This window comes from Sphingomonas sp. SP5 (assembly GCF_058313455.1).
Window position 1 is genome coordinate 1 of the sequence record NZ_JBZFLF010000009.1, and the last position, 87,909, is coordinate 87,909.

64 protein-coding genes, 1 tRNA gene and 4 pseudogenes are annotated in these 87,909 nt (G+C 65.3%); 41 read left to right on the plus strand and 28 right to left on the minus strand.

What is annotated here, in order from left to right:
* Nucleotides 1–949 (minus strand): hypothetical protein (locus AC4GY7_RS16820; RefSeq protein ID WP_491116193.1); only part of this gene is annotated, 949 nt, incomplete at its 3' end.
* A 270-nt stretch (nucleotides 950–1,219) separates the two neighbouring features.
* On the opposite strand from AC4GY7_RS16820, the pseudogene AC4GY7_RS16825 reads away from it, so the two are divergent.
* Nucleotides 1,220–1,348 (plus strand): annotated as a pseudogene (locus AC4GY7_RS16825) (type II toxin-antitoxin system VapC family toxin); the annotation flags it as partial.
* A 90-nt stretch (nucleotides 1,349–1,438) separates the two neighbouring features.
* The gene (gene typA / locus AC4GY7_RS16830; protein ID WP_491116195.1) at nucleotides 1,439–3,280 is read left to right on the plus strand and encodes a translational GTPase TypA; all 1,842 of its coding nucleotides are present in this window, start codon (nucleotides 1,439–1,441) and stop codon (nucleotides 3,278–3,280) included.
* A 298-nt stretch (nucleotides 3,281–3,578) separates the two neighbouring features.
* On the opposite strand, the gene AC4GY7_RS16835 is transcribed toward typA, so the two are convergent.
* The gene (locus AC4GY7_RS16835; RefSeq protein WP_491116321.1) at nucleotides 3,579–5,870 is read right to left on the minus strand and encodes a TonB-dependent receptor; all 2,292 of its coding nucleotides are present in this window, start codon (nucleotides 5,868–5,870) and stop codon (nucleotides 3,579–3,581) included.
* Nucleotides 5,871–6,209: 339 nt separating this feature from the next.
* Here AC4GY7_RS16835 and AC4GY7_RS16840 point away from each other — a divergent pair, with 339 nt between their 5' ends.
* Nucleotides 6,210–6,560, plus strand: a complete 351-nt coding sequence (locus tag AC4GY7_RS16840; protein ID WP_491116197.1) for a hypothetical protein — start codon at nucleotides 6,210–6,212, stop codon at nucleotides 6,558–6,560.
* Nucleotides 6,561–6,653: 93 nt separating this feature from the next.
* Nucleotides 6,654–6,926, plus strand: a complete 273-nt coding sequence (locus AC4GY7_RS16845; protein WP_491116199.1) for a DUF3297 family protein — start codon at nucleotides 6,654–6,656, stop codon at nucleotides 6,924–6,926.
* A gap of 865 nt (nucleotides 6,927–7,791) precedes the next feature.
* On the opposite strand, the gene AC4GY7_RS16850 is transcribed toward AC4GY7_RS16845, so the two are convergent.
* The 4 genes from AC4GY7_RS16850 to AC4GY7_RS16865 all read right to left on the minus strand — a co-directional run bounded on the left by AC4GY7_RS16850 (nucleotide 7,792) and on the right by AC4GY7_RS16865 (nucleotide 13,489).
* On the minus strand, nucleotides 7,792–9,879 hold the full coding sequence (locus tag AC4GY7_RS16850) for a catalase (protein WP_491116200.1): 2,088 nt from the start codon (nucleotides 9,877–9,879) through the stop codon (nucleotides 7,792–7,794).
* A 167-nt stretch (nucleotides 9,880–10,046) separates the two neighbouring features.
* Nucleotides 10,047–10,364 carry an ArsR/SmtB family transcription factor gene (locus AC4GY7_RS16855; protein WP_491116202.1) on the minus strand — a complete coding sequence of 106 codons (318 nt, stop codon included), beginning with the start codon at nucleotides 10,362–10,364 and terminating at the stop codon, nucleotides 10,047–10,049.
* A gap of 291 nt (nucleotides 10,365–10,655) precedes the next feature.
* A complete protein-coding gene (locus AC4GY7_RS16860) occupies nucleotides 10,656–12,521 on the minus strand; it encodes an ABC-F family ATP-binding cassette domain-containing protein (RefSeq protein ID WP_491116204.1) in 1,866 nt (621 codons plus the stop codon).
* 410 nt (nucleotides 12,522–12,931) lie between these two features.
* Nucleotides 12,932–13,489, minus strand: a complete 558-nt coding sequence (locus tag AC4GY7_RS16865; protein ID WP_443585606.1) for a helix-turn-helix domain-containing protein — start codon at nucleotides 13,487–13,489, stop codon at nucleotides 12,932–12,934.
* 88 nt (nucleotides 13,490–13,577) lie between these two features.
* On the opposite strand from AC4GY7_RS16865, the gene AC4GY7_RS16870 reads away from it, so the two are divergent.
* From AC4GY7_RS16870 to AC4GY7_RS16885, 4 genes are all read left to right on the plus strand, one after another.
* The gene (locus AC4GY7_RS16870; RefSeq protein ID WP_491116207.1) at nucleotides 13,578–14,009 is read left to right on the plus strand and encodes a DUF6456 domain-containing protein; all 432 of its coding nucleotides are present in this window, start codon (nucleotides 13,578–13,580) and stop codon (nucleotides 14,007–14,009) included.
* A 76-nt stretch (nucleotides 14,010–14,085) separates the two neighbouring features.
* Nucleotides 14,086–15,033, plus strand: a complete 948-nt coding sequence (dapF, locus tag AC4GY7_RS16875) for a diaminopimelate epimerase (protein WP_491116209.1) — start codon at nucleotides 14,086–14,088, stop codon at nucleotides 15,031–15,033.
* A gap of 101 nt (nucleotides 15,034–15,134) precedes the next feature.
* A complete protein-coding gene (locus tag AC4GY7_RS16880) occupies nucleotides 15,135–15,338 on the plus strand; it encodes a hypothetical protein (RefSeq protein ID WP_491116211.1) in 204 nt (67 codons plus the stop codon).
* 85 nt (nucleotides 15,339–15,423) lie between these two features.
* Nucleotides 15,424–15,717, plus strand: coding sequence for a hypothetical protein (locus tag AC4GY7_RS16885; protein ID WP_443585602.1), 294 nt, complete (start codon nucleotides 15,424–15,426; stop codon nucleotides 15,715–15,717).
* Between the two features lie 251 nt (nucleotides 15,718–15,968).
* Here AC4GY7_RS16885 and AC4GY7_RS16890 read toward each other — a convergent pair whose 3' ends face one another.
* Nucleotides 15,969–16,673 carry a PAS domain-containing protein gene (locus tag AC4GY7_RS16890; protein WP_491116223.1) on the minus strand — a complete coding sequence of 235 codons (705 nt, stop codon included), beginning with the start codon at nucleotides 16,671–16,673 and terminating at the stop codon, nucleotides 15,969–15,971.
* A 383-nt stretch (nucleotides 16,674–17,056) separates the two neighbouring features.
* Here AC4GY7_RS16890 and AC4GY7_RS16895 point away from each other — a divergent pair, with 383 nt between their 5' ends.
* The 4 genes from AC4GY7_RS16895 to AC4GY7_RS16910 all read left to right on the plus strand — a co-directional run bounded on the left by AC4GY7_RS16895 (nucleotide 17,057) and on the right by AC4GY7_RS16910 (nucleotide 22,357).
* Nucleotides 17,057–19,012: a GTA baseplate fiber-binding domain-containing protein gene (locus AC4GY7_RS16895; RefSeq protein ID WP_491116225.1), complete on the plus strand. Its 1,956-nt coding sequence runs from the start codon at nucleotides 17,057–17,059 to the stop codon at nucleotides 19,010–19,012.
* 2 nt (nucleotides 19,013–19,014) lie between these two features.
* Nucleotides 19,015–19,518: a DUF2793 domain-containing protein gene (locus AC4GY7_RS16900; RefSeq protein WP_491116227.1), complete on the plus strand. Its 504-nt coding sequence runs from the start codon at nucleotides 19,015–19,017 to the stop codon at nucleotides 19,516–19,518.
* Between the two features lie 114 nt (nucleotides 19,519–19,632).
* Complete coding sequence (locus tag AC4GY7_RS16905; protein ID WP_491116229.1) at nucleotides 19,633–20,757, plus strand: OmpA family protein; 1,125 nt, start codon at nucleotides 19,633–19,635, stop codon at nucleotides 20,755–20,757.
* Between the two features lie 298 nt (nucleotides 20,758–21,055).
* Nucleotides 21,056–22,357: a UDP-glucose dehydrogenase family protein gene (locus tag AC4GY7_RS16910; protein ID WP_491116231.1), complete on the plus strand. Its 1,302-nt coding sequence runs from the start codon at nucleotides 21,056–21,058 to the stop codon at nucleotides 22,355–22,357.
* Here the strand turns inward: AC4GY7_RS16910 and ygfZ are convergent.
* Nucleotides 22,336–23,064, minus strand: a complete 729-nt coding sequence (gene ygfZ / locus AC4GY7_RS16915) for a CAF17-like 4Fe-4S cluster assembly/insertion protein YgfZ (RefSeq protein ID WP_491116233.1) — start codon at nucleotides 23,062–23,064, stop codon at nucleotides 22,336–22,338. The genes AC4GY7_RS16910 and ygfZ overlap by 22 nt on opposite strands.
* Nucleotides 23,065–23,144: 80 nt before the next feature.
* Here ygfZ and pyrC point away from each other — a divergent pair, with 80 nt between their 5' ends.
* Entirely contained in the window at nucleotides 23,145–24,182 is a 1,038-nt protein-coding gene (gene pyrC, locus AC4GY7_RS16920) for a dihydroorotase (protein ID WP_491116235.1), read from the plus strand.
* Nucleotides 24,183–24,213: 31 nt separating this feature from the next.
* Here pyrC and AC4GY7_RS16925 read toward each other — a convergent pair whose 3' ends face one another.
* Complete coding sequence (locus tag AC4GY7_RS16925) at nucleotides 24,214–24,990, minus strand: DUF1134 domain-containing protein (protein ID WP_491116237.1); 777 nt, start codon at nucleotides 24,988–24,990, stop codon at nucleotides 24,214–24,216.
* Nucleotides 24,991–25,168: 178 nt separating this feature from the next.
* Between AC4GY7_RS16925 and AC4GY7_RS16930 the strand changes: the two genes are divergently transcribed.
* A tRNA-Ser gene (locus tag AC4GY7_RS16930) sits at nucleotides 25,169–25,258 on the plus strand.
* A 158-nt stretch (nucleotides 25,259–25,416) separates the two neighbouring features.
* On the opposite strand, the gene AC4GY7_RS16935 is transcribed toward AC4GY7_RS16930, so the two are convergent.
* The 4 genes from AC4GY7_RS16935 to AC4GY7_RS16950 form a co-directional block, all read right to left on the minus strand.
* Nucleotides 25,417–25,791, minus strand: a complete 375-nt coding sequence (locus AC4GY7_RS16935) for a DUF3768 domain-containing protein (RefSeq protein WP_491116239.1) — start codon at nucleotides 25,789–25,791, stop codon at nucleotides 25,417–25,419.
* A gap of 41 nt (nucleotides 25,792–25,832) precedes the next feature.
* Nucleotides 25,833–26,411, minus strand: a complete 579-nt coding sequence (locus AC4GY7_RS16940) for a tyrosine-type recombinase/integrase (protein ID WP_491116241.1) — start codon at nucleotides 26,409–26,411, stop codon at nucleotides 25,833–25,835.
* Nucleotides 26,412–26,551: 140 nt separating this feature from the next.
* The gene (locus tag AC4GY7_RS16945; protein WP_491116243.1) at nucleotides 26,552–27,403 is read right to left on the minus strand and encodes a hypothetical protein; all 852 of its coding nucleotides are present in this window, start codon (nucleotides 27,401–27,403) and stop codon (nucleotides 26,552–26,554) included.
* Between the two features lie 73 nt (nucleotides 27,404–27,476).
* A complete protein-coding gene (locus AC4GY7_RS16950; protein WP_491116245.1) occupies nucleotides 27,477–28,307 on the minus strand; it encodes a hypothetical protein in 831 nt (276 codons plus the stop codon).
* 1,208 nt (nucleotides 28,308–29,515) lie between these two features.
* Between AC4GY7_RS16950 and AC4GY7_RS16955 the strand changes: the two genes are divergently transcribed.
* From AC4GY7_RS16955 to AC4GY7_RS16990, 8 genes are all read left to right on the plus strand, one after another.
* Nucleotides 29,516–29,836, plus strand: coding sequence for a hypothetical protein (locus tag AC4GY7_RS16955; RefSeq protein WP_491116247.1), 321 nt, complete (start codon nucleotides 29,516–29,518; stop codon nucleotides 29,834–29,836).
* A 23-nt stretch (nucleotides 29,837–29,859) separates the two neighbouring features.
* A complete protein-coding gene (locus tag AC4GY7_RS16960; RefSeq protein ID WP_491116249.1) occupies nucleotides 29,860–30,813 on the plus strand; it encodes a hypothetical protein in 954 nt (317 codons plus the stop codon).
* A gap of 20 nt (nucleotides 30,814–30,833) precedes the next feature.
* Complete coding sequence (locus AC4GY7_RS16965; protein WP_491116251.1) at nucleotides 30,834–31,403, plus strand: DUF5675 family protein; 570 nt, start codon at nucleotides 30,834–30,836, stop codon at nucleotides 31,401–31,403.
* A 285-nt stretch (nucleotides 31,404–31,688) separates the two neighbouring features.
* Nucleotides 31,689–32,630 (plus strand): PD-(D/E)XK nuclease domain-containing protein, encoded by a 942-nt coding sequence (locus AC4GY7_RS16970; RefSeq protein WP_491116253.1) that lies wholly within the window; start codon nucleotides 31,689–31,691, stop codon nucleotides 32,628–32,630.
* A gap of 217 nt (nucleotides 32,631–32,847) precedes the next feature.
* Nucleotides 32,848–38,892, plus strand: a complete 6,045-nt coding sequence (locus AC4GY7_RS16975; RefSeq protein ID WP_491116255.1) for an HTH domain-containing protein — start codon at nucleotides 32,848–32,850, stop codon at nucleotides 38,890–38,892.
* Nucleotides 38,893–39,079: 187 nt separating this feature from the next.
* Nucleotides 39,080–39,226, plus strand: coding sequence for a hypothetical protein (locus AC4GY7_RS16980; RefSeq protein WP_491116257.1), 147 nt, complete (start codon nucleotides 39,080–39,082; stop codon nucleotides 39,224–39,226).
* Between the two features lie 324 nt (nucleotides 39,227–39,550).
* Nucleotides 39,551–41,371 carry a DUF262 domain-containing protein gene (locus AC4GY7_RS16985; protein WP_491116259.1) on the plus strand — a complete coding sequence of 607 codons (1,821 nt, stop codon included), beginning with the start codon at nucleotides 39,551–39,553 and terminating at the stop codon, nucleotides 41,369–41,371.
* A 105-nt stretch (nucleotides 41,372–41,476) separates the two neighbouring features.
* Entirely contained in the window at nucleotides 41,477–42,025 is a 549-nt protein-coding gene (locus AC4GY7_RS16990; protein WP_491116261.1) for a GNAT family N-acetyltransferase, read from the plus strand.
* A gap of 267 nt (nucleotides 42,026–42,292) precedes the next feature.
* On the opposite strand, the gene AC4GY7_RS16995 is transcribed toward AC4GY7_RS16990, so the two are convergent.
* Nucleotides 42,293–44,344, minus strand: a complete 2,052-nt coding sequence (locus AC4GY7_RS16995; RefSeq protein WP_491116263.1) for a hypothetical protein — start codon at nucleotides 44,342–44,344, stop codon at nucleotides 42,293–42,295.
* 346 nt (nucleotides 44,345–44,690) lie between these two features.
* Nucleotides 44,691–46,448, minus strand: a complete 1,758-nt coding sequence (locus tag AC4GY7_RS17000) for a hypothetical protein (RefSeq protein ID WP_491116265.1) — start codon at nucleotides 46,446–46,448, stop codon at nucleotides 44,691–44,693.
* 215 nt (nucleotides 46,449–46,663) lie between these two features.
* Between AC4GY7_RS17000 and AC4GY7_RS17005 the strand changes: the two genes are divergently transcribed.
* Nucleotides 46,664–47,725 carry a DNA cytosine methyltransferase gene (locus tag AC4GY7_RS17005; protein ID WP_491116267.1) on the plus strand — a complete coding sequence of 354 codons (1,062 nt, stop codon included), beginning with the start codon at nucleotides 46,664–46,666 and terminating at the stop codon, nucleotides 47,723–47,725.
* 74 nt (nucleotides 47,726–47,799) lie between these two features.
* Nucleotides 47,800–48,012: a hypothetical protein gene (locus AC4GY7_RS17010; RefSeq protein WP_491116268.1), complete on the plus strand. Its 213-nt coding sequence runs from the start codon at nucleotides 47,800–47,802 to the stop codon at nucleotides 48,010–48,012.
* 233 nt (nucleotides 48,013–48,245) lie between these two features.
* Here the strand turns inward: AC4GY7_RS17010 and AC4GY7_RS17015 are convergent, their stop codons facing one another.
* From AC4GY7_RS17015 to AC4GY7_RS17055, 9 genes are all read right to left on the minus strand, one after another.
* Entirely contained in the window at nucleotides 48,246–49,439 is a 1,194-nt protein-coding gene (locus tag AC4GY7_RS17015; protein WP_491116270.1) for a PP_RS20740 family protein, read from the minus strand.
* Complete coding sequence (locus tag AC4GY7_RS17020) at nucleotides 49,439–51,346, minus strand: ATP-binding protein (protein WP_491116272.1); 1,908 nt, start codon at nucleotides 51,344–51,346, stop codon at nucleotides 49,439–49,441. The genes AC4GY7_RS17015 and AC4GY7_RS17020 overlap by 1 nt, the downstream gene beginning before the upstream one ends.
* 74 nt (nucleotides 51,347–51,420) lie before the next feature.
* Nucleotides 51,421–56,943 (minus strand): DEAD/DEAH box helicase, encoded by a 5,523-nt coding sequence (locus tag AC4GY7_RS17025; protein WP_491116274.1) that lies wholly within the window; start codon nucleotides 56,941–56,943, stop codon nucleotides 51,421–51,423.
* The gene (locus AC4GY7_RS17030) at nucleotides 56,940–57,827 is read right to left on the minus strand and encodes a hypothetical protein (protein ID WP_491116276.1); all 888 of its coding nucleotides are present in this window, start codon (nucleotides 57,825–57,827) and stop codon (nucleotides 56,940–56,942) included. Before AC4GY7_RS17030 ends, AC4GY7_RS17025 begins: the two co-directional genes overlap by 4 nt.
* Nucleotides 57,824–60,262 (minus strand): hypothetical protein, encoded by a 2,439-nt coding sequence (locus tag AC4GY7_RS17035; protein WP_491116278.1) that lies wholly within the window; start codon nucleotides 60,260–60,262, stop codon nucleotides 57,824–57,826. The genes AC4GY7_RS17030 and AC4GY7_RS17035 overlap by 4 nt, the downstream gene beginning before the upstream one ends.
* 308 nt (nucleotides 60,263–60,570) lie before the next feature.
* On the minus strand, nucleotides 60,571–61,458 hold the full coding sequence (locus AC4GY7_RS17040; RefSeq protein WP_491116280.1) for an HNH endonuclease: 888 nt from the start codon (nucleotides 61,456–61,458) through the stop codon (nucleotides 60,571–60,573).
* 531 nt (nucleotides 61,459–61,989) lie between these two features.
* Nucleotides 61,990–63,183, minus strand: coding sequence for an IS91 family transposase (locus AC4GY7_RS17045; protein ID WP_491116282.1), 1,194 nt, complete (start codon nucleotides 63,181–63,183; stop codon nucleotides 61,990–61,992).
* Nucleotides 63,184–63,189: 6 nt separating this feature from the next.
* Nucleotides 63,190–64,098 carry a tyrosine-type recombinase/integrase gene (locus AC4GY7_RS17050; protein WP_491116284.1) on the minus strand — a complete coding sequence of 303 codons (909 nt, stop codon included), beginning with the start codon at nucleotides 64,096–64,098 and terminating at the stop codon, nucleotides 63,190–63,192.
* A gap of 149 nt (nucleotides 64,099–64,247) precedes the next feature.
* Nucleotides 64,248–64,610 carry a hypothetical protein gene (locus tag AC4GY7_RS17055; RefSeq protein WP_491116323.1) on the minus strand — a complete coding sequence of 121 codons (363 nt, stop codon included), beginning with the start codon at nucleotides 64,608–64,610 and terminating at the stop codon, nucleotides 64,248–64,250.
* Here AC4GY7_RS17055 and AC4GY7_RS17060 point away from each other — a divergent pair.
* The 11 genes from AC4GY7_RS17060 (at nucleotide 64,558) to AC4GY7_RS17110 (ending at nucleotide 77,810) form a co-directional block, all read left to right on the plus strand.
* Nucleotides 64,558–64,917, plus strand: coding sequence for a TrbC/VirB2 family protein (locus AC4GY7_RS17060; RefSeq protein WP_491116286.1), 360 nt, complete (start codon nucleotides 64,558–64,560; stop codon nucleotides 64,915–64,917). The two genes, AC4GY7_RS17055 and AC4GY7_RS17060, sit on opposite strands and share 53 nt — an antisense overlap.
* A gap of 122 nt (nucleotides 64,918–65,039) precedes the next feature.
* Nucleotides 65,040–65,324 (plus strand): TrbC/VirB2 family type IV secretion system protein, encoded by a 285-nt coding sequence (locus tag AC4GY7_RS17065; RefSeq protein ID WP_491116288.1) that lies wholly within the window; start codon nucleotides 65,040–65,042, stop codon nucleotides 65,322–65,324.
* Between the two features lies 1 nt (nucleotide 65,325).
* Nucleotides 65,326–65,610: a VirB3 family type IV secretion system protein gene (locus tag AC4GY7_RS17070; protein ID WP_491116290.1), complete on the plus strand. Its 285-nt coding sequence runs from the start codon at nucleotides 65,326–65,328 to the stop codon at nucleotides 65,608–65,610.
* A complete protein-coding gene (locus tag AC4GY7_RS17075) occupies nucleotides 65,583–67,979 on the plus strand; it encodes a VirB4 family type IV secretion/conjugal transfer ATPase (RefSeq protein ID WP_491116292.1) in 2,397 nt (798 codons plus the stop codon). Before AC4GY7_RS17070 ends, AC4GY7_RS17075 begins: the two co-directional genes overlap by 28 nt.
* An 11-nt stretch (nucleotides 67,980–67,990) precedes the next feature.
* The gene (locus tag AC4GY7_RS17080) at nucleotides 67,991–69,244 is read left to right on the plus strand and encodes a TrbL/VirB6 family protein (protein WP_491116294.1); all 1,254 of its coding nucleotides are present in this window, start codon (nucleotides 67,991–67,993) and stop codon (nucleotides 69,242–69,244) included.
* Nucleotides 69,241–70,146, plus strand: a complete 906-nt coding sequence (locus tag AC4GY7_RS17085) for a VirB8 family type IV secretion system protein (RefSeq protein ID WP_491116296.1) — start codon at nucleotides 69,241–69,243, stop codon at nucleotides 70,144–70,146. Before AC4GY7_RS17080 ends, AC4GY7_RS17085 begins: the two co-directional genes overlap by 4 nt.
* Complete coding sequence (locus AC4GY7_RS17090; protein WP_491116298.1) at nucleotides 70,143–70,790, plus strand: TrbG/VirB9 family P-type conjugative transfer protein; 648 nt, start codon at nucleotides 70,143–70,145, stop codon at nucleotides 70,788–70,790. The genes AC4GY7_RS17085 and AC4GY7_RS17090 overlap by 4 nt, the downstream gene beginning before the upstream one ends.
* Nucleotides 70,787–71,917 (plus strand): TrbI/VirB10 family protein, encoded by a 1,131-nt coding sequence (locus AC4GY7_RS17095; protein WP_491116300.1) that lies wholly within the window; start codon nucleotides 70,787–70,789, stop codon nucleotides 71,915–71,917. Before AC4GY7_RS17090 ends, AC4GY7_RS17095 begins: the two co-directional genes overlap by 4 nt.
* Nucleotides 71,914–72,903, plus strand: a complete 990-nt coding sequence (virB11, locus tag AC4GY7_RS17100) for a P-type DNA transfer ATPase VirB11 (protein WP_491116302.1) — start codon at nucleotides 71,914–71,916, stop codon at nucleotides 72,901–72,903. The genes AC4GY7_RS17095 and virB11 overlap by 4 nt, the downstream gene beginning before the upstream one ends.
* A gap of 385 nt (nucleotides 72,904–73,288) precedes the next feature.
* Entirely contained in the window at nucleotides 73,289–77,428 is a 4,140-nt protein-coding gene (locus tag AC4GY7_RS17105; protein ID WP_491116304.1) for an RHS repeat domain-containing protein, read from the plus strand.
* 1 nt (nucleotide 77,429) lies between these two features.
* On the plus strand, nucleotides 77,430–77,810 hold the full coding sequence (locus tag AC4GY7_RS17110; RefSeq protein WP_491116305.1) for a hypothetical protein: 381 nt from the start codon (nucleotides 77,430–77,432) through the stop codon (nucleotides 77,808–77,810).
* A gap of 44 nt (nucleotides 77,811–77,854) precedes the next feature.
* Here AC4GY7_RS17110 and AC4GY7_RS17115 read toward each other — a convergent pair.
* Nucleotides 77,855–78,068, minus strand: a pseudogene (locus AC4GY7_RS17115) (IS5 family transposase); the annotation flags it as partial.
* A 341-nt stretch (nucleotides 78,069–78,409) separates the two neighbouring features.
* On the opposite strand from AC4GY7_RS17115, the pseudogene AC4GY7_RS17120 reads away from it, so the two are divergent.
* Both AC4GY7_RS17120 and tnpA read left to right on the plus strand, forming a co-directional pair.
* A pseudogene (locus AC4GY7_RS17120) lies at nucleotides 78,410–79,444 on the plus strand (IS110 family RNA-guided transposase).
* A 655-nt stretch (nucleotides 79,445–80,099) separates the two neighbouring features.
* Nucleotides 80,100–80,441: an IS66-like element accessory protein TnpA gene (tnpA, locus tag AC4GY7_RS17125; protein WP_491116307.1), complete on the plus strand. Its 342-nt coding sequence runs from the start codon at nucleotides 80,100–80,102 to the stop codon at nucleotides 80,439–80,441.
* Between the two features lie 49 nt (nucleotides 80,442–80,490).
* Here the strand turns inward: tnpA and AC4GY7_RS17130 are convergent, their stop codons facing one another.
* Together AC4GY7_RS17130 and AC4GY7_RS17135 are read right to left on the minus strand one after the other, a co-directional pair.
* A complete protein-coding gene (locus AC4GY7_RS17130; protein ID WP_491116309.1) occupies nucleotides 80,491–80,748 on the minus strand; it encodes a hypothetical protein in 258 nt (85 codons plus the stop codon).
* Nucleotides 80,732–81,253 (minus strand): annotated as a pseudogene (locus AC4GY7_RS17135) (IS66 family transposase); the annotation flags it as partial. The pseudogene AC4GY7_RS17135 and the gene AC4GY7_RS17130, both read right to left, overlap by 17 nt.
* Before the next feature lie 161 nt (nucleotides 81,254–81,414).
* On the opposite strand from AC4GY7_RS17135, the gene AC4GY7_RS17140 reads away from it, so the two are divergent.
* The 4 genes from AC4GY7_RS17140 (at nucleotide 81,415) to AC4GY7_RS17155 (ending at nucleotide 86,688) form a co-directional block, all read left to right on the plus strand.
* The gene (locus AC4GY7_RS17140) at nucleotides 81,415–81,627 is read left to right on the plus strand and encodes a hypothetical protein (RefSeq protein WP_491116311.1); all 213 of its coding nucleotides are present in this window, start codon (nucleotides 81,415–81,417) and stop codon (nucleotides 81,625–81,627) included.
* Nucleotides 81,628–81,719: 92 nt separating this feature from the next.
* Nucleotides 81,720–83,705: a hypothetical protein gene (locus tag AC4GY7_RS17145; RefSeq protein ID WP_491116313.1), complete on the plus strand. Its 1,986-nt coding sequence runs from the start codon at nucleotides 81,720–81,722 to the stop codon at nucleotides 83,703–83,705.
* 170 nt (nucleotides 83,706–83,875) lie between these two features.
* Entirely contained in the window at nucleotides 83,876–86,344 is a 2,469-nt protein-coding gene (locus AC4GY7_RS17150) for an RHS repeat-associated core domain-containing protein (RefSeq protein ID WP_491116315.1), read from the plus strand.
* Entirely contained in the window at nucleotides 86,341–86,688 is a 348-nt protein-coding gene (locus tag AC4GY7_RS17155) for a hypothetical protein (RefSeq protein ID WP_491116317.1), read from the plus strand. The genes AC4GY7_RS17150 and AC4GY7_RS17155 overlap by 4 nt, the downstream gene beginning before the upstream one ends.
* Here AC4GY7_RS17155 and AC4GY7_RS17160 read toward each other — a convergent pair.
* Nucleotides 86,685–87,095: a hypothetical protein gene (locus AC4GY7_RS17160; RefSeq protein WP_491116319.1), complete on the minus strand. Its 411-nt coding sequence runs from the start codon at nucleotides 87,093–87,095 to the stop codon at nucleotides 86,685–86,687. The genes AC4GY7_RS17155 and AC4GY7_RS17160 overlap by 4 nt on opposite strands.
* Nucleotides 87,096–87,909: the final 814 nt, after the last annotated feature.

An 87,909-nucleotide genomic window follows, 5' to 3' on the forward strand; every position in this document is an offset into this window, starting at 1 on the left:
TATCGCGTGCCGCTGATTCATTAATAACGTCGGCCCGGCCACTATGCACCAGCCGATTTCGGGTATCAAAAATCTTGTGAACCTTTCCATCGACATCGATGCCGGTCAGCTTTTTCCATCGGCCAATAATAGCCTGCGCGGCGGTACGATCGACCATCTCCGCAGCAGTGGGATGGATCGGCGTTCCGATCAGATGGAAATAGCATGCCCTGGCCAACGTTTCGCAAGCGATTGCACCGGACAATACACATCCTGAGAAATCTCGGTTGTATAAGCGTTGCTCCGCTTCGACCATATAGTCGAACCACACGGGCGGGGTTAATTCACTCTTGAGAACTGACTCGATGTGGCTCCAGCGCTGTTGGTCCACGTTGCATGACCCGCTCAGTCTGATGGTTCTTATGGATCCCCAGATCGAGAAGCCCGTTCCTTTCTCAGCTAGACGCAGCATTTGGAGTTGTCTGCTTCCTTCGGAAGACCAGCTCGGCACGCCAATGAGCGGCTCGTTGATCGCCCAGCGCGCTATCCGCATCCAATAGGCCCATGCTGAGGACGCCATTTCCTCGTACTTGACCGACAATGTCTCGAGATGAGGGTAATTAGCGATCAACTCAGGCGACATTTGAATTGCGTCAACGTCGAGCATTGATGTGTGGATGCGCACGCGCTCCCGCACATCAACTTCGACGTAGATGCGATCGACTTCGTAGAAAGATCGCTCGAAGTTCTGACCGACATACCCGCTGCGGAAATGCACGAACCTGGCGCTTGCGCCGGCCGGATCGTGACCGCCGTCCAAAAACTCGGCCGAAGGCAGGCTGACTCGCGTTTCGTGCCCCGCGTACGTGAAAGAGTGCGTCGCCCCCAAAATAGCGCCCGCGAAGGTCGTGCCGGCGCATGTTCCAAAGCCGCGGACAAACAGCTCGGCAGAAAGATCTTCTTGCTGCATGCGCTATCTCATCACGCTCGATCGCGAAATGCAATCATGGGCATGCAATCGAGGTATGTTTATCGAGCGTCGAACTGGCTTCGAATCCTGGGCTGGTAACTGACTGGCAGCTTTCGGCTACGAAGCAACCATCGACCGGCGTTCGTCCCCTTGCGCTCGCCTCGCAAACGAGCGGCAGCTTACCATGATCGACCGTTCAGAAGCGGACGAGCCGCTTCCCCCCCAAACCACGCCAGCCCTGATCGCGGTTGAGCCGCTACGGCCCGCCTCGAACCGATCGGACCCAACGACCTGCTGATCGCCGCGCACGCCGCCGCGCTCGATGCGACGCTGGTCACGGCCAACATCGCCGAGTTCGCCCGGGTGCGTGATCTGCCGGTCGAGAACTGGCTCGACTGAGGGGTTCCGGCGACTCGCCGCCACCCCCTTCCCGCAGGCCGGCATTTCGGCTATGGGCGCGCGCAATCCATCTTCACATCAGGAATTCCCATGAGCCTCCGCAACGTGGCGATCATCGCGCACGTCGATCACGGCAAGACGACCCTGGTCGACCAGCTGTTCCGCCAGTCGGGCACCTTCCGCGACAACCAGCGCGTCGAAGAGCGCGCGATGGATTCGAACGACCTCGAAAAGGAGCGCGGGATCACCATCCTCGCCAAGCCGACCTCGGTCGACTGGGCGCCCCCGGGCGGCGGCGAGACGGTGCGGATCAACATCGTCGATACGCCGGGCCACGCCGACTTCGGCGGCGAGGTGGAGCGCATCCTGTCGATGGTCGACGGCGTCGTCCTGCTGGTCGATTCGTCGGAAGGCGCGATGCCGCAGACCAAGTTCGTGACCGGCAAGGCGCTGGCGCTGGGCCTGAAGCCGATCGTCGTCGTCAACAAGGTCGATCGCCCCGACGCGCGCATCCAGGAGGTGCTGGACGAGGTGTTCGACCTGTTCGTCAGCCTCGACGCCAATGACGAGCAGCTCGATTTCCCGGTGCTCTACGCCTCGGGCCGCAACGGCTATGCCTCGACCGACATGGACGCGCGCGAAGGCACGCTGATCCCGATGTTCGAGACGATCGTCAGCCACGTGCCGGCGCCGAACCTGGACAAGGACGCAGCCTTCACCTTCCTGGTGACGCTGCTCGACCGTGACAACTTCCTGGGCCGGATCCTGACGGGCCGGGTCAACTCGGGCACGGTGAAGACCAACCAGCCGATCCACGCGCTCGACAATGACGGCAACGTCGTCGAGGTCGGCCGTGCGTCCAAGATCCTGTCGTTCCGCGGCCTCGATCGCGTGCCGGTGGAGGAAGCGAGCGCGGGCGACATCATCAGCCTCGCCGGCCTCACCGTCGCGACGGTCGCCAACACGATCGCCGACACCAGCGTGACCGAGGCGCTGCACGCGCAGCCGATCGACCCGCCGACGCTGTCGATGCGCTTTGCGGTGAACGATTCGCCGATGGCGGGTCGCGAGGGCACCAAGGTGACCAGCCGCATGATCCGCGACCGCCTGTTCCGCGAGGCCGAATCCAACGTCGCCGTGAAGGTGACCGAGGCGGCCGATCGCGACAGCTTCGAGGTGGCGGGGCGCGGCGAGCTTCAGCTGGGCGTGCTGATCGAGACGATGCGGCGCGAGGGCTTCGAACTGGGCATCAGCCGCCCGCGCGTGCTGTTCGGCGAGGACGAGGACGGCAAGAAGACCGAGCCGTACGAAACCGTCATCATCGACGTGGACGAGGAGCATTCGGGCACCGTCGTCGAGAAGATGAACCTGCGTAAGGCGGAGCTGACCGACATGCGCCCGTCGACCGGCGGCAAGACGCGCATCACCTTCTCCGCGCCCTCGCGCGGCATGATCGGCTACCACGGCGAGTTCCTGTCGGACACGCGCGGCACCGGCATCATGAACCGGTTGTTCGAGAAGTACGGCCCGCACAAGGGCAACATCGAGGGCCGCAAGAACGGCGTGCTGATCTCCAACGGTGCGGGTGAGGCGAACAGCTATGCGCTGGGGCCGCTCGAGGATCGCGGCATCCTGTTCGTCGGCCACGGCGAGGCACTGTACGAGGGCATGATCATCGGCGAGAACGCCAAGACGGACGACCTCGAGGTCAATCCGATGAAGGCGAAGCAGCTGACGAACTTCCGCGCCAGCGGCGGCAAGGACGATGCGATCCGCCTGACGCCGCCCAAGAAGATGACGCTGGAACAGGCGATCGCCTATATCGACGACGACGAGATGGTGGAGGTGACGCCCAAGTCGATCCGCCTGCGCAAGCGCCACCTCGATCCGCACGAGCGCAAGAAGGCGTCGCGCGCCAAGATGGCGGCGTAACGCTTTCGATTGGTTCGAAGAGGGGGCGTCCGGGGAACCGGGCGCCCCCTTTTTTTGTGTCCGTTGTTTGGGGCGATCGTCGTCACGCATGCCCCGTCACCCCGGACTTGGTCCGGGGTCCACTCTGCGGCGAGGCGCGGCGCTGGAGCCTCCTGCCGGGCCCTCGCGGCCCGGTGGACCCCGGAACTAGTCCGGGGTGGGGCGGGGGTTCCACCCGAAGCAAGAGCGTGGACGCTGCGGACAAAAGAAAGGGGCGGCGCCTTGCGGTGCCGCCCCCTGCCGTCGGGTACAGGTTCGCTTATTTGAACCGGCCGCTGACCGACAGGCCGATGATGCGGGGTTCGTTGAAGACGGCGGCCATGTAGTTTTCGATCACGCCCTTCAGGTTCTTCTCGTTGGTGATGTTGCGGGCGAAGGCGGCGACTTCGAAGCGGTCGTCGGGCGTGGTGTAGCCGATCTTCAGGCCGCCTTCGAAGTTGCCCGTCGCGTAGAATTCGCGCGTCCTGTAGAGCACGAAGTTGGTGTAGCCCTGAATGTTCCAGTCGGTGGCGGCGAACACGCGGCCGCCGTTGCCGAGCGGCACGTCGTAACGCGCGGTCGCATCGAGGTTCCAGCGCGGGGCGTTGGGCAGCGGATTGCCGTCGATCTGCGCGAAGACGTTGCTGCCGATGCGGATCGTCGGATCGAGCACGGTGCAGACGACGACGCCGTTGAGCCCGCAGACCTGCGCATAGACGCGCTTGTCCCGGATCTTCGACGACAGGGCGCTGGCGCCCAGCGTCAGCGTCAGGTTGGGGATCGGGCGGAATTCGCTGTCGATCTCGATACCGTAGGCGCGTGCCTTGTCGGCGTTGAAGAGGACGCCGTTGCCGAAGCTGTCGTTGCCGTTCAGCTGGATGTCGTCGACCGTGTAGGTGAACAGCGACGTGTTGAAGCGCAGGCGGCCGTCGAGCAGCAGGCTTTTCGAGCCGACTTCGTAGCTGGTGATCGTCTCACTGTTCGCGGTGGTGAAGTCGGCGTTGAACACCGCCGAGCGGCCCTGGATCGTCGGGCCGCGGAAGCCGCGGGCGACGCGGGCATACAGGCTGTTGTCGGGATCGACCTGGTAGAGCGCCGACACGTCCCAGCTCGGAGTCGTGTCCGACAGGCGGACGTAGCGGCGGCCGGTGTAGGTGGAGACGTTGGCGACGGTGTTCGCGGTCTTGAGCAGCGTCGTCTTCTTGGTGTCGTCGGTTTCGCGGAAGCCGCCGGTGATGGTGAAGGCGTCCGTGACCTTGAAGCTCGCTTGGCCGAACAGCGCCCAGCTGGTGTTGACGTTGTGCAGGCGCACCCAGTTGTTGGGATTACGCGCCGCCGTCGTCAGGAAGAAGGCGCGCTGGTAGAAGTCCGTGGTGTCGTTCTGGTTGAAGTAGAACCCGCCGACCTGCCAGGTGAAGCGATCCGCCGAAGGCGAAGCGAGACGGATTTCCTGCGTATACTGGCCGAGCGCGCGGACGTTGCCCTGGCTCTGCCCGAAGCCGTTGGCAACGCCGTTCACCGAATAGTTCGCGGCGGCGCCGCCATCGGTATCGCCGCGGCTGAAGCCCGACGTCGTCTCATAGGCGCTGATCGAGGTCAGCGTGACGGGACCGAAGTCATAGGCGGCGTTCACCGACCAGCCGTAGGTGTCGTAATCCTGCGGATTGTTCTTGCCCTCGTCATAGGCGACCCACCCGCGCGGTTCGGCGGCGACCGAGTTCGAGCCCTTCTTAAGCGCGGCGCGGTGGAACAGCGTCGAGGTGCCGTCGTAATGGCGGGCATGGCCCGACAGGTTGACCGAGAAGGCATCGCTGGGCGTCAGTAGCAGCTGGAGGCGAACGTCGCGCTCGTCGAAGCCGCCCATCGCGTTCTTCTGCGGCGTCGGCGTGCCGTCCGCGCTGACGCCGGCGAAGGTGTTGTCCACCCAGTCGTTGCGATGCTGGATCAGGCCGGACAGGCGGAAGGCGACCTTGTCCGCGATCAGCGGGCCGCCGACGCCGGCATCGAGCGTCGTCGTCGCATAGCTGCCGATCGAGGCGGAGGCGCGGCCCTGCCAGGTCTGGCTCGGGCGGATGGTGTCGAACTTGATGATGCCCGCCGTCGTGTTGCGGCCGAACAGCGAGCCCTGCGGGCCGCGCAGCACCTCGACCTGGTTGACGTCGAACACCGGGTTCGACTTCAACACGACGTGTTCGAGGACGACATCGTCCTGGATGATGGAGACGGGTTGGCTGGCCCCCAAGTAAAAATCCACGTTGCCCAAACCGCGGATATAGAAGCGCGGGAAGATGCGGCCGGTCGTGGTTTCGGCATAGAGGCCGGGGACGCGGCCGGAGAGCGCCAGGATATCCTCGCCGCCCGCCTGAAAGGCGCGCAGGTCGGCGCCGCCGACGACCGCGACCGACAGCGGCACGCGCTGCAGGTTTTCCGAACGGCGTTCGGCGGTGACGACGATATCGCCGAGGTCGCCGGCATCCGCCTGCGCGGCGGCGGCGGGCGTCGCATCGGTGGCGGGCGTGGCGGTTTGGGCGAACGCAGGCGTGACGCCGGCGGCGGCGCCGAGCAGCAGCATGGTCTTGAACAGGCGGGTGGTCACGATAGTCCCCTTTTGGTGTTGGAGGGGAGCCGTCGGCAGGCACCCGCGTGGGCCGTTGCCCTGACGCGGATCCGTGCGCGGATGATGATGACCGCCCCCCGGCGTCGCGCGTGCGATAGGCCCGGATTGTGTCGGATTCGTGAATGGGGATTGCCGGCCGTCGACGCTGTCGGGCGGGGCGGGGTTAAACATTGGATGAACACGACATTCCGGCCCGGTTCAGGGCGAATCACCTAGGAGGCATGCAACACGCTCGCAGTCTCACGCGTTTTGCCCGGGCGTTGTCATGAGGAGTTCGACGTCATGAATGCGTTGATGAAGAAGGCAGGTCTGGGGATCGCGCTCGCTGCCACCGCGCTGACCGCAGCGGCGCCGGCGGATGCGCAGCGCTGGGGCGGCTATCGCCATCGCGGCGGTGGCGATGTCGCCGCGGGTGCGCTGCTCGGCGGGATCGTCGGCCTGGGCATCGGTGCGGCCGTCGCCAGCAGCAATCGCGACCGCTATTACGACCGCGGCTATTATTACGATGCGCCGCCGCCGCCGCCGCGGGTCGTCTATCGCGACCGCTATTATGCGCCGCCGCCGCCGCCCCCGCGGGTCGTCGTGCGCGAGCGTTATTACGATTACGGGCCGCGCTACGGCTATGGATACGGCTACGGCTATTGAGCCGCAGACGGTTTCGTCGGGAAGGCGGCGCGGACTTCGGTTCGCGCCGCTTTTTCGTGGCGGGCGCCGATGGTTGCCGTTAAGCGCGCAGGGATGACCGATACGCCTCCCGATCGCCTGTCGACCGATCCGTCGAGCCCCCATTTCGACCAGGCCGCGCTGGAGCGCGGCATCGGCATCCGCTTCAAGGGCACCGAACGCCGCGACGTCGAGGAATATGACCGGCCGGCCGGCTGGATCCGCGTGGCGCTGGGCAAGAAGGTGGACCGGCACGGTCGCCCGCTGACGATCAAGTTGACCGGTGAGGTCGAGGCGTGGTTCGAACGCCCCGCGGCCGGCGCGGACGAGGACGCGGCCGAGGGCTGAGGGTTTCTGGCGGCCTGCGTCGCGTGTTCGGCGTGTGCGGGGGCCGATCGAGCGATCGATTGCGGTCTTTCACGTCGCGGCGGGTTCGCGTCGGTAGATCCCTTCTGCCATTTCTCATTGCCCAGGTGTAGCGAAGGGCGGGCCCGACCGGTGTGACGCTGGTGGAGAGCGGCCCTTCGACAGGCTCAGGGCGAACGGGGGTGGAGGTGTGCCGTCATGCTCGGAGCGGGCAGTTTGCCCTGCGGCATGGGCCTGTATGCCACGGGCGCTGGTGGTTCGCCGATGTTCCGTTTGCCCTGAGCTTGTCGAAGGGGGGACCTCCACGGGCGTAACGCTGTTGGAGAGCGGCCCTTCGACGGGCTCAGGGCGAACGGGGCTGGGGCCGAGGGTGTGCCGTCATGCTCGGCGCGGGTGGTTTGCCCTGCGGCGTGGGCTTGTGCACCACGAGCGCTGGTGGCGTGCGCCAATATCCCGTTTGCCCTGAGCCTGTCGAAGGGCGGGCTGCCACGGGCGTAACGCTGGTGGAGCGCGGCCCTTCGACGGGCTCAGGGCCAACGGGGGTGGGGTGAGGGTGTGCCGTCATGCTCGAAGCGGGGGGGGGGGGTGCCCTGCGGCGTGGGCTTGTGCACCACGAGCGCTGGTGGCGTGCGCCAATATCCCGTTTGCCCTGAGCCTGTCGAAGGGCGGGCTGCCACGGGCGTAACGCTGGTGGAGAGCGGCCCTTCGACAGGCTCAGGGCCAACGGGGGTGGGGCCGAGGGTGTGCCATCATACTCCGTGCGGGCAGGATTGGCTGTCTGCGCCGTTACGTTCGCAACGCGTGTGGCGGCAGGCCCGGATGGAGGGCCCGGGCCTGCGGCGCTCGGTCAGGCGAGGGTGCGGACTTTGGGTTCGCGGTCCCAGTAGCGTTGCTTGGCCGCCTCGACGAAGGCGGCCAGGTCGGTGACGCCCGCGTCGGGCTCGACACCGGCCTTGTCGAGCAGCGGCTTGGCGGCGGCGTTGTGGCCGATCGCCTTGAGGTGGCCAAAGGCGTCCATCACCCATTGCACCGCGGCGCCTTCCTTCACCAGCTTGGCGGCCGCCTCTTCGGACAGGATCACCGCGCAGGCGTCCACCGTCACCGAAGGCTGGCCGAAGAGCTGCGCGTCGGCGGCGAGCGTCGATCCGTCCGACAGGGGGACCTTGCCGACCTTGGGCGCGATCGTCATCGTGTGGCCGCCGGCGGCCTTGATCGCCTCCTTCAGCGTCTTGAGGTCGCCCGCATCGGTGCCGTCGGCGATGAGGATGCCGACGGTGCGGCCCTCCAGCGTATGGACCTCGCGCGGGCCGCGGATGATACGGAGCGCGGGCGAGGGGTCCATGTCGAGCACCGGCGCCGCGGTCGGCGCGGCGTCGGGCAGGTCCATCGCCAGCCCGTCGGCGACGCGGGCCGCCAGATCCTCGTCGACGTTGCGCAGGTTGGCGAGCATCGCGACGCGGATATGCTCCAGGCTGACCTTCGACAGTTCGAAGACGAAGGCAGACGCGATGTGCGCCTGTTCGGCGGGGTCCATCGAGCGGAAGAACAGCCGCGCCTGGCTGTAATGGTCGGCGAAGCTTTCCGGGCGGATGCGCAGCTTCTGGCCCTGTTCCTCGGACGGGAAGGTCTTGTAGCCCTTGTCCGGATCCTCGCGCGCGCCACCTTCCTCGCCGGCGCGGGCGAGGCTGTTGGGTTCGTAATTGGCGCGGCCCTTGGGCACCGCCATCTGCATGTGGCCGTCGCGCTGCTGGTTCATGAACGGGCAGCCGGCGGCGGCGGCGCGGCCCTTGGCGGCGTTGATCGGCAGCTGGTGGAAATTGACCGAGCCGAGGCGCGAGAGCTGCGTATCGGTGTAGCTGAACAGCCGGCCCTGGAGCAGCGGATCGTTGGAGAAGCCGATGCCGGGCACGACGTGGCTCGGCACGAAGGCGGCCTGTTCGGTTTCCGCGAAGAAATTGTCGGGATAGCGATCGAGCACCATGCGGCCGACGATGCGGACCGGGAGCACCTCTTCGGGGATGATCTTGGTCGCGTCGAGCACGTCATAGGGCTGGCTGTTGGCGAAATCCTCGTCGAACAGCTGCACGCCCAGTTCCCATTCGGGGAAGTCGCCGCGATCGATGCGTTCGAACAGGTCGCGGCGCTGGAAATCGGGATCGGCGCCGGCGATCTTCACCGTCTCGTCCCAGATCGTCGAGGCGAGGCCGGCCTTGGGCTTCCAGTGGAACTTGACGAAGGTGCTCTTGCCCGCCTTGTCGATGAGGCGGAAGGTGTGGACGCCGAAACCCTCCATGTTGGCGAAGGTCCGCGGCAGCGTGCGGTCCGACATCGCCCACAGGATCATGTGGGTGGATTCGGGCATCAGGCTGATGAAATCCCAGAAGGTGTCGTGCGCGGTCGCCGCCTGCGGATAGCCGCGATCCGCCTCCATCTTGGCGGCATGGATCAGGTCGGGGAACTTGATCGCATCCTGGATGAAGAAGACGGGAATGTTGTTGCCGACGAGGTCCCAATTGCCTTCGCGGGTGTAGAATTTGACCGCGAAGCCGCGCACGTCGCGCGGCGTGTCGATCGAGCCGGCGCCGCCGGCGACGGTCGAGAAGCGGACGAACACCTCGGTGCGCTGCCCCTTCTTCTGGAACAGGTCGGCGACGGTGATGGCGGCGAGGCTGTCGGTGCATTCGAAATAGCCGTGCGCGGCCGAGCCGCGGGCGTGGACGATGCGCTCCGGGATACGCTCGTGATCGAAGTGGTTCATCTTCTCGCGGAAGATCTCGTCCTCGATCAGCACCGGGCCGCGCGCGCCCGCCTTCAGCTGGTTCTGGTTGTCGGCGATCGGCGTGCCGTGGTTGGTGGTCAGCACCGGATGATCGGCATCGGCGATCTGGTGCGTTTCGCCGCCGTGTCCGGCGTTGCGGGCGAGCGTATCGGTCATCGGGGAATCCTCGTGGTTCGAGGCGCCAACGGTTCACCGATCGGGCGGTTGCGGGCGTGCGGGATGGTCGACCGTACGCAGGCGGACGTTGACGGCTGTGATCTGGATCATTGTCCTGTGAAAGCAGATGCTTAGGCGGCTGGACGGGCGATGCGGAATTTCTGTCGTCAGTCGGCGTCGGGGATGCGGACGGCGGCCCAGTTGCCGGCGATCGCGTCCAGCGCGGTGCGGGCGGGATCGAGCGCGCCGGGGTGATAGCTGTAATGCGTCTCGCGGCTGGAGCGGGTGGCGCTGACCAGGCCGGCGGTTTCGAGCACGCGCAGGTGCTTGGTGACGGCCTGGCGCGTCATGCCGGCACCGGCGGCGAGGCGGGCGATGGGGCGCGGGGTGCCGCTGCGCAGCGTGACGAGCAGCGCGAGGCGGGTCGGGTCGGCGAGCGCGGCGAAGAGGCGGGCGGCGTGTTCGGGTTTGCGGGTGGACGTCATGCGCAACCTTTTGGTTGCGGTGGTGGCAACCGATCGGTTGCGGTTTAGCGGGGGTGGTGGAGTTGGGCAACCGAAAGGTTGCGGGCGGGTGGGTCGAGTGAAAGTGCGATCGATTCCCCTCCGTCATGCATGCTTGGTCCGGCATCCACCGTGCCGCACCCAATATGCTATGGGTTTTGCGGCACGGTGGACCCCGGAACACGTCCGGGGTGACGGGGAATATCGGCGGCATCTCTGTTTGGCCGAGATCAGCCACGGTCAAAGCCCTGCCGTGGGGAGGCGGCTCGTGACTTACGCCGCTTCCAGTGCCTCGTTCGCTTCCATCCACAGCGCCTCCGCCGTGTCGATCTGGGTTTGGACGTCGGCGCGGCGTTGCAGGAGGTCGCTCATCGCGAGTTTGGCGAAGCGCGGTTCGGCGGACTTGGGGTCGAACATCGCCTGGTCGAGTGCGTTGCGGTCGGCGGTGAGGCGGGCGATCTCCGCCTCCGTCTCGCGGATCGTCTTGCGGCGCGCCTTGTCGGCGTCGCGGTCGATGGGGCGGGCGGTCGGCTTGCCCTTGTCCTTCTTGCCGGCCTTGCCGCGCTCCTCGGGCTGCTTGTCGCCGGCGAGGACGAAGGCGATGTAATCGTCGAGGCTGCCGTCGAACTCCGTGGCGGTGCCGCTGTCGACCAGCACGAGGCGGTCGGCGGTCATCTCCAGCATGTGGCGGTCGTGGCTGACCAGCACGACGGCGCCGGTATAGGCGTTGAGCGCCTGCACCAGCGCCTCGCGCGCGTCGACGTCCAGGTGGTTGGTCGGTTCGTCGAGGATCAGCATGTGCGGCGCGTCGCGGGTGATGAGGGCGAGCGCGAGCCGCGCCTTCTCGCCGCCCGACATGCGGCCGACCTTGTTGGTCGCCTTGTCGCCCGAAAAGCCGAAGCGGCCGAGCTGCGCGCGCACCGCGGCGGGGCTGGCGCCCTTCATGGTGCGGGTCATGTGCTCCAAGGGCGTGTCGTCGGCGTCGAGCTCCTCCACCTGATATTGGGTGAAATAGCCGACCTTCATTTTACCGGATGCGTTCATGTCGCCGTCCATCGGCGCCAGTTGCGCGGCGAGCAGGCGGGCGAGCGTGGTCTTGCCGTTGCCGTTGCGGCCCAGCAGCGCGACGCGATCGTCGGGGTCGAGGCGCAGGTTGAGCCGCTTGAGGATCGGCGTCTCGGCATAGCCGACGCTCGCCATGTCGAGCGTGATGAGCGGGGGCCTGAGTTCGGTGGGATCGGGGAAGTCGAACGACAGCGAGGGATCGTTGGCGAGCTCGGCGATCGGCTGCATCTTGGCGAGCATCTTCTGCCGGCTCTGCGCCTGTTTGGCGGTGGAGGCGCGGGCGGAATTGCGGGCGACGTAATCCTGCAGCTTGGCGCGCTGCGCGTCCTGGTTCGCCTTGGCGGCGGCCAGCTGCGCCATGCGCTCGGCCCGCTGGCGCTCGAAGCTGTCGTAGCCGCCGGCGTAGAGCGTGATCTTGCCGTTCTGGAGGTGGAGGATGTGATCCACGACGTTGTTGAGGAAATCGCGCTCGTGGCTGACGACGACGATGGTCGCCTTGTACGCCTTCAGGAAATCCTCCAGCCACATCACCGCCTCGAGATCGAGGTGGTTGCTGGGTTCGTCGAGCAGGAGCAGGTCGGGCTGCGAGAAGAGCAGGGCGGCGAGCGCGACGCGCATCTTCCAGCCGCCCGAGAAGCTGTCGAGGGGGCGCTGCTGCATGTCCTCGTCGAAGCCGAGGCCGAGCAGGATCTGCGCGGCGCGCATCGGGGCGGTGTAGGCGTCGATCGCGATCAGGCGTTCGTAGACGTCGCCGAGCCGGTCGGGATCCTCGCAGGTTTCGGATTCGATCATCAGCGCGGCGCGTTCGGTGTCCGCGGCGAGCACGGTGTCGAACGGCGTGGCGGTGCCCGAGGGCGCCTCCTGCGCGATATAGCCGAGGCGGGCGCCGCGCGGCATGTCGGCGGAACCGTCGTCGGGTTCGAGCATGCCGGCGATGACGCGGACCAGGGTGGACTTGCCGGCGCCGTTGCGGCCGATCAGCCCGACGCGGCTGCCCGGCGGCAGCGCCGCGGATGCGCCGTCGAGGATCGTGCGGCCGCCGAGGCGCACGGTGATGCCGTTGAGGTTGAGCATGCGCGTAGCCTTAGCAGATGTTGCGGTGCGGCTAAAGTGTGGGTGCGAGGGGGGTGATCGTTCACGCGAAGGCGCGAAGACGCGAAGAGGTTCGGGCCTGGCGCCGCCGTGGTATGCGAAGGTGAGGGCAGGCCGACAGCGCCTCCGGCGCGACATCTTTGCGGCTTCGCGGCTTGTGCGTGAACCATGAATCCTAGCGCTGATTCTTTGATCCTCCGGCATGCCGGACTTGGTCCGGCATCCACCGTGCCGCACACCAACACGCTAATGGGTTTGCGGCACGGTGGACCCCGGAACAAGTCCGGGGTGACGGAGAATATCGGGATGGCATACCCCTTTCCTGAGCCCGGCAGCCGTTTTAGCCATATGCGATAGCTCTCCCTGGCGGGGGGAATGGATGTCGGTTGGTTCTACAGCGATCTCACCAGGCGGGTGGCCTGGGCGAGCCAGGCGGGCGTGGGGATCGACGTGGGGCGGGCGCCGGGGGTGAGGGGGAGGAGGAGCAGGGCGTCGCCGTCGATGCCGAGCAGGCGGGCGAAGAGGAAGCGGCCGGCGGGGAGGGGGACGAGGACGTCCTTGTTGATCGCGCGCGGATCGGGGCCGTGCACCTCGCACCAGATTTCGTCGCCGGCGCGATAATCGCCGATGCTGCCGGTAACGACCAGCGCGACGCCGCCGGCGGCCGGCTGCGGCGCGACGAGGGTAAGCGGCTTGCGGGGGGCATGGGCGCCCTCGGCATCGAGCGTCGCGGCGACGGGCAGGTCGGCGCGATCGGGCAGGGTGACGAGATCGGCTGGCGCGACCTCCAGCGCGGCGGCGATGCGGTTGAGCCAGGCGACGGATACGGTGCGCGTTCCCGTCTCCAGCCGACCGATCGTCTGCGCGGTTGTTGGAGGCGAGCAGCGTTGCGCGACCTCGTCCAGCGTCAAACCCTTGGCCCTACGTACCTCACGAATCGCGGTAATCATCGCCGGTCCTTAACCGTTGCGGTTATTTCCCTGTCCTACATACCCGCCGTTCTGGCAAGCCCCGCGCCGATTCGGAACGGAGGCAGATATGCGCGAACTGGTGGAGCGGCGGACAGGCGCGGGGCGGAGCGTGACGGTGAACGCCGCGGAATCGCCGCTGGCATGGCTGAAGGCGCGCGGGCTGGTCGACGCGCGGCAGTTCGAGGCGGGGGAGCGGCTGCGCGGCGATTACGAGACGGCGGCGCTAGGGCCGCGGGTGACGATGCGCTGGTCGGCGCGGGTGGATGGCGGCGCGGCGGGCGGGCTCGACCCGATGAGCGCGCAGATCGCGGCCAAGCGGCGCTTCGACGACGCCATGGCGGCGGCGGGCGGCGGCCTGGCCGATATCTGCTGGCGCGTGATCTGCGCAGGCGAGGGATTGCCGGCGGCGGAGAAGGGGCTGGGCTGGCCGGCACGGACCGGGCGGCTGGTACTGACGCTGGCGCTGGATCGTTTGGCCGACCATTATCGTTTGCCGTGACCGGGCGTGCGGGTGTATCGGCGCCGCAAGACGAGAACATAAGCGGGCCATCGGTCCCGCATGCAGGATGAGTGACGTGCGCTTCGACTTCGTGAAATGCCATGGTTCGGGCAACGACTTCCCGTTGATCGACGCGCGCGGCATCGCGCTGTCGGACGGGGAGTGGGCGAAGGTGGCGCGGGCGCTGGCCGACCGGCGCGGGCCGGTGGGCGGTGACGGGCTGCTGCTGCTCGGCCCGGGCGCCGGCCATGCGGCCTTTTCGATGCGGATGTTCAACGCGGACGGCAGCGAGGCGGAGACGTGCCTCAACGGGCTGCGCTGCGTGGCGCGCATGGGGTTCGAGGCGCTGGGCATCGACGCCGCCCGCGTGAGCCTCAAGACGTCGGAGGCGGAGGCGGTGCGCGACGCCGATCTGGCGCCGGGCGTCTATACGGTGCGCGAGACGGCGGGGCCGGCGGGCCTGGATGTCGCCGCATGGCCGCTGGAGGCGGGCGCCGAGCGGATCGTCGATGCGCCGGTGCCGCCGCTGGGATCGGACCGGCGCTTCACGGCGGTGGCGATGCCCAACCCGCATCTGGTGGCGTTCGTCGACAGGGTCGACGAGGCGGAGCTGGTGGCGGTGGGCGAGGCATGCGAGGCGGCACCGGCGTGGCTGCCCAACCGCGCCAACGTGTCCTTCGTCGAGGTGCGCGGGGAACAGGCGCTGTTCGTGCGGACCTTCGAACGCGGCGTGGGGCTGACCGACAGTTGCGGCAGCGCGATGGCGGCGTCGAGTTTCGCCGCCTGCCTGACCGGGCGGCTCGGCTATGATGCGCCGATCACCGTGTTCAACGCCGGCGGGCTGGTGCGCGCGACGGTGGGTCGCGATGCCATGGTCAGCCTGTCGGGCAATGCGACCTGGGAATGGTGGGGGTCGATCGAGGTCGACCTGGCGCGGGCGCGGGCGGGCGACCTGACGGTGGCGGCGCATGCCGATGCCGAGATCGCCGCCTGGGCCGCGCTGGCCGATGCGGCCAGCCGGTAGCGGCCACCGCCGGACCACGACCACCCCGTTTCATCCATAATCCAGATGATGGCGACGACCGGCCCGACCGGCCAGTGTCGCCGGATCGATTGCAGAAGCCCATGACGATGCCGGACGACAGCACCTATTTCTACGAGCGCGCGGAAACCGAACTGGAACTGGCGCAGCGCGCCACGCACCCGCTGGCGGTGAGGGCGCATTACATCATCGCCAACCATTATCTCGACCGCTGCTACGGCGGCGATGCGCAGGGTGCCGCGGGGGCGGGACCGGCGCAGGATGGCGAGGATCCCGCGATCGGCTGAGGCCGGGTCGGCCATGCAGTGAACCGCGACGCCGTCCGTTCGTTGAACGGGTGAACGCTTTGGCGTGAGCACGGGAGTCGCGAGCATGGGAATCGCGAACAAGGACGGGATCGGCGCTGGCGCGGGCGCCACGGACGACGACCTGCAATTCCGGCAGGACGGCAAGCTGTACCCGGTCGGCCAGGCGCTGCGCCGGACCTATGATGCCGACAATCATGCGACGTTGAGCCAGGACGTGACCGGGCTGATGCTCGACCTGGCGAGGGTGCCGTTCGAACCGCACGAGTTCGAGCCGCCGTTCGCCCCGCCGCGGCCGATGCCGCGCCCCGGCCTGTTCGCGCGGGTGCGCCGGGCGCTGCATCGCGGGCGTGAGGGGTAGGGCATCGCGTGGGGTTCAGTGTAGCGGTACGCGACGCGCGCTGTTTCCGGGAGCGGTCGCATAGGGGATCATCCAAGGCGGTGTTCCTTTTACCTCCGTCATGTCGGGCTTGGTCCGGCATCCACCGTGCCGCACACCGATAGGCTGTTGATGCGCGGCGCGGTGGACCCCGGACCAAGTCCGGGGTGACGAAGAATAGCGGGAGGGCATTCCCCTTCACGCGAAGCCTGCACCCGCCACGCCGTGCCGGTTCAGGCGGGGACGAGCGAGCCCTGGATCACGGCGACGAGGGCGCCGAAGATCGCCTCGATCATCGCCAGCGCGCGCGGGGTGAGGCGGACGGGGGAGTGCGGCTCGATCGGGCCGGGCAGTTCGCATTCCACGAAGCCCGCATCGTCGAGCGCGATCAGCCAGCGCTGGGCCAGCGGCCAGGAGACGGCGATGCGCGTGGCGAGGTCGCCGGCCCGGACGGTACGCGCCTCCGCCTCGGCGACGTAGGTGAGCAGCAGCAGCTCCGTGGCCGGATTGCCGATCAGCGATTCGCCGAAGGCTCGCTTGCCGCCGTCGATCGCCTGCAGCAGCAGGCGTGCCATCTGCCATTGCGCCTCGACGGTGGATGGCTGGCCGGCGCCGTCCGGCAGCGGGCGGCAGGTGACGGCGAGCTGGCCACCGCCGGCAGGCCCGATCCGCGAGACGTAGACGTTGACCCATACCGGGCCGCGCTGCGGACGCTGGTGGCGCAACGTGGTGGATACCGTCTGTCCTTCGCGCCAGACGCGCTGGAGCAGGGCGGCGCCGGCGCTGCGATCGTCGGGGTGCAGCGTATCGAGCGCGGAGCGGCCGACGAGCGCGACATCGGAAGCGCCGAGCAGCGCCGCATAGCTGTCGTCCAGCGCGAGAATGGCGAGATCGTGCCCGATCAGCGCATGCGAGACCGGTCCTGCTGCGGGGTGCATGATGATGGTCTGCCCTGTTCGGATGCCGCTGGCGCGAACGTGGCAACGTTCACACACAGCGCATCATAGGACAGGGCTTTTCACGTATGGCGACGCGGGCTGTCAAGCACCGCTACGGCGTCGCAATATCGGCTTGATGACCTATAACCAGATAGGTTAATTGTTCTTGACATCGTCACGCTCCTGGGGTACATAACGGGAACGCTGAAGAATTGCGAGTCGGGACGGGGATCGGTGAGGCGCCGGTGTTCGCCGACCGGCACGTCTTTGCAGATCGGGGGGATGATGACCGACGGGGAGAGGATCACCGGGGCGGAGGATGACGCCTGTGCGGATGCGGGGCCGTCGCGGCGGGGGGCACGGGCGCCGGTGAAGTGGGTGCGGTGGAACGCACCGATGCGCGACGCCTTTTTCGCGCACCTCGCGGGCAGCCGGGGACCAACACCTATAGCTACAGCGCGTCGTTCGCGGTGGCGCTGTCGGCGCGGCCGATCCTGGGCGTGCGGCGGATCTGGGCGGAGGGCAAGCTGTTGCGTGGGGCAGGCGGCGACTGGAAGGCGCGCACCGGGTTCCGGCTCCACCAGGGGGGTGAGGACCAGGCGGTGGATCCGCTCATCGCCTCCGCCATGGGGACGGCGCCGGCGTATCGCGGCATCGCCTATGCGGTGTTCGAGGGGCTGGACCTTGCCGACTATGGCAATCGCATTCCGTCGCTGACCTTCGAGGTGCAGGCCGATGCCGGCGCGATGGCGAGCGGTGCGATCGCTGCGGCACTGGCGGACGAGGTGCCGTCCGACGGCATCGCGGCGGGTGGCGCGGGGACGATGATCGAGGGGTTCGCCGCCGCGGGGGCGAGCGTGCGGGGTGTGCTCGATACGCTGACGGCGATCGACGGCGGCTGGTGGCAGGCGGACGGTGCGCGGCTGGTGCGGCGGAGCGACGCCGGGGCGGCGCGGATCGTCGCGGATGCCGGTGTCGGCGCGGGGCGACCCGGCCGACGCGGCGTGCGGGCCATCGCGGCGGCGGCGGGCGTGCCGCGCGAGGTGACGGTGGCGCACCACGACCCGGCGCGGGATTATCAGATCGGCGTGCAGCGCGCGCGCCGGCCGGGCGCGGGCGAGCGGATCGACCGGATGGAACTGCCCGCCGTGCTGGGCGCCGCCGCCGCCAAGGGCGTGGCGGCGGCGCTGCTGGCGCGCGGCGAGGCGGAGCGGACGCACCGCCGCATCACGCTGGGGATCGACGGCCTGGGTATCGCGCCGGGCGAGATCGTCGGCATCGCGGGCGAAGCGGGGCGTTGGCGCGTCGCAGCCGGCAGCGTCGAGGGGATGGTGACGACGCTGGACCTGGTGCCGCTGACGCGCGCGCCATTGCCGGTGCCGGCGAGCAGTGGGCAGGTGATCGCCGCCCCCGATCGCCGGATCGGGCGGACACGGCTGGTCGTCGGTGAATGGCCGGGGCTGGAGGAGGCGGCGCTCGCCGGACCGCGGGTGAGCGTGATTGCCAATGGCGAGGGCGCCGGCTGGCGGCAGGCGGCGCTGCTCTACAGCCTGGACGACGGCGCGAGCTGGACGGCAGCGGGGGCGACCGCCGCCCCTGCCGTGCTGGGGCGGGTGGTGGAGCCGCCCGCGGCCGCGTCGCCGCGACTGGTCGATCGGCGCAGCCGGCTGGTGGTGAAGCTCGACCGGGACGACATGATGCTGGGCGATGCCGATGCGGTGAGCCTGGCGCGCGGAGAGAGTATGGCGCTGGTCGGCGACGAGCTGATCCAGTTCGGGCGGGCCGAGCCTTTAGGCGATGGCCGCTGGGCCGTGTCGGATCTGCGGCGTGGCCTGCGGGGTAGCGAGGCGGCGATCGGCGGGCAGGCGGCCGGCGCGCGTTTCGCGGTGATCGAACGGGGCGCCGTCGCGACGATCGACCTGCCGGCGGCGGCGATCGGGCGGCGTCTGCGCATCCTGGCGAGCGGTATCGGCGATGCGGATGCACCGGCGGAGGCGGCGATGACCGTCACCGGTGCCTCCGTCGCGCCGCCCGCACCGGTCCATGCCGCCGTACGGATCGAGGCGGATGGCGCGCTCGCCGTCAGCTGGACGCGGCGCAGCCGCAGCGGCTGGGCGTGGGTCGACGGAGTGGATGCGCCGCTCGGCGAAGAGGCGGAGGCGTATCGGCTGACGCTGGAAGCCGCCGACGGCACGGTGCGGACGATCGAGACGGTGGTTCCTGCCGCACGCATCCCGGCGGCGGATCGCGGGTCCGGACGCGCGACGATCCGGATCGTGCAGCGCGGCACCCTGACGGTGTCGCCGCCGGCGATCCTCACCCTGGACGATGGAGCATGACGATGACGGACGATACGACGGCGCGATTCGGCTTGCCGCTGCTCGCGGCGGGGCAGGCAGGCAAGGAGCTGACGCACAATGAGGCGCTTGCCCGGTTGGAACTGCTGGTTCAGCCGGCGGTGGTGGCGCTCGGCGTCAACCTGCCGCCCGAGGCGCCGAGGATCGGCGAATGCTGGGTGGTCGGCACCGATCCGGGCGGCGCATGGGCGGGGCATGCAGATGCGCTGGCCGGCTGGACGGCGGGCGGCTGGCGGTTCGCCGCGCCGGTGGAGGGGCTTGGCGGCTGGTGTGTTTCGTCTGCAAAGCCAATAGCTTACCACAATGGTCTGTGGCAGGAAGGTGACGTGTCCTGCGCGCGGCTCGTGATCGGCGGGCAGCCGGTGGTAGGGCCCCGTGCGGCTGCCATCGCCGATCCCGCAGGGGGCGGCGTGGTCGACGATGCGGCGCGCACGACGCTGGCGGCGATCCTCTCTGCCATGCGGCAGCACGGGCTGATCGAGCGCTGAGCCGGGGTGTGGCATCCTTGCCACAGAGGCGATCTTTTGTGCGCTTGCGTGGAAACCATCGCTCGGATAGTGAGTTTGCGCTGTCCGTAGTGACACTCAAGAAAGGGGACTTCTATGCGGAAGCTTGCCGTCGTTCTGGCACTGGCCTCCACCGCACTCGCCACTCCCGCCCTCGCCCGCGACAAGTCGTGGTACGTCGGCATCGAAGGTGGTGCGATGATCGTCGAAGACATCAACTATGACATCGGCACCACGTCGCGCGCCGCCACGGTCGATCACGACTATGGCTATGACGTCGATGGCACGATCGGCTACGATTTCGGCGGTTTCCGCGTCGAAACCGAAGTCGGCTATCGTAGCGCGACCGTCGATGGCTACACCTCGACCGTCACCACCCCCGCCTATGCGCGGACTGGTGCGCTGACCAACGCGGCAGCGGGTAGCTACAACTATGCCGGCGGTCGTACCTCGGCGCTCAGCTTCATGCTGAACGGCCTGCTCGACTTCGGTGAAGACGACGGCATCCAGGGCTTCGTCGGCGGCGGTGTCGGCGTGGCGCGCGTCAAGGCGAACTACCAGCTGAACAGCCGTGGCAACTTCGTCGACGATTCGGACACCGTGTTCGCGTGGCAGGGCCTCGCCGGTATCCGTGCACCGCTGACCGACCACATCGACGCGACGCTGAAGTATCGCTTCTTCAACGCCGACAACGTCAAGCTGGTCGACGTGACGAACCGGACCTTCGACGGCCGCTTCCGCTCGCACAGCATCCTGGGCGGCATCACGTACAACTTCGGTTCGCCGACCCCTCCGCCGCCGCCGCCGGCTCCCCCGCCCCCGCCGCCGCCGCCCCCGCCGCCGGTCGAGCCCGTCGCTCAGCCGCCTGTGTGCTCGCCGGGACCGTTCATCGTGTTCTTCGAGTGGAACAAGTCGGACATCACGCCGGAAGCGGCGTCGATCCTCGACAACGCGGTCAGCCAGTACCAGAGCTGCGGCAATGCGCAGGTCCAGGTCGCCGGCTTCACCGACACCTCGGGTACCGCGAAGTACAACGTCGGCCTGTCGCAGCGCCGTGCGGATGCCGCCAAGGCTTACCTCACGTCGCACTCGATCCCCGAGGGCGTGGTCACGACCGAGGCGTTCGGCGAAACCCGTCTGCGCGTGCAGACTGCCGATGGCGTCCGCGAAGTGCAGAACCGTCGCGTGGAAATCACCTACGGTCAGGGCGCTGGTCAGTAAGACCAGTTTCCTCTTCGGAAACAAGAATTGGGAGGTCGGTGCAAACCGGCCTCCCTTTTTCGTGGGCGGCATGAATGATCGTCGGGCGTGGTGATGGCGGCGTGATCGGGTGTCTCGGCAGCGGCGGCGCACTGGAGTTCGCCGGCGCTGGATCCGTTTCCCTGGCGTGCTCCAATTCGGCACGATCGGCCGACCATCTCGCCGGTACGGCTGATCGTATGGGTGACGGAAAGCTGGCAATCGTCGGCTGTTAGATTAGAGAGCGCTGCTTCGGGCTTTCAATCGCCAAGAGGTATCGATGCGCATCACGATGATCGGTTCGGGTTATGTCGGCCTGGTGTCCGGCGCCTGCTTTGCCGATTTCGGGCATGAGGTGATCTGCGTCGACAAGGACGAGGGCAAGATCGCCGCGCTGAAGGCGGGGCGGATGCCGATCTACGAGCCGGGCCTGGAGGCGCTGGTGGCGACCAATGTCGCGGCGGGGCGGCTGACCTTCACCACCGATCTCGCTGCTTCGGTTGCGGGCGTCGATGCGGTGTTCATCGCGGTCGGCACGCCGTCGCGGCGCGGCGATGGCCATGCCGATCTGTCCTACGTCTTCGGCGCGACCGAAGAGATCGCCGCCGCGGTCACCGGGCCGACCGTCGTGGTGACCAAGTCGACCGTGCCGGTCGGCACCGGCGACAAGGTCGAGGCGATCCTGCGCGAGAAGCGTCCGGACGTGAACGTCCAGGTCGTCTCCAATCCCGAATTCCTGCGCGAAGGCGCCGCGATCGGCGACTTCAAGCGCCCCGACCGCATCGTCATCGGCACCGACGACGAGGAGGCGCGACGGGTGATGCGCGGCGTCTACCGGCCGCTGTATCTGAATGAATCGCCGATCCTGTTCACCGGCCGGCGCACGTCCGAACTCATCAAATATGCCGCCAATGCGTTCCTCGCGACCAAGATCACCTTCATCAACGAGATTGCAGACCTGTGCGAGGCGGTGGGCGCCGACGTGCAGGATGTCAGCCGCGGCATCGGCCTCGACAACCGCATCGGCAAGAAGTTCCTGCACGCCGGGCCGGGCTATGGCGGATCGTGCTTCCCCAAGGATACGCTGGCGCTGCTCAAGACCGCCGAGGATTTCGAAAGCCCGGTGCACATCGTCGAGGCGGTGGTGAAGGTGAACGACAGCCGCAAGCGGGCGATGGGACGCAAGGTGCTGCACGCGCTGGGTGCCGAGCCCAAGGGTAAGACGGTCGCGCTGCTCGGCCTGACCTTCAAGCCCAACACCGACGACATGCGCGATGCGCCGTCGATCGCGATCGCGCAGGCGCTGGCCGATGCCGGCGTGACGGTCCGCGCCCATGATCCCGAGGGGATGGACGCAGCCCGCCGATCGATGCCCGAGCTCGATTATCGCAAGGACGCGTACGACGCGGCCGAGGGTGCGGATGCGGTGGTGATCGTCACCGAATGGGACGCGTACCGCGCGCTCGACCTCGCCAAGCTGAAGGCGGTGATGACGGCGCCCGTGCTGGTCGACCTGCGCAACGTCTATCGTCGCGACGAGGTGGAGGGCGCCGGCTTCGCCTATACCGCGGTCGGCCGCTGATCCTCGGCGAGGGCCGCGGACAACCACGTCGGGCAGAGTGCATCGCCGAGCGCATCGACCCGGCGATGTTCCACCATCACCCCCAATGCGGGGTAGACGGCGCGCGTCCGATCCCCCGCCGGCGCGATCGGCGCGACCACCAGCCGGCGGTTGACCTTGGCGCGGTGATGCATACGGGCGGTGTTCTCCTGCCCGATGTAGCAGCCCTTGGTGAAGCTGACGCCGCCGAGCTCGCGCGCGTTGCAATCCAGCCAGAGCGTCTCGCCATTGCCGAGTTCGCCGATGCCCTCGGTGACGCCGAAGGCCAGGCGATGCGCGAGCCAGCCGGTCGCGGCGTCGGCGGGCGGTGCGATCCAGCGCCGCCCTAAGTCTGTCAGTCGCGGGTCGGCGACGCCCTGCGTGCCCGCAGGTGACCAGTGGACCGCGAGCGTCGGATCGACCCCGATCGTGATCGCGCGCCGCAGCCGGTAGAGGCTGAGCCGGCGGACGAGCGCGTCCGCCTGCGTCGCCTCGCAATCCAGCAGCAGATCGGTGCCGTCCTCCCAGACCAACAGGTCGAACACTGCCTTACCCTGCGGCGTCAGGAGCGCCGCCCATACGGGAAGGGAGCCGCTGACGTCGTTGGTCAATAGGCCCTGGAGGAAGCCGCGGACATCCTCTCCGGACAGGCGGACGATCGCGCGATCGATGAGCGTGGTGGCGGTCATCCGCCCAAACTAGGCCGCCCGGCGCGATTTCCAAGTGCGTCATGCTGGCGGCGCGGCCATGCGGAGGATAGGGAGGGCGCATGACCGAGCGCCTGACCATCCGCCGCCCCGACGACTGGCACGTCCACCTGCGCGACGGCGCCATGCTGCAGGCGGTGGCGAGCTTCACCGCGCGCCAGTTCGCCCGCGCGATCATCATGCCCAACCTGACGCCGCCGGTGACCGATGTCGCCGCAGCGGAGGCGTATCGCGACCGCATCCTCGCGGGCTTGGGCAAGGGGGCGGACTTCACGCCGCTGATGACCTGTTACCTGACCGACGACAGCGATCCCGAGGCCATCGCGGCCGGGCATGCCGCAGGCGTCTTCACCGCCTGCAAGCTCTACCCGGCGCATGCGACCACCAATTCCGCGCATGGCGTGACGGATATCCTGAAGCTGACGCGCGTGCTGGAAACGTTGCAGCGGATCGGCATGCCGCTGCTGATCCATGGCGAGGTGACCGACCGCAGCATCGATATCTTCGATCGCGAGGCGGTGTTCGTCGAGCGGGTGCTGACGCCGCTGACCCGCGACTATCCCGCGCTCAAGATCGTGCTCGAACATATCACCACGGCGGAGGCGGCCGCCTTCGTGATCGAGGCGGCGCATCCGATCGCGGCGACGATCACGCCGCAGCATCTGCTCATCAACCGCAATGCGCTGTTCGACGGCGGCTTGCGTCCGCATGCCTATTGCCTGCCCGTGCTGAAGCGCGAGATGCATCGGCTGGCGGTGCGGCGTGCGGCGGTATCGGGCAGCCCGCGCTTCTTCCTGGGCACGGACAGCGCGCCGCACGTCGTCGGCGCCAAGCAATCGGGCTGCGGCTGTGCCGGCATCTTCAACGCGCCCCATGCGCTGGAGGCGTATCTCAAGGTGTTCGAGGAAGAGGATGCGCTGGACCGGTTCGAAGGCTTCGCCTCCGAACACGGCGCGCGCTTCTACGGCCTGCCGCTCAACGAAGGCACGGTGACGCTGGTGCGCGGCGAGGCCGAGGTGCCGGCGCGGATCGGCGAAGGCGACACCGCGGTGGTGCCGTTCATGGCTGGCGAGACGCTGGCCTGGCGGTTCGAGGGGTGACGCGGGGCGGCCAAACCGGCCGCCCAAGCCCCTAGAAGGGCAGCCACTTCGCCTTGTGCGTGAACTTCATATAGCCCACGTTGACGCCGGCACGGTAGCCGACGCCCAGCCGGATCGGGATCAGCACCACATTGCCGCGCCGCAGATAGGTCGCGGCGAAGCCGCCGACGAGGTATAGCCGTCCTTCGGCCGCCGGGAAGCGATGGAACAGCTCTTCGGTGTCGTAGAGATTGTAGACCAGCACGAACACCTTGTTGGCATCCCCGCCGACATCGAAGCCGATCGACGGGCCCGTCCAATAGACGGGTTGCTGCCCTTCGATCTTATGGCTCATCACCCCCGAACCGTAGCGCAGGCCGACGACGAACGCGCCCGCCGCCTCGCGCCCGGCAATATAGGCATTGGGCTGGCCCTGATCCTTCAGGACCTTTTCGAGGATGCCGGCAAGGCCGGCCGCGCCCTTGCCGAACACGCCTTCGCCGGCGGCGAGCAGATCCTCGCGCTGGTAGGTTTCGGCGGCGCGGCTCGTCGCCTCGGCCCGCGCCTGTTGCTGGGCGGGCGACGCCTGCGCCGGGGCCTGTTCGAAACCCGGAGCCGGGGTGTCGGCGCGATAGGCGGGCGCGGAGGATGCCGGTGCGGTCGATCGCGGCGCCGGGGCGGTCGCTGTGGTGCGCGGCGTCGGCCGGCTCCGCGCAGGCGTGGCGAGGTCGCCGTCAATCGCCTGGTTGGGATCGATCGTCGTCACCTGCGCAGGCGCGCTTCCCGCGAGCAGAGCCGCCAAAGCCATGCCGAAACCCAACACTCGCATGCAATCCCCCTTCGATGCGCCGCCCATGCGGGACCGACGCCGGCGACGAGTTAACCATCGGCGCGCTTGCCGGGCAATGAACGAACGCCGGTGCGCCTCGATTTTACGTCGGGTGACATGCGCAAGGCCGGTTGATCGTCCCGCCGACCCCCGCTATAGCGCCACCTCTGCCGCATCCGGAGACGTGGGTGAGTGGCTGAAACCAACGCTTTGCTAAAGCGTCGTACGGGAAACCGTACCGAGGGTTCGAATCCCTCCGTCTCCGCCAGATCCCCTTGTAATTGCTGCCTTTTTAGCTTTTTGAGCATCTGTTGCCCACTGCGTTGCCCACTTTCGGTATGGCTCTGCGCGGCTGCTCATGGGCACAGGCGGACAGATCGACAGGCGGGTGCTTGCCGAGTGCATCGGTAGATATCGCCTCATGGCTCAGTACTCCGATGCGAGCATGATGGTCAGCACACGGGTGGTCACATCAGGATTGGCGGGATCCGACGAGCCGAAGCGTCGCTCGCGGTCATAATAGTCGATCTTCCAGAACATCCTCTCTCCCGCAGCCTTGAAGGCGCCAAAGTCATGTTCGTCATATGGATCGTTATCAGCGGTGAAGGCGTCAAAGTCGCGGGTCGCGATGAACGCTGCGGCGATGCCTGCTTCGCCTAATGCCTGCACGCCGGCCGTTACGCAGATAATGCCGCAGCGGGCAAAACGACGGAGCCCATCGTTGAGGTCGCGGATGCGTCTGCGACGTTCTTCCGCACCGCATGTAGCGCGGGCGCACGTGTTCCCTTCGCGTGCCGTCATGGTCGCGTCTCCTGTTGCCAATGGTGGAAAGGTTTTGCCTGTTAGATCAGGCGGACGAGCTTACGCTGGGCGTCGCGGTCACCTTGGATGTACCGTTGAGTGGTGCTGAGATCGCGGTGCCCAACAAGTTCCTGGATGTCGCGGAGAGAACCTCCGCTGCGAGCAAGCAGCCGCGCTGATCGAGTGATGAAGGTACGCCGGCCGGAATGGGATGAGCAGCCGGCGAAGCCGAGGTCGGCGTAGGTCGAAGCGAACCAGTTGACGATGCTGCGCGGCGTCATATGTGATCCGCGCTCGGATCGGATCACCGGCCCATCGCGCGGCTTGCCGTGTGCGCTATGAAGCTCCAGGAGCGCGGCACGTAGTGTAGGGTGAAGGGGCACTCGCCGCGACGACCGATTTTTCGCTATGCTACTTGCAACATGAATGTGATCGGCCAGGCGCCCAGTAGCTGATAGCAGCATCGGCCAAGTCAGTCCTGCGATCTCACAGGCGCGTAGGCCAGCTTTGAAGCTAAGCAGGATCATCGTCCGATTGCGACATGGGTGACGGTGACCGGCGACGTGACGCAGCAGCACGCGCACGTCCGCACTTCCCAGCACCTTGGCAGGCTGAGCCATCGTTTATCTCCGGGTGGGGTGAGCAGTCATTGACTGCACCGCCATCATAGCCCGCATGTCCATAAAAGTCAAATATGGACTATATTTGCGGCTTTTAAAAGCTCTGCCGGGTCACGCTGGAGGATGACCCGGCGACAAACCTATTGGGTCACAATAGATGGCAGCTTCTCGTCATTTAGCGCAGGCCCTTCAGGCGAGGACGGTGCTACTTGCGGCGCGGAGTCAACCGGTTGTGGCTCTTCGATCTTGGGAATTTCGGCGGCGCTGCACCGGCGCAACGCTTTCTCCGCAAGGCTGTCGTCCGTGATGGTGAAAGTGTCGGCGTCTGCTGCCGTAATCTCGTAGCTTACCGAGTCCGATGATCCTGTCATGGTGAGAGCCGTACCGCTCAGAGCCCAGCGCGCAGCGGTATTCGGTTCAAGCATCACCGCACCGCCGCGTTGGAAGTCGAAAAAGGGCCCTGTAGCACACCGGTCCGAGCCTGCGCCGCTTGCTACCCAGCGGCCCAGCAGCCAGACTGGCTTCACCAGCGCGGCAAGCGCTTCTTGTTCGTGCTCTTCTCGTGCTTGCTCGCGGCTTCGGGTTACTTGTTCGGCGGCATCATATTCAATCTGCGAGCGCAGTTCATCAACGCTCGCTGCCACCATAAAGGTGTTGGGGTTCTGCGATGAGGGAGAGACGACAAAGTCGATACCCTCTTCCTCGACCACTGGATGGGAGGGGCCAACGATCCTCACTGTGGCGTGGCAGGAGGCCTTGCTGATCGACTTATCGAAGGACTGAAGCGTCGCATTGTCGAAACTCACCGCGTAATCTTTGGCGGAGATGTCGCCAAGGATCAGGTTGCGCAGTGTGGCTTCCACATCGCTGGCCGCGCAGATGCTGGGTGAGCCTGATTTGAGGAGGGTCATGGACGTATTGGAAGGCGATGAGCAGCTGGCCAGGAGAATGGCGGCCACGCTGAAGGACAGGCTGCTGAACGGCAGGGACATGGTGGTGCTCCGAAATGGGAGAGGGTAGTTGGCACCCAGCGCAGCTTTGGCTGGCGCGGAATGCACCGAATTGTCAGCCGCGACCTCGGCACTGGCTGATCGCGCCCATCAGCTCCTCGGTGACGGCTGACACGTCGAATCCTTCTTTCGTGTCATTTTTGAGCGCGACCGGGCGGATGCTGAGATACGTCGCCCTCTTCAGGTAAAAGCGGTCGGCGTCATCCAAGGTGATCTTAAGCCACTCGGTGCCGCCCTCGTAGGACGAGAGGATCGCCTTCTGGGCCCGGTGCAACCCTTCAGGTGTCGCCATGCTGATGATGTATAATGTGCCCTCCGGAGCGTCCTCTCGTCGGTGACGGCGAAGAATGAGGTCGTAGGTGCTGACGTTGTTGATAACGTAAATCTCCACCAGACCCGCCCCGGGCGGTGTGTATGCGGCAACGCAGTTTTTCGACGTTCGCTGGATCTTCCAATTAGCTGGTGCGGGCGGGTCGGGTTCGCGGGGCGGAGGCGGTGGATTTGCCGCTTGCCGCTTACGCTCCTCCCAAATGTCGCGAAGCCCGTTGGCCAGGTACGTGTTCAACAGCCGTACCGACCGGTCCGCTTGGGGCAGGCCGGTTTGCCGGGCGAGCGAAGCCCGTAGCGTGGCAAGATGAGGGTCGCAGTCGAGCCGCGTGAACTTGATGAAAGTTTCGAAGTTCGGCGGTTGCAGATGCAGCACTGCGGGGATCGTCCCGGACAGACACTGCTGCCATGCGCGGTAAAACGTGTAGTGGGGCGCTACGAGCGCGAGGTTCACTGACTTGAAGTCGGCTGCGACGAAGCCTTGTGCTTTAAGCTTGGCTTTGTCCGCCGCACTGATTTGCGCTGCCGCGGGCGCGGCCGACAGCGTAGCGATCAGCATGACCGAAGCGCACGCCAATCCGACACGCCGCAGTCGATGCCTGCCGCGCGGGTAAGATATGGTCATTACGTGTTCCCCTGTTGGGGCAACGTTGCCGGCCTGTGCCTCGCGTCACCCCTATGTCCACTCGGGGCGACGGCCGAAGCCGGATGTTGGAAACCTGACCGTATGAGCAGGCGCATGCGCCTTTACCGGCAAGCCGGCTGGACATGCGCGCATGCCACCCGGCCCCGATAAATCGCGACCGAGTTCATACGGAAGAGGTTTCCACGCCCCACGCTGCGGCTTTCACGCAGCGCGCCTAAAGTGTACGGGCGATGAGGCTGGGGAGCAAGGCTGGCCCCTAATTCGGGCGAAACCGCACTGTTCGCGGTTGTTTCGTTGTCGCATGGCTTCGCAGCAACGACCCACTCCCGGTCATTCAGGGGCGACAATCCGCTTCCCACCTTCAGACGTTCATTCATCGTGGCTCGGCCGCCATCGGATCGGCGACCACGCCGACCGCTCGCTGGGAAAAAGTGGGACTTTGCGGCCGTTCGTAGATTGTCAGGCGATTGACCGCTCATGCGCAGCTTCGGCCATGCCCACGGTCGACGTCCAGAGCACGACCGTGCCCGACGAGCGGCGCCGCGGGAACGGTCTGATGACGTGACCTGGCCGGTACCGACGCGAGAAAGGAGGCCGCGGAGTCCCGCCGAAGATGGGGGCCGGGCTCCAGCCGGCTGCGCCTCCCGGGCTCCCGCCGGGACGGGTCTCCGCCAGGCGCATGGTGAAAAGGGGTCTTCGACGCATTCAGCCGCCGTCAGAGCCAGCGGAGAGGTGTGGGCGGGCATTCCTACCCGTTCCGGCGACGTCAATCCCGCTCGGAGCGTATCGCACCCGACCCTCGGCGAGCCTCCCCGGGCTGTTGGGACGGGGAGCGCGGCCCCGATCGGGTCGCGCCCGACCAGATCGCTCGGTGCCACTCCTGTCGTTCCAAGTAGCCGCAGCGAAAACCCCGGAACGAGACCAGCAGAGTAGCGGTGTAAGTCCAGGCACATATTGGCCGGCACTGGACTGTTCGGCTGCTTGGAGGCAGTATGTGCCGTCCGAGTCGATCGTTCCTCGGGACCTGTCTGCGTAAGTAGTCTTCAAAGCGGGCCCGACGCGTTGACATCCGGCCTTGCTCAGCGCGCGTCTAAAGGCGCGAAACCGAGGGGGTATGCGGCATGACCAGGGGTCTCGTAGTCGGTGGCTTGTGCATCGCGGCGCTCGCGGCGCCCGCGAACGCCGAGATGGTGGAGGTCCGACGAGCCGATCTCGGCAAGCCGGAACAGGCCATCTACGACAGGCTCCAAGCCTTGAGCCGTCAAAGAGCCGAGTTGTCGCGACGCCGCGCGCGGTTCGCCGCCACCGACACGAAGGCCGATGACGCCGCGCTGGCGGTGATCGACGCCAAGCTCCGCGAGGTGCGGCGCGGCCTCGCGGCAACAATCCTCGGAGACGGCTACCAGTCTGGCGCGGAAGCAAAAAGTTCATGCAGTGCGTAAGCTTCAAGCCGAGTGACATCGTCATGCACCCCTACGTCTCGGACTCGGACGCGAACGGGGACAATGTCTACGAAGTAAAGCGCATCAGCAGCCTTTCCGACCATTACTCGAGCCGGAACCAGGGTGGATCGATCACCGCGACCTACAAGGTGTTCTCGATCGGTGTCGGCGCTTCCGAATACTCGGCGGACTCCCATCATAGCGAGAGCCGCTACATCGACGCCTATGTGGTGACGCTCGGCGACCGGTTTACGCTAGACGGTGGCGAGCCGAGCCGTGACGCCCTGCGAAAGCTCGCCAGCCCAGTGAAGGGTGCGTTCGCGACGGCCTGCGGCCAAGCCTTCGTTTCCAAGGTCGGTTTCGGCACCAAGCTCGACGGCGAGGTCGCGTTCGAGATCGAGATCGACGGCGACACGAAGACGAACCAGACGAGCGTGAACGTAGGTATCCAGAAAATCCTGTCGTTCGGCGCCGAGTGGGGCAAGTCGGTCAAGGACCTCACGGAGAAGTCGACCGTCTCGACGCGGATTTGGGGCGGCGGGGGCGAGCGGCCCGACCCGGAGAAATTCCTCGGTGAGGTGCAGAAGTTCGGGAAGACATCGGGCGCCGTCAACTCCGTGGAGCCGGTGCTGATCGACGTCACTCCATATAACCAGCTCTCCTCGTCCAGGTTCGACGCCTTCGCCGATGTGGGTGGCGAGGCCGAGGGGGTGCTGCACACCTTTATCGACAACCGCCTAGCCTCATTGCAGGCCCTGGGCGACCTCCGCCAGGCGCGCCCGAAGATCACCTTCTTCAGCGCCAGCCTGGCCGACGTCGACGCGAGCATCACCGCCCAAACTGCCTACCTTACGACGCTCTCCGACCTCTATTCCGTCTGCTCGCGCGCGCTGACGCCGGCGGAACTGCAAGCCTGCAAGGACAAGGGCGCCGCCGTCGGCACGCCACCATCTCCGCTCAACCTTGGCCTCAAGTGACCAGACGGAGGCTGACGAACATGACCGACAACCTGTCGTTCTCCCGTCGCGCGGTCCTCGGCGGCGCGGGCGCCGCGGTGATCGCGGGCAGCGCCGACGCACAGTCCCCCGTGCTCCCCTTCTACATTACAATTGTGCGCGAACAGACGCTGCCCGACGTCCTGCACCTCGGTCAGTGCATCTACGGTCGGCTGTTCACCGGCCGGAGCTTCTTCGACGCACCGTTCACCGCTCTCCCCGGCCAGGAGTTCTGCGCCACACTGGAACTGCCGTTTCGCGACAATCGGCAAGAGATCAGCGCCTGCCTGCCGGGCATTTATCACGGCACCGTCAGGACGGGTTCCACGAACTCGGGTGCGCGATTGGGCTGGCGCATCAACCTGGACGGCACTCCAGGTCGTCAGGGCGTGCAGATCCATCTCGGCAACAGTCCCCAAAACACCGTAGGCTGCATAATCGTCGGACGGCGCACCCCTCCTCCGCCCATGCAGGCCTGCTGGGTCGGCGGTTCGGCCGCGGTGCGGGACGCCCTGAAGAGCTCCTACGGCGATCCGTCGACCTCGCGAAAGCTCGAGATTCGCGTCGTCTGACCGAACCTCTCTCGGCTCCTGCCCCGAGGAATGGCGCTGCCGAGCCGGTCGGCTTGGAAGCGCGAACGATCGAGGCGCTCCTCGCCGTGCTCGTGGAGGTAGCTAGACCTGAGCCTCCCGGGCCGGCTGCACTCGCCATCGGGCTCCAGGCCCATCTCGCCTATCTTCGCGACCTCTCGCCGGGCGAACGACTCCCGGCCAGCGAGCTGCTGCTCGGATTGCGGGACGATACATCACAGGCCGTGGCGTGAGCGGCCGCGCCTGTCGAGTGACAGGACCGGTCCGATGCTCGCAACACCGCGGCCCACGCTCTATATTCTCGTCCATCGAGCAGGAGGGCGTGCCTTGAGACGAGACGAGAAGAACGCGAAGAATGCTGGGCGGTATTTCGCGACCTTTATTAACGAGCACCAGGAGGACTGGGGCTACCTCATGCGCGACACGCACCCCAACCAGGGCTACGGCAACAGCAAGGCCGCGATCGACGCCAACGACTCCGCACAATGGTTGTACCAGTTCGTCGTGCCGAAGTTCGGCACTTGGTCGATGCCGGGCGTGTTCGCATCGCCAGCCGCCTTCTCGAAGGCGCTGAACGACCTAGAGATTTCTCTCGCTCATCGTCAGGCGCTTCTGACCGGTCACATCGCCGCGTCGCCGGGCATGACGCCGATCACCGTCCGGGACGTCTTGGACGAGATCGACGCGTGCCTCGACGCCGTCGCCCACGCAAAGGACAAGCTCGCGCCACCGGCCGCTGCCCCGGCCGTCACGTCCTTCGACAAGGCGCTGCTGATCGCCACCCGGTTTCCCGCCATCGTCGCCCGTCTCGCTCAGCGTCCTCAAGGGCGCGTTCCGTTGGTGATGGGCGACGAATACGACGTCCAATACCTGTTCGAGGCCGTGCTGGCCCTGCACTTCGATGATGTCCGCACGGAAGAGAGCGCCAGCAGCTTCGCCGGCGGCTCGGTCCGCCTGGACACGCTGCTCGCGGCCGAGGGCGTAGCGGTCGAATACAAGATGACCCGGCCGGGCCTGGGCGCGGTCGCGCTGCGCAAGCAGCTCAACGACGACATCATGGCCCACAAGGAAAATTCTAAGATCAGGCAGCTGCTGCTCTTCGTCTACGATCCCACGAAGCGGATCCGGAACCCGCGCGGTTTCGAGACCGATTTGTCGAAGCCTGTTGAGAGCCTCGGGACGATCAGGACGGTTATCCAGCAAGGGTAAGAACCGCCAACCGCCGTCGGCAAGCCCGCGAGCCGGTGCAAGGTCAGCGGGCGCAGTGGCGATCCGTGACGACCACCATCCGGCGAGCACGCTTTCGGGCATATCGACAATTAGCAACACAGCAGCGGTGCACCCCGCCGCCGCCGACCCTACATGGGTGCGACATGCAGGAGCGCTCGCCATAGACCCCGTCACAGCCCTCGGAGCGGCCGTCAACGTGGCCGATGTCACCAAGCCGTTCTTTGCGAACGCGCGCAACCAGTGGCGTCGGCGCGGTGCCGCCTCCGCGCGGCCGCCTGATCTTGCAACGGTGGACCGAGAGCTCGAAGAGGCGCTCGACGCCGTCGTCGGCGACGCGTCGACGATCCGCGAGACCGTCGCGGCTTTCGCCAAGGCGCGCCTTTCAGGCAGGCCAAGCGAACTGGCGGAGCCCCAGGCGAGAGAGTGGCTGCGGACGCCCACCGCGCGCGACCTGGCAAAGCGTGGGACCATGGCGCTGGTTCTGGACGACGATGTCGAGCCGATCCGGGCCGAAGCATGTGTCTCGTACGCGCAAACGTCCGGCGATGCCGCCTGGTGGGGGGGCATGTTGTTCGACCACGTCGTCGGCTTTCTCGCGCTGACGCTCGACAGCGCCATTTCGGCGGGCGATCGGCTCAACGTCCAAGTGACGAACGTCCGCGCCGATCGGCTCGAGACGCAACTGGCCGATGTGCGGGGCGATCTGGCGAGGCAGCCAGAGCTGCTGCGTGCTGTCGTCGAAGGCGCGGTCGGCGCAGGAGGCGCCGATCTCGCCGCCGAGCTGCTCGGGTCGCTAGTCGAGCGCGAACACCGCCGCCTCGCGATCGATGACCCCGCACGGCTCGATCGCGTGATCGCCGCGGCCACCCGCACCAAAAACGGCGACCTTCGCCGCGCGCCACCGGCCGCCGCCATCGGCATGTTCCGCTTGGCAGCGCGACTGCTCGCCCGAACCGGACGGCTGGACGAGGCGGACGATTGGCTCGCGGCAGCGCGCGCCGCGGGCGCGACCAATCTCGCGACCGACGAGGCACGAGTGGCCATCCAGCGCAAGGACTGGACTACGGCGTTCCGGTTGCTGGGGACCGGGGGCGACCGCGCCGCGAACTCTCTCCTCTTGGAAGCGCTACACGGCCGCGACGGCGCCGAGGCCGCGTTGAAATACCAGGCGGTGCACCTGCCGGCGGATAGTCTCGGCGGCTTCATGCTCCCGGTCGTAGCGTCGTGGCTGCTGGAGGCCGATCGGGGCGCGGAGGCCGAGGCCGTCCTCGTCGCGGCCGACGAGGAGCACCTGCGCGAAAACCCGGTTCTGCCGTTTGCACGAGCTCGCCTCAGACTCGCCCTGATGGCCCATGGCAGCACCAGAGCCGACCTGTTCTCGAACACCGCCGCCTTCCCGCAGCCGGAAACCGTCCACGACGATGCGGAAGGGGTAAGGCTGCGCGCGGCCGCCCTCGACGATCTGCACGAGGCCGGGCTCGCCGCCGCGGCGCTGGGCGACCCCGGCCTGATCGGCGCCGTCGAGGCCAACCGCCTGTTCCTCTCTCTCGGCAGCACCGACCCGACCATCAGCGCCGCCGCGAGGGAACATGCAGCTACGCTCGCCGCCGAGCCCGCCACCGCGCTGGACAAGGCATGGCTGGCGCTCGCCTACGATCTCCCCTTCGACGAGCGCCATCTCAGAGCTGAGCTGGAGCGGGCCTCGCTGCTTGGAGGCCTGGACGGCGGGAGCCTCATGACCGCCATCCAGCTCGCGATGCGGAGCAGCGATCGCAACGACCTCCTGTCCCTTCTCGAAGCGAACCGCGAGCGTCTTGCGGGATCGCTGCCGGTCGAGCTCTCGCACGGGCTCGAGATCGAGGCGCTTGCGCGCACCGGCAGGATTGCGGACGCGCGCCGTCGCCTCGACGCCGCGCGTGGACCGCTCGGTCCCGACCTGGCCGCACGGCTCTCATCCATCATCGACGAGCAGGAGGGAGCAAACCCAGTGGCGGTGCGGCTCGCGGCCTATGAGGCCAGCGCCTCCGATGCCGACCTGACCTTCCTGGTCAAAACGCTGCGGGAGCAGCGTGACCTTCGCACGCCGGATTACGCGACCAAGCTATGGCGAGCCACGCGACGCAGCGACGACGCGCTGCTCGCCCTCGACACGCTGTTCGATCAGGGTCGTGACGAGGAACTCGACGCTTTCCTGAACGAGATCGACGGCGAGGTCCCTGACGGTCCACGCCTGTTCGAGCATCGCGCATGGGCGTTGTACCGGGCCGGGCGGCTGGACGAAGCCCGGCGCGAACTCGATCCCCTGCGGGCCGCCGCCCCCGACCGGGTGAGCCTTCGCCAGCTCGCCATCAATCTCGGCGTCGAGAGCGGCGACATGGCGAGGCTGGCGGCCCTCGCGACCGAGGACTTCGAGCGGCGACACCAGCGCGATGCCGAGCAGCTGTTGCAGGCGGCGGGACTGGCCCATGCCGCCGGCGGCGGTCCGGCAGACGAGCTCGCCCGAGCGGCCGTCGCCTCCGCGCCGGACGACCCCAACGTGCTGCTGGCCGCCTTTACGCTAGCCACGCGGCGAGGCCGCGACTGGGAACCGGAGGCTAGCTGTTGGTTGAGGCGCGCCATGGAGCTCTCGGACGACGCCGGCCCGGTGCAACAGGCCGATCTGAGGGAGGTGATCGCGTCCCAAGAGGAGCGGTCCCGCGGCTTGGCCGACCTGAACCGCATGGTTATGGAGGGACGGGTTCCGCTCAGCATCGCGGTGCGGACGCTGGGAACGTCGCTGAGCGAGCTGATCCTCGGCCGCTTGGCAGCCAACGCCTCGCTGACAGCGCGCGAGCGCCTGTGCCTCCCGCTCGTCGCCGGCGACCGTGAACCGATCAATCTAAGCAGCTGTTCGCGGATCGGCATCGATCCTTCCGCGCTGCTCGCGCTGCAGCTTTGCGGGCTGCTGGACAAGACGCTCGAACGACTCCCTGGCGTCGTCATCCCGGCCGGAACGCTGCCGCTCCTATTGCACGATCTGGAGAGGCTGCATCGCCCGCAGCAGTCGCGGATCGATCAGGCGGTCGCCATCAAGGCGCTGATCGACGACGGGCGTATCGCGCCGTTCGACCCGCTAGTCGACGCCGATCCGATCCAGGCGCTGTACGATCGCGCGGCGGCGATCGGCGGGCGCATGGTCCATGGCTCACCCATTTGGGAGCCCGGGTCGCTTGGTGAGCGGCACCGCGATCCCGCAACCCTGGCGGATCGGCTCGCCAGCCTGCAGTCGCTCGCCGACGCGCTAGTTGCGCGGGGCGAGCTCGACGCCGATGAGGGCGAACGAGCGTGCGAGAAGCTGGTCGGCTACGGCGCGCGCTGGCCGGACGAGCCGGATGTCGACCTGGATGCCCCGTTGGTGGTCGATACGCTCGCCCTTTCTGGGCTCGCCTATGCCGGCCTTCTGGAAAGGCTTGCCCAAGGCGGCACGCGGCTGGAGGCGCCTCGGCATGCGGTCGACCAGATCCGGCGCGAAATCGACGAGTGGTACAGCGCACAGGCAGTCGAGCGGGCAATCGCCGCCGTACGGGGCCACGTCGCGCTCGCGCTTGCGACAGGAAGGGCCCGCATGGGACCGTTCCGCCGCTCCCGCAGCAGCGACGCTTCGGCCGAGGCCGGTCACGGCGTCGAGACGACGCCGCTAGTCTCACTCCTCCGCGATGGCTCCATGATCGACGTGCTCGTCTCGGGCGACCGCGGGGTGAACGGTCACTCGGCGTTCACCGACGCAGCCGGCGTCGCTCGTCCGGTGGCGACGCCCCTCGATGTCATCGACCGGCTCGCAGCCGATGGTGCGATCACGTCGAACCGCCGGGCCGACGCTCGCCGAGCGTTACGAGAGGCCGGGGTCGCCTTCGTCCCGCTCGAGGTCGGCGAGATCGTCGCGGCAGCAAGGGAAGGCAATTGGAGCCGCGGGCCCGGGCGCTCGCTCCGCGCCATCAGAGATGCAATTCACCTGGTGAAGACACGTGGCGCCGCATCCATGCCGATCGATCGGAAATGGCTCGCCGATGCGACCACCGCATTGTCGCTCGCGGTGCGCGGCTGCTGGCGCGAACTCGCGACGCCAGCCCTGGCGGAGGCCGCTGCGAGCTTCCTTGTCGACATCACTCCAGCCGCCTCGGCATGGGTCGCCGACGATCCCTCGCCCGATGCGCAGGAATGGGCAGCCAGCGTCACGCTGGCTGCCCATGCGCTGCTTGCCTTCCCCGCGGATGTCCCGCGGGACAGGCTGGACGAGTATCACGCCTGGTATGATCGCATCGCCACGCTGCGCCTCGACGGACGCGACCGCGCCACCGAGAGGCCGCTGCTCGACCTCGCGCGGACTTATATCCTTTCGCGATCGGACGATCTGGACGTGGCAGGCGTCGTCGTCCCCGCCACGGCGGTCCGGCGCATGGTCGCGGCGTTGGTGCCGGACCGGTTGAGACGGACGCTGCTGAGCGATCCTGACGTGGCGGCGGCCGTCCGCGGCACGGTGTCGACGCTCACGCTCGCCGGCCACGACGTGGAGTTCCAGGAGATGGCGCGCTTCTTCGCCTCGGCTGCGGACGGGCAGCCTGCGGACCTGGTCGACGCCGCCGGGGCAATCGTCGCGTCCGACGCAAAGATCGAGAACTGCATCCTGACCGCGACGGTTGCAGACGGCCGCGGCACCTTCCTTGAGGCTGGCCTCTTCGCGTCCACATCCGCCGCAAGGTTGACGGCGTTCGATCGGCTGCTGGGGCTGCGCACCCTCGCGCCCAGCTTGATCGCGTTCTGGCGCGAGCGTTTCCAGAACGGGCCGCCAGACCCGGCGACTTTGAGTGCGTTCCTCGCTGCGCTGGATGCGACCCCCGAGGCCTATCTGGCGAGGATGCGCGGAATGGCAGAGTTCCGGTGCGAGGATCTCGTGCCGGAGGAAGGGGCGCTGTACCGCAACATGCTCGACCCTGCCGGAGGCGACGGAACACTGCCGGGCATCCTCCGCGCGCTCGCCGCGGGTCATGCCCACCAGCCTTGGACGGCTGCGGCGATCCGCTCGCTCGCGCCGGTCGCCGTATCCCCCGACCTGCCGCTCGCGGCCATGGCGGGGGGCTTGGCGGACGAGGAACTGGCTCAACTCGCGCTGGCTCTGGCCCGCTCGGCCGACCCGTTCAGCAAAGTAGCGGCGTTCGAGCTTGCGTCGGGTCGGAGCGGCTCCGAGGCATGCCGGAACGCGGCCACCCGCACGCTCGAGATGATCCTTGGCGCCGACGCTCCCCTGGCGACCTCGATCGCGCTGTTCTGCGCCACGGGCGTGTTCGCCCTGGCCAAAGCTGACGTGCGCGCGCCGATGGCCGACCTTCCCTTGGCAGTCAGGCGTTGCGCGGCCCTCGCGCATGCGGGCCTGATGTGCCGAGCGATGAAGGACCTGGAGATCGACGCACAAGCCTTGCAAGCGGACGGGCTTTCATGGGCCGGCGCGCGCTGGGGCATCGCCGATCTGCTAGACCGGTTCGAAGCACCTGCCTGGCCCCGACTGTGGCTGCAGCCGGCGGTGCTAGGTCCCTACGCGCTGCGCCGATTGCGTCGCGCGGCGGAGGCCGAACTGGCCAACGCCAGGCCCCCGCAATGGGCTGTGCTGCTCGACGCAGAAGAGGCGCGGCTTGCCGCGGCCGGGCTGGAGGCCGGCCTGACGATGCCGGGACCGCTCGACGAGTTCGGCGACGCCCTCTCAGTGGAGGCGTCCGACGGAACCAGACAGCTGTTGAGCATGATGCTGGTGCCCGCCAAGGAGGCGGAACCGATCCTGTTCCTCTTCATGTGGGCGCACCGCCCGCCGGACGACTCCTCCGACTTCGAGGATTCTGTCGTGGAGCTCTTTCACCGGGCACCCGACGACCAGCGCCGAGCCATCGCCGAACTGGGCCTCGCGGTCGCGGGCCGCTGGCGGTTGTCGGGGCTGGCCGACCGTTTGACGGATCTCGTCCGCGCTGAAGCTAACAGCTGGGGCATGCAGCTCATGCGGCAAGTAGAGCTGTCGTTCGCGACGGCGTCGGCGCGGGCGTCCGGCACCCAGTACGAGGCCCTCGCCGAGCGGTTAGCGCCGCTGGCGTTCAGAACGCTGGATCGAGATCAGGCCCGAGCCTTCGCCGGGCTCCTCGATGTCTTGCAGGACCTTCGACCCGAGCACGCCGACAGCTTCGAACGGCTCCGGTCGGTGTGTCTCCTCGCGAGCTGACGACAGCCGAAGTCGTTCGCGTCCATCCTGCGCAGCCGGTCGAGATCGGCAGGAGGTCGACGATCAGGACTTCGTTGCCGGCGATGTGGGGTTGGAGCGTCCTGAACTGATCGGGTGGATGCCCCCTTCGGGCGGCATCGTATGATGTCGGACCGGCACCGGGAGGTGCCAACCGAAGGAGGAGCAGATGACCGACGTCCACATCCTCGCCATCTATCTGGCGAAGCGCAGCTTCCAGATCTGCGCGACATCCCGGGGCGGGGCGGTTCTATTTAACCGGACCGTGTCACGAGCCAAGCTCGAGACATCGGGACGTTCGCACCATGCTTGGTGAACGGCAATATTTGAATCGGAAGCTGTCGCGACCGTCACGACCTACAATCCGCCGTTCGGCGTCGTCGCGGCAGTTCCCATCTTCAGACGCTCGTTAAGGTGGCCTAATCAGCATCTTTGACTGTCGTACACCACCGCCCACATCGCTCGCGGAGAATTGGCGGTGGTCGCCTAGTCTCAGTTGATGCCGTCTTCATCAGCTCGCCCAGCCATCGATAGTGAAGGAATAGCGGCTGCTAGCCGCTCCGTTCACGTTCGCCGCCGTTTGCGGGGGAGAAGTCCCGTTGATAGACGTTAGAGACAGATTGTCAGGAGAGTGGAACAGGTGACGGGCACACAGGCAATCGAGAGCCAGGACATCACAGTCGGCGGCATTTTTCAGGCCTTCTATGCCGTGCCCGACTACCAGCGCGAGTATGTCTGGAAGACCACTCAAGTCGAGCAGCTGCTCAGCGACATTCTGAGCGAGATGCCGGCCAAGCCGTCGGACGGTCCGCCCGCCGAATACTTCATAGGCAGCATCGTCGTGTGTCCAAACGCCGCCGGCGTCTTGGACCTTATCGACGGCCAGCAGCGCATGACGACCCTGTTCGTGACCTTGTGCGCGATCCGCGACCGGCTTGAGGCGCTTAAGGACACGGTTGAGACGCCCATTAACGGGCAACTCTCATCGCAAAGCATGGACGACTGGGGCAAGTCCCAGCACCGCTATCGGCTTGATCTCCAATACGAAGACGCCCAAGGCGTGCTCGCGAAGCTGGTCGGACGCGAGCAGGCGGGGGTGAAGTTCGGTACCAACTCGGCCGAGAATATCGCCAATGCGTACACCACCGCCGCGCAGTTCCTCACCCGCGAGCTAGGCGATGATCCGGATCGGGTACGCGCCTTCTACGCCTACTTCATCAACCGAGTGAAGCTGATCCGGATTAAGACGGACGGCGTGACAAAAGCGCTCAAGATTTTCGAGACAGTCAACGATCGCGGCCTGAGTCTCGACTCGATGGACCTGCTGAAGAACTTGCTCTTCGTGCGGACGAGACAGGAGGAGTTCAGCCGCCTGAAGCTGGTCTGGGACGAGCTGCAAGCCGAGCTGAGGCGCTCGGGCGAGAAACCGTTGCGATTTCTGCGCTACTTCATCTTCAGCCGGTACGAGGTGGAGCAGCTCCGTGAGGACGGCATCTATGATTGGCTCAAGCGGAACGAGGCGCGAGTTGGTTTCAGCAGCGAGCCGATCGCGTTCGCGCGCGAGCTGGTTGAGGCCGCAAAGGCCTATACTCAGTTCCTCGCGGGAAGTGGCCAGGACGGACAGGCTCGTCCCGCGTTGCAGTCGATGCGGCTCCTCGGCGGGAGCGCGGCCCGGCAGCATCTCATCCTGCTCCTAGCAGCGCGTCACCTTCCCGACGGGCTGTTCGATCGGCTTACGCGAGAGATCGAGAACCTGTTCTTCACCTATGTAGTAACGCGCGAGCCGACCCGAGATTTCGAACGAGATTTCGCACGCTGGGCGCCTGAGGTGAAGGCAGTGTCGTCGGCGGAGGAGCTCGGCGCCGTTATCGACCGCCGTTTCCGACCGGCCAGAGCCGCACTCGCGTCACGCTTCGTCGAAGCGTTTGGCCGCCTGCAAGCCTGGGATCTCCAGGCCTACCGACTGCGCTATGTGCTCGCCAAGTTAACGCAGGCGGTCGAACTCAACGCCTATGGCGAGACCGAGGGCACGCGTTGGCTGAAGCGCTACGCCGAAGGGGCCGCCTACCAGATCGAGCACATTTTCCCTGTGGCTGCGACGCCTGAGTGTGTAGCCGAGTTCGGCGACGCCAGCGGCAGCTGGACGCAACGGCTAGGCAATCTTACGTTGGTTGAGCAAGGCATCAATTCGTCGCTCGGAAACCAGCCGTTCTCGGCGAAGGTGCCGGTCTACGCACAGTCGCAACTCCTCCTTACCCGAGCGATCACGGAGAAGCCGAGGGTCGGGATTAACACCCGCATCAATGCGGCCGTAACCGACCTTGAACCGTTCGATCGATGGACGCCCGTCGAAGTCGATAACCGACAATTGCAACTTGCCAGGCTCGCGGCGGCGGTGTGGGACGTGCCCGTCTCGGCTCCGGCCGCGCCGACGGCGATTAAGGCCGAGGACCTATCATGACGACCAGCGACGTCACTGGTCGGCTTGTATGGGACAATAGCGATTTCTAGGCCTGAACTCGAGCGGGCGATCGCCGAGATTGTGCGCGCATGGGCGGACGAGCACTTGGCCACTGCCCAATCATATAAGGTCAATGCATTCGGACGTGGCGAGATTGAGCTCCGGTCGCAGCAGGCTGAGGCCACGGGCGAGGCTTTGATCTTAATGTTGCAGTTTAGCCATGCGAAGCGCCACGTCTATTTGACCAACATCTTCCTGCCGCAGTCGCTGCGGCGCCGGGGCATTGGCAAGGCGCTCATGGCCGCGATCCGGGCGGCCGCGAACGCGCGCGGCTACCGCCTGTTCGCGACGGACATTGTGACAACCTTCTACGAGCGACTGGTGCGCCGCGGCGCGGCGATAGTCATTGAAGACGACATAGTGATGATTACGCCAGAAACGGACTTGACCCACCATCATGATTGCTTCGGGCTGTTCTCCCGTCCTAGCGACCGCATCGCTTCCAGACAACTTGGCGGTGGCGACCCACAGTCGGACACTCGCGAGCCAATCCGCGGCTCCCGAAAGCAGACATCCGTTCATATTGCGTCACCGGACGCTGCCGCGATACGGATAGCCGGAGCTGAACGGCAAGAAGTGAGGACCTCTTCCTGATCGCCCCTCACAGTAATGTCTGGCTAAATCGACACCGGACGTTTTTCGATGATAAGGCCCGCTCTCCTACGCCAAATCTGTCTTGGTATTCGGAATTACTAGACTTAGTGCGCGCCGCAGCCAAGAACATTCTCGATCAAGCCGGTGGTAATACTGGCGCTGTTAGAGTCGCAACTTCCGATGTTATGCGGAAGATATCTATCTCACGGTCAGTTCGTCGACGCTTGCTCCATTTCGGGGTCATGATCGCTGCGGCTCGATCGATATTTATGAGGCACTTGGAGGATTAGCGGCACCGCTAATAGTCGGTTCGCACCCACCAGTAGTCGTCCTGAAACTGTCCATGTAGCGATCGATGTTCATCGTCGGGTGGGCCATAAGTAGCGCCCGCCCGTCTGCAAGAGGGATCGGCATGGCCGACCAGTCGACCGCCGCGCAAAATTGCCGGAGCCCCGGATGGTCTTTGAAGATGGCTGGCAAGGCCTGTTCGGCCGACGCAACGTCGGTGTAAAGCCGCCCGACCGTGAAGACGGGCAGGGCCGAACCATCGAGCGTAAGCGCTGCGGCACTGTGATATTCGCCGCTCGACAGGAAGAGCTCGAACCAATTCGCATCGGTCACTGTGCAGCCGTCGAAGCTCCAGCTTGCGCCATTGCTCTGGTTCACAATTACGAGCGGAAGAAGGCGGATGTCGGCGAGCGGCGTGTCGGCAACGATGTCGGCGATGGTATCGAGGTTCGCATTCAACCATGCGGCCTTGCGGCGCGCCTGCTCCGCCGCCTCCTCGAGCTTACGCAGATAGTCATAGCGCTCGTTGGGCTCGGTAGGCTTGAGGAAGCATTTTATCTCGCCGACGATGATGGTCGCGCCTACTCGGACGACAAGGTCGATCTCTTCGCGACGCGGCCCTCCGGCGAGGTGTCGCACCACACTTGAGGCGGGCTGCAAGATCGGGTTGCCAGCTATTGCCGTCCCAACCCGGTCGCGCAGTTCGCGTTCATACCGTTCACCATTGCTCGCCTTGGACAGATCGGTGCCCTTGCCTTCCTGGAGCCAGCGTTCCACCGCGCGCAGGATCGCTCCCGAGACCAAAGCGCCCGCGACGATCATAAGGTCGTTGCCGTCCTTCGACGCGATCAAAGGGCGATGCCATAGCCCCGGGTTGAACAATGTCTTGAGCGGTCCGAACGGGTTGGAGGTAAGCGCGCGTATCAATGCGTCGGCGAGCGGTGCGGCGATGCCCAGTGCCTGCTCGAGCGCAGTCACGATGCTTGCGCGCGGTAGGCGGCAGGACATCCGCTCGATCCAAGCCTGGCCGACATGCCCGGGGTCTGGGTCGTCGGGAAGCGTGGCTTCGAGCAGATCTTCGAGCACCAGCGTTGCCAGCGCGAGCAGCCGAGCGGTCACCCCATCTGTGTTCAGCGGCTGGTCGAGGAAAATTGCCACATAGGCGTCATCCAGAATATCGACGGTCGTCCGGTGCCGCATCGCCTGATTGGCGGTGGGAGCTCCAAGCTCGATCGTCGGTGGGTTTCCAACTGTAAAGGATCGAACGGTTGCGGCCAGCGGCGAAGCGATCTCGGCCTCAGGCGCGAACTGTTCAATATGGCGGTTCAGGATGGCTCCCTGGTTTAACAGCGACTGCTCGCGCCAGTCCCAGACCCGCCACAGCGCTTCTTCTTCGGGGCAAAGCGGACTGACAAGGACTTGGCGTTGCCCATTTTCGATTGTCCAAGGCGCCCACAGCACCTGCTGCCAGACCTCGCGAAAGGCGTTGTTTAACGAGAAGAAAATTTCCCCCTTCAAGCCGGCTTCTGAAAAATCTTGGTCCTCGTCGGCTTTTTCCGGAAGGTTCGCGGCCGCAGCAAACCAGTGCGGCAGGCTGTCGATCATCGCCGTGTTGAGAGTGGCTCCCGTCTGCGGCTTAGCACCGACGTGGCTGACGATCTCGAGCTGGCTAATTGCCGAGAAGTGCGCAGCTCTCGCGCTCTTGGCGTGTGCCCTCATCGCCTCGTCCAACTTGCGCCGCATGAGGATGAACGCGCGGTTGGCAATGGCGATACCAAGCATCACCAGTTGGGCCGGAGACATATGGGTGAACGCCTTGGCGATATATTCGTCGCGCAGTTTCCGGACCTGATCGTTCACGACGAGAGCGGTCCTGATTAGCGTCTCATCGCGATCGCTATAGTCCTGCGGCAAGACCTTTATCCACGCGTCGAAATCGAAGAGGTCAGCGGTGGGGTGCGCGATCGAGGGTTGGGCGCAATTGGTGAGATGGCGAAAGAGGGCGGAGTCGACCTTGGCTGTGCTGGGCATAATTGGCTTATATTGCCTTCACTCGGAGGTCGCAGTCATGTGGCGTGCTTGAGTTCGGTGCAGCATACTCTGCCGCGAGCGCGACGCCCCACAAGTCGACGTTCACGGAGGCTTGTGTGCTCCTCAAGACCCGTCGTTCGCTCAGTCTTTTTCTGCGATGCGGCTGGAATTGAGCCGTTGCATGCCAGTCCGGTTGGGGGTGGCAAGAACGAGGGAAGCTGCCGTTCGGTCGTGCAATGTGCCTGTCTACTCGCGCCTGATCTCACATTTTATGGCTTCGCCGAGCGACGCCTGAAAGCGGACAATCAGCTATTTTCTCTAAAAAAGCGATGCAAGTGATCGAGCCTCAGCCTCGGTCTGCCGCCACGACGGCACCGCTGTCCCCCGCCGCCGGCTCAACCGAAAAGCAGAGGCTGCCGACACACCAGACGCTCGGTGGCTCCGCCAGGTGTGTGATCGGCTCGGCACCCGTGAGCCGGTTAAGCCGCGCGATCAGGTCGTCGAGCGATCCGCCGCCTGCCTGCTCCATCTCGAACGCCACCGTCGCAAGTTGGGCCCAGTTGCCGAAGGCGATCTCGGCCTCGCTGGCGAGTGCCCGCAGGGAATGCGCGAAGTGGCGGGTCACCGCCACAAGGCTGACCCGCGACACCTTCTGCCCGCTACGCAGGCGCAACGTGGCGCGCAGCTCGAGCTCGCCAGCCGCCGACAGCCAGCCACGCACCTTCGCAGCCCACTCTCCGACCTGCCTGTCGAGGCGCTCCGTCCGAGTCAGCATCGCTGCTATGTCCTCGCCGTAGTGGTCCTGGTGCTTCAGCTGAAACAGCAGGATGCGACCGGTCGCGGGATCGATGGCGACTAGGTCGATGTCCGTCAGCTCCCTGCCGCGCTGCCGCAGCTTAATGCTGGACCGGAAATCGAGCGAGGGCATCGCCGCCTTCAACATTTTCTCGATTCCGCGCTGCATCACGCCCTCGTGCTCACGCTGGGCTCGGGCGTAGTCCTTCTCGAAGCTGTGCTGCAGCGAGTTGAGCAGGAACTGCATCAGCTCGCGGCCGTTCGCGCCGGACAGCACTTTCACAACATGGCCGGTCGAGCATTGGATCAGTGCCGGTATAGCCGCTCCCGGCCGGTCAAGCAGCTTCCGGTTGCGCCGGCTGACCGACAGCACATCGAAGAGCACGCGGACCCCGTCGTCGTCGACGGGCTCATGTCCGTCGCGGCCCTCTCCCCAGAAGTTGATGAAGTCGCGCATGCTCTCGAGGAACTGCCACGTCTCTCCAGAAACCGTCAGGATGTCCTCAAGCCTCACCCCCGGCGCCTTCTCGAGAAGCGCGAGCGCGAACGCCCTGTGGCGATGAGCGGCCTGGACAATGTATGCGCAGGCTAGCTTGTAGTCCTGGAAGCGCATCCCGCCGAAGCGGGTATTGAAGTGGAAGGTGTCGAAGCCCTTCGCGAGCTCGATCTCGTTCCAGCCGCGGCCGTAGAAATAGACGTCGAGGACGGGGTCGCTCTCGTAGCCGATGCACCACCCGGCGGCCGGATAGACGAGCTCCTTGAGCAGGCTGCGGACGTCGCCGCCGATCTGGTCTTCGACGAACGCCTGCGGCCCGCTCTCGAACTCTTCCCGGCGCCGCTCATAATAGTGGCGGTCGAGGTCGCGCTCGTGGACCTCGCGGTCGATGACGTCCTCCGGCAGTACGATGCGGAACCGGCCCCGCGCCATCTCGACCCGGCCTCCAGCGGCCACGAGGCTCTGGGCGATCCGCCGGCCGTGATCGATCCTTCCGAGATCCAGGATCCGCGACGCGATCGCCGCCGCGGCCTTGCCGTCCCGTTGAAGCGTCCAGGTAGGAGCCGCGAAGCTCGGATGCGCATCAAGCGCCAGCTTGACCAGCCGGTTGACACCGAGCCTCATGAGATAGGCCCGCTCCTCATCGGCCCCGGTCTCCCGCCCGGTTCGAAGTGCCCCCTCAAGCTCGAGATCCAGCTCGTTGATCGCAAGGCGCATCCGGAGGCCGAAAGCGTCTTCGGCGATCCATTCCCTGATGACCGCCTCCTCGCGGTTCAGCGCATCAAAGAACTCCCGCAACGGCTGCTTTTCCAAGCGTTCCCCCACCTATCTAACCAGTCGCTCGCTTGTAGCGCCGCCCCGGTCCTATCCGCCATGGCAAAGCGGCGGCGCGCTTGCGCCTACGGGCCGAACCACCCTCAACTCGAGGAGAGACATCGACGATGAACGAGGTTCCAGAAACGCGCATTGAGCTTGCGCGCGTGATTCCGTGCGTCTACGATTCCGCCTCACTTCCGGGGAGGCGTTGCATGCTACTCAGCCTCTTCTGCGGGGCAGGCGGGCTCGATATCGGGTTCGAAGCCACCAACTACGATGTCGGTCTGGCGTTCGACCTGCGCAAGGACAGCATCGCCTCATACAATCACAACCGCAAGGGGAAGCCGGAGCACGGATACGTCGGCGATGTCTCAAAGCTGACGCTCGCGAAGCTCGACGAGCTCCATGGCGAGGAGTTCGCGCCGGAGGGCGTGATCGGCGGCCCACCCTGCCAGAGCTTCAGCCGCGCGAACACGGTCTACCTCGACGCCGACCCCCGGCACTCGCTGCCTCTTGCCTACGCTGAATTGCTTCGGCAGCTGAACGAACGCAATCCGGTGAAGTTCTTTGTAATGGAGAACGTCACCGGCCTGCTCAGCGAGCGCCACGCGCATCGGCTCCGACGATATGAGAAGGCCTTCGAGGAAGCTGGCTTCTCGCTGAGCCGCGCGGTGCTGCTCGCCACCGACTACTCGACCCCCCAGATCCGCGAACGCCTGTTCGTCATCGGCTTCAACCGCGATCTCTACGGCGGCGCGAAGTGGACGCCGCCCGCCACGATCACGACAGAAGACGGCCGGCGTCCCGACGTCCGCGGCGCTATAGGGCATCTTCCTGACGCCACCTACTACGAACGCGGCCTGACGCCGGACCAGATCGCCTTCCACGTCAACCACTGGTGCATGAAGCCAAAGTCGGCCAAATTCAGCACGCCGGGCGCCCTCACGCCGGGCTACGGCGGCAACCGCAGCTTCAAAACGCTCGCTTGGGACAAGCCCAGCCTCACGGTCGCTTACGGCCACCGCGAGGTCCACATCCACCCGAGCTGCACCCGCCGCCTCAGCGTCTACGAGGCCATGCTCCTCCAAGGCTTTCCGAGGGATTACGAGCTTACCGGCAGCCTCTCATCGCAGATCGTCCAGATCAGCGAGGCGGTGCCGCCCCCTGTCGCGGCCGCGGTGGCCCGTTCCGTCCGCGCGCAGATCGCGTGCCTGGATGCGGCGCGGGAGGCCCAGCAGGATCAGCCAGAGATCGAAGTGCGCGCGCGCGCCTAGCCGAAGTGACGGCTGGACGGCGGAACGTCTCTCCAACCCTTGAAAGCGCCTGGCCCAGGCCCAAGCTCGATGTCATGGAGCAGGTTAAAAACGTCCTCGACGCCGACGCCCGTCGCAGAATGATGGCGGGCTTCAAGTCCAAGGACACGAAGCCGGAAATGCGGGTCCGCAAGGCCCTCCACCGCCTCGGCTACCGCTTCCGGCTCCATCGCCGCGACCTGCCCGGCAAACCCGACATCGTGCTACCGAAGCATCACACGGCCATCCTCGTGCATGGCTGCTTCTAGCACCAGCACGGCGGCTGCCGCGATGCGCGGATGCCCAAAACCCGGCAGGATTACTGGACGGAAAAGTTCCGGCGCAACTTCGAGCGGGACCAGGCGACGGCGGCATCACTTACTAGGCTCGGCTGGAATGTCGCGGTGATCTGGGAGTGCGAGGCGCGCAGGCCGGACCTCGACGATGTCTTATCCGGCCTGCTTCGCGACCGAGCGCGGCTGCCGATTCGGGCGAATCCAGTTCAAGCCGCGCGGGTCTGCGGCTCGGCGAGCCAGCGGCGATATCCAGGGTTGCCATCGACGTCGTAGTGCGCAGACCTGAGTAGATCGGCGGACTCGAGCGTCACCGCCTCCATGAGCTGCTCGTCGCCGGCCAGCTCGGCATCCAGGTCCATCAGCCTCTCCGTCACGTCGAGCAGCGCCAGCGCCTGGTCGACCTCGGCAGCGGCTGCGTCCGGTCCCCGGTCAGCGACAAGCTCATACCGGTCTCTCGCGGGCGCCGTGCGCACGTCGCAGCGGAAGCCCAGCGACAGCATGTCCGGCCGCCCCGGAACAACGGCGTAGAAGCAACTCGGGAGCATCGTGAGGCGCCTCTCCGGATGTGCGGCGCCAACGAAGCGGAGCAGCCATTTTCCGAAGCCTAGCGCGAAGAGACGGGTAAACTCCTCGGGCTCAAGCCGCGCAGGGTCGGCCAGCAGAGTCCGTAGCCCTTGCGCCTCCGTGCGCAGCAATGCAGCCGTCCGACCCTCAAATCCGGCATTCGCATCGACGTTGTCGGTCACCGCCTGCATCAGGGCAGCGATGTTGTCGGCGTCAATCCGGTCAGGTGCGACGCGCGTGGTGATGAACAGCAGCCATGGATGCATCGCATTTCGAAGCTGCAGCTGTATCACCTCCGCGAGGGCGTCGACAGCGGTGTGCCTGCCTCTTCCTTGTGGCCGTAGCGCCAAGTGGTCGCACAGGTCGATGTTGACTGCGTGAAACGGACCCCCGTCGCGGACCTCGGCGAAGGCAATCGATTCCCGGTTGGCGACCGTCTCGAAACGCTCGCGCAGGATGGCCGAGCCTTGGTGGATGCCAGCCAGTCCGCGGACCTCGCTCTCGGCGATGTTCATCCGAATGTCCCGCGGCGACCCGGCGGGCACGGCGTTCAGCCCGGTGAACCGAAGATCGACCGCCGCCGCCTCGCAGGCCTCCCGCAAAACGCGGACGTCTAGAAGATCGTCACCGGGCAGACTCAGGTAGCGCAGGATGCGCGCGTCGGCTGGAAAGTGCGTCTCCCGCAGCATGCCGACGAGAGAATCATGCCACTGATAGCGGCGCACCCATTGCTTCCGCGGCCGATGCCACGGCTCGAAGGGGCGCTGTAGCGGTTCCTCCGCCACACGCCGCCGGGCGATGCGGCCGACCAGATCGGCGTCGTTGAACTCCTCCATCAGCCGCGCACTCCGAACACGGCAGCAATGTCGGCGAGCAGTGACTGCTGGTCCTCCCACGACAGATCGTCCAGCAGTCCCCAGGCGGACATGACCTTCGCGAGCGCCTCAAGCTGAGGATCCTCGATGACGGCACCGCGATTTTCGGCCTTCGCGGCGATCTCGTCTGAATCGAAGACGAGGACGCCGCGCTCGCGGTCGTCAAGCAGGGCCTGTCCGCGCGGCGCCAGGCGCACCGTGGGCGGCGGCTCCGCGTCGGCTCCCCGCCGCGCCTCCCAGACCTGCCCTACTAGGGTTTCGAGACGCGACGCCCGCGTGTCGGCCTCACGGGCACGCTTGGCCTCGAGCTTCTCCTTGTTAAGGCCCTTCAGCTTGTTGGTCGTCTGACGGACCGCGAAGTGCACCCACTTCTGCAGATATTGGTAGTGCGGGTGGCTGAAATTGAACGACTCGCGATCGATATTCAGCGCCGCATCCAGGCCCTCGGTGATGAAAACCTCGGACGTGAGCTGCCGCAGCCGCGTGAGCTCTGACACCTGATATCCCAAGAACGCAGGGTCGAAGAGGACGCCGCTCGCGTTGTTGACGCGCACCAGAACGCCGTTGTTCTCCTTCGGGGTGATCTTCTGGTTCCAGTAAAGGTAGGCCTCGAACGTCAGGGCTCCGCCACCCTCGTCGGACGGCACGGCGCCCAGGCCGGACACAACCTTGCCGAAGAACATCAGCGGCCTGCCGATGTCGCTGTTCCCGCGCAGCTGGCTGTCGAAGGAAATCGGGCGCATCAGCTCGACGTCGTCCACCAGGACACGGAACCCGCCGAGCGGATCCTGAGAGCTCGTCAGCCCCAGCTTCTCACCGATCGTTTCTTCGCCGGCCAGATCGACCTGCTCCGCTGTCCGGCTGGTCAGCTTGAAAAAGCCGATCCCGTCATCGGCGGTCAGGTCGAACGGATGCCTGTCGATGTATCGGACGGGCACCGCGAGGCTGAGCAGCCAGATCATGCCGAGATAGTCGTCGAGCGAATCCTCGATGACCGGCGTCGCCTTGCGCTCCCTGACCTCGTTGCGGACGGCGTCATAGAGCTTGCGGAAGCGCGTCTCGGCGCTGTCGGCCGGCGCCCAAGGTAGCCGAGGCTCCTCCAGGAAGACATCGAAGTCGTCCGCGGCCACGCGGCCTATATGGTAACTCGGCCGCTTCGGCAGGGTGCCGTCAATGTCGCCTCTCTCGGCGCGATCGAGCAGCGACCAGCGCTCCATCCCCTGTAAAAGCTCGCGCGCCTGGTCGGTCAGTTCCATCAGGATGATCTCGGTCCCCTGCGCGTCGACGTCTGCCGCGGGCTCGCTGGTGATCGTCACCGTCCCCGTCTCGAAAACGTCCCCCTCGGTCGCCGTCGCGAGCATCTCCTCGGTATGCGTCTTCATCACGATGACCGCCGAAGTGCGGAAGTCGTCCCCGCGGCGTTTCGTGATGACCTGGAAGTGGTGGGTAAGCTGGGCGACCGAGAACATCCCGATTCCGATCTTTCCTATAAGCCTGCGGCCGCCGATCGAGAGCTTCGGATCGGACGGATCGACGGTGCCGAGCCGCTTTCCCTTCGCGGTCCGCTTGGAGCTGCCGCCGATATGGGTGACCAGGTCGGCCAGCATCTCCGGCGACATGCCGCGACCGTTGTCACGTACCACGATCCGCTGGAATCGCGGCGCGTCCGTCTGGAGTATCACCTCGGTCGCGTCGGCATCGTAGGCGTTCGAGATGAGTTCTCGGAAGGCGGACGAGGGCCTGCGGTAGATGCCGTCGGTAACGCGCGCTAGGACACGGTCATCGACACGCAGCATCGTTCGGACGGGCTGCCCGCTCTTGCGTCCACGGTGGATCTCGAGTGCTAGCTCCTCAGCACGATCAGTCATGGCTCACCCCTGGTCCGCGCAACCGGGCGCGACGCTCCGCGCGCGATGCGCCCGCCGTGCGACAACAGAAAGCGTCAATTTATCGGCCTTCGGATCGCCATGAACGCTGAGCGGAACTCGACCGAGAGGCCAGCCTGCGATCCCGCGGCAGCGGCGGCAGACAGAGCCGGATGCAAGGTCCTCTGTCGAACGTCCCACATGGGGTGCCGGATAACGTAGGCCCGGCTGCCCGCGATGACAGCCTCGAGGCCTGCGATCGTCGTTCTCGTGGATTGCGGCAGAGCCGCATGCACGCGATCCGCGGCGCGAGCCGCCAAGCCGGACCAATGGGTTGGCGAGAAGTCAATGGGCGCGGCGGCGTCCAGGCACAATCGCGTCATGTCGATCGCCAAGCGCCAGTCGAGGATGCTGTGATAGGCAAGGTTGCCATAATCGCGCATGCATTCGTGGCACGAGGTCTGGCACGCTATGCCGTGATCGTCCGGCCTCACCATCGCCTCGAACATGCCGAGCATCCGCGGCGCCAGTATATCGCCGAGCAGCGCCTCGAACTCGGCAGGGGTGCCGAGGTGGGTGCTGTAACCCGCGCCGTTCTCCAACGTGTCGGAGAGGAAGACCTGACCGATGACGGTGCCCGCAGCATCACGCGTGGTGCGGATGCCGGCCTTCAGCTCCGCGTCGCTTACGTCCAGCCTGACAGCCGCCGCCCGGCGAAGCAGGAAACCGAACGAGTAGAGAGCGGCCCGGCCTTCGACGTCGAGCGGATCCGCGAAGACGCCAGCGGGCCATTGCTGCACTCCCGCGACCAGCACGTCGGTCTGGCTAATGGCCGCCAAGGCCCGCGGATCGGGACCATCGAGCGGCCGACCGTTTGCGGGATGCCCGATCTTGTCGAGCGCCTGACGCGTCGCCCAGGTCTCCCCCCAGAACTTCTCGAACTCGAAAAGCTGACCGTTGTTGTCGTTGATGACGTGGACCGTCTGCTCGCCGCTGTGGATCTCAAAGTTTCGGTGCGGGGCAAGCGGCAGGCCGGCGAGGCCCAGCTTCGGCCGGGTGGCGCGCGGCGTCCACTCGAACGTGCCGTCGTAGTCCCTCTCGGTCCGGTATCGCGTCCGGAAGCCTCGCGGCTCGGCCAAGTTCACCACCTGGTAGTCGCCGGCCCCGGCACCGCAGACACCGCAATTGGCGGCGCCGGACGGGCTCGGTTCGATCGACTGGCAAAAGCGGCAGATGCCGGTGGGGATCGGAGGGCCGAGCGGATCGGGCACCTCGTCAGGTCTGCCACGGACCATCTGGTAGTCGACGACCCCGATCGCAGTGTGGATCATGCCTTCCTTCACCGTCTCCGAGCCAGGCGCGAACTGGCTGATGGCCAGATCGAGAGGCCGATCGACGACGTCCGGGGGAGGCAACTGGCCTCGCGGCCGGTCATGATAGAGGAAGCGCGTCCGCGTCGGGAACCCAAACATCGGAAGGACGCCCGCATTCGATAGACGCTCGCTGAGCTGCGTCTGGACGAGACGCGGGCTGGCGACGGCCGCGTCGATCGCTGGGAGCAGTTCAGTCGCGACCCACGCCTCCAACTGAGGCTGCTGCGCCCGTAACTGTGGCTTTGCGGCGTGCAGCAGCAGATCGCAGAGCTCCGAGATCCGCGCCGCGTTCGCAGTGATCCAGCCCACGACCAGCGCGCGCACCGTTGTGCCTGGCGGCGCGCCGGGTGCCAGCACCGGCTGCGTCCACGCGGCCGTCTCGCCGAATTCGCCATGGACACTGTCGCCGCTTGAACCCGGAAAGAGCTGAAGCGCCGAGAAGGCCTCGCGCAGCACTTCCTTCGCCAGCACTCGCTTCGCGATCGGCTCGACGCCAAGATCCACATACGGCTGGGGCGGCGGATCGGCAGTGATCCGCTCAGGACGCTGGAAATAGTAATCGTCGTGGCTGCGGCCCCGGCACAAGGTCAGTGCAAGGGAGAGCGCGCTCCCCCGCCGTCCCGCGCGGCCCACCCGCTGCTGGTAGTTGAATCTCAGCGGCGGCATGTTCGCCATCATGACGGCCAGAAGCGAGCCGATGTCGACACCAGCCTCCATAGTAGTCGTGACGCTGAGCAGGTCGACGGTGTCGACCAGTTCGATTTCCTCCGGCGCAGGGAGGCAGACGCCCTGGAACAAGCGTTGGCGCTTTCTCGCATCAGCCTTGCCGGTTTGCCCAGTCATCTCCTCGCAGTTGAGACGGAAGAGGTCGCCAGCCTGCTCCGCGAGGTAGAGGTAGTAGTCGCCCGCGGTGGCGCCAGTGCCCCTGGGCTGCGGTGCGCCGAGCGGCTGCTGGCAGTCGGTGCAGACGGTGCCGCTCGCGTGAAGGTGGACACGGCGGCACGACGTGCACTCCCACGAGCTGGCGCCTGCGCGGGCGACCCGCAGCAGGTCCGGCTGGATCAGCCAATCCACGACGAGCCCGCCATGAGTGAGCCTGGCCTCCACGTCGGTGGTCAGGGCCGCCACCGGGCGGCCGGCAGCCGACGCGACCGCGGTCAGATAGTCGTTCACGAAGCCAGGCGGCGGAGCGCCGGGGGTGCCGATCGCCCGGAACGGCTCACCGTCAATGCGCCGCCGCTCTCCCAAGAGACGCAACACGCCGTCAGCCGCCTCGACAACCGTCGCGTCACCGTCGCCGGGAGCGCCTGCTCCAACGGAGGCGTAGCCGATCTGAAGCGACTCAAGGCCGCGGCGGCCGGAGGCGAAGATCACCTTCAGGATCTCGGCGTATGCCGTGCGCCGAAGCCTCTGCAGGTGGTCCACCTGCTGAACTGAGAGCCCGCTGGCGTTCGGTGATGGCGGAACCGTGCCCCAGTTGAACAGGCGTCGCCAGCTGCCAGAGCGGTCCGCGGTATCGGTCCACAGGCTCTCGAGACCGTAGCCACCGGGATTGATGCCCGCGGCGAGCAGCCGGAGCTCGGCGTCGGCGAACAGCGCCGAAACGAGGAACGGTCCGGCCGTCCCGGCGACGATGGCCGCCGCCGCTTGCGCGTTTGTCATGCCCGGGTGCGCGGGGCTCGGATGCGCCGCCATCGGGCCAGCGGCGGCCATGAGAACCATAGCCTCCTGCGGAGAGCCCAGCTGGAATGCACTGGCGGCCGAAGCCTGCGCGGGCGTGAGCGTGGCGCCGGAGAGCTGTAGCTGGAAAGCCGCAGGCCCCTGACCGCTGACGTCGAGCGCGGCGACGAGCGCCTGGCGGACCGCGTCGAGATGGTGCGACTGGCGCATCCCGGCCGAGAGCTTGGCTGCATCCTGCCGGCTGTCGGAGAACACCACGAGCTTCCGGTTGGCGTCGTGGCCCGGAGGAGCGATGTCGCGCAGCAGCGCATCGGCGAGAACCTGTGCCACCTTCTGGAAACCGGTGCGCTGGCCGCGGATCGGCGACCCGGCGCCAGACCCCGAGCTCCGGCCGCCCCAGTCCGCGTCACATCGAGGGCACTTGGACGGAAACGCCCCAGGTGTCGCTGCCGCCAGGGCGCCTGGGCGCGGCGGCCGGTGCTGAGACGGAACGTAGTAGACGTAGCCGTTGCCCGCTGCGCCGGCGGTGAGCAGGCCGGAGCCTGGATCAAGCTGAGCTCTCCGCCACTCGCGATCGACCCGCCTCAGCGACCATCGAGAGGTCCGCGGCGTCCTGCCATTCGAAGGCCAGAAGATCGCGTAGTTGCCGTAGTCGCGCTCAGCACCCGCACGGTCAGGGACCTGCTCGAGATCCGGGAAATCCGGCGTGAGCCGCCATTGCTGCCCGTTCGAGGTTCCCTTGCGATATCCGCCAAGGAACACCTCGCCGCAGGGCTCACAATAAAGTAGCTCCAGCACACGGGAGCCGCATCCGCAGCCGGACGCGGGGAGGTGGTGCAGCGCACCGACCTGCGGCAGGTCAGGATCGGTCCGCTGGGGCGCCCGACTGCAGGCCGGGTCGGCGCATGCCCAAAGACCCTGCACGTTTCGGAACATGATGTGTGCGCGCACGGGCAGGAGCGGATCACCGTTCGGCAGCTCAGCCGACGCGATCGCCGTGACCAGACCCTCTGCGGCAGCGGATGCGTCGTCCGGCGTGGCGCCTGGGAAGAGGCGCGCGCCGACATCCTCGGTCTGGCGCGGCTCCGGCCGGCTATCGTCATCGCTGCGGCAGACGGCACGGAGGGCGTCCGCCGCCTCGGTGTACGACAGCGCGAGGCCGAGGCGGGCCGAAGTTGTATGCGCAGACCCGTCGGGCGCGCCAACGGCCGCCTCAAGATCGGCGACGGCAGCATCAATGCCTGTGTTGGCCACCGCCGCCGGGAACGCGGAGAGCGCGGCCGCGTGCAGTCCGACGGTTGCTCGGGCGGTCTGCGACAGTGGGCGCTGACTGCCGCCGATGACCTCGAACCGCGAGCGGTCCCGTCCGAAAAATCCATGCAGATATTCGCGGCCCGCCTGATCATCCTGAAGCGATGCCGAAGACGCGATAATGCGAAGTTGGTCATGATCGGGGTGCAGGCCCAGCCGGTCGAGCAGCACGCGGAGAAGGTAGGCGACCTCGGTGCCGGGCGTTCCGCGGTAGGTGTGCAGCTCGTCGACCACGAGGTGGAAGACATTACGCGGATCGAGCTCCAGCCAGGCGCGGGTCGCATCGAAGATCGGTGCCTCGACGCCACGCATCAGCATGATGTTGAGCATGCTGTAGTTGGTGATCAGGATGTCTGGCGGCGTGTCCTGCATGTCCCAGCGCGACCACATCTCCGCGCCATCCATGCTCTGGAAGAATCTGGCCGCGTCGGACCCCGCGACCGCCTGGGCGTCGCGCGCCATCGAGCGAAGCTCGTTGCGCAGCTCGGTCAGCTTAGTCCCCGAGGACGGATCGCCCGACACCGGCGTCCGCCCCGTGTAGCGCCCGAAGTAGAGCCGGTTGCCCGCGCGGTTCGCATCCAGCCACGACCTGGCCGCTGCGCCGTCAAAGCCCAGCCGAAGCCGGACAAGCTGGTCCTCCGCAAGCGCATTCAGGGGATACATCACGAGCGCTCGCATCGCCGGCGGCCGTGTCACCGGATCCTCGTGCCCCCGCTGCGGAACCCGGGGGTGGTAGCGCTGGCCTGCCGGGCCCGCCGCATCCCACCACTGGTGAGCGGCCGGCAGCGCCTGAGGCTGGCCCCAGCGTGCCGATTCGGCGACGAGCGAAGCGGCTAGCGGCAGGAGGAAGCACTCCGTCTTCCCCGAGCCGGTGCCGCTCGTGACGATCACGTCCTTGCGCTGCCGCATGGACGCATCCAGCGCGGCGAGCTGGTGCGCGTAGAGCTCGCGGCGCGGATCGAAGAGGCCGCAAGACACGAAACCGGCGATGTCCGCTATCAGCTGCGGCGGAACAGACCCCGAAAGGATCTGGGTCGCGGCAGCGGCGAAGCCCAGATCGCTGGAGCGGTAGGGCGGCGCCGGCTCGATCAGCGGTCGCCGGTAGAGGCGACCATCCTGATCGAGCATGCCACGGCGCTCCGCGACCAGACCGTCATATCGCAGATCGAAGGGGCTATCGAGGTAGCGCAGATAGGTGTCGCGCATCCCCTCGAAGATCGAAACCGGGTTGGTCAACTGTCAGCTCCCATTGCGATGGCTCGAAGCGAGGCGGACACGGCCGCCGCCAGCGGTGCGGTGATCCCCGAATATGTCAGGCGCCCGTCGGCGGGCACTGGCAGCGTCCCGGACGCGACTACGAGCGCGCGATCGATCAGACCCGGAGGCCGCGCCGCGATCGGGAAGCTGACCTCGCCGCGCGACAGATCGAGGCGCATCGCCCGCTGCCGCCTGCCCAGGGCCCAATACTTCGCGAGACCGGGCGGGACGTGCCGCGTCACACCTGCCAGCTTGAAGATGTGGCGTGTGTCGTAGTCCGACCTGAAGCGGAAAAGGCCTCTCCGCGCCCGCGTCGCCTCCGCTACGGTGGACCCGGTCCACGCCATCTTCGAGCTGGAGAAACGCTGCACCGCCCAGCCGCCGGTTGGAACCGCCGTCTCGTCGAAACTCGACAGCGGCGCGGACACGAAGGCGGCCATGACGGCGAGTGGCGCATTCCACTGAATGGGTAGCCCGACCTGGCGGGAGACTCGGATCAGGTCGTCGGCGGATTGCATGTCGATCCGGACGGCATCGGGGCCGTCGCGCTGCCCGACGACGTTCGCACAGTCACCAGCCACCTCCAGAAGCCGCCCGAGCAGCATAGCCGACCTCGCGCCGCACAGGATTGCGGAGACCGCGCCGACGGGATCGCCAGCGGCGAGGACCGGAGGCGCAACCCGCCAGCCTGCACCGGCCGCCTCGCCGAACTCGCAATGGGCAAGGCTGCTGAGAGTCCAGATCGAGCGGTTGAAGGCGGATGGCCCCCCTCGGCGCGTCGGCACCAGTTCCGTCGCCTGGCGCTTGAAGCTGGACTCGGAACCCGAGCCTATCGCGGATGCCCAGAATAGAAGCTCGTTCATCGGCGGCGCTTTCGCAGCGATCGGGCGGTGGCGAGATACCGGTTCCAGAGCTCACGCTCCGGGCCGCCATCCGCACCGGCGCGACGGCACGAGCAGATCGCGCGCGCCCACCGGGCCACGGCTTCAGTCGAGCCGGCAGGCGCACCAGGCGAAATCTTCGGACCGATCATCGCCGGGCCGCCGCGCCGGATACCGACGCCGCCGGAAAGCATCCAGATCGGCTCGAACCTCGGCGACGCCATCGCCACGCCACCCTCCCGGGAAGTGAACGTGCATATCTCGCCGGGGCGGGCGCCGATCAGTGTTCCGGACGCCGTCGCCTGGAAGAAGTGCGCCGCGCCCGGTCCCGACAGCGCGCCGGCCAGCGGGACTGCCTCGCTCCACGCGGGCCACCAATCCCAGCGGGCCTCCCCCGCCTCGATCGCGTAGCTCTCCGTGAGACCACCGTGCTCGATCCGGTGCTTACCGACAGCGTCCCATCGATCCGCAGTCCAGACGCCTTCCGCATCCTGAGACCCCGGCTCATCGTCGAATAGAACGGGATCACCTTCCGAGAGGGAGCCGAGCAGCCGGATCGTCGGCGGATACCCTTCGAGCCACGCTGCATTAGAGAGCTTGATGCCGCCGGAAAACTCAATCGAGACGTCGGGAAGCGGGTCGAGCGCATCTAGGATACTTGGTCCACCGATCGGAGGCGAGGGGCGCACCGGGCGGACACCTCGCCAGCATATCCACCCACTTGGCACGTTCGGGCCCTCGATGCGCACTGGCTCCGGCGAGCCCGTCGCGAAGATCTGCGCGAGCGCGACCTGACGGAGTTCCTCTCGGCATATGACGACGCTCTCCCGACCGATCGCCACGCGCGGCTTGCTGACGAAGCCGAAAGCGTGTGGATCCGGGCTCAAGACGTGGAGATCCCTCGAGGAGCGGGCCCAGGTCACGGGTAGCCCGGCAGCGGTCACCAGAAGCGGATTGCCGAACGCAGCTGCCGCGTCTGTTAAAGGGAGCGGCTCAAGCAGCTTCTCGTCCAGCCGGCCGAGCCAGAACGCCTCGCCGTTCAGCTCGACCGCGACCTCGTCATGGGTGCCGCCCGGCATCCGCAGCAGAGCCCAGAGTTCGACGCCCCAGTCGCCGGGGCCAATCAAGAGCTGGAGCGCCGCCTCGAGATGCTGGACGCCGGTGTCTTGGAAAGCAGCCGCCACTCGAGCCCGGTGCGTTCGGGCGCGGCTGAGCCTAGGCCGATACTCGCCGGGCTTTCGCTTGACCTTCGGAGCGGCCCGAGCCTGCGGATCCGCACCAACCTGGACCGCCTCACCCGCTGTCGCGGGCAACCCCTGCGGCTCCGCATCGATAGCATGCACTTCTGAGTAAGGGGGGATCCCCGGATCCTCGACGGGCGGATATCGTTCAACCTGCGCCTCGGCCTCGTTTTCAGCTACATCAGAGGTTTCCTGAAAGTCGGAGGCATTCCTAGGCCAGTCCGCCTCATCCATGGTTTGATCATCGGCCGCGTGCGGGCTCTCGTGCGGCTCAATGAGGTCTCCGTGACCGCCAGCCCCCTTGGTGATAGCTACCGTTTCGTCCACGGATAGCCCGTTGGGCAATTGGCCGATCGGTTCTCCCCACGGTGCGGGCGGCGGCGGATTGCCGACTTCGCCGGCTGCCACGACGAGCACGGCATCGGTATAGTCATTGATGGGTCGCGGGGACAGGACCTGCTCACCGGCATGCACTTCATCCGCTTGAGTTGCCATTGCCGCGGAAGCGGTCTGGTCCTGGAGCGAACCTGCGGGATCGCAATGCTCCTCCCGGTCAGCTTCGTGTGCGCCAACTTCAAGTCCATCTGACCCTGACGCAGCCGGCAAAGCATTATGTTGTGAGTCGGTCGCGACCGACGCTTCGTCCTGCCCATTTTCGGAATCGGACGCCTTCGCACTGAGCGGCACTTCCGCAGGCTCCAACTCGTCACCGGCGTTTGCAGAAGCGTTGCCATCGGTGTGTCCGACCTCGACAGGCTGGATGCGCGCGAATTCTGGCTCAGCCCGCAGCGCGACGGTATAATCTCGAGCGGCTGCCTGCGAGGCCTGGGCGTGAGGCTCGTGGTCGATCGCCACTCCCAAGACTTCGCCGCCCAGATGCTCGGCCTCGTCGCTATCGAGCGGCCAGACAACGCCTAGACGCTTTCTCTCAACGTGGTGGTCGCCGGGGTCGAAGTGCGGTCCGTCTATGGCGACGACATAATCCGCGCGGCATAGCGGAGCTTCATCGAAAGCAAGTGGGCCCACCTCTCCCCCGGCATACGATGATTTAAAACTGGGAGCGGCCGGACCAATGCCGTCCGTGACAGCTTCTCCGCCCGGATCTGACATTGGCTTGCGCCTTCTCGGGAACAGTCGACCGAGCAGTGCCCTCAGCCTGTCGAACAGGCCCATCATGACAAGCATCCGCACGCATCGCACCGCGCTGCGAGATGGGACGGCGCCAGGCCCGCCAACTTTCCCGCGATCCCCTGCTTCTTCGACAATCCAACCCCCGTCTGTTGCCAGGCTAGCGGATCCGGCACGGGGGGCAACTGAAATCAACAATTTGGATGACCTGGCCGTTGAGCCAGTTCAAAGTCGATATAATTGCGAGTTGGAATGCTCCTGCCCGGTGTTCGTCAGCGTCGATTGAACAACAAGCGGCTTTAGAAATTTTCCGACCAATCCAACAGCCATTTCACTACGTTAAGCGCACGGCACGATTAGAAATCTTGCAATAGAATGAGCTTATGACGAAGGGACAACGCTTCTCGCCACCTATGAGGCTGCTCAGGCAATCTAAGTGCCTGCCCATTTATTACGCCAACTGAACTACTAAGAAGCTTGTGAGCGATTTGTACACGTAGGGCGATCGGGTCGATCATTAATAAACCTCGATCGAATAAGGTGTGTAGGTCCGCGCGAAGTAGCAGGCCATTTGTGATCTCGTTGGTATGTACGCCACGATAGGGGACAATATGCGCCGCCTCGAGACCTTCCTCGACGTCGTAATCACTGATCGCGCATCGGCCACCAAAGGCCCCTAGGATCGCTTCTCGAAATGCCCCAGATCCCTGCCTGACTACGATCGCCTTCTCTATACGTGTGCGAGCGTCTTTTAAGCTAAGTGGCGGCGCCAACGGATCAGGGCTAACGGACCTATCGCTCCCCGAACGATAGCTTCTCAGCCGAAAATACCCGGCCTCCCAGCCTTCGACAATTGCCAAGCCGAGCACACGATATCGTGGGGCGGGCTTGCCTTTAATCTGCTTTACGACGCCGACCGGAACCCCGTCGCGAAGGTTTCGCATGAGTGCGCGATTGGTGAAATCTTGATCGCGCGCGCTAGGCTCCGCGCCCTCTTGATAATAATCGTATGTCCAAACTCCCTCGCCAAAATCGATGATCTCGCGATCTGCGTATGGGCCGTCGAGGGCCTGTCGGACACTGAGGGCGTGCTCCCAGCCAGCCGGTTTGTGAATACCTTTTGCTTTGTTAAGCAAAAACAGGTTGTCTAGGGGTTTGGGCCAGCTCAACTCTTGGCCGGTGTGATTTTCAAACCAGCGCAACGCTACTTGATGAACGACCGGGAGATCGTCGATGTCAGCCAATGTCGGCTCTCCTGCCTCTAGACCGGCCCATTCTACCCCTGCCGAGGACAAGTGTCGCCCTCAGACAGCCGCAGGCAAACATATTCAAACGTAGCAAAAGGAACGGCAGCTTCTAAGTTTGCGCATAGGAAGGCCGAACGACCATTGTCGGACGCGTAGCTGCCGGCCGGCGGCGCCTGAACGAACGGCCGCTTATGCTACCTTACCACCCAAGAGCGGCCATGCCGTAATCCTGAAGAGTTTCGGATGCCGGCAGGCGTACGAAAGTCTTGGAAGCCCGAACCCGCGGGCCGCAGGCGGTGCGCTATAGGGTTTTCGGTTTTCGGCCTGCTGGGGTGCGCAGCAACACGGCATATGTGGACGCGCCCCTGAAGGCGGACCGTCCGGAATCGGGTGGGCAGGATGGGTTCACCGGCGGGGACAGCCCGGTAACAGTCGACGTGGCCAGCGCTCTGGCGGCGGTCGGCGCGGATGGCACCGTCTCCGCGAGCACCGGCGCTGCGGGGTATGTTGCTCTCGGGCCGTGCCGGGTCACGACGCCTGCATCCCGGATAGAAGAGCATGGGCCGGCGGAGCGCGGGGCTGGCATTGGCGCTCGAAGGTTTCGACGACGACCATACGCCCGCCGCAACACGGGCATGGCGGTCGGATGTCGTCCGGTTCGACCGGAGCATCGGGCGCGACAGGCTGCACAACCCCAAGCAGCTCGCGGGCACGTTCGAGATGCGCCTTGCGGGTGGCGCCGGCGAGCAGGCCGTAGTGGCGGATGCGGTGGAAGCCCTTGGGCAGGACGTGGAGCAGGAACCGACGGATGAACTCCTCGGCGGCCAGCGTCATGACCTGCTGTCGTTCAGCACCACCCCGGCGGTAATCCTTGTAGCGGAAGGTGACGCCGGTCTCGTCTAAGCGCAGCAGCCGACTGTTCGAGATCGCAACGCGGTGGGTGTAGCGCGACAGATAGGCGAGCACCGTCTCCGGTCCGGCAAACGGCGGTTTGGCGTAGACCACCCAGCGCTTCTTCCGGACCGGTGCCATGTGGCGCAGGAACGCCCGCCGGTCGGCGAGGTGCGCGAGGCTGCCATGGAAGGCGAGCCGCCCGGCGTCGTGCAGGGCCATCAGCCGGGTCAGGAACAGGCGGCGGAAGAGCTTTCCCAGCACGCGCACCGGCAGCAGAAACGCCGGGCGTGACGACACCCAGCGGCTGCCGTCCGGCGACAGCCCGCCACCCGGCACAATCATGTGGATGTGCGGATGATGGGTCATCGCCGAGCCCCACGTATGGAGCACCGCGGTGATGCCGATACGGGCACCCAGATGCTTCGGGTCCGCAGCGATGGTCGTCATCGTCCCGGACGCCGCCTGGAACAGCAGCCCATAGACCGCCGCCTTGTTCTGGAGCGCAATGTCGGCGACCTCGGCCGGCAGCGTGAAGACGACGTGGAAATAGCCGACCGGCAGCAGGTCGGCTTCGCGCTCGGCAAGCCACGTCCGCGCGGCCGCGCCCTGGCATCGCGGGCAGTGCCGGTTGCGGCAGGAGTTATAGGCAACCCGCCAGTGCCCGCAGTCGGTACAGGCTTCGACGTGCCCGCCCATGACGGCGGTGCGGCAATGTTCGATGGCCGACATGACCTTGAGCTGGTCGAGGCTCAGATGCCCGGCGCGGGCAGCCCGGTACGCAGGACCTGCGGCACGGAAGATGTCGGCGACCTCGATGGAGGCGCGCATGCCCGCTCAGCCGCTCGACGCCCTTGCTTCCCTGGCGGTTGCCGCCAGCCGGTCGAATGGGCTGGTGACGTTGCGCAACACCCGGGTGGCGACCTGCGTGTAATAGGCGGTGGTCTCCAGCTTCGCGTGCCCCAGCAGCGTCTGGATGATGCGGACGTCGATACCATCCTCGAGAAGATGCGTGGCGAAGCAGTGCCGCAGCGTGTGCGGCCCAACCCGCTTGCCGATGCCCGCCGCCACGCTCGCCTCGACGACGATACGGTGCAACTGCCGGGTGCTGATTGGCTTGAGATAGTGCTGGCCGGGGAACAGCCAGCCATCGACGTGCAACACACCCTCCCGCCGACCGACCCGCCACCATTCCCGCAGCAACGCCAGCAGCCCGGCCGGGAGCATGGCGTTCCGGTACCGTCCGCCCTTGCCGCGCTCGACCCGGAGCAGCATGCGCTCGCTGTCGATGTCGCGGACCTTGAGCGCGGCGATCTCGGACGCGCGCAACCCCGCGCCATAGGCGACGGACAACGCCGCCTGATGCTTCAGGCACGTGGTCGCCGCGAGCAGCCGCGCCACCTCGTCCTGGCTCAGCACCACCGGCAGCTTGCGCACGTGCCGCATGCGGACCAGCTTGCGCGCCAGGTCCGGCCGGTCGAGCGTCTGCGTGAAGAAGAACCGCAGCGCCGACACGATGGCGTTCATGGTCGGCGCCGGCACGCCCAGGTCACATTGCTCGATCTGGAAGCGCCGGACATCCTCCGCCGTTGCCGTGTCCGGCGGGCGCCCGAGGAACGTGGCGAACCGGCCGACATCGCGGATGTAGTTACGCTGCGTCTCGTGACCGAAACGGCGCATATCCATCTCGTCGATGAGACGCTGGCGTAGCGGGCTGACGGCAACAACCAGGGCAAGAATGGTCATGGCAGGGCTCCTTTCGTGGAACCCCGATGCTCTGCCTCCCGCCCGCAGCGCTCAACCGGCGCGCAACGCCCATTGCATCACCTCAACCATGCCCCGCACGCCCCTCCCGCGCAGCGGGTTCGTGCTCCCACCAAGTCTAGCTTCTGCACTCATGACATTTGCGGGAAAATGTCATGACTGCGGATCAACCACACCCGGTGGACCTCAGCTGGCCCGTTCTCCGGCATCAGCCTGCAAAGGACCGCCTGTTGTCTAAACGGTGGGGAGGTAGGTGCGGTCAAGTACTGCGATGAAGCGGCTTGGACGGGGAAAGCAGCGGCATTCTCCTGTGTGCAGGCCTGCACGAACTTTTCGATGCCGATCTGCTCGCGATCAATCGGCAAGGCTGTCCTTGATTGCAACCGTAGAGAGATGGTGGTTCGGGGTTGTAATTCGCGGCGCCCTTGCTCAAGCTGCGGCATGGAACCCAACGCCTTCTCAGCCGCATCAACATGGCTCGGGCGCTTGCTCACCGGGCAGGCCGCCTCAATTATAGCGACGGTTGCCGTAGCGGTTCTTGGGTTGACCGTGATGATGGGTCGTATGCCGGCTCGACGCGGCGTTGAGGTGGTTGTGGGCATCTTTATTATCTTCGGTGCTCCGATGATCGCAGGCGGGTTGTCCGGGGGCAGTCCGACGGAAGCAGGCATGCCTCCTCCTAACCCACCGGCAATATCGGTTCGCACAGCCCCTCCAGCCGCTACAGTCTACGATCCTTATGCAGGGGCTTCGGTGCCGCAAGATCGTGCATCATCGGATATTCTTGCGCCAACCCAATGAAGCGGCAGCGCATACGCTCATCGCGCATCATCTCTCATTGACGTGCGTCGTCAAACAAAGGACACAGATGGCGATTGGTTCGCCGGGGGTGAGTGGTGTCGATCAAGCGTAAAGTAAGCGTCATGTCTTTGATCTCTTGGCCGCAAGTCGCCATGGCACAGGATAGTTTTTCCGACCCTGCCGGTTCGGGTCCCATCGTCGGCGCGATGCAGTGGTTGCAGCATACGTTGCTCGGCACGGTGGCGACGGTTGTCGCGATCATCGCGGTGGCCTCGGTCGGTTTCCTGATGCTCACCGGCCGGATGAACTGGCGCTATGGCGCGACCGTGATCCTCGGCTGCTTCATCCTGTTCGGCGCGGCGAGCATCGTCGGCGGTATCCAGTCCTCGGCGGGCGGCGGGCTCTGACATGGAAGGCCTCAACCGCGACGTGCTGTTCACCGGGCTGACGCGCCCGCAGATGCTGCTCGGCGTCACCTATGGCTTTGCAATCGCCAATGCGATCCTCACCACCGAATTGTTCCTGGTCTTCAAGTCGGCCTGGGTGCTGTTCGCGGCCGTGGTCGTGCACGCCGTCGGCGTCGCCGCCTGCCTGCGCGATCCGCGCATCTTCGATTTGTGGATGGTGAAGGTCCAGCGTTGCCCGCGCGTGAAGAATTACCGGCTGTGGCGCTGCAACTCGTACCGCCCGTAGGCCGCGGGGCAGACGACTGGGCGCGCGAGGCGGCGGCCGGCGCGCACCTGCCGTACCTCGCGCAGATCGACCCCAGCACGCTGATGCTGCGCGACGGCCGGCTGATGCAGGTCGTCGCGCTCGACGGTCTTTTGTTCGAGACGGCCGAGACGAGCGAGATCAACTATCGCAAGGCCCTGCGCGATGCGATGCTGCAGGCGATCGGCTCGTCACGCTTCGCGCTCTACCACCACGTCATCCGCCGGCGGGTGGAGATCGCGGCCACCGGCGCCTTCCCCGATCCGTTCAGCGCCCGCGTCGATGCCGCCTGGCAGCAGCGGTTGGCCACGCGCCAGCTGTTCGTCAACGAGCTGTACCTGTGTCTCATCCGCCGGCCGGCGCAGGGCCGGGGCGGCTTTGCCGATCGCATCGCCAGCCTGTTCGGCCGGGTGTCGGCGGAGGGTCGGGAGAACGCGCTGGGCGAGGAACGGCGCGCGCTCGATGCGGCGGCCGAGGCGCTGCTCGCGGCCCTCGGGGCCTATGGCGCACGGCGACTGGGTAACTACAGCCAGGGCGCTGCGACCTGTTCCGAGATCCTCGAGTATCTGGCGCTGCTCTACGGCGGCGAACCCCGGCCGGTGCAACTGCCCGAAAGCGATATCGGGCAGATGATTCCGGACCGCCGGGTCAGCTTCGGCGCCCAGACGGTGGAGATGGGAACGGCGGGCGACTCCCCGCGCAGCTTCGTCGGCATGGTCGGGATCAAGGATTATCCGGGTGCGACCGGCCCCGGCATGCTCGACGAGCTGATGCGGCTGCCGATCGAGCTGACGGTGACACAGAGCTTCGGCTTCGTCGACCGGCAGGCTGCGCTCGGCAAGGTCAATCTGACGCTGCGCCGTATGCGCGCGGCGGACGACGAGGCGATCAGCTTGCGCGGCGAACTCGCCGGCGCGCGCGATGACCTTGCGGCAGGGCGAGCGGCCTTCGGCGAGCATCACCTGACCGTCGCCGTGCGCGGTGATACGCCCGAGGCGGTGGATGCCGGCGTCGCCGAGGTGCAGGCGGCGCTGACCGATCTCGGCCTCATCGCGGTGCGCGAGGATATGGCGCTGGAGCCGGCCTTCTGGGCACAATTTCCCGGCAACTTCCGCTACATTCCCCGCCGCGGCATGGTCGCGAGCCGCAACTTCGCCGGGCTCGCCAGCCTGCATAATTTTCCGGTCGGCAGCGCCCACGGCAATCACTGGGGCGACGCCGTCACCGTGCTCGAGACGACCGCAGCCGGACCGTATCATTTCAACTTCCACCACGGCGACCTCGGCAACTTCACCGTCATCGGCCCCAGCGGATCCGGCAAGACGGTGGTCCTGAACTTCCTGCTGGCGCAGGCGCGCCGGTTCGACCCCCGCATCGTCTTCTTCGATAAGGATCGCGGCGCCGAGCTGTTCCTGCGCGCGATCGGCGGGCGCTACGACGTGCTGCGTGCGGGCGAGCCGGCGGGGTTGAACCCGCTGCTACTCGCCGACACGCCCGAGAACCGCCGCTTCCTCGTCGACTGGCTCGGGCGCCTCGTCGCAGAGCCCGGCCGCGCATTGGATGCCGAGGATCTCGTCCGCATCAAGGAGGCGGTCGACGCCAATATGGAGGCGCCGCGCGCCTATCGTCGGCTCGGCCATTTCGCGCAGCTGCTGCGGGGCGGTCATCGCCCGCGCGCCGGTGACCTTGCTGCGCGGCTCGCGCCCTGGTGGGGGACGGGCGAGCATGCCTGGCTGTTCGACAATGCGGAGGACCTGACCGATCTCGACCAGCGCGTCGTCGGCTTCGACATGACGCGCATCCTCGACACGCCCGTCGTGCGCACGCCTGCCATGATGTACCTGTTCCACCGCGTCGAGGAGCGGCTGGACGGCAGTCCGGCGATCATCGTCGTCGACGAGGGCTGGAAGGCGCTCGACGACGAAATCTTCACCGCGCGCATCCGCGATTGGGAAAAGACGATCCGCAAGCGCAACGGCATCGTCGGCTTCGCGACGCAGAGCGCCGAGGATGCGCTGGCAAGCCGCATCGCTTCGGCGATCGTCGAACAGGCCGCGACGCAGATCTTCATGGCCAATCCCAAGGCGCAGGCGCGCGACTATGTCGAAGGCTTCGGCCTGACCGCACACGAATTCAACCTGGTCCGCCAGCTGCCCGACAATGCCCGCGCCTTCCTCATCAAGCACGGGCAGGAGAGCGTCGTCGCCCGGCTCGACCTGTCGGGCGAGACGGAGCTGCTGACCATCCTGTCGGGGCGCGAGCGCACGGTGCGACTGCTCGACGCGATCCGCCTCGAAGTCGGCAACGATCCGCAAACTTGGCTGCCGCGGCTGCTGGAGGCGGCGCGATGACGCTGCCGTGCATGCCCGTCGACGCCGATGCCGGCGTCGTCCTGCGTCTTGCCGCCAATGCCGAATGTGCCGCGCAGGCACTTGGCGCCGACGGCTTCCAGGCGGTTATCGGCGGTCCTGTCGCGGCGGGCTTGCTGTCGGCGCTGGTGACGATCTTCGTCGCGATCATCGGCTATCGCCTGGTGCTCGGCACGGCGCCGGGCTTCGGCGAAGGCATCGGCCGGCTGCTGCGGCTCGGCTTCGTGCTGGCGCTGGTGACCGGCTGGCCGGCGTTCCAGATCCTTGTCTACGACACTGCCACCGGTGCTCCGGAAGAGCTTGCCGCGACGATCCTGCCGGCTGCCGGGCTGTCTTCGGGGGAAGGCCTCCCGGGGCGGGTGCAGCAGGTTTACGACGCGATGCGGCTTGGCGCCAACGGTGATCCGCGCGCTAGCGATCCGCAAGCGGCCGCGCAGCCCGGCGCCTCCGCAACGCCGCAAGCCAATGGTGCGACGACACCGAGCATCGTCCCCGGCAACAGTGGACAGCCGGGCCTCGGCGCGCTGCCGCAGACCGCCTCGATCTTTGCCGTCGTCACGATCGGCGCGATTGCGGCGCTGCATCTGGCGATCGGTATCCTGCTGGCGGTGGCGCCGCTCGCCATCCTGGCATTGCTGTTCGACGGCACGCTCGGCCTGTTCAACGGCTGGCTGCGTGCGCTGGTCGGCACCGCGCTCGCCGGCCTTGCCGCGACGATCGTCACCGCAGTCGCGCTGATCCCGATCGAGCAGGAGGTGGTGCGGCTCCAGGGCTGGCGTGGCGGCGGGGTGCTGGCTGTCGTCGATCCGCAGGCGCTGCCGACGCTGGTGCTGGCGACAGCGGTAGCGATAGTGATCGGAACGCTTGCCGCGGTGCGCATGGGCAGCGCGCTGCGCTTTGCGCCGGGGCTCGGCGAACGTCCGGCGGCAAGCAGCAGCCGAACCAGCCACATGGCGTCGAGCGTGGCGACGATGAACAGCACCACGTCTGCGCGCACGCATAGCACGGCGATGCCCGGACGAGATCGCGCGGCCGGCGTCGCCGAGGCGCTGGCGATGAGCGTCCGGCGCGAACAGCGCATGGGCGAGGGCATTGCGATGGCGGCGGGCGGCGGACGTGGCGGGGTGCCGGCGGGTGACCGCGGAGATCAGGGCGGTGCGATGGTGACCGGTCCGGCGTCTGTGACGCGTCGCACGAGCTTGCGCCGATCGCGGGTCGCAACCAATCGGGACAGGGTGGGACGGTGAAGACGGACTATCATGCACGGGCCGAGAGCTGGGCGCTCGACCGCGAGGTGCAGGCCGCTCGCTCGCGTCGCACGGCGTGGACGGTCGCAGGGGTCGCGGTCGCGGCCGCGCTGTTCGAGGCGGTGGCGCTCGCCATGCTGGCGCCGCTCAAGACGGTGGAGCCGATCACGCTGCTGGTCGATCGCCAGACCGGCTATGTCCAGGCGCTCAATCCCTTGCAGCCGCAGCGGGTGGCCGCCGACGATGCGCTGACGCAATCCTATCTTGCCCAATATGTGATGGCGCGCGAGGGTTTCGACCGGGCGACGGTGCGGGCCGATTATCGCAAGGTCGCGCTCTGGTCGGCGGGTGCGGCGCGCAGCCGCTATCTCGCCGCGATGCCGGCGACCAATCCGAACAGCCCGCTGAGCCGCTATCCCGCCGGCACGAGTGTCACCGTCCGCGTCAAGAGCGTGTCGCGGCTGGGGCAGAACGTCGCGCTGGTCCGCTTCGACACGCAGCGCGTCGACCGCGAAGGGCAGGCCGGCCCTGCATCGCCATGGGTTGCGGTGATCCGCTATCGCTTCGTCGATGCGCCGATGACGCTGTCCGAACGCCTCATCAACCCGCTGGGCTTTCAGGTCACCGGATACAGACGCGATGCCGAGGCGGTACCGCCGCCTGAAACGACTGGCGTGGCGCCACCTGCGTCGAACGTTCCGTCGGTCGCTGCGTCGGTAGTTACGCCGACCCGAGTCTATCAACCGACAGCGGTAAGGCGGCCGGTCGTCACGTCCAGCCGCGGCGTGGATGGCGCCTCCGTGCCGGCCGGCATGCGGGCTGTCCCGATCAACCAACTGCCGATGGGCTCGCCGCTTTCGCCGGGAGGCGCGACGCCCGGCGTCGTGGCGGCGCAGCCGTGATCCTGCTCGCCCTCGCCGCTCAGGCGCTGTTCCAGCCGTCGGACCCGCGCATCCAGGTCATCCCCTACAATGCGGGGCAGGTCGTGACGCTGTCGGTCGCGCAGGGCTATGCCAGCGTCGTCGAACTGGTGCCTGAGGAGCGCGTCGACACCGTCGTCGTCGGCAACAGCGCCGGCTGGCAGGTGACCGCCTCGCGCGCCGGCGACCGGATCGTCGTCAAGCCGCTCGCCGGGGCGACGACGACCAATCTCGTCGTCATCACCGATGTCCATCGCTACGCCTTTTTGCTTCAGCCGGGCGATGGCGGCATGGCGAGCCCCTTCATCGTCCGCTTCATCGCGCAGCCTGACCGGCCAACGGGCGCGATGCCCGCGGCAGCGGATCGCACGTTCCGCCTGTCGGGCGACAAGGGGCTGTTCCCCCTCGAAATGTCGGCGGACGGCCAGCGCACCCGCATCCGCTGGCAGGCCGACGCCGCGATCCCGGCGATCTTCGCCGACGACGCCCACGGCAAGGAGACGCTCGTGAACGGCCGCATGGTGGATGGCGTTTACGTGATCGAAGGCGCCGCACGGCGCTACACCTTCCGCATCGGCAAGCGCCGCGCCACCGCAACGCTGGCAGCGGACAAGGCGCGTCGATGAGCCCGTCAGCGCCCCTCGGCCCGGATCCGCGGCCGATCGTCCGCCTGCCGCGCTCGGGCATCCCCGGCGTGGCGATCGCCGGCACCGCGGTACTCGCTGCGGTACTACTCTTTGCCGTGCTCGACGCACAGCGGCGTAAGGACAGCATCGGCTTAAGCGTCGACACGGCGCAGCAGACGAGCGCCTTTGCCACGCCGCCCACGCTCGCGCTGCCGCCGGAGCCGCAACCGGCCCAGCCGCCACCCGCGGTGATGCTGGTACCGTCCCCGCCCGTTGTTAGTCTGCCGCCGGCATCACGGCCGGTCGCCGTATCCCCGCCGGCTGCTCCCGTTATCGTCGCCGCCCCCGCCCAGCCGGTGATCCTGCCCCCAACGGTCGTACCGCGTGAGCGCGCCTCCAAGCCTGCCGACGAACCGCAGGCGCTCATCATCGACGGCGGCATCGAACGCCAGCCGCCGACCGGTACGGCATCGGCCAGCCAGCAGCGGCCGAATGCGGAACAACGGAATCCGCTGCTCCAGGGACCCGGCATCGGGGGCGACACCGCGCCTGCGCAAGCGACGACGATCCGTAACCGTACGATGGTGATCCCGACCGGCACGATGATCCCGGCGGTGATGGAGACGCCGATTGACACCGCGCGCCCCGGCCTTGTCCGCGCGATCGTCAGCGGCGACGCACGGGGTTTCGACGGACGCCGCGTGCTCGTGCCACGCGGCTCGCGGCTGATCGGCGAATATCAGGCGTTCGTGCAGAGCGGTCAGAACCGCGTGCTGGTCAACTGGACACGGCTCATCCGCCCCGATGGCGTGTCGATCGCGCTGTCCTCGCCCGCGGCCGATGCGCTCGGCGGGGCAGGGGTGCCGGGCAAGGTCCACAGCTACTTCCTCCAGCGCTTCGGCGCGGCGCTGCTCCAATCGGCGCTCACCGTCGGCGTCAACCTCGCCTCGCGGCCGGGCAACGGTTCGGTGATCGTCGGGCTGCCTAGCGCGCAAATCAACAACACCATCGGGCAGGGACTGTTGCCCAATGACCTCCGGCCGAAAATTACGGTGAAGCAGGGCGCGGAGATCAACGTCTTCGTCGCCCGCGACCTCGATTTCTCGCTCGCCTCTTCGGCGCCATGAGCGAGCCGACCTATCTCGGCGTCTATCTCGCGCCGCTAGCCGGTTTCCTCGATCAGGACGACGTCACCGACCTCTACATCAACCGACCTGGCGAACTGTGGGTCGAGCGGCTTGGCCGCCTGCCCGAACGCCACGAGGCGCCGGAACTCACTGAGGCGTTGCTCTGGCGCCTCGCCAAGCAGGTCGCCAGCCTGACCCATCAGGGGATCAGCCGCGAGCATCCCTTGCTTGCGGCGCGGCTGCCGGATGGCGCGCGCATCCAGATCGTTGCACCGCCCGCCACTCGCGGGCCGATGGCGATCGCGATCCGCAAGCATCTCGTCGCCGACATGACGCTCGACGATTACGTTACGCAGGGGGCGTTCGCGGCGACCCGAGGTGCGAACGGCCCCGATGAGGCAGATGATCGCCTCGCCTCGCTCTATGCTGCCGGCGACTGGGCAAGCTTTCTCCGGCACGCCGTCCGGGCGCGCAAGACCATCCTCGTGTCCGGTGGTACCTCGACCGGCAAGACGACCTTCCTCAACGCGCTGCTCCGCGAGGTCGATCACAACGAGCGCCTCGTGCTGATCGAGGATACGCCCGAGATCAAGCTGCGGCACGACAATGCGATCGGCCTGGTCGCCGTCCGCGGCGAGCTGGGCGAGACGAACGTGACGTCCGACGATCTGCTCACCGCAACGCTGCGCATGCGGCCTGACCGCATCATCGTCGGCGAATTGCGGGGGGCTGAAGCCGCGACCTTCCTGCGCGCCGCCAATACCGGCCATCCCGGATCGATGACGACGATCCATGCAGATAATCCCGGTGGCGCCCTCGAACAGTTGGTGATGCTCACTCACCAAGGGTCAGGCGAACAAGGCCGCCGCAATACAAAGGGTTACGCCCGGTCGGTTGTTGACGTTGTCGTTCAGCTTGCCCGAATTGGAGGGAATCGCCTCGTCTCCCATATCGCGTGGCATGATCAGGACGGCAAAAAAGGATAACTTTGTCGAAGAATCGTATTGCCAAATTAAAATAAGTATATGAGCATGCCGTCAGCCGCTGGGACGGCAAGCCGGGGAATGTCATGAACATTACGTCGAAAAGTCTGACCGCGATCCTGTTGGTATCGTGCTCTACTGCCGCGATGTCCGCCGAAACAACGACGTACACGTATGACGCCAAGGGACGACTCGTTCAGGTTGTCAAGTCTGGTGGCCCTAACAATGGCACTACGACGACATATAACCACGACAAGGCCGATAATCGCACAAGAGTGGTGACGAGCGGCTCACCCCGCTAATTCGGAAACGAACAAGTAACAATAACTGAGCGGTGCCGGTATTCCCAGGCGCTGCCATCAAACACGTCTGCTAGAGGGAGAGGGCCGTGGCTGCCGCTGCGTACAAGAGCAAGAAGCTCGTCTTTGCCGCACTGCTGTGCGCATCCACTTCAATGCCGAGCATCGTCCGTGCGCAGGCCACCACAGCGGTTCTACCCGTAAGAACCTATGTCGATGACAATGGCGTCGACCTTTTCACCGGCAATGTGCTCCTGCGCAGTCCGGTGCTCCAGGCTGGCGCCAGCGAGCACCTGCGCTATTACCAGGTCAGGGCTGGCGGGGTAGGGTACAAAGACAATCTGCAAGGTGCCATTATCGTCAATGGCTCCACGGTGTCAGTTACCATCGGCGAGCGTACTGAAAATTTCACTGCCAGCGGCGGCCAGTACATTCCAGTTGAACAGCAAGGCTCTACGCTTGCGGGCGGTGGCTCCTCATACACCTACACCACTGCCGACAAGACGATCTATAACTTCTATCGCGCACCCACCTGCACCAATTGCCGTGCCGTCTACACGCAATGGGGCGACGTTCCAGTTATTCAGAGCATCGTATACGCCGATGGCGGACGTCTGGACTTCGGTTGGCAGAGCACGCAGACGCAGGTCGGCCAGACACCGGCTGGTCCGGCACTCGTCGATGTACGACGGGTAACCACCATTGTCAGCAATGACGGCTACTCTCTCAATTTCAAATTTTTCAGAGAACCTTCGTCGAGAGATTTTACAGGCTCGACGATCGTCACCAAGGCGACCGCCTTCAACGTCAGCCAGGATGGTTGCTCGGGCGGCGCTAATTGCTCCACGTCCGCGGCACGGCCGTCGCTGACGATCGATGGCACCAGCTATACCGACAGCCTGGGCCGTATGACCATCGTCGGCACCAGCAGCATCCGCCGCCCGGGCAGCAGCACGGACAATGTGACCTACAGCTATGACGGCAACAACAGGGTGTCGCAGGTTGTCGCTGACGGCGTCACGACCGCCTACAGCTACGCGGACGCCGGTGACGTGCGAACCGTCACAGTCGCCCGTGGAGGTGGCCAGCCACGACGGATCGAATTCAATATAACGCAGCGCACGATGAAGTCGGATACGGATCCGACCAATCGTAAGACCAGCTACGAATATGACAGCAGTGCGCGACTCACCAAGACGACCGCGCCCGAGGGCAACTACGTATCGACGGGCTACGATGACCGGGGCAACGCAACATCGGTCACCACCGTCGGCAAGAGCGGCGGCACACTGACGACATCCGCGAGTTTCCCGTGCACCATCGCAGCGGCTTGCAACAGCCCGATGACGACCACCGATGCTCGAAGCAACGTTACGAATTATGACTTTGATCCTAATTCCGGTCTTCTGTCGAAGGTCACAGCACCCGCAGTCAACAACGTCCGGCCCGAAAAACGGTACGGATACACGCAGGTTGGCGGTGTCTGGCGCGTAACCTCGACGTCGGAATGCCGCACGGCAGCTCCAGGTAATTGCAGCGGTGGAAGCGACGAGGTGAAGACCACGATTGCCTATGCGGGCAATACGGCTCTGCCGGCGAGCGTCACGATCGGTGCCGGTGACAACAGCCTCACCGCCACGACGGCTATGACGTATGACGCCATGGGTCGGCTCTTGACCCGTGACGGTCCGCTGCCGGGAACGGATGACACGACCCGCTTTTACTACGATGTCGAAGGGCAGCCACTTGGAAGCGTTGGCCCGGATCCCGACGGTACGGGGCCGCTGCTGCGAAGGGCAGTACGCAACACGTACAATGCCGCCGGGCAGGTCACGCTGATCGAGATCGGTACTGCGACCGACCAGAGCGACAGCGCGCTTGCCAATATGACGGTGCTCCAAAGCTCCAGCACGACCTATGATGCGAATAATCGGAAGGTCGCTGACAGCATCACCGCCGGCGGCACGACGCTTGCCTATAGCCAGACGAACTATGACGGTCGCGGCAGGATCAACTGCACGGTGACCCGGATGAACCCGGGCGCTTTCGGACAGACAGGCGATGCATGTGCGCTGGGGCCGCAAGGCAGCTTCGGTCCCGACCGCGTTTCACAAACCGGCTATGACGAAGCCAACCGCGTCGTTTCCGCCACGACCGCAGTCGGGACAGCCGAAGCATCGACCGAGCGAGTGGATTACACGCTGAACGGCCAGACTGCGACGGTCACCGACGCCAATGGCAACGTGACGGCAGCGGCTTATGATACGTTCGATCGGCCATGGCGGACGTGTTACCAGACGACATCGAGCGCCGCCTGCGCAGGTTCACCCGGTGATTACGAACAGGTCGGATACGACGCGAACGGGAACGTCACCAGCCGGCGCCTGCGCGACAACCAAACCCTTTCTTACACCTATGACGCCCTCAACAGGCGGACATACGATGACAATCCGAACACCAACGTCGCCGAAGTCGACGTCAGCTACAGCTATGACAATCTCGGTCACATCCTGACCGCAAGCGATCAGAATGGGTGGACGGTCAACGCCGAGTATGACGCCCTCGGTCGCGCCACACGGCAATACAGCAACATCTCCAGCACGGCGCTGCAGTTCGATGCGGCCGGCCGGATGACCAGGCAGACATGGGCGGATAATTTCTTCGTCACATACGAATACGACGTGACCGGTAAAATGACCGTCATACGGGAAAACGGCGGCCTGGCCCTCGCGAGCTTCGGCTATGACAATCTCGGCCAGCGAACCAGCCTCACCCGCGGCAACGGCACCGTGACCGGCTACGGCTTCGATTCGGGATCACGACTCACCAGCCTCACGCAGGATCTTGCTGGCGGTGCGTGGGATCAGACTTACGGCTTCTCCTACAATCCGGCAGGCCAGATCGCCTCCCGCAATAGCAGCAACGACACCTACGCCTGGACAGGCGGCACGAATGTTGACCGGAGCTATGGCGTCAATGGGCTCAATCAGTACACCAGTGCTGGCGCCACTGGCTTCGGTTACGATGCCCGCGGCAACCTGACCAACTCGGGCGGCACGACCTATCAGTATAACACCCGCAATCAGTTGTTCATGAACGGCGCTGGTCAGCTGATCTATCGCAACCCGGCGGGTCAACTGGGCCAGACGCCCGGCACCAATTATGACTGGGTAAACGGGCAACTCGCTCAGGAATCCGGGGGCAGCGTCCAGCGCCGCTACGTCTATGGTCCGCGCGCCGATGAAGTGCTGGTCTGGTACGAAGGCGCTGGCACCAGTGATCGTCGCTATATTCACGCCGATGAACGCGGCAGTGTCGTAGCTGTCAGTAACGATGCGGGTAACGCGATTACCATCAACAGCTACGACGAATATGGCATCCCCGGCGCAAATAATCAGGGACGCTTCCAGTACACGGGGCAGGCTTGGCTACCCGAGCTTGGCATGTACGATTACAAGGCGCGTATGTACTCGCCGACGCTTGGCCGCTTCATGCAGACCGATCCTATCGGCTACGGTGATGGGATCAACTGGTACAATTACGTAAGTGGAGATCCAGTAAACTCCGTCGATCCATCCGGTCTTGGTGAGTGGCAGATCACTTGCTCTAATTTGCAGGGGGCCGCACGAGCAGGCTGCTTGGCAGCGGCAGGTAGTTCCGAGTCCGCGAAAAAAGCAGCATATTGTGCTCAGAACCCTGACCAGTGCGCAATTCGTGTAGATGGTATCAAGCCCAAAGATCCAACCCAGCCTCCTCAGCCGCCGGCGCCGTCTCTTCCTGCCCCCCCAACACCGACTGGCGGCGCAACGGCTGCATCTGGATCTGAGGCCCGAGATGTTGATCCCACATGCCAACGCGCGGTTAATCTAAATGGCGCGGTAATAGCACAATCGATAAACGTTTCCGTTGTTCCAGGCGCTGGCGTGCAATATAGCTATGGCACCTTCACCTCGAGCAACGGTAAAGTGAGTGGCAGATTTAGGACTATTGGCGGCGCTATTGGGGTGGACTTAGGGGTTAGCGGTAGCATGTTCCAGTACTATCCAAGCATTCAAAATTTTGTTGGTCAGAGCTTTTCGGTATCTGGAACGGCTGGCGTTGGAAACCTTTCTTTGTCATTTACTAAATCGGGTATAATTGGCGGATCAGCAGGTGTTAACACTCCTGGGAAGGGATTTTCCCTCGCCGCATCCAGAACAAGAATATTTAGCTGTACTTATGGAAAGTGAGATGAGCTCGAAATTCAGGCTAATTAGTGGACTAGTGTTTTTCTTAGTGGCACTAGCTTTGGTAGCTGCAATCATCTTTCCTGCAAATCACGACGTACCTTTGTCGATCCAAGGGTGTTATTCAAATGGAGTCAACAAAATAATTGTAGAAAATGACTCTTTGCAAATATCTGACATACCCGAACCTCTGCTGGCTCAGTACAAGAAAACAAACTTATGGGATCAAATAGAAACCAATCCAGGAATAAGCATAGAGCCGAAGAAAAATGGCGGTATAGGATTTCGCATAAGCGGCCCAGGAATTGTTTTAAAGGTTTATAACGGCTACATCAAAGTGAATTATCGGAGTGGAGATATTGTATTTCTTAAAGAGGTTTGCTGAGACGAGGTGCGTCAAGCACATGAATGGAGTCGGGGCAAAATCTACCCAGCAGTCATGAAGAAGCTCAATGATCGGCCGTTCGCGTCCGCGGCGGTGGGAAGTTCGGTGTTCATGCCGCCCGTGGAGCGCCCGATCGGGCGGCTGAGGTTCCCTTTTTAACCGCAGGCGCGCGGCCGTGCGGTGGGCCGCCAGGTAGATCGCGTCGATCATGATTGTCTTCGGCTCGGCACCTGCCGCCGCCAGCCCCTCCACAGCGCGCCCGCAGCACACGCGCGAGCGCCTTTTCTTTCATGTAGCAGTTGACCGGCAGTCGCACGGAGAACGACAGATTAATGTCGATGCTGCCCGGCCGAGCGCCTGGGTGCGGGCGCACTGCGTCCTCGGCCGGTGCGGCTGATGGTGATGGCTTTACGAGTGCCGACACGGTTGTCGTCGGAATCAATGCCCTGCTCCTTTGCCGCCGGTACGGCGTTTGTCGCTAGAGCATCGAGCCTCAAACCTGAATCGAGGGATTCCCGCGAATGCTGATGGGGTGGACGCCCCCCGACGGCATCGATGTGCCAGAGTGGAGGTGTTGATCACCACTGAGGGAGGCGTCCGTGTCAGAGGCTACCACGATCGGGTTGGATATCGCCAGGCATGTTTTCCACGCGCACGGCGCTGACGAGCGCGGCGCGCAGGTGTTCAGCCGCAGGTTGAGCCGCAGCAAGCTGCTCGACTTCTTCATCGCCAACCCTCGCTGCGTGATCGCGCTGGAAGCATGTGGCGGGGCGCATCACTGGGCCCGCGAGTTGCGCGCGATGGGGCACGAGGTTCGGCTGATCCCGCCGGCGTACGTCAAACCGTTCGTGAAGCGGCACAAGAACGACGCGGTGGATGCCGAGGCGATCTGCGAGGCGGCGCAGCGGCCGAGCATGCGGTTCGTGGCGGTGAAGAGCGAGGAGCAGCAGGCAGCCGCGCTCGTGTTCCGCACCCGCGACCTGGCGGTGAAGCAGCGTACCCAGCTTGGTAATGCGCTGCGCGGGCATCTCGCCGAATATGGCTGGGTTGCACCTCAGGGCTCTGCCCATCTTGCGATGTTGGCGGACCTGCTGGAGGGCGGTGAGATCGGGCAAACGCTGCCTGAGGCAGCGCGGCCGATGTTCGCGATGATGGCCGACATGCTGGCCGAACTCGACAAGCGGATCGCGGCGCTGGACAAGGAGATCGCGCGGCGTGCGCGCGAGGATGAGGTCGCACGCCGGCTGATGACCATCCCTGGCATCGGCCCGATCACCGCAACGGCCATCGCAGCCATCGCCTCGCCAGCCGAGACGTTCGCGAAGGGCCGCGACTTTGCCGCATGGCTGGGACTGGTGCCCAGGCAGGCCTCCACCGGCGGCAAGAAGAAGCTGGGCGCGATCTCGAAGATGGGAGAGCGAACGCTGCGGCGTCTGCTCATCATCGGTAGCAGCGCGGTCGTGCTCCAGGTGAGCAAGCGTGGGGCATGAGCGGGCTCGTGGCTCGAAGGCATGCTGGCGCGCAAGCCGCGCATGCTGATGACGGTCGCACTCGCCAACAAGATGGCCCGCACCGTCTGGGCATTGCTGGTCAAGCAGGAGGATTACAGAGCTCCGGTCGCGGTCACGGCGTAAGCCGAGGCGGGCCAGAGGCGTCGGAGGACGCAGTCGGTCGAAGGAGGGTGTGGCACAACAGTCGGCGAGACGGGGCCGGAAGAACCAGACTGAATCAGTGTGTTTCGAGCACGTTAATCTGATGTGGTTCCGGTCCGCGCACTCCCATACGGGCCAGCAGCTTGCCGCTGCATTATGGGCCGGACAGATGGCAGCATCCGACTACGTGTCAGAACTTCCAGATACCGCTTGCAACCGAAGGGGCTTCCACAGATGATTCATCCGCCGCGGGATGAGCATTTGCCGCAAGCCCTATCCCTCTGACGTGAGCGACGAGAAATGGTCGCTGGTCGCGCCGTACCTGCTGCTGCAACGTACGCGCTGTTAACTCGGCACGCGGGCGACGTATGCCCAGGGCATGAGACCTTCGAGGGCATTCATATGGTGCCCGCCAGCGAGACGCGTCAGCGTATCGGTGAGCTAGGCTTGCGGGTCGACGCGGTTGAGCTTGGCGGTTTCGATGAGTGAGGCGATGAACGCTTAGTTATCGCCGCAATCGTGGGAACCAGCGAAGAGCGCGTTCTCCCGTAAGAATCCGGCGGGAGCCACCTTGTTAGAGGCGGGCTCAAGATAGAGGACGTGCTTATAGCCGCACGTAAGGACGTCCGTTTCGAGCATGGCGCAGGTGACAATATTGGCGGGGCCGGAGCGTCGGCGTCGGTGGAGCGATGAGCAGCGCGAGCGCATCCTGGCGGAGGCGTTCCAGTCGGGTGCGAGGGTCTGCGACGTGGCGCGTCGGCATGATGTCGCCCGCAGCCTGATCTACCAGGGGCGGCGAGCAGGTTTGCGGGCGGCGGCACCGGCCTTTGTGCGGGCGGTGGTGGTGGACGAGCCGGCTGCACCAGCGTCCGACCCCGCGCCCGCGGTTGTTCTTGATCTGCCAGACGGCGGGCGGTTGAGGATTTTCAGCTCGGCATCGCCGGCGCTGGCGACCGCGGTGCTGAAGGCGGTGCGGTGATAACCATCCGGTGAGGACCGCGGGTTGCGGTTGGTAAGCTACGGAGGCTTCAGTCAGCGTCGAGAAAGGCGTCGACGCCTTCGCGGGCAAGGGTATCGCGGAAGGCGGCGGCGTCGCGATCGGTGGCGAAGGGATCGTTCCAGACGATCGATGTTCCGTTCTCGCTGACGATCTCAAGGATCCAGCCGCGCTCGGTGGCGAGGCGGTATATCTGGACCTCCAGCCGCCCGCCGTCCCATGCGAACGACCTGCTGAGCGGAGACTCGATCAGTTCGGGCTCGGGTCGAGGCTCATGCAGCGATGGCAAGGGGATCAGTTGCCGGCTTCAACGCCGGCTTGGGGAGCGGGCTGACCTCCCAGTTCCACGGCAGCAACGCGTCTAGCCGGGCAATGGGGTGCTCGGCGATGCGGGCGAGGACGTCGGCGAGCCAGGCCTGCGGGTCGACGTTGTTGAGCTTGGCGGTGCCGATGAGCGTGTAGAGGATGGCGACGCGTTGTCCGCCCCGGTCGTAGCCGCAGAACAGCCACGACTTCCTGCCCAGAGCCACGCAGCGCAGCGCCCGTTCGGCGGCATTGTTCGTCAGGAAGAACCGGCCGTTGTCGAGGAAACGCGTGAAGGCATTCCAGCGACGGAGCATGTACTTGATGGCTTTGGCGAGGTCATGGTTGCGCGACAGCATCGAGCGCTGACCGGCCAGCCAGGTGTGGAGCTCGGCGATCAGCGGAGAGCTGAGCTCCTGTCGCATTGTGAGCCGCTCGGCAGCGGACTTGCCGTTGATGGCGCGCTCGATGTCGAAGAGCGCGTCGGTCTTGTCCAACTCAAGTGTGAGCTGGATGAACGTCTCGTCGCCCAAATTGCCTGGCCGCATCATGGGGAATAGCAGCTATAGAGCGGTGCAAGATTAGTCTTGCATGATACACAATTTCAGTTCAGCATCTTGGAAGCCGATGGGACGGCTAACCGGGGAATGTCATGGTCACCTTATCCAAGGCGATGATGGCGATGCTGCTCGCATCGTCATCTGGGATTGCTCTTGCGTCCGAAACAGTCACCTACACCTATGATGCCAAAGGGCGGTTGGTGAAGGTGGTGAAGTCGGGCACTGTGAACAACGGCGTCACTTCTGATTTTACGCATGACAAAGCTGATAATCGTACCAGGGTGAATATTTCCGGCGCCCCTTGAGACGGCGCAATCGCTTCACTTTAATTAAATTTGCAGGAGCCTTGTCGGTAACCGCCGGCGGGGGAGGGGGGCAATTGCTTACAAGAAATAGATTGCGGGTTTCGCTTTTTTGCTTCGCCAGTGCGTCTTTTGTTACCGGATGGTCGGCGTCTGCGTCGGGGCAAACCGCAGCTGCGGCAGACGCCTATGCGAGTGCACCGGCGGATCACAAGCTGGTCACGCGCGGGCAGGTTGATCTACGCAGCGGGAAGTCCGCCTTTTCGCAAGTCGATCTATCAATCGGTGACGAATCGCTGGGGCTCAAGTTGGAGCGGCGTTTCCGGGAGGCGCCACCCAGTCATTTGGCCGGGTTTGCCAACTTCATGCACAACTTCGACATTTACCTTTACGAGAAGCGCGTGGACTACGCCCACGGTCGCTTTCAACAGGGGCAAGGTGTCGACTATCGTATAGGTGTGCGCCTGGGAGAACGTGCGGAAACCTTCGATGGCGAAGCCTATCGAACAGCATTTCAGTCTACATCGAAGGGCGCGATTAGCTGGCTGACCTACACGGGCGACCGCAATAGTGGGGCCGTCATCTATACACTGCGCTCGGTCGACGGATCCGTGGTCACGTTTCGCCCGCTAGGTAGCGCTGACTGCATGGATTATATGCGCTGCGCATACGCTTCAAGGATCGAGCGGCCAGACGGTCTAATTTTAACCTTTGCGTACGATCAGGGTCCGCAGGGCGGCGCGAACAGCACACGACTTCGCAGTGTCGAAAGTTCAAGGGGCTATGGGCTGTACCTCGAGTATGATGGCATGCTTATCGTGAAAGCATGTGTGCTCAATCTAGGCGTGCAGGGTCGACCAGCGGACGGTCGTTGTCCTGCAGGCGCTCTGGCTACAAGTGAGTACGCCTACGGCGGCGATGCGAATGGCGCTACTGCTCTCGCCAGCGCGAAAGACGCCACCAATCGGACTTGGCACTATGGATATGGGGGGACTCCAACCTCAAGGACGATGAGCTTCTACGATCCAGGTGCAAGCGCTCCGATGATGACCAGTCAGCTTGGACATTTCTGGTCTGAAGACAGTGAGAGCGATATCGTCTATTCGCAGTCTTTCGTAGACGGAACGTCATTGACCTACGAATATACTGACGCAAGCAGTCTGACCAACGGCACGATCAACCAGATTGCCGGCGGGAGCGTGACCGATAATCAAGGCCGAAAGATTACAGCTCTCTATGATTTCCCCCTTTTCCCAAGAACGCTGACGCCGGGATATGGTGGTGGGCAAGAAGAGACGCTTCCGACTCCCGGGGATCCCGGCGATTCCGAATCCGGCGGCTTCCATAGGAGTTACCAGATCACACCTGGACCAGTGAGCGTGACCGATGAACGCGGGCATGTAACCCGGTATGATTATTGCGACCCAGTGGCGATGGCGAACTTGCCCTCCAGTGAAACTGACCGCTGTATCATACTAAAGCTTCAAAACTACACCGATCCGGAAGGTGCGAAGACGGATGTGGTTTATGGGAGCAATGGACTTATCAATTTCGCTAGACGCCATGCGAAGCCTGGAAGCCCATTGACAAACATCGAGTTGGCGACAGGTTATAGTTGCTCGGATACATCCAACCAATGCACCAAGCCGACGTACGTCAAGGATGGGAAAGGCGGCATAACCTACTACGGCTATACTACATTTGGTGCTGTTGCTTGGCAGATCGGACCGCCGCCGGAGAACGGAGCTGCACGGCCGCTGAAGCTATTTAATTACATACAAAAGGTAACGGCATCGCCAATCTCGAACCCGATCTGGGTGCAATCTTCCGAAGTGACGTGCCAGACTGCGCAAAATACCGGCACAGCGCAGCCACAAGGTACACCCTCATGCGATGCCGCGGCTCCGGTCCAGACCGCGGCGTTGGAATATAGACCCGATGGATCTGCTGATGCACTGCTTGCTCGTGGCGTCGCGGTGACAGCCGACGGTCAAACGCGCCGGACCTGCTATGGCTATGACGCGCTCGGCAATCGTATTTCTGAAACAAAGCCGCGTGCAGGTCTGGGGGTGTGCCCATGATTCGTAGAGGAAGCTACTCCGATTTGGCTCCGGGAGGCGGCGTGATGCGACCACAATTTGCAGCCGCAGCAGCGTTGGGGTTTGCCCTGACGTTCAGCAGTGGAGCATTTGCCCAAACTGCGCCGTCAGACTTTACCTATGCAACGCGGTACGATGCGAGCCGGCGGGTCGTGGGCACGATCGCCCCCGACCCGGACGGTACGGGGCCACTGCGCTACGCAGCTGTGCGAAACAGCTATGACTCGGCGGGGCGCTTAGTTCTGGTCGAGCAGGGCCAATTGTCCGACTGGCAGTCGCAAGATGTTCTGCCGGCGGCTTGGCCAGGTTTCAGCATCTTCACGAGCGTCCAGACTGATTACGACGTGATGGGCCGCAAGACAGTCGAGCGGATGCGAGAGGGTGGTGGCACAGGACCAATTCGCAAACTGACGCAGTACAGCTACAACGATCAGGGTCTGCTGGAATGCACGGCGGTGAGGATGAACGCATCCGCCTTCGAATCGCTGCCAGCATCGGCTTGCAGTCTGGGGAGCGAAGGCAGCCAAGGCCCCGACCGCATCACCCGCAACCTCTATGATGCGGCAGGTCAGTTGCTGAAGGTGCAGAAGGCCTACGGCACGGGAGTGCAGGCGGATGATGCGACTTACACCTACAGCCCCAATGGTAAGCGTACGAGCGTCATGGACGCCAACGGCAACCTTGCGCAGATGACCTACGATGGGTTCGACCGGCAGAGCCGATGGACTTTTTCCTCACCATCCGCCGTGGGTCAGGTGAACGCAGCGGACTATGAGGAATATGGTTATGACGCGAACAGTAATCGCACGAGCCTGAGGAAGCGCGACGGCCGCGTCATTGCCTATGGCTATGACGCATTGAACCGAGTCACATCGAAGACCTTCCCTAATGGCGGCGCGCGAGGGGTGTTTTATGCTTACGATCTGAGAGGTCTGCAGACAGCCGCGCGGTTCGACAGCACCAGCGGCGGTGATGCTGTCACGACGGCCTATTCGGGCTTTGGGGAGGTGGCATCGAGCACTACCAGCATGGCGGGCATCAGCCGGACCATCGGATCCATCTTCAATGCAGACGGCGCGCGCACGCGTATGACCTACCCCGATGGTCAGTTCGTCAGCTACAACCGAGACGGTCTGGATCGCGTCAATTACGCCGACCTCAACTCATCGACCGCACTCTTTCACACGCCATGGGATGCAGCAGGTCGCGTAACGGCCTTGTACAGGGTGGTCGGCGGCAATTGGGCAGTCCCGACGACCTTCGGCTATGATGGAATCGGCCGCCGGACGGCGATCGCCCATGCGATCGGCGGGGCAAACGTTATCAGCACGTTCAGCTACAATCCCGCCGGCCAGCTCGCGAGCATCAGCCGCGACAATGACGCTTACGCTTTCACCGGCCACGTTAACGTCGACCGCAGCTATGTGGCGAACGGGCTCAATCAATATGCCAGCGCAGGAAGTGCGAGCTTCGGCTATGATGCGAATGGCAATCTGACGTCTGATGGCACGACGTCCTACGCTTACGACATCGAAAACCGGCTGGTGAGTACAAGTGCAGGCGCTACGCTGACCTATGACCCGACTGGTCGTTTGTGGCAGACTACAGGCGGGGCAGGCGTAACGCAGTTTCTGTACGATCGGGATCAGCTGACGGCCGAGTATGACGGCGTTGGCAACATGCTGCGGCGTTACGTGCACAGTGATGGTGATGATGACCCGCAAGTCTGGTACGAAGGCGCAGGTACCGGCTCGCCGCGCTATCTCTACGCCGATCACCAAGGATCGGTCGTCGGCGTCGCCGATGCCAGCGGCAACATCGCTACGATCAACGCCTATGACGAGTATGGCATTCCCAAGGCGGGCAATTCGGTCAACTCAAGTGGTCGTTTTCAGTACACCGGCCAAGCCTGGATTCCCGAGGTGGGAATGTACCACTATAAGGCCAGGGTCTACTCGCCCACGCTCGGCCGCTTCCTCCAAACCGATCCCATCGGATACGATGACCAGATCAACCTATACGCTTACGTCGCAAACGATCCGGTGAACCGCAGAGACCCGACCGGGACTTACCAGCGAGGTGCCGGATTTGAAAATGATAAAGACTGGGGAAAATTCAATCAGCGACAGCAAGCCGTGGCAAACGATATGACAAAGTCCGCTTCAAAGTTGGACGCTCGCGCCAGCGCTTTGGATGCGAAAGGCAAAGGTGGAGGTGAGGCGCTGCGACAAGAAGCGGGACAGCTCCGAGGGGCTGCCGCTGCACTACGAGATACAAGCTCTAGTGCCGCATACGCAGACCTAGTGCCGTCTAAGGTTTACGATACACTCGGAAGACCAGAAAATAGCCAGGCTTTTACAAAGATTGGAAGCAATAGGACCACCTTCCGTGGCGGGAGCACCGGAGCTATGGGATCAAACCTGTCAATCGCGCGCAACGTGATCGGACATGATGTCTTTCACACCGGCGCTGGGGGTGCGCTTTCAGATTACCGGGTAGGAAGCGTCTTTGCATATCGCGGGTCTGGTTCCGAAGCAGACCTTAAGCTCTTCGAAAGCATAGCGGGGACGCCGCTAGGAGCCACTAATCCCGACAGCCTTATGTCTAGAGTATACCCATGAACAATTATGGCTTAGATAATCTGGGCATCGCTCGTCTTGTGCGATCGATCGTCAAAATTACGATGATTGCCATGCCACTGTCAGCTTGTGCAGCTAATGGTATCCCCGCGCCTCGAAATGAGCTTGTTCTTGATGGAGATGAGAGCAATTACGCAGCTTTTGAGACGGCTGCTAAGTCTTGTTCATACTCCGCTTATAAGCGTTTTCCTGGCGCAAAGATCGAGGGGTCAGTAGAGGTTGGTCCCCATTACAATCTCTTGGAGGTGGAAACCGGACCTGCGAAGTGTGTGCTACGTTGGATTGATGCTCATCCAGAGTTGGGTTTTCAGGTTGGTATTCATTAAATATAGTAGCTCGCGCCTTCAAAAGGATAAGTGAGCTCGCTGGCAGATGTCATGTCAACTGCGTCGAAGTCAGTCCTTAAGAGGGCGTTATCGACCGCCCCGATCTGCGCCTCGTCGCGTAGGCCGAGCGCCTCGGTGAGGCTGGCGCGGCTGTCGGTATAGACGGCCGCGCTGGTCCTAGCCCTACTGATCGCGACATACACCGACGCCGCATCGACCGTGTTCGCCCTGAACGATTCCAGATGCGCCATGACCCGATCGCACGTCGCGCCTTGGCTGGAGTGGATGGTGCGGACCCATCCCGGCCGGACATGCCGGTCGGCGAGGTGGCGAAGGTCGAGCATGTCGCGCCGCCCGTCCTCGCGCTCGACGACCATGCTGGAGCCGGTGGGGGCGATCGCGACCACCTCTGCGGTCTGTCCGTTGAGCTGCTCGGCAGGAGTTGTTGCGGGTCAACTGGATGCGGTCGCCGGCGCGAATTTCTGGTCGACCTTGACGAACGCCTCTGCTTGGGCGCTGTCCCAGCGGGCGGGCTGCCAGTCGTGCGCCTTGCCCTTGTGGGGGACGAGCCGGACGCTGCCGCGCTCGGCGTCGACCGCCTCGACGCGATAGCTGATCCCGGCGCGTTGCCGGCCCTTCTTGACTTGCGGAAGGCGACGATGTCACCGGACTGGTAGCTGGCGGCGAGCCGGGCCTCGACGCGGGTCAGCCCGCGCGGTTCGAGGACGGTCGTGACCATGGCGTCCTCGCCAAGCGTGCCGTCCGTGATGAGCGCGGCGCGGATGGTGTCCGTCAACTCGGGCCCGTCCTTTGGAGAGCGTGGAAACAACTGGACGCCGCCTTGCCGATCAGCAGCCAAAACGATGCATGCGCTCAGCATTGCGCTAGGCTAAGCTGAATGACTCCGTCGGTCGCGAGTTTGGGTGCGTCGCCTCCGCGGAGCTGGCAGACGCCAGCCCTCCCTCCGTCGATCAAGCGGTATGTGCGTTCGTCATGGGGGAGGGCGGCAATCCAATGGCTGCCATCGCGATATGGTACGATGAAGGCATAGTAGTCGCCTCGATCTGATGCTGCGCGGTAGCGCGCGGCGAATGACAACTTGGACGTACCGTTGGCTAGGCTTACGTCGATGGCGAGTCCCATCCGCTCGGCTAGCAGGACGCATAGGTCGCGTATCTGAAACGGGTCTACGCCGCCAACTGCCGGGTCACTCTTCAGTAT

Coding starts and splice junctions, on each gene's coding strand:
- typA (WP_491116195.1), top strand. CDS start 1,439: ATGAGCCTCCGCAACGTGGCGATCATCGCGCACGTCGATCACGGCAAG.
- AC4GY7_RS16835 (WP_491116321.1), bottom strand. CDS start 5,870: ATGCTGCTGCTCGGCGCCGCCGCCGGCGTCACGCCTGCGTTCGCCCAA.
- AC4GY7_RS16840 (WP_491116197.1), top strand. CDS start 6,210: ATGAAGAAGGCAGGTCTGGGGATCGCGCTCGCTGCCACCGCGCTGACC.
- AC4GY7_RS16845 (WP_491116199.1), top strand. CDS start 6,654: ATGACCGATACGCCTCCCGATCGCCTGTCGACCGATCCGTCGAGCCCC.
- AC4GY7_RS16850 (WP_491116200.1), bottom strand. CDS start 9,879: ATGACCGATACGCTCGCCCGCAACGCCGGACACGGCGGCGAAACGCAC.
- AC4GY7_RS16855 (WP_491116202.1), bottom strand. CDS start 10,364: ATGACGTCCACCCGCAAACCCGAACACGCCGCCCGCCTCTTCGCCGCG.
- AC4GY7_RS16860 (WP_491116204.1), bottom strand. CDS start 12,521: ATGCTCAACCTCAACGGCATCACCGTGCGCCTCGGCGGCCGCACGATC.
- AC4GY7_RS16865 (WP_443585606.1), bottom strand. CDS start 13,489: ATGATTACCGCGATTCGTGAGGTACGTAGGGCCAAGGGTTTGACGCTG.
- AC4GY7_RS16870 (WP_491116207.1), top strand. CDS start 13,578: ATGCGCGAACTGGTGGAGCGGCGGACAGGCGCGGGGCGGAGCGTGACG.
- AC4GY7_RS16880 (WP_491116211.1), top strand. CDS start 15,135: ATGACGATGCCGGACGACAGCACCTATTTCTACGAGCGCGCGGAAACC.
- AC4GY7_RS16885 (WP_443585602.1), top strand. CDS start 15,424: ATGGGAATCGCGAACAAGGACGGGATCGGCGCTGGCGCGGGCGCCACG.
- AC4GY7_RS16890 (WP_491116223.1), bottom strand. CDS start 16,673: ATGCACCCCGCAGCAGGACCGGTCTCGCATGCGCTGATCGGGCACGAT.
- AC4GY7_RS16900 (WP_491116227.1), top strand. CDS start 19,015: ATGACGGACGATACGACGGCGCGATTCGGCTTGCCGCTGCTCGCGGCG.
- AC4GY7_RS16905 (WP_491116229.1), top strand. CDS start 19,633: ATGCGGAAGCTTGCCGTCGTTCTGGCACTGGCCTCCACCGCACTCGCC.
- AC4GY7_RS16910 (WP_491116231.1), top strand. CDS start 21,056: ATGCGCATCACGATGATCGGTTCGGGTTATGTCGGCCTGGTGTCCGGC.
- ygfZ (WP_491116233.1), bottom strand. CDS start 23,064: ATGACCGCCACCACGCTCATCGATCGCGCGATCGTCCGCCTGTCCGGA.
- pyrC (WP_491116235.1), top strand. CDS start 23,145: ATGACCGAGCGCCTGACCATCCGCCGCCCCGACGACTGGCACGTCCAC.
- AC4GY7_RS16925 (WP_491116237.1), bottom strand. CDS start 24,990: ATGCGAGTGTTGGGTTTCGGCATGGCTTTGGCGGCTCTGCTCGCGGGA.
- AC4GY7_RS16935 (WP_491116239.1), bottom strand. CDS start 25,791: ATGACGGCACGCGAAGGGAACACGTGCGCCCGCGCTACATGCGGTGCG.
- AC4GY7_RS16940 (WP_491116241.1), bottom strand. CDS start 26,411: ATGGCTCAGCCTGCCAAGGTGCTGGGAAGTGCGGACGTGCGCGTGCTG.
- AC4GY7_RS16945 (WP_491116243.1), bottom strand. CDS start 27,403: ATGTCCCTGCCGTTCAGCAGCCTGTCCTTCAGCGTGGCCGCCATTCTC.
- AC4GY7_RS16950 (WP_491116245.1), bottom strand. CDS start 28,307: ATGCTGATCGCTACGCTGTCGGCCGCGCCCGCGGCAGCGCAAATCAGT.
- AC4GY7_RS16955 (WP_491116247.1), top strand. CDS start 29,516: ATGACCAGGGGTCTCGTAGTCGGTGGCTTGTGCATCGCGGCGCTCGCG.
- AC4GY7_RS16960 (WP_491116249.1), top strand. CDS start 29,860: ATGCACCCCTACGTCTCGGACTCGGACGCGAACGGGGACAATGTCTAC.
- AC4GY7_RS16965 (WP_491116251.1), top strand. CDS start 30,834: ATGACCGACAACCTGTCGTTCTCCCGTCGCGCGGTCCTCGGCGGCGCG.
- AC4GY7_RS16970 (WP_491116253.1), top strand. CDS start 31,689: ATGCTCGCAACACCGCGGCCCACGCTCTATATTCTCGTCCATCGAGCA.
- AC4GY7_RS16980 (WP_491116257.1), top strand. CDS start 39,080: ATGACCGACGTCCACATCCTCGCCATCTATCTGGCGAAGCGCAGCTTC.
- AC4GY7_RS16995 (WP_491116263.1), bottom strand. CDS start 44,344: ATGCCCAGCACAGCCAAGGTCGACTCCGCCCTCTTTCGCCATCTCACC.
- AC4GY7_RS17005 (WP_491116267.1), top strand. CDS start 46,664: ATGCTACTCAGCCTCTTCTGCGGGGCAGGCGGGCTCGATATCGGGTTC.
- AC4GY7_RS17010 (WP_491116268.1), top strand. CDS start 47,800: ATGGAGCAGGTTAAAAACGTCCTCGACGCCGACGCCCGTCGCAGAATG.
- AC4GY7_RS17015 (WP_491116270.1), bottom strand. CDS start 49,439: ATGGAGGAGTTCAACGACGCCGATCTGGTCGGCCGCATCGCCCGGCGG.
- AC4GY7_RS17020 (WP_491116272.1), bottom strand. CDS start 51,346: ATGACTGATCGTGCTGAGGAGCTAGCACTCGAGATCCACCGTGGACGC.
- AC4GY7_RS17030 (WP_491116276.1), bottom strand. CDS start 57,827: ATGAACGAGCTTCTATTCTGGGCATCCGCGATAGGCTCGGGTTCCGAG.
- AC4GY7_RS17035 (WP_491116278.1), bottom strand. CDS start 60,262: ATGATGGGCCTGTTCGACAGGCTGAGGGCACTGCTCGGTCGACTGTTC.
- AC4GY7_RS17045 (WP_491116282.1), bottom strand. CDS start 63,183: ATGCGCGCCTCCATCGAGGTCGCCGACATCTTCCGTGCCGCAGGTCCT.
- AC4GY7_RS17050 (WP_491116284.1), bottom strand. CDS start 64,098: ATGACCATTCTTGCCCTGGTTGTTGCCGTCAGCCCGCTACGCCAGCGT.
- AC4GY7_RS17060 (WP_491116286.1), top strand. CDS start 64,558: ATGGAACCCAACGCCTTCTCAGCCGCATCAACATGGCTCGGGCGCTTG.
- AC4GY7_RS17065 (WP_491116288.1), top strand. CDS start 65,040: ATGTCTTTGATCTCTTGGCCGCAAGTCGCCATGGCACAGGATAGTTTT.
- AC4GY7_RS17070 (WP_491116290.1), top strand. CDS start 65,326: ATGGAAGGCCTCAACCGCGACGTGCTGTTCACCGGGCTGACGCGCCCG.
- AC4GY7_RS17080 (WP_491116294.1), top strand. CDS start 67,991: ATGCCCGTCGACGCCGATGCCGGCGTCGTCCTGCGTCTTGCCGCCAAT.
- AC4GY7_RS17095 (WP_491116300.1), top strand. CDS start 70,787: ATGAGCCCGTCAGCGCCCCTCGGCCCGGATCCGCGGCCGATCGTCCGC.
- virB11 (WP_491116302.1), top strand. CDS start 71,914: ATGAGCGAGCCGACCTATCTCGGCGTCTATCTCGCGCCGCTAGCCGGT.
- AC4GY7_RS17110 (WP_491116305.1), top strand. CDS start 77,430: ATGAGCTCGAAATTCAGGCTAATTAGTGGACTAGTGTTTTTCTTAGTG.
- tnpA (WP_491116307.1), top strand. CDS start 80,100: ATGGCGCAGGTGACAATATTGGCGGGGCCGGAGCGTCGGCGTCGGTGG.
- AC4GY7_RS17140 (WP_491116311.1), top strand. CDS start 81,415: ATGGTCACCTTATCCAAGGCGATGATGGCGATGCTGCTCGCATCGTCA.
- AC4GY7_RS17155 (WP_491116317.1), top strand. CDS start 86,341: ATGAACAATTATGGCTTAGATAATCTGGGCATCGCTCGTCTTGTGCGA.